At 70.8% G+C, this 114,594-nt stretch carries 102 protein-coding genes and 1 tRNA gene (1 of these 103 only partly in view); 37 read left to right on the plus strand and 66 right to left on the minus strand.

Annotated elements, in window-relative coordinates:
• Positions 1–464: 464 nt before the first annotated feature.
• The gene (locus AB0J93_RS25755; protein ID WP_363924901.1) at positions 465–821 is read right to left on the minus strand and encodes a glyoxalase; all 357 of its coding nucleotides are present in this window, start codon (positions 819–821) and stop codon (positions 465–467) included.
• A gap of 158 nt (positions 822–979) precedes the next feature.
• Between AB0J93_RS25755 and AB0J93_RS25760 the strand changes: the two genes are divergently transcribed.
• Complete coding sequence (locus AB0J93_RS25760) at positions 980–3,835, plus strand: aconitate hydratase (protein WP_363924902.1); 2,856 nt, start codon at positions 980–982, stop codon at positions 3,833–3,835.
• Positions 3,836–3,898: 63 nt separating this feature from the next.
• On the opposite strand, the gene AB0J93_RS25765 is transcribed toward AB0J93_RS25760, so the two are convergent.
• The 4 genes from AB0J93_RS25765 to AB0J93_RS25780 form a co-directional block, all read right to left on the minus strand.
• Positions 3,899–4,498 (minus strand): ATP/GTP-binding protein, encoded by a 600-nt coding sequence (locus tag AB0J93_RS25765; protein WP_363924903.1) that lies wholly within the window; start codon positions 4,496–4,498, stop codon positions 3,899–3,901.
• On the minus strand, positions 4,479–4,865 hold the full coding sequence (locus tag AB0J93_RS25770) for a DUF742 domain-containing protein (protein ID WP_363924904.1): 387 nt from the start codon (positions 4,863–4,865) through the stop codon (positions 4,479–4,481). The genes AB0J93_RS25765 and AB0J93_RS25770 overlap by 20 nt, the downstream gene beginning before the upstream one ends.
• 5 nt (positions 4,866–4,870) lie before the next feature.
• Complete coding sequence (locus AB0J93_RS25775; RefSeq protein ID WP_363924905.1) at positions 4,871–5,293, minus strand: roadblock/LC7 domain-containing protein; 423 nt, start codon at positions 5,291–5,293, stop codon at positions 4,871–4,873.
• 85 nt (positions 5,294–5,378) lie between these two features.
• Positions 5,379–7,886: a nitrate- and nitrite sensing domain-containing protein gene (locus AB0J93_RS25780; RefSeq protein WP_363924906.1), complete on the minus strand. Its 2,508-nt coding sequence runs from the start codon at positions 7,884–7,886 to the stop codon at positions 5,379–5,381.
• Between the two features lie 307 nt (positions 7,887–8,193).
• On the opposite strand from AB0J93_RS25780, the gene AB0J93_RS25785 reads away from it, so the two are divergent.
• Entirely contained in the window at positions 8,194–8,442 is a 249-nt protein-coding gene (locus AB0J93_RS25785; RefSeq protein WP_363924907.1) for a DUF2630 family protein, read from the plus strand.
• 190 nt (positions 8,443–8,632) lie between these two features.
• Here the strand turns inward: AB0J93_RS25785 and AB0J93_RS25790 are convergent, their stop codons facing one another.
• Positions 8,633–9,565 carry an RIO1 family regulatory kinase/ATPase gene (locus AB0J93_RS25790; RefSeq protein ID WP_363924908.1) on the minus strand — a complete coding sequence of 311 codons (933 nt, stop codon included), beginning with the start codon at positions 9,563–9,565 and terminating at the stop codon, positions 8,633–8,635.
• Positions 9,566–9,726: 161 nt separating this feature from the next.
• The gene (locus tag AB0J93_RS25795) at positions 9,727–10,371 is read right to left on the minus strand and encodes an HAD family hydrolase (protein WP_363924909.1); all 645 of its coding nucleotides are present in this window, start codon (positions 10,369–10,371) and stop codon (positions 9,727–9,729) included.
• Positions 10,372–10,519: 148 nt separating this feature from the next.
• On the opposite strand from AB0J93_RS25795, the gene AB0J93_RS25800 reads away from it, so the two are divergent.
• From AB0J93_RS25800 to mug, 6 genes are all read left to right on the plus strand, one after another.
• The gene (locus tag AB0J93_RS25800) at positions 10,520–11,092 is read left to right on the plus strand and encodes a TetR/AcrR family transcriptional regulator (protein ID WP_281563778.1); all 573 of its coding nucleotides are present in this window, start codon (positions 10,520–10,522) and stop codon (positions 11,090–11,092) included.
• A 103-nt stretch (positions 11,093–11,195) separates the two neighbouring features.
• Complete coding sequence (locus AB0J93_RS25805) at positions 11,196–12,107, plus strand: TIGR04222 domain-containing membrane protein (RefSeq protein ID WP_363924910.1); 912 nt, start codon at positions 11,196–11,198, stop codon at positions 12,105–12,107.
• Positions 12,104–12,922: a DUF692 domain-containing protein gene (locus AB0J93_RS25810; protein ID WP_363924911.1), complete on the plus strand. Its 819-nt coding sequence runs from the start codon at positions 12,104–12,106 to the stop codon at positions 12,920–12,922. The genes AB0J93_RS25805 and AB0J93_RS25810 overlap by 4 nt, the downstream gene beginning before the upstream one ends.
• A 95-nt stretch (positions 12,923–13,017) precedes the next feature.
• Positions 13,018–13,431, plus strand: coding sequence for a hypothetical protein (locus tag AB0J93_RS25815; RefSeq protein WP_363924990.1), 414 nt, complete (start codon positions 13,018–13,020; stop codon positions 13,429–13,431).
• Between the two features lie 64 nt (positions 13,432–13,495).
• Entirely contained in the window at positions 13,496–14,257 is a 762-nt protein-coding gene (locus tag AB0J93_RS25820) for an SDR family oxidoreductase (protein WP_363924912.1), read from the plus strand.
• 119 nt (positions 14,258–14,376) lie between these two features.
• Complete coding sequence (mug, locus tag AB0J93_RS25825) at positions 14,377–14,898, plus strand: G/U mismatch-specific DNA glycosylase (protein WP_363924991.1); 522 nt, start codon at positions 14,377–14,379, stop codon at positions 14,896–14,898.
• Positions 14,899–14,935: 37 nt separating this feature from the next.
• Here mug and AB0J93_RS25830 read toward each other — a convergent pair whose 3' ends face one another.
• The 4 genes from AB0J93_RS25830 to AB0J93_RS25845 all read right to left on the minus strand — a co-directional run bounded on the left by AB0J93_RS25830 (position 14,936) and on the right by AB0J93_RS25845 (position 19,827).
• On the minus strand, positions 14,936–16,912 hold the full coding sequence (locus AB0J93_RS25830; RefSeq protein WP_363924992.1) for an ABC transporter ATP-binding protein: 1,977 nt from the start codon (positions 16,910–16,912) through the stop codon (positions 14,936–14,938).
• 110 nt (positions 16,913–17,022) lie between these two features.
• Positions 17,023–17,790: an enoyl-CoA hydratase/isomerase family protein gene (locus tag AB0J93_RS25835; protein ID WP_363924913.1), complete on the minus strand. Its 768-nt coding sequence runs from the start codon at positions 17,788–17,790 to the stop codon at positions 17,023–17,025.
• Positions 17,791–17,848: 58 nt separating this feature from the next.
• On the minus strand, positions 17,849–18,076 hold the full coding sequence (locus AB0J93_RS25840; protein WP_007072022.1) for a helix-turn-helix domain-containing protein: 228 nt from the start codon (positions 18,074–18,076) through the stop codon (positions 17,849–17,851).
• A gap of 146 nt (positions 18,077–18,222) precedes the next feature.
• Complete coding sequence (locus AB0J93_RS25845; RefSeq protein ID WP_363924914.1) at positions 18,223–19,827, minus strand: ABC-F family ATP-binding cassette domain-containing protein; 1,605 nt, start codon at positions 19,825–19,827, stop codon at positions 18,223–18,225.
• A gap of 231 nt (positions 19,828–20,058) precedes the next feature.
• Between AB0J93_RS25845 and AB0J93_RS25850 the strand changes: the two genes are divergently transcribed.
• Entirely contained in the window at positions 20,059–20,967 is a 909-nt protein-coding gene (locus AB0J93_RS25850; protein WP_363924915.1) for a neutral zinc metallopeptidase, read from the plus strand.
• 80 nt (positions 20,968–21,047) lie between these two features.
• Here the strand turns inward: AB0J93_RS25850 and AB0J93_RS25855 are convergent, their stop codons facing one another.
• The 11 genes from AB0J93_RS25855 to AB0J93_RS25905 all read right to left on the minus strand — a co-directional run bounded on the left by AB0J93_RS25855 (position 21,048) and on the right by AB0J93_RS25905 (position 31,089).
• Positions 21,048–21,710 (minus strand): acVLRF1 family peptidyl-tRNA hydrolase, encoded by a 663-nt coding sequence (locus AB0J93_RS25855; RefSeq protein WP_363924916.1) that lies wholly within the window; start codon positions 21,708–21,710, stop codon positions 21,048–21,050.
• Positions 21,711–21,740: 30 nt separating this feature from the next.
• On the minus strand, positions 21,741–22,457 hold the full coding sequence (locus tag AB0J93_RS25860; RefSeq protein ID WP_363924917.1) for a LysE family transporter: 717 nt from the start codon (positions 22,455–22,457) through the stop codon (positions 21,741–21,743).
• A gap of 660 nt (positions 22,458–23,117) precedes the next feature.
• The gene (locus AB0J93_RS25865) at positions 23,118–24,044 is read right to left on the minus strand and encodes a class I SAM-dependent methyltransferase (protein WP_363924918.1); all 927 of its coding nucleotides are present in this window, start codon (positions 24,042–24,044) and stop codon (positions 23,118–23,120) included.
• A 377-nt stretch (positions 24,045–24,421) separates the two neighbouring features.
• On the minus strand, positions 24,422–24,823 hold the full coding sequence (locus AB0J93_RS25870; protein WP_164448276.1) for a metal-sulfur cluster assembly factor: 402 nt from the start codon (positions 24,821–24,823) through the stop codon (positions 24,422–24,424).
• The gene (gene sufU / locus AB0J93_RS25875; protein WP_363924919.1) at positions 24,820–25,296 is read right to left on the minus strand and encodes a Fe-S cluster assembly sulfur transfer protein SufU; all 477 of its coding nucleotides are present in this window, start codon (positions 25,294–25,296) and stop codon (positions 24,820–24,822) included. Before sufU ends, AB0J93_RS25870 begins: the two co-directional genes overlap by 4 nt.
• Positions 25,296–26,600 (minus strand): cysteine desulfurase, encoded by a 1,305-nt coding sequence (locus AB0J93_RS25880; RefSeq protein ID WP_363924920.1) that lies wholly within the window; start codon positions 26,598–26,600, stop codon positions 25,296–25,298. The genes sufU and AB0J93_RS25880 overlap by 1 nt, the downstream gene beginning before the upstream one ends.
• A 27-nt stretch (positions 26,601–26,627) precedes the next feature.
• The gene (gene sufC / locus AB0J93_RS25885) at positions 26,628–27,401 is read right to left on the minus strand and encodes a Fe-S cluster assembly ATPase SufC (protein ID WP_093401436.1); all 774 of its coding nucleotides are present in this window, start codon (positions 27,399–27,401) and stop codon (positions 26,628–26,630) included.
• On the minus strand, positions 27,401–27,727 hold the full coding sequence (locus AB0J93_RS25890) for a non-heme iron oxygenase ferredoxin subunit (RefSeq protein ID WP_204023265.1): 327 nt from the start codon (positions 27,725–27,727) through the stop codon (positions 27,401–27,403). Before AB0J93_RS25890 ends, sufC begins: the two co-directional genes overlap by 1 nt.
• Positions 27,727–28,869, minus strand: a complete 1,143-nt coding sequence (sufD, locus tag AB0J93_RS25895) for a Fe-S cluster assembly protein SufD (RefSeq protein ID WP_363924921.1) — start codon at positions 28,867–28,869, stop codon at positions 27,727–27,729. Before sufD ends, AB0J93_RS25890 begins: the two co-directional genes overlap by 1 nt.
• Before the next feature lie 55 nt (positions 28,870–28,924).
• Positions 28,925–30,355 carry a Fe-S cluster assembly protein SufB gene (sufB, locus tag AB0J93_RS25900; protein WP_363924922.1) on the minus strand — a complete coding sequence of 477 codons (1,431 nt, stop codon included), beginning with the start codon at positions 30,353–30,355 and terminating at the stop codon, positions 28,925–28,927.
• Positions 30,352–31,089: an HTH domain-containing protein gene (locus tag AB0J93_RS25905; RefSeq protein ID WP_363924993.1), complete on the minus strand. Its 738-nt coding sequence runs from the start codon at positions 31,087–31,089 to the stop codon at positions 30,352–30,354. The genes sufB and AB0J93_RS25905 overlap by 4 nt, the downstream gene beginning before the upstream one ends.
• Positions 31,090–31,267: 178 nt before the next feature.
• Between AB0J93_RS25905 and AB0J93_RS25910 the strand changes: the two genes are divergently transcribed.
• Positions 31,268–32,257, plus strand: coding sequence for a COX15/CtaA family protein (locus AB0J93_RS25910; RefSeq protein ID WP_363924923.1), 990 nt, complete (start codon positions 31,268–31,270; stop codon positions 32,255–32,257).
• Positions 32,258–32,365: 108 nt separating this feature from the next.
• Here the strand turns inward: AB0J93_RS25910 and AB0J93_RS25915 are convergent, their stop codons facing one another.
• The 3 genes from AB0J93_RS25915 to AB0J93_RS25925 form a co-directional block, all read right to left on the minus strand.
• Positions 32,366–33,289, minus strand: a complete 924-nt coding sequence (locus tag AB0J93_RS25915) for a hypothetical protein (protein WP_363924924.1) — start codon at positions 33,287–33,289, stop codon at positions 32,366–32,368.
• Between the two features lie 5 nt (positions 33,290–33,294).
• A complete protein-coding gene (locus AB0J93_RS25920; RefSeq protein ID WP_363924925.1) occupies positions 33,295–33,630 on the minus strand; it encodes a hypothetical protein in 336 nt (111 codons plus the stop codon).
• 195 nt (positions 33,631–33,825) lie between these two features.
• Complete coding sequence (locus tag AB0J93_RS25925; protein ID WP_363924926.1) at positions 33,826–34,782, minus strand: heme o synthase; 957 nt, start codon at positions 34,780–34,782, stop codon at positions 33,826–33,828.
• Positions 34,783–35,083: 301 nt separating this feature from the next.
• Between AB0J93_RS25925 and tkt the strand changes: the two genes are divergently transcribed.
• From tkt to pgl, 5 genes are all read left to right on the plus strand, one after another.
• Positions 35,084–37,222: a transketolase gene (tkt, locus tag AB0J93_RS25930; protein ID WP_363924927.1), complete on the plus strand. Its 2,139-nt coding sequence runs from the start codon at positions 35,084–35,086 to the stop codon at positions 37,220–37,222.
• Positions 37,223–37,239: 17 nt separating this feature from the next.
• The gene (tal, locus tag AB0J93_RS25935) at positions 37,240–38,421 is read left to right on the plus strand and encodes a transaldolase (protein ID WP_363924928.1); all 1,182 of its coding nucleotides are present in this window, start codon (positions 37,240–37,242) and stop codon (positions 38,419–38,421) included.
• Positions 38,422–38,738: 317 nt separating this feature from the next.
• Entirely contained in the window at positions 38,739–40,253 is a 1,515-nt protein-coding gene (gene zwf, locus AB0J93_RS25940) for a glucose-6-phosphate dehydrogenase (protein ID WP_363924929.1), read from the plus strand.
• Between the two features lie 31 nt (positions 40,254–40,284).
• A complete protein-coding gene (locus AB0J93_RS25945) occupies positions 40,285–41,301 on the plus strand; it encodes a glucose-6-phosphate dehydrogenase assembly protein OpcA (protein WP_363924930.1) in 1,017 nt (338 codons plus the stop codon).
• 58 nt (positions 41,302–41,359) lie between these two features.
• Positions 41,360–42,124, plus strand: coding sequence for a 6-phosphogluconolactonase (pgl, locus tag AB0J93_RS25950; RefSeq protein ID WP_363924931.1), 765 nt, complete (start codon positions 41,360–41,362; stop codon positions 42,122–42,124).
• Positions 42,125–42,234: 110 nt separating this feature from the next.
• Here pgl and AB0J93_RS25955 read toward each other — a convergent pair whose 3' ends face one another.
• The 8 genes from AB0J93_RS25955 to rapZ all read right to left on the minus strand — a co-directional run bounded on the left by AB0J93_RS25955 (position 42,235) and on the right by rapZ (position 49,167).
• Positions 42,235–42,582, minus strand: a complete 348-nt coding sequence (locus tag AB0J93_RS25955; protein WP_363924932.1) for an RNA polymerase-binding protein RbpA — start codon at positions 42,580–42,582, stop codon at positions 42,235–42,237.
• Between the two features lie 136 nt (positions 42,583–42,718).
• Positions 42,719–42,979 carry a preprotein translocase subunit SecG gene (gene secG, locus AB0J93_RS25960; RefSeq protein ID WP_357584801.1) on the minus strand — a complete coding sequence of 87 codons (261 nt, stop codon included), beginning with the start codon at positions 42,977–42,979 and terminating at the stop codon, positions 42,719–42,721.
• Positions 42,980–43,074: 95 nt separating this feature from the next.
• Positions 43,075–43,866 carry a triose-phosphate isomerase gene (gene tpiA / locus AB0J93_RS25965; protein WP_363924933.1) on the minus strand — a complete coding sequence of 264 codons (792 nt, stop codon included), beginning with the start codon at positions 43,864–43,866 and terminating at the stop codon, positions 43,075–43,077.
• Positions 43,866–45,065, minus strand: a complete 1,200-nt coding sequence (locus tag AB0J93_RS25970) for a phosphoglycerate kinase (RefSeq protein WP_363924934.1) — start codon at positions 45,063–45,065, stop codon at positions 43,866–43,868. Before AB0J93_RS25970 ends, tpiA begins: the two co-directional genes overlap by 1 nt.
• Positions 45,062–46,066 carry a type I glyceraldehyde-3-phosphate dehydrogenase gene (gene gap, locus AB0J93_RS25975; RefSeq protein WP_281563824.1) on the minus strand — a complete coding sequence of 335 codons (1,005 nt, stop codon included), beginning with the start codon at positions 46,064–46,066 and terminating at the stop codon, positions 45,062–45,064. The genes AB0J93_RS25970 and gap overlap by 4 nt, the downstream gene beginning before the upstream one ends.
• A 249-nt stretch (positions 46,067–46,315) precedes the next feature.
• Positions 46,316–47,296: a DNA-binding protein WhiA gene (whiA, locus tag AB0J93_RS25980; protein ID WP_093401454.1), complete on the minus strand. Its 981-nt coding sequence runs from the start codon at positions 47,294–47,296 to the stop codon at positions 46,316–46,318.
• A gap of 54 nt (positions 47,297–47,350) precedes the next feature.
• Positions 47,351–48,322: a uridine diphosphate-N-acetylglucosamine-binding protein YvcK gene (gene yvcK / locus AB0J93_RS25985; RefSeq protein WP_363924935.1), complete on the minus strand. Its 972-nt coding sequence runs from the start codon at positions 48,320–48,322 to the stop codon at positions 47,351–47,353.
• The gene (gene rapZ, locus AB0J93_RS25990) at positions 48,319–49,167 is read right to left on the minus strand and encodes an RNase adapter RapZ (protein WP_099851059.1); all 849 of its coding nucleotides are present in this window, start codon (positions 49,165–49,167) and stop codon (positions 48,319–48,321) included. Before rapZ ends, yvcK begins: the two co-directional genes overlap by 4 nt.
• A gap of 267 nt (positions 49,168–49,434) precedes the next feature.
• Here rapZ and AB0J93_RS25995 point away from each other — a divergent pair, with 267 nt between their 5' ends.
• Together AB0J93_RS25995 and recQ are read left to right on the plus strand one after the other, a co-directional pair.
• Positions 49,435–50,088, plus strand: coding sequence for a hypothetical protein (locus tag AB0J93_RS25995; protein WP_363924936.1), 654 nt, complete (start codon positions 49,435–49,437; stop codon positions 50,086–50,088).
• A gap of 124 nt (positions 50,089–50,212) precedes the next feature.
• Positions 50,213–52,093, plus strand: coding sequence for a DNA helicase RecQ (recQ, locus tag AB0J93_RS26000; protein WP_363924937.1), 1,881 nt, complete (start codon positions 50,213–50,215; stop codon positions 52,091–52,093).
• Between the two features lie 87 nt (positions 52,094–52,180).
• Here recQ and uvrC read toward each other — a convergent pair whose 3' ends face one another.
• Entirely contained in the window at positions 52,181–54,292 is a 2,112-nt protein-coding gene (gene uvrC / locus AB0J93_RS26005; protein WP_363924938.1) for an excinuclease ABC subunit UvrC, read from the minus strand.
• A 191-nt stretch (positions 54,293–54,483) separates the two neighbouring features.
• Here uvrC and AB0J93_RS26010 point away from each other — a divergent pair, with 191 nt between their 5' ends.
• Positions 54,484–57,741: a penicillin acylase family protein gene (locus AB0J93_RS26010; RefSeq protein WP_363924939.1), complete on the plus strand. Its 3,258-nt coding sequence runs from the start codon at positions 54,484–54,486 to the stop codon at positions 57,739–57,741.
• Between the two features lie 104 nt (positions 57,742–57,845).
• Here the strand turns inward: AB0J93_RS26010 and AB0J93_RS26015 are convergent, their stop codons facing one another.
• The 3 genes from AB0J93_RS26015 to rsgA form a co-directional block, all read right to left on the minus strand.
• Complete coding sequence (locus tag AB0J93_RS26015) at positions 57,846–58,349, minus strand: Rieske (2Fe-2S) protein (RefSeq protein WP_363924940.1); 504 nt, start codon at positions 58,347–58,349, stop codon at positions 57,846–57,848.
• Positions 58,350–58,542: 193 nt separating this feature from the next.
• Positions 58,543–61,485: an excinuclease ABC subunit UvrA gene (uvrA, locus tag AB0J93_RS26020; protein ID WP_363924941.1), complete on the minus strand. Its 2,943-nt coding sequence runs from the start codon at positions 61,483–61,485 to the stop codon at positions 58,543–58,545.
• A gap of 303 nt (positions 61,486–61,788) precedes the next feature.
• Positions 61,789–62,832, minus strand: a complete 1,044-nt coding sequence (gene rsgA, locus AB0J93_RS26025) for a ribosome small subunit-dependent GTPase A (protein WP_363924942.1) — start codon at positions 62,830–62,832, stop codon at positions 61,789–61,791.
• A gap of 258 nt (positions 62,833–63,090) precedes the next feature.
• Between rsgA and AB0J93_RS26030 the strand changes: the two genes are divergently transcribed.
• Both AB0J93_RS26030 and AB0J93_RS26035 read left to right on the plus strand, forming a co-directional pair.
• Positions 63,091–63,807 (plus strand): maleylpyruvate isomerase family mycothiol-dependent enzyme, encoded by a 717-nt coding sequence (locus AB0J93_RS26030; RefSeq protein WP_363924943.1) that lies wholly within the window; start codon positions 63,091–63,093, stop codon positions 63,805–63,807.
• 6 nt (positions 63,808–63,813) lie between these two features.
• Positions 63,814–64,467: an MBL fold metallo-hydrolase gene (locus AB0J93_RS26035; protein WP_363924944.1), complete on the plus strand. Its 654-nt coding sequence runs from the start codon at positions 63,814–63,816 to the stop codon at positions 64,465–64,467.
• 12 nt (positions 64,468–64,479) lie between these two features.
• On the opposite strand, the gene AB0J93_RS26040 is transcribed toward AB0J93_RS26035, so the two are convergent.
• Both AB0J93_RS26040 and AB0J93_RS26045 read right to left on the minus strand, forming a co-directional pair.
• A complete protein-coding gene (locus AB0J93_RS26040; RefSeq protein ID WP_363924945.1) occupies positions 64,480–64,803 on the minus strand; it encodes a nuclear transport factor 2 family protein in 324 nt (107 codons plus the stop codon).
• A gap of 145 nt (positions 64,804–64,948) precedes the next feature.
• Complete coding sequence (locus tag AB0J93_RS26045) at positions 64,949–65,557, minus strand: VTT domain-containing protein (protein ID WP_363924946.1); 609 nt, start codon at positions 65,555–65,557, stop codon at positions 64,949–64,951.
• A 236-nt stretch (positions 65,558–65,793) separates the two neighbouring features.
• Between AB0J93_RS26045 and AB0J93_RS26050 the strand changes: the two genes are divergently transcribed.
• A complete protein-coding gene (locus AB0J93_RS26050) occupies positions 65,794–65,997 on the plus strand; it encodes a cold-shock protein (protein WP_093401468.1) in 204 nt (67 codons plus the stop codon).
• A gap of 78 nt (positions 65,998–66,075) precedes the next feature.
• Here AB0J93_RS26050 and AB0J93_RS26055 read toward each other — a convergent pair whose 3' ends face one another.
• The 3 genes from AB0J93_RS26055 to AB0J93_RS26065 form a co-directional block, all read right to left on the minus strand.
• Positions 66,076–66,972 (minus strand): hypothetical protein, encoded by an 897-nt coding sequence (locus tag AB0J93_RS26055; protein WP_363924947.1) that lies wholly within the window; start codon positions 66,970–66,972, stop codon positions 66,076–66,078.
• Between the two features lie 163 nt (positions 66,973–67,135).
• On the minus strand, positions 67,136–68,827 hold the full coding sequence (locus AB0J93_RS26060; RefSeq protein ID WP_363924948.1) for a CocE/NonD family hydrolase: 1,692 nt from the start codon (positions 68,825–68,827) through the stop codon (positions 67,136–67,138).
• A 3-nt stretch (positions 68,828–68,830) separates the two neighbouring features.
• Positions 68,831–69,346 carry a MarR family transcriptional regulator gene (locus AB0J93_RS26065; protein ID WP_363924994.1) on the minus strand — a complete coding sequence of 172 codons (516 nt, stop codon included), beginning with the start codon at positions 69,344–69,346 and terminating at the stop codon, positions 68,831–68,833.
• 169 nt (positions 69,347–69,515) lie between these two features.
• On the opposite strand from AB0J93_RS26065, the gene AB0J93_RS26070 reads away from it, so the two are divergent.
• On the plus strand, positions 69,516–71,645 hold the full coding sequence (locus AB0J93_RS26070; RefSeq protein WP_363924949.1) for an MMPL family transporter: 2,130 nt from the start codon (positions 69,516–69,518) through the stop codon (positions 71,643–71,645).
• Here AB0J93_RS26070 and AB0J93_RS26075 read toward each other — a convergent pair.
• Together AB0J93_RS26075 and AB0J93_RS26080 are read right to left on the minus strand one after the other, a co-directional pair.
• Positions 71,591–72,481: a transglycosylase SLT domain-containing protein gene (locus AB0J93_RS26075; RefSeq protein WP_363924950.1), complete on the minus strand. Its 891-nt coding sequence runs from the start codon at positions 72,479–72,481 to the stop codon at positions 71,591–71,593. The genes AB0J93_RS26070 and AB0J93_RS26075 overlap by 55 nt on opposite strands.
• A 98-nt stretch (positions 72,482–72,579) precedes the next feature.
• Positions 72,580–73,932, minus strand: coding sequence for a DedA family protein (locus tag AB0J93_RS26080; RefSeq protein WP_363924951.1), 1,353 nt, complete (start codon positions 73,930–73,932; stop codon positions 72,580–72,582).
• A gap of 126 nt (positions 73,933–74,058) precedes the next feature.
• On the opposite strand from AB0J93_RS26080, the gene typA reads away from it, so the two are divergent.
• Both typA and AB0J93_RS26090 read left to right on the plus strand, forming a co-directional pair.
• A complete protein-coding gene (gene typA / locus AB0J93_RS26085; RefSeq protein ID WP_363924952.1) occupies positions 74,059–75,927 on the plus strand; it encodes a translational GTPase TypA in 1,869 nt (622 codons plus the stop codon).
• An 8-nt stretch (positions 75,928–75,935) separates the two neighbouring features.
• Complete coding sequence (locus AB0J93_RS26090) at positions 75,936–76,838, plus strand: serine hydrolase (protein ID WP_363924953.1); 903 nt, start codon at positions 75,936–75,938, stop codon at positions 76,836–76,838.
• On the opposite strand, the gene AB0J93_RS26095 is transcribed toward AB0J93_RS26090, so the two are convergent.
• Positions 76,792–77,604, minus strand: a complete 813-nt coding sequence (locus AB0J93_RS26095; protein WP_363924954.1) for a tyrosine-protein phosphatase — start codon at positions 77,602–77,604, stop codon at positions 76,792–76,794. The genes AB0J93_RS26090 and AB0J93_RS26095 overlap by 47 nt on opposite strands.
• 205 nt (positions 77,605–77,809) lie before the next feature.
• On the opposite strand from AB0J93_RS26095, the gene AB0J93_RS26100 reads away from it, so the two are divergent.
• Positions 77,810–78,796: an NlpC/P60 family protein gene (locus tag AB0J93_RS26100; protein ID WP_363924955.1), complete on the plus strand. Its 987-nt coding sequence runs from the start codon at positions 77,810–77,812 to the stop codon at positions 78,794–78,796.
• Here the strand turns inward: AB0J93_RS26100 and AB0J93_RS26105 are convergent.
• Positions 78,747–79,745, minus strand: coding sequence for a TerC family protein (locus AB0J93_RS26105; protein WP_363924956.1), 999 nt, complete (start codon positions 79,743–79,745; stop codon positions 78,747–78,749). The two genes, AB0J93_RS26100 and AB0J93_RS26105, sit on opposite strands and share 50 nt — an antisense overlap.
• Before the next feature lie 193 nt (positions 79,746–79,938).
• Here AB0J93_RS26105 and AB0J93_RS26110 point away from each other — a divergent pair, with 193 nt between their 5' ends.
• Positions 79,939–80,232 (plus strand): antibiotic biosynthesis monooxygenase, encoded by a 294-nt coding sequence (locus tag AB0J93_RS26110; protein WP_363924957.1) that lies wholly within the window; start codon positions 79,939–79,941, stop codon positions 80,230–80,232.
• A gap of 167 nt (positions 80,233–80,399) precedes the next feature.
• Here AB0J93_RS26110 and AB0J93_RS26115 read toward each other — a convergent pair whose 3' ends face one another.
• Together AB0J93_RS26115 and uvrB are read right to left on the minus strand one after the other, a co-directional pair.
• Positions 80,400–81,254, minus strand: a complete 855-nt coding sequence (locus AB0J93_RS26115; RefSeq protein ID WP_363924958.1) for a helix-turn-helix transcriptional regulator — start codon at positions 81,252–81,254, stop codon at positions 80,400–80,402.
• 110 nt (positions 81,255–81,364) lie between these two features.
• A complete protein-coding gene (gene uvrB / locus AB0J93_RS26120; protein ID WP_363924959.1) occupies positions 81,365–83,473 on the minus strand; it encodes an excinuclease ABC subunit UvrB in 2,109 nt (702 codons plus the stop codon).
• Between the two features lie 407 nt (positions 83,474–83,880).
• On the opposite strand from uvrB, the gene AB0J93_RS26125 reads away from it, so the two are divergent.
• Positions 83,881–85,620, plus strand: a complete 1,740-nt coding sequence (locus AB0J93_RS26125; protein WP_363924960.1) for a hypothetical protein — start codon at positions 83,881–83,883, stop codon at positions 85,618–85,620.
• Positions 85,621–85,669: 49 nt separating this feature from the next.
• Here AB0J93_RS26125 and coaE read toward each other — a convergent pair whose 3' ends face one another.
• Both coaE and rpsA read right to left on the minus strand, forming a co-directional pair.
• Positions 85,670–86,851 carry a dephospho-CoA kinase gene (gene coaE / locus AB0J93_RS26130; protein WP_363924961.1) on the minus strand — a complete coding sequence of 394 codons (1,182 nt, stop codon included), beginning with the start codon at positions 86,849–86,851 and terminating at the stop codon, positions 85,670–85,672.
• Between the two features lie 256 nt (positions 86,852–87,107).
• The gene (gene rpsA, locus AB0J93_RS26135) at positions 87,108–88,601 is read right to left on the minus strand and encodes a 30S ribosomal protein S1 (RefSeq protein ID WP_363924962.1); all 1,494 of its coding nucleotides are present in this window, start codon (positions 88,599–88,601) and stop codon (positions 87,108–87,110) included.
• 327 nt (positions 88,602–88,928) lie between these two features.
• Between rpsA and AB0J93_RS26140 the strand changes: the two genes are divergently transcribed.
• From AB0J93_RS26140 to AB0J93_RS26155, 4 genes are all read left to right on the plus strand, one after another.
• Positions 88,929–89,735 (plus strand): class I SAM-dependent methyltransferase, encoded by an 807-nt coding sequence (locus AB0J93_RS26140; RefSeq protein ID WP_363924963.1) that lies wholly within the window; start codon positions 88,929–88,931, stop codon positions 89,733–89,735.
• A gap of 153 nt (positions 89,736–89,888) precedes the next feature.
• Positions 89,889–90,032: a hypothetical protein gene (locus AB0J93_RS26145; RefSeq protein WP_363924964.1), complete on the plus strand. Its 144-nt coding sequence runs from the start codon at positions 89,889–89,891 to the stop codon at positions 90,030–90,032.
• A 35-nt stretch (positions 90,033–90,067) separates the two neighbouring features.
• Complete coding sequence (locus AB0J93_RS26150) at positions 90,068–90,286, plus strand: DUF2945 domain-containing protein (protein ID WP_363924965.1); 219 nt, start codon at positions 90,068–90,070, stop codon at positions 90,284–90,286.
• Positions 90,273–90,704, plus strand: a complete 432-nt coding sequence (locus AB0J93_RS26155; RefSeq protein WP_363924966.1) for a DUF3140 domain-containing protein — start codon at positions 90,273–90,275, stop codon at positions 90,702–90,704. The genes AB0J93_RS26150 and AB0J93_RS26155 overlap by 14 nt, the downstream gene beginning before the upstream one ends.
• A gap of 223 nt (positions 90,705–90,927) precedes the next feature.
• Here AB0J93_RS26155 and polA read toward each other — a convergent pair whose 3' ends face one another.
• On the minus strand, positions 90,928–93,627 hold the full coding sequence (polA, locus tag AB0J93_RS26160; RefSeq protein WP_363924967.1) for a DNA polymerase I: 2,700 nt from the start codon (positions 93,625–93,627) through the stop codon (positions 90,928–90,930).
• Positions 93,628–94,086: 459 nt separating this feature from the next.
• On the opposite strand from polA, the gene AB0J93_RS26165 reads away from it, so the two are divergent.
• Entirely contained in the window at positions 94,087–94,470 is a 384-nt protein-coding gene (locus AB0J93_RS26165) for a peptidase inhibitor family I36 protein (protein WP_363924995.1), read from the plus strand.
• Positions 94,471–94,822: 352 nt separating this feature from the next.
• Here AB0J93_RS26165 and AB0J93_RS26170 read toward each other — a convergent pair whose 3' ends face one another.
• The 9 genes from AB0J93_RS26170 to AB0J93_RS26210 all read right to left on the minus strand — a co-directional run bounded on the left by AB0J93_RS26170 (position 94,823) and on the right by AB0J93_RS26210 (position 103,700).
• Positions 94,823–95,632 (minus strand): amino acid ABC transporter ATP-binding protein, encoded by an 810-nt coding sequence (locus AB0J93_RS26170; RefSeq protein ID WP_363924968.1) that lies wholly within the window; start codon positions 95,630–95,632, stop codon positions 94,823–94,825.
• The gene (locus AB0J93_RS26175) at positions 95,629–96,609 is read right to left on the minus strand and encodes an amino acid ABC transporter permease (protein ID WP_363924969.1); all 981 of its coding nucleotides are present in this window, start codon (positions 96,607–96,609) and stop codon (positions 95,629–95,631) included. The genes AB0J93_RS26170 and AB0J93_RS26175 overlap by 4 nt, the downstream gene beginning before the upstream one ends.
• A 1-nt stretch (position 96,610) precedes the next feature.
• Positions 96,611–97,525 (minus strand): ABC transporter substrate-binding protein, encoded by a 915-nt coding sequence (locus AB0J93_RS26180; protein ID WP_363924970.1) that lies wholly within the window; start codon positions 97,523–97,525, stop codon positions 96,611–96,613.
• Between the two features lie 34 nt (positions 97,526–97,559).
• Entirely contained in the window at positions 97,560–98,276 is a 717-nt protein-coding gene (locus AB0J93_RS26185; protein ID WP_363924971.1) for an ABC transporter ATP-binding protein, read from the minus strand.
• A complete protein-coding gene (locus AB0J93_RS26190; protein WP_363924996.1) occupies positions 98,260–99,057 on the minus strand; it encodes an ABC transporter ATP-binding protein in 798 nt (265 codons plus the stop codon). Before AB0J93_RS26190 ends, AB0J93_RS26185 begins: the two co-directional genes overlap by 17 nt.
• Before the next feature lie 46 nt (positions 99,058–99,103).
• The gene (locus tag AB0J93_RS26195) at positions 99,104–100,213 is read right to left on the minus strand and encodes a branched-chain amino acid ABC transporter permease (protein WP_363924972.1); all 1,110 of its coding nucleotides are present in this window, start codon (positions 100,211–100,213) and stop codon (positions 99,104–99,106) included.
• Entirely contained in the window at positions 100,210–101,163 is a 954-nt protein-coding gene (locus AB0J93_RS26200; protein WP_363924973.1) for a branched-chain amino acid ABC transporter permease, read from the minus strand. Before AB0J93_RS26200 ends, AB0J93_RS26195 begins: the two co-directional genes overlap by 4 nt.
• Before the next feature lie 101 nt (positions 101,164–101,264).
• On the minus strand, positions 101,265–102,428 hold the full coding sequence (locus tag AB0J93_RS26205) for a branched-chain amino acid ABC transporter substrate-binding protein (protein ID WP_363924974.1): 1,164 nt from the start codon (positions 102,426–102,428) through the stop codon (positions 101,265–101,267).
• 642 nt (positions 102,429–103,070) lie between these two features.
• Entirely contained in the window at positions 103,071–103,700 is a 630-nt protein-coding gene (locus tag AB0J93_RS26210) for a response regulator (RefSeq protein WP_363924975.1), read from the minus strand.
• A gap of 108 nt (positions 103,701–103,808) precedes the next feature.
• Between AB0J93_RS26210 and AB0J93_RS26215 the strand changes: the two genes are divergently transcribed.
• Positions 103,809–103,885: transfer RNA gene (locus tag AB0J93_RS26215), tRNA-Leu, on the plus strand.
• Between the two features lie 32 nt (positions 103,886–103,917).
• Complete coding sequence (locus tag AB0J93_RS26220) at positions 103,918–104,667, plus strand: transcriptional regulator (RefSeq protein WP_363924976.1); 750 nt, start codon at positions 103,918–103,920, stop codon at positions 104,665–104,667.
• A gap of 100 nt (positions 104,668–104,767) precedes the next feature.
• Here AB0J93_RS26220 and AB0J93_RS26225 read toward each other — a convergent pair whose 3' ends face one another.
• Positions 104,768–105,943 carry a PLP-dependent aspartate aminotransferase family protein gene (locus tag AB0J93_RS26225; RefSeq protein WP_363924997.1) on the minus strand — a complete coding sequence of 392 codons (1,176 nt, stop codon included), beginning with the start codon at positions 105,941–105,943 and terminating at the stop codon, positions 104,768–104,770.
• 83 nt (positions 105,944–106,026) lie between these two features.
• On the opposite strand from AB0J93_RS26225, the gene AB0J93_RS26230 reads away from it, so the two are divergent.
• Both AB0J93_RS26230 and AB0J93_RS26235 read left to right on the plus strand, forming a co-directional pair.
• Entirely contained in the window at positions 106,027–106,506 is a 480-nt protein-coding gene (locus AB0J93_RS26230; protein WP_363924977.1) for an Lrp/AsnC family transcriptional regulator, read from the plus strand.
• Between the two features lie 44 nt (positions 106,507–106,550).
• On the plus strand, positions 106,551–107,567 hold the full coding sequence (locus AB0J93_RS26235; protein ID WP_363924978.1) for an LLM class flavin-dependent oxidoreductase: 1,017 nt from the start codon (positions 106,551–106,553) through the stop codon (positions 107,565–107,567).
• Positions 107,568–107,826: 259 nt separating this feature from the next.
• On the opposite strand, the gene AB0J93_RS26240 is transcribed toward AB0J93_RS26235, so the two are convergent.
• Entirely contained in the window at positions 107,827–110,112 is a 2,286-nt protein-coding gene (locus AB0J93_RS26240; RefSeq protein WP_363924979.1) for a cellulose binding domain-containing protein, read from the minus strand.
• 247 nt (positions 110,113–110,359) lie between these two features.
• Between AB0J93_RS26240 and AB0J93_RS26245 the strand changes: the two genes are divergently transcribed.
• Positions 110,360–111,796 carry a pyridoxal-dependent decarboxylase gene (locus tag AB0J93_RS26245; RefSeq protein WP_363924980.1) on the plus strand — a complete coding sequence of 479 codons (1,437 nt, stop codon included), beginning with the start codon at positions 110,360–110,362 and terminating at the stop codon, positions 111,794–111,796.
• A 75-nt stretch (positions 111,797–111,871) separates the two neighbouring features.
• On the opposite strand, the gene AB0J93_RS26250 is transcribed toward AB0J93_RS26245, so the two are convergent.
• From AB0J93_RS26250 to pyk, 4 genes are all read right to left on the minus strand, one after another.
• Positions 111,872–112,837 (minus strand): sulfite exporter TauE/SafE family protein, encoded by a 966-nt coding sequence (locus tag AB0J93_RS26250; protein ID WP_363924981.1) that lies wholly within the window; start codon positions 112,835–112,837, stop codon positions 111,872–111,874.
• Positions 112,838–113,075: 238 nt separating this feature from the next.
• On the minus strand, positions 113,076–113,537 hold the full coding sequence (locus AB0J93_RS26255) for an Rrf2 family transcriptional regulator (protein WP_363924982.1): 462 nt from the start codon (positions 113,535–113,537) through the stop codon (positions 113,076–113,078).
• Between the two features lie 124 nt (positions 113,538–113,661).
• Positions 113,662–114,543: an acyl-CoA thioesterase II gene (locus AB0J93_RS26260; protein WP_363924983.1), complete on the minus strand. Its 882-nt coding sequence runs from the start codon at positions 114,541–114,543 to the stop codon at positions 113,662–113,664.
• On the minus strand, positions 114,540–114,594 hold the final stretch of the coding sequence (gene pyk, locus AB0J93_RS26265; protein WP_363924984.1) for a pyruvate kinase. It continues 1,394 nt past the right edge of the window; 55 of the gene's 1,449 nt are visible here — the last part of the coding sequence; the start codon falls outside the window, past its right edge; it ends in the stop codon at positions 114,540–114,542. The genes AB0J93_RS26260 and pyk overlap by 4 nt, the downstream gene beginning before the upstream one ends.

Below are 114,594 nucleotides of genomic sequence, written 5' to 3' on the forward strand. Positions count from 1 at the left end.
CGCCGACTGGATCGCCACCCGCGGCTACACCGCCACCGCCTGACCACACCCAACACCACGAAGGGCCGACCCCACCCAGGGGTCGGCCCTTCGTCATGCCCGACCCGAGCCAACCTCCGCCATCCCCACCCACACACCACCCCGCACCACCACCGACCGCCCGGACCGCCCGGACCGCCCGGACCGCCCGGACCGCCCAAAGGATGCGACAACATCGGGGATGTTGCTGTGTCACGCCACGTGCCACGGCGAGGCAGCAACATCCCCGATGTTGCAGGCGGCAACGCTGCCAGCAGGCGGCGAGGGCCACGGCGGCGCGGCAGCGCGGCGGACGGCACGACGGCACGACGGGCGACACGCCGGCACGGCGACGCCCATGGCGGCGGGCGGCGCGGCGAGGGCTACGGCGGCGGGCGGTGCGGACGGTTGGCCGGCCGGTGAGGGATTCGGGGACGGGGTGGCGTTCAGGCGGTGGGGGTCAGGAACTCCAGGCGGTTGCGGTGGGCGTCGTGGGTGTAGAAGCGGCGCAGCCCGGGCAGTTCGTCGTCGCCCCAGGTGACCGGGTACCCCGCGGCGCTCAGCCGGGCGGCGAGGGTGTCGAGGTCGGGCCGCAGCAACGCGGGGTGTGCCTTGCGCGCCGGGCGGAAGTCGTCCTCCACGCCCAGGTGCAGTTCGGCACCGTACCCCTGGAACCAGCAACCACCGCGGGCGGCGAGGGCGGCCGGCTTGGTCAGCTCGGTGAGGCCGAGGATGCCGACGTAGAAGGCCCGCGACGGCCCCTCCGAGCCCGGAGGGCAGGCGAGCTGTACGTGATGGATCATGTGTGCACCTCCCGTCCACACGGTGGCACCGGGTTGCACGAATAGCAAGACGGACGTACGGTTTTGTTGACGGCGAGAATCGGCGGTAAGTGTTGCCTAACCACGGCAGCACTCCGGCCGGTGCGAAAGACTGCTCAGGACTACTCACGGTCGCTGGTGTGAAGGAGTACGACGTGGCGAGCCTCGACACCTTCGGTGCGAAGACCCAGCTACGCGTCGGAGACGCGAGCTACGAGATTTTCAAGATCAGCAAGGTGGAGGGCCAGGAACGGCTCCCCTACAGCCTGAAGATCCTGCTGGAGAACCTGCTGCGGACCGAGGACGGCGCGAACATCACCGCCGAGCACATCCGCCAGCTCGGTGCGTGGGACCCGACCGCGGACCCGAACGTCGAGATCCAGTTCACCCCGGCCCGGGTGCTGATGCAGGACTTCACCGGCGTACCGTGCGTGGTCGACCTGGCCACCATGCGTGAGGCCGTCCGCGACCTCGGTGGCGACCCGACCAAGGTGAACCCGCTCGCCCCCGCCGAGCTGGTCATCGACCACTCGGTCATCGCCGACCTGTTCGGCCGCGAGGACGCCTTCGAGCGCAACGTCGAGCTGGAGTACACCCGCAACAAGGAGCGCTACCAGTTCCTGCGCTGGGGCCAGAGCGCGTTCAACGAGTTCAAGGTGGTGCCGCCCGGCACCGGCATCGTGCACCAGGTCAACATCGAGTACCTGGCCCGTACGGTGATGGAGCGCGGCGGCCAGGCGTACCCGGACACGGTCGTCGGCACCGACTCGCACACCACAATGGTGAACGGCCTGGGCGTGCTGGGCTGGGGCGTCGGCGGCATCGAGGCCGAGGCCGCCATGCTGGGCCAGCCGGTCAGCATGCTGATCCCGCGGGTCGTCGGCTTCAAGCTCTCCGGCGAGATGCCGGCCGGCACCACCGCCACCGACCTGGTGCTCACCATCACCGAGATGCTGCGCAAGCACGGCGTGGTCGGCAAGTTCGTCGAGTTCTACGGCCCCGGCGTGAGCGCGGTGCCGCTGGCCAACCGGGCCACCATCGGCAACATGTCCCCGGAGTACGGCTCCACCGTCGCGATCTTCCCGATCGACGCCGAGACCGTCCGCTACCTGGAGCTGACCGGCCGCGACCCGCAGCAGGTCGCCCTGGTCGAGGCGTACGCCAAGGAGCAGGGCCTCTGGCACGACCCGAACCACGAGCCGGCGTACTCCGAGCACCTGGAACTCGACCTCGGCACCATCGAGCCCTCACTCGCCGGACCGAAGCGCCCGCAGGACCGGGTGCCGCTCGGCAACGCCAAGACCCTGTTCCGCTCGGCCCTCACCGACTACGTGGCCGCCGACGAGACCGGCGGCGACCCGGGTCGCAAGTCGGGCGTCCCGCAGCAGGAGCAGCCGTACGGTGTCACCGGCCACGCCGACGAGGCCAGCGCCGAGTCGTTCCCGGCCAGCGACTCCCCGGCCAACGGGGTCGACGACCCGGCCGACGCGCCCCGGGATCTGGTCAACGCCGCCGTGGGCTCCGGCGGACGGGCCAGCAACCCGATCCGGGTCACCGGTGCCGACGGCACCGAGTTCGAGCTGGACCACGGTGCCGTGGTGATCGCCGCGATCACCTCCTGCACCAACACCTCCAACCCGCAGGTGATGATCGGTGCGGCGCTGCTCGCCCGCAACGCCGTGGACAAGGGCCTGAACCGCAAGCCGTGGGTGAAGACCACCCTCGCGCCCGGCTCCAAGGTCGTCATGGACTACTACGAGCGGGCCGGTCTCACGCCGTACCTGGAGAAGCTCGGGTTCCACCTGGTCGGCTACGGCTGCACCACCTGCATCGGCAACTCCGGCCCGCTGCCGGAGGAGATTTCCGCCGCGGTGAACGAGGCCGACCTCGCGGTCGTCTCGGTGCTCTCCGGTAACCGCAACTTCGAGGGCCGGATCAACCCGGACGTGAAGATGAACTACCTGGCGTCCCCGCCGCTGGTGGTGGCGTACGCCCTGGCCGGCACGATGGACATCGACCTGGCCAACGAGCCGCTCGGTGAGGACAGCGAGGGCAACCCGGTCTTCCTGCGCGACATCTGGCCGAACACCGCCGAGATCCAGGACGTCATCGCCTCCGCGATCGGCGCCACCGGCTTCAGCTCCGCGTACGCCGACGTGTTCGCCGGTGACGAGCGCTGGCAGTCCCTGCCGACCCCGACCGGGGACACCTTCGCCTGGGACGGCGACTCCACCTACGTCCGCAAGCCCCCGTACTTCGAGGGCATGCGGCAGCAGCCGGAGCCGGTGACCGACATCGCCGGTGCCCGGGTGCTGGCCAAGCTCGGCGACTCGGTGACCACCGACCACATCTCGCCGGCCGGTTCCATCAAGGCCGACTCCCCCGCCGGGCAGTACCTCGCCGAGCACGGCGTGCCGCGCCACGAGTTCAACTCCTACGGCTCCCGCCGGGGCAACCACGAGGTGATGATCCGGGGCACCTTCGCCAACATCCGGCTGCGTAACCAGCTCGTCCCGGGGGTGGAGGGCGGCTTCACGGTCAACCACCTGACCGGGGAACAGACCTCGATCTACGACGCCTCCATGGCGTACCAGGAGGCGGGCGTGCCGCTTGTCATCCTGGCCGGCAAGGAGTACGGTTCCGGCTCGTCGCGGGACTGGGCGGCCAAGGGCACCATGCTGCTCGGTGTGCAGGCGGTCATCGCCGAGTCGTACGAGCGGATCCACCGCTCCAACCTGATCGGGATGGGCGTGCTGCCGTTGCAGTTCCCCGCCGGAGAGACCGCCGAGTCGTTGGGGCTCACCGGCACCGAGACGTTCACCGTCACCGGGGTGACCGCGCTCAACGACGGCGACACTCCGCGCACGGTGAAGGTCACCACCGACGGCGGGGTGGAGTTCGACGCGGTGGTGCGGATCGACACCCCGGGCGAGGCGGACTACTACCGGCACGGCGGCATCCTGCAGTACGTGCTGCGACGCATGATCGCCAACTGACCGCGATGCCGTGAGGGCTCCCACCCGCCCGGGTGGGAGCCCTCACGTCGGGTGGCGTAACCGTCAGTCGGCGCGACGGGCATCCCGGATCTTCATGGCGTGCTCCACAAGCGTGATGAGCACCTCCTTGGTCGACTCCCGCTGCCGGGCGTCGCAGAGCAGCACCGGCACCTCGGGGTCGAGGTTCAGCGCCGCCTGCACCTCGTCGAGTCGGTACTGGCGGGCTCCGTCGAAGCAGTTGACCGCGACGAGGAACGGTGTCCCCCGACCCTCGAAGTAGTCGAGGGAGGGAAAGCAGTCGGCCAGCCGACGGGTGTCGGCCAGCACCACCGCGCCGATCGCGCCGAGTGCCAACTCGTCCCAGACGAACCAGAACCGGTCCTGACCCGGGGTGCCGAAGAGGTACAGCACCAGGTCGTCGCTGATGGTGATCCGACCGAAGTCCATCGCGACGGTGGTGGTCCGCTTCGTCTCGACGCCTTCCAGGTCGTCGATGCCCACTCCCGATTCGGTAAGCACCTCCTCGGTCCGCAGCGGGCGCGTCTCACTGACCGCACCGACCATCGTGGTCTTACCCACCCCGAAGGCGCCGGCGATCAGAATCTTGATCGCGGTGGGCAGCGGGGTCGCACCCGACGGCCGCTCAGAGTGCCCGTAGTCCATTGATAACCGCCTCGAAGATGCTGTGGTCGGGTAGTCCGAAGGTGGTGTGCGGCTCGCGGATCTGTACCAGGTTGCGCGCCACCAGATCACCCAGCAGGACCCGTACGGCGCCTACCGGCAGGTCCAGGTGTGCCGCGATCTCGGCGACGGACTGCATCCGCTGGCACCGGCCGACGATCGCCAGGTGCTCCGGGCCCAGGCCGACCTCCACGGAGACGTCCTTGCGGGTGGCCGTCACCAGGGAGATCAGATCGAACGTGCCGGTGACCGGGCGGGCCCGGCCGCCGGTCACCGCGTACGGACGAACCACCGGACCGGCGTGGTCGTCCACCCACTGGTGGTCGCCTGAATCGCCCTCCACCGTCATCCGGGTTACTTCTCCCCGTCAGCCTGCTCGGCTGACCGTGACGGCGACGCGACGTACCTGCCGACCCGGGTGACCAGCATGGCCATCTCGTACGCGATCAGGCCGACGTCGGCGTCCTCACTGGCCAGCACCGCCAGGCAGGCGTTGCGGCCAGCGGCTGTGACGAACAGGAACGACGACTGCATCTCGATGATCGTCTGCTGCACCTGCCCGCCACCGAACCGCTTGCCGGCGCCGCGGGCCAGGCTCTGGATGCCGGCCGCCATCGCCGCCAGGTGCTCACCGTCGTCGCGGCTGAGCCCCTGCGAGGAGGCCATCAGCAGACCGTCGGCGGACAGTGCGACCGCGTGCTCGGCCTGCTTGACCCGGCCGACCAGATCATCCAGCAACCACGTCAGGTCGGCACTCGAAGCCGTCTTCTGCGCCACTTCGTCGTCCTCTTCTCCCCCGGCTCATCGCCGTGCTTACGTGGACCTGACCGTTCTTCCCGGCTCGCCGGGCCGCGCACCCCGGTCAGGTCGCCTGTTGATCGGCGTCCTCGGGCTCATCGTCGGGCCCGAGCCGACCGCCAGCACCGAGCAGCCGTGCGGCGTCGGAGCGTCCCCGCCGGGTGCCGGTCTGGTACGAACTCATCATCCGCCGAACCTGTTCGGGCTCGCGGATCACGTCTCCACCCGCTTCCACCGCCTCGGGCTCGGCCCGCAACCCCGGGGCCAGGCTCGCCTGGCGTACCCGGACCGGCAGGCCCGACTCGGTGCGGGTCAGCTCGATCTCGGCCGGCGTGCGGCCGCCCGGCTCGGCCGGGGTCACCGGCTCGGCCGGCTGACCGGCGACGGGGCCCCCACCGGCTCCGGGGCCGGGATCGGCCGGCCGGTGCGGCGGCCACGGCGAGCCGTCGCCGGATCCGGACGCGACCGGCAGTCCGAACGGGACGGTCGGTCCGTCCAAGGCGGCGGAGTGCTCCGGCCGGCGTCGCGACCTGGTCGGCAGCCCGGATCCGTCGGCACCGGCAGCGGGCTGGATCTCCGCGGGGGTGTCCCGGCCACTCGTGCCGCCGTCGATGGTGGGCTGCGTCGCGGCGGCGGGATCGGCCGCCGGTCGCGCGGTGGGAGCCGTCGGGTTTCCCCCCGTCACGCTCGGCTCGGCCTCGTCCACGATCAGATCACCCGGGATCAACACCACGGCGGTCGTCCCGCCGTACGCCGACTCCTTGAGCCGGACCTGTACGCCGTGCCGGTCGGTCAACCGGCTAACCAGGTACAGGCCCAGCCGGGACGCGTCGGGGAGGTTCAGCTCGGAGCGGTCGACGATGCGGTGGTTGGCGGCGGCGCGATCCTGCTCGGTCATGCCCAGGCCGCGGTCCTCGATCTCGACGGCGAATCCGTTGGCGACGAGCTGTCCGCGTACCTCGACGCTGGTGTGTGACGGCGAGAACGCGAGTCCGTTCTCGATCAGTTCGGCGAGCAGGTGGATGACGTCACCGACGGCCCGCCCGGCCAGCGATACACCGCCGATCGAGAGCACCGTGACGCGGGCGTAGTCCTCGACCTCACCGACCGCGCCCCGGACCACGTCCACCATCGGGACGCTACGCCGCCAGGCCCGGCCGGGGGTGGAGCCGGAGAGCACGATCAGGTTCTCCGCGTTCCGTCGCATCCGGGTGGCCAGGTGGTCGACGCGGAACAGGTCCGCCAACTCCTCGGCGTCCTGCTCGCGCCGCTCCATCGAGTCCAGCAGGGCGAGCTGGCGGTGCACCAGGGCCTGGGTGCGCCGGGCCAGGCTCAGGAACACCTCGCGTACGACCCGACGCCGCTCGGCCTGCTCGACCGCGGTACGGACAGCGCCCTCCTGCACCACGTTGAAGGCCCGACCCACCTGGCCGATCTCGTCGTCACCGAAGCGCAGCGGCGGCACCTCCCTGGCGACGTCCACCTGCTCACCGCGCCCGAGCCGCTCCGCCACACTAGGCAACCGTTCGTTGGCGAGCTGGACCGCCGCGTCGCGCAGTCGTTGCAACTGCTGCCCCAGGGCCCGTGCCGTGGTGATCGAGGCGACCACCGAGGCGATGACCGCGAGCAGGCCGAGACCGGCGACGAGGACCAGCCGGACGATGACACCGATCGCGACCGGCGTGGCTCTCTTGACGATGTCGTCGCCGCCGGCCAGCACCACGTCACCGATCTCGATCAGCGCCGGCCCGGTGGCGTCGGACCAGTCCGAGGTCGAGAACGGCAGTCGGGAGGTGCCGTTGCCGTTCATGATCTGGGATTCCAGATCGGCCAGCCGCCGGAAGTTCGCCCCGGTGACCATCTGCTCGTAGCGACGCTGATCAGCATCGGGCAGCCGGGCGATCGCCTGCTCGGCGACGAACTGACGGGCACCGACGACCCGGGTGAACTCGGCCCGCTCGACCGAGGTGATCCGACCCGCGGCGAGCACACCGGCCAGCATGGCGTCCTCCTGGGACAACAGCTCCCGGGCCCGGTTGAGCCGGATCAGTTGTGCGGTGTCCTCGGTGACCTCGTCGTCGTCGAGATTGCCGAGTTCGTCGTACACCTCGTAGATCGACGCGATCAGCTCGGTGAACGCCGCACCGGCGTCGGTGCGGCCGATGTTGCGCCCGTCGACGGCGGTACGCGTGTCGGACAGCGCGGCCAGTTGCTGCTCCAGTTCCGCGATGCGGTCGTGCAGCGCGCCGCTGCCGAACAGTCCGACCTGCCAGTTGTCGGTCGACGCGGCGAACTCGGCGGCCAACTGGTCGGTGCGCTCACGCAGCCGCGTCAGCTCGTCGAGCTGCGCCTCCTGCGGGCGTCCGAGATAGACAAGCGAGGTGCGCCGTTCCAGCTGCAACTGCAACAGCAGCGGCTCGGTGGGATCGAACACCTGCGCGTCGAGCGCCTGCACACCGAGCAGGTTCGCTCCATCGCGGACGGTGACCCAGGCGGCGAAGCTGCCGAGCGCCACCAGCGTGGCCAGCACGGCCACCACCTTGGCACGCAGCTTCGTACTGCGGGAACCCATCACACCGTCCCTGGCCCTGAGCTAGTTGACCGGTCAGTCAGGAGCGAGCCACACAGCACACCGACCCCGGCGCAACCTAACAACGTCACCGCATCAACTCAAGCGCTCGTGATCATGTCCTGGTCGGCCGGGTCACCCCGCCGCCGGTGCACCGTTCAGAGGCGGTCCGGCGGCACCGAGCGCCGGCCGCACCCACCGCCCGTACGATGAGCGGCGGTGGGTGACCGCCGGGGCACGTGGCCCGTCCGTGCGATTCGCCGACGGGAATGCGAGCCGTGGTCGGTCCCGCTGTGCCAGGCTCAGGGACATGGACGACAAGACCATCCTGAACCGGATCTCGGATCTGGTTGACGAGGAGCACCGGCTGCGCGCAACGGCCCAGACCCACGAGACGGGCACCGACGACGAGGCCCGTACCCGCCTACGTGAGCTGGAGGAGTCCCTCGACCAGTGCTGGGATCTGCTGCGCCGCCGCCGCGCCGCTCGGCAGGCCCACGGCGATCCCGAGGCCCAGGGCGCCCGCCCGGTGTCGGAGGTCGAACGGTATCTGCAGTGAATCCCGCTCGTCCGCACCTCGCGGTCCGACCGAGGAAGGCCGACACCGCGTCGAGCACCACGAGCAGGCCGTCCACCAGCCCTGCGGTCGCCGGGTCGGCGGCGGTGTGCGCCAGGCGGTCCGGGATGTGCAGGATCCCGTAGCCGCAGAGGGCTCCGGGTGGCGCTCAGCACCACCCGGAGCCCGCCGGTCAGGCCAGACCGGCCTCGCGGCACAGCAGTTCGGTCAGCACCATCGGGTCCACCAGGTCCGCCGGCAGGCCCCGGGCGGCGAACCAGGTGGCGACGATCCGAACATCGCGGGCCAGGAACTCCCGCCCCTGCGGGTTCACCACCACGTCGACCACCTGTGGCAGGTCGATCAGCGCCAGTCGCCCCGCGTGCACCAGCAGGTTGTACGGCGACAGGTCGCCGTGCGCGTACCCGGCCCGGGCGAGGACGACAAGTGCGTCGACCAGTTGCCCCCACAGCCCCCGTAGCTCGGCCGGGGATGGGCGCAGCTCGGCCAGCCGGGGTGCGGCGCGTCCCTCGTCGGCGTCGCCGAGGAACTCCAGCATCAGCTCGGTGCCCCGCAACTGCACCGGGTACGGCACGGTGATGGTGCCGTAGCGCTGGCCGATCTCCCAGAGCCGGCTCAGGGCGGCGAACTCCGCCGCCGCCCACTGTCCGGCGATCATCTGCCGCCCGAACGCGGTCCGGCCGGTCATCGCCCGCATCTCACGTGAGCGGCGCACCCGCCGCCCTTCGAGATACCCCGCGTCCCGGTGGAACAGCCGGTGCCGGGGATCCCGGTAGCGTTTCGCCGCCAGCAGGCAGGAGCGGTCGGTGCCGGGAAGGCCCCGGCGCACCAGGTGCACGTCGGCCTCCTTGCCGGTCTTGAGCACACCGAGTTCGGTGTCCTTCGCGGCCAGCTCGGTGATCAGCCAGTCCGGGTGAGGCTGCGGACCGTGCAACGCGTCGTCCCAGGAGGAGCACGTTTCGTCGGTCTCCGGGTCGGGCCCGTCGGGATCGGTGGGAGCGGGGCCGGTCGGTCGGCCGCGCTTCAGAAACTGTGGTTCGTCGTCGTCGAAGCGGCGTCGGCCGCGGATACGGCGCTCGGGCGCCGGAAAGTCTTGGTCGCGCATGGCGCTGGTAATCCCTTGGTCGAGTTGTGGGGAGGCAGGAAGTGACCTGCGAAGACGGCCATGACCGACCCCCTCTCCTCGACCGGGCGCACGCCCGGAGTGCACGATGCGCGGACCATGCTCGTCGGCGGCACCGATCGGGTCAACCGAATTAGCGCGACTCAGGCACCCATGATCTCGGCGATGGCGGCGATCACGGTGTCCACCGTCGCCGTGGGTGCGAACCGGGCGTCGGTCCAGGGACGCCCCCGGTGCAGCCAGATGCTGGGCAGGCCGACGGCGGTGGCTCCGCCGATGTCCGCCTCCGGGCTGTCCCCGACCACCCAGGCGCCGCGCAGCGGCATTCTGGCCCGCTGCGCGGCGAGCGCGAAGATGCGGGGGTTGGGCTTGCTGACCCCGGCCTCCTCGGAGATCACCCAGTCGGCGATGTACCGGTCCAAGCCGGTACGTCGGATCTTGGCGTCCTGCTGCCGAACCGCGCCATTGCTCACCACGACGGGCATCCAGCCGGCGTCGTCGGCGATCCGCAGGGCGCACGCCACCAGCGGATCCAGCCGGGTGAACTCGACCACCCCGTCGTGCAGTTCCTCCACCAGGTCGATGGAGGGGATCCGCAACCGGTAACGATCCCGGATCGCGTCCGCCACGTCCCAGCGATCCGTCAATCCGTCTGCGTCGATGGACAACAGCCACTCGATGTCGTGCGGTGGCGCTCCGACGCCGTCGAGGAAGCGCTCTGCCCAGGTGCGGAACGGCCCGGCCCGGTCGAGCAGGGTGTTGTCCAGGTCCAGCAGGAGCAGCGGCACTCGGGCACCTTACGGGAATCGGGCACCTCGCCGACAGGGCGGAAGGTTACGCGGTGGTGTCGGTCCGGGACAGCCGTCGCACGCGGCCACCGGAACCAAGCCGTACGTACGGTTTGCGTCAGCCCGGGGTAGCTGACACGATCGACACGTGCCCAGAGTAAGCCAGGATCAGCTCGACGCCCGCCGACAGGAAATCCTCGCCGCCGCGCGAGCCTGCTTCGCCCGGCACGGCTACGAGGGCGCAACCGTGCGGCGCCTGGAGGAGGCCACCGGCCTCTCCCGTGGAGCCATCTTCCACCACTTCCGGGACAAGGACTCGCTCTTCCTCGCCGTCGCCGAGGACGACGCGGCCACGATGGTGGAGACGGTCGCCCGCAACGGACTGGTCCAGGTGATGCGTGACCTGCTCGCCCGGGCGGTCTCCCCGGACACCACCGGCTGGCTGGGCAGCCAACTGGAGGTGTCACGACGACTGCGTACCGACCCGGCCTTCGCCACCCGCTGGGCACAGCGGTCGGCCGCTATCGCCGAGGCGACCCGGGACCGGCTGGCCCGTCAACGGGAGGCCGGCGTACTCCGCGAGGACATCCCCATCGACGTGCTGGCCCGGTTCCTCGAACTCGCCTACGACGGACTGGTGCTGCACCTGGCCATGGGCCGACCGGCCGGTGACCTGGGCGCAGTGCTCGACCTGGTCGAGGAAGCGGTGCGCCGACGCTGACCTCGTCAGGTAACGAGAAGATAACTCGACGGTCCGGGCAGCCGGATGCTGGCATCGCCGCTCCACAATGAAGCCGCGTTCCCTCGCGTGACAGGAGCAGGCCATGACGGGTTTCGCGGTCGATTACGACACCTGGGGCGTTCCCGGTCCCACCTTCATCACGCTCTACCTGGTGGCTACGGTGATCGCCGTCGCCGTCGTGCTGATCCGCCGCCGGGCGCTGCTGGGCGGCCGGGTCGCTCCTCCCGCCGACCAACTGAACCCCCAACAGGTCGCCTACCTCAACGGCGGCGACGACTTCGCCGTCTGGACCTCGCTCGGCGCGCTGCGCAGCCAGGGCGCGATCGGCGTCGACCCGGACCGCCGGCTGACCGCCGACGGTCCGCTGCCGCCCGCCGCCACCCAACTCGACCGGGCCATCCACTACGCCGCGACGCAGCGCACCCTGGCCCGGGAGGTGCGGCGCACCGAGTGGGTCGAGCGCGCCGTCACCGAACTGCGCGACGGCCTCGACCAGCGCGGTCTCGCGATCGGTCCGGACCGGCGGGCCGCCCTACGGCACGGTCCGCTGCTGCTGGTCGCCCTACTGGTGCTCGGTGTCGCCCGGATCGTCGCCGGGCTCGCCAACGACCGCCCGGTCTGGTACCTGGTGCTCACCGTCCTCGCGCTCGCCGTACTGACCACCGTGCTGCTCGTCCGGGTGCCCCGCCGCACCAGGGCAGCCGAGGCCGCCCTGCGGACACTGCGCCAGCGCAACCGGCACCTCGCACCCACCGCGAACCCGGCGTACGCCACCTACGGGGCGACGGGAGCCGCCATGGCGGTGGCTCTCTACGGCACCGCGTCACTCTGGGCACTTGATCCGACCTTCGCCCAGCAGGCCGAGATTCAACGCCAAGCTGTGGCCGGCGGTGCGACGTCCACCGGCGGGTGTGGCGGCGGCGGCACCGCAGGCGCCAGTTGCAGCGGCGGCAGCTGCGGTGGTGGTGGCTGCGGCGGTGGGTGCGGCGGATGAACCCCCCGCACGGTGTGGGCATCGGCTGGCGCCCGGAGATCGCCGGATTCGTCGCTGAGCTGCCCGGCCTGCGCTTCGTCGAGGTGATCGCCGAGTCGGTACCGACCGCCGGACCACCACCGGACGACCTGGTCGAGCTGCGGGAACGCGGCGTCACCGTGGTACCGCACGGCGTGCGGCTCTCCCTCGGCGGCGCGGAACCGGTCGACCCGGCCCGGGTCGCTCACCTGGCAGCGGTCGCGCAGCTGTTGGCGGCTCCGCTGGTCAGTGAGCACATCGCCTTCGTCCGGGCCGGCGGCCTGGAGGCGGGCCACCTGCTGCCACTGCCCCGCAGCTACGAAGCGGTCGACGCGATCTGCGCCAACATCATCCGTGCCCAGGCGGACCTGCCGGTGCCGATCGCCCTGGAACCGATCGCCGCCCTGTTCGACTGGCCGGACGACGAACTCGACGAGGCAGCGTTCCTCAACGAGATCCTCGACCGCACCGGAGCACTGTTGCTGCTCGACGTCGCAAACGTGTACGCCAACGCCCGCAACCGCGGCACCGACCCACTCGCCCTGCTGGACCGGCTGCCGCTGGAACGGGTGGCGTACCTGCACGTCGCGGGCGGCGCCGAGGGTGGCGGCTTCTACCACGACACGCACACCGACCCGATCGGGCCGGACGTGTTGAGGCTGCTCGCCGAGCTGTGCGCCCGGCACCGCCCACCGGCGGCGCTGCTGGAACGCGACGGGCACTACCCGGCGGCGGCCGAGCTACGCACCGAGTTGGACGCCGTCGCCGCCGCCTGCGGCTTCCCGGTGGTGACGTGACACCGGCCGGGGCGGGACCGGACGGCCCGACCGGGACGCCAGCCGCGACGCCGGTCGAGAAGGCGACCGCGACGCTCGCCTCGCGACAGGCGGAACTGGTCGCGACCCTGGTGGCCGGCGGTCCGCCGCCGCCCGGCTTCGCACCCGGCCCGTTGGCCGCTGCCCGTGCCGCGTTGCTGCGCAAGCGGGCCGGCGAGGTCGCCCGGCACTGGCCGCTGCTCGCCGCCGGGCTCGGCCCCACCTGGTCGACGATGTTCATCGAATGGGCGGCCGACCGACCCACCGGCGGCGGGCTACGCGACGGCTGGGACCTGGCCCGTGCGCTGCACGCCCGCACCGCCCTGCCGGCACTGGGCGCCGAGGAGTTGGCCGTCCGGGAGGCGGAGTTCCGCTACGACGGGCATCAGGCACCGCGCCGCCGCCGGTCCCCCGCCCTCGGACGGGTCGGCGGCGCGATCGCCGTCCAGGTCGCCGGCCGGGTACGCCTGCTGCGTCCGGCCCGTCCCTGAAGCCGACTCCCGGCACGGGACCGGGGCTGTTTCCCGCCGGGCGGGCTGGGGCAGGATCATCGGCATGGATCTCGGACTGACCGATCGGGTGTACGTGCTCACCGGGGCCTCCCGTGGGCTTGGTTACGCCACCGCGCAGTGCCTGGTGGCCGACGGTGCCCGGGTGGTGCTCTCCGCCCGGCACGCCGACGCGGTGGAGGCCGCCGTGGCCGGCCTCGGCGGGCCCGACCGGGCCGTCGGCGTCACCGCCGACCTGGCGGACCCGGCGACACCCGAGCGGCTGCTGACCACCGCGCAGCGTCACTTCGGCCGCGTCGACGGTGCCCTGGTCTCCGTCGGCGGACCGCCCGCCGGCAGCGCCGCGTCGGTCGACGACGAGCAGTGGCGGCAGTCCTTCGAGACCGTCTTCCTCGGTAGCGTCCGCACGGTACGGACGGTCGCCGCCGCCCTGCCCGACGGCGGTGCCATCGCGTTGGTGCTCTCCACCTCGGCCCGCGGCCCGGTACCCGGGCTGGGCATCTCCAACGGCCTGCGGCCGGGTCTGGCCGGCGTTGCCAAGGACGTCGCCGACGAGTACGGCCCACGGGGCGTACGGGTGGTCGGGCTGCTGCCGGGGCGGATCCTGACCGACCGCAACCGGGAACTCTTCGCCGCCTCCGGCGACCCGGAACGGGCCCGGGCCGAGGCAGAGGCCGCCATCCCGCTGCGCCGCATCGGTGACCCCGCGGAATTCGGTCGGGTCGCCGCCTTCGTGCTCTCCCCCGCGGCCAGCTACCTCACCGGCGTCACCGTTCCGGTCGACGGCGGCGCGCTGCGCGGCCTGTGACCACCGGTCAGCCACCCCGCCGCGACCGGCGGGCCACCCAGGGCAGGTCGACCGACCCGTCCCGGCCGGGGCGCGAGCAGCCGCAGCCACGACCATACCCGCGCCCGAGCCGCGAGGAGCTGTCCGCCGCGGCCGATAAGACCATCCCGGACATCATCGCCGTCGGGCTGGACGTGCTCTTCGTCGGGATCAACCCGGGGCTCTGGTCCGCCGCGACCGGGTGGCACTTCGCCCGCCCCGGCAACCGGTTCTGGCCCGCGCTGCACCGGGGTGGGTTCACCCCCCGCCTGCTGCACCCCAGCGAGCAGGACGAACTGCCGGCCCTCGGGCTCGGGATCACAAACATGGTGGCCCGAGCCAGCGCCCGCGCCGACGAACTGACCGCCGCCGAACTGGTCGACGGCGCGCAGCAGCTCACCGACAAGGTGGCCCGGCACCGGCCGCGCTGGGTCGCGGTGGTCGGGGTGACCGCGTACCGGATCGGCTTCGCTCGACCGAAGGCGGTGTTCGGGCCGCAACCGGAACAACTGGCCGATGCCCGGCTGTGGGTGCTGCCCAACCCCAGCGGCCTGAACGCCCACTACACCCCGCAGACCCTCGGCGCCGCCTTCGCCGAACTCCACTCGGCGACCCTTGGGTGAACCGGGCGGCCCGGCTGTCGGTCTGGACCAGCAGCCCTCAGTTGGCGGCGGCGGGCGGCATGGCCTCGTCGGCGACGTACTCCCGGGTGGGGATGACCACCGGCTCCGGGCCGGTGGCGTCGGCGTACGGGGTGGGCGAGTCCGCCACCGCGAACTGGGTGCGGTACAGCTCGGCGTAGAGACCGCCGACCGCGACCAACTCGTCGTGGCGGCCCCGCTCCACGATGCGGCCGTCGTCGAGGACCAGGATCTGGTCGGCGTCCCGGACGGTGGAGAGCCGGTGGGCGATCACCAGGGCGGTACGCCCGGTCAACGCCACCGACAGCGCCCGTTGCACCGCCGCCTCGCTCTCCGAATCCAGGTGCGCGGTCGCCTCGTCGAGGATCACGATCGACGGTGCCTTGAGCAGCAGCCGGGCGATGGCGATGCGCTGCTTCTCGCCACCGGAGAAGCGGTATCCACGCTCACCGACGGTGGTTTCGAGCCCGTCCGGCAGCGACCTGACCAGGTCGGCGACCTGCGCCCCGGCGAGGGCCGCCCACAGCTCGTCGTCGGTGGCATCCGGCTTGGCGTAGCGCAGGTTCTCCGCGATGGTCTCGTGGAACAGGTGCGAATCCTGGGTCACCACGCCGATCTCGTCGCGCAGCGAGTCGAGCCGGGAGTCCCGGACGTCGACGCCGCCGACCAGCACCTGCCCGTCGGTCACGTCGTAGATGCGGGAAATCAGCATGGACAGCGTGGACTTGCCGGCGCCGGAGGGCCCGACCAGCGCCACCATCTGCCCCGGCTCGACGCTGAACGAGACGCCCTTGAGCACCGGTTCGTTTACCGTACGATCCAGCGCGGCGACCTCCTCCAGCGACGCGAGGGAGATCTCGGCAGCGCTCGGGTAGCGGAACCGCACGTCGCGGAACTCGACCGTCCCCGCGCCCTGGGGGATCCGCACCGCGTCGGGTCGTTCCTTGATGCCCGGTTGCAGGTCGAGCACCTCGAAGACCCGGTCGAACGAGACAAGCGCGCTCATCACGTCCACCCGGACGTTGCTCAGCGCGGTGAGCGGGCCGTAGAGGCGGGTGAGCAGCAGCGCGAGGGTCACCACGGTGCCGGCGCTGACCTGGCCGCTGACCGCGAGCCAGCCACCGAGGCCGTAGGTCAGGGCCTGGGCCAGCGAGGCCACCAGCAGCATGGCCACGAAGAAGGTCCGCGAATACATCGCGGAGGTGATGCCGATGTCACGGACCCGTTCGGCGCGGGCGGCGAACCGGGCCGCCTCGGCGTCGGGTCGGCCGAAGAGCTTCACCAGCAACGCTCCGGCGACCCCGAACCGCTCGGTCATCGTCGCGTTCATCTTGGCGTCGAGGTCGTACGACTCGCGGGTGATCTCGGCCAGCCGCCGGCCCACCCGACGCGCCGGGATGATGAACACCGGCAGCAGCACCAGTGACAGCGCCGTGATCTGCCAGGAGAGGGTGAGCATCACGGCGGCGGTGAGGACCAGCTGGATCACGTTGCTGACCACGCCCGACAGCGTCGAGGTGAAGGCCCGCTGGGCGCCCATCACGTCGTTGTTGAGCCGGCTGACCAGGGCACCGGTCTGGGTCCGGGTGAAGAACTGCAACGGCATCCGCTGCACGTGGTCGTAGACGCGGGTACGCAGGTCGAGGATGATGCCTTCGCCGATGCGGGCCGAATACCACCGTTGGGCCAGCGACAGGAGAGCGTCGGCGACCGCGAGCGCGGCGATGAACATGGCCAGCCGGATCACCAGCGCCCCGGCCTCGGAACCACCCCGGGTGATCGCGTCGATCACGTCGCCGGCCAGCAGCGGGGTCGCCACCCCGATCACCGCGGCGACGATCACGGTCAGCAGGAAGACGACGATGTCGCGTCGGTAAGGCTGGGCGAAGGCCACGATCCGGCGGGCGACACCGCGCTTCAGCCGGTGCGCGGAGATGTCGTCCTGGCTACGCATCGAGCGGAGCATGCTCCAACCGCCCATGCCGCCAGCGGCCATGTGGTTGGACACGCTCACCTCCGGGTCAGGACGTCGTACACCGTCGGGTCAATTCTCCCGATGACTACGACAACCACGCGAGTAACCCGGATCTTCCCGAACGGTCCTTACTATTCGCCCCGTCCGGCGAGGTCCCGCAGCCGTCGCGTCTGCGCCTCCCGCTCGGCACGCTGCTGCTCGGCGTGGGTACGCCCAGCGGCTCCGGCGAGCAGCGCCTTGATCTCGACAACGGCGTCCCGGTTGTGGGCGAGCAGCCCAGCGGCCAGGTCACGTACCGCGTCGTCCAGCTCGGTGGTGGGAACCACCAGGGTGGCCAGCCCGATCCGGTCGGCCTCGACGGCGTCCATCCGCCGCCCGGTGGTGCAGATCTCCAGCGCGCGGGCGTAGCCGACCAGCTCGACCAGGCGCTTGGTGCCGGCCAGGTCGGGGACCAGGCCCAACGTCACCTCGGCCATGGAGAACGTCGCGTCCTCGGCCAGCACCCGCAGGTCGCAGGCGAGGGCAAGTTGAAAACCGGCGCCGATGGCATGCCCCCGGACGGCGGCGATCGAGATGACGTCCGGACGGTGCAGCCAGGTGAACCCGCCCTGGTACTCAGCGATCTTGTCGGCGCACTCCTGCTCCGGCAGGGTGGTCAGCTCGGCGAAGGAACCGGGGCCCGAGGCACCGGCCACCGCCAGGTCGAGACCGGCGGAGAAGGCCCGCCCCTCGCCGCGTACCACGACCACCCGCACGTCACCGGGAAGCTCCCGGGAGAAATCGCTCATCGCGCGCCACATCGCCGGGGTCTGGGCGTTGAGCACGTCGGGCCGGCACAGGGTGACCGTGGCGACCGGCCCGTCGCATTCCAGCCGGACCCCGGTCGCCTCGGCGGTCACCAGGCGGCCCGGGTCGCGGTGGTGGTGGCAGTGCTGCTGGACGACGCTGACGGGCGGGTCACGCCTTCTTGCGGCGCCGGGCGCCGCCGCGCTGCCGCAGCTGCACCCCGGACTCGGTGAGTACGCGGTGGATGAACCCGTACGATCGCCCGGTCGAGGCCGCGAGCGCCCGGATGCTCTCGCCCCCGGTGTACCGCTTGACGAGGTCCTTCGCGAGCGTCTGACGCTCGGCTCCGACGATCCGGCGACCCTTCTCAGTGCTGGTGGCTGTGCCAGTGGCTGCCATGCTGTGTCCTCACGTCCCAGACTGTGCGGTTCGGATACGGTCCCACCTATTAGACCGTCTCGAACGATCATGCGCCAGATATCAACTATTCGCCAACCGACACGCTATGCAATGTCAGCTTCCCGATAGGTGACGCCGCCGCCGGCTCAGGCCAGCTCGACCAGTTCCAGCAGGTCGTCGCTCCAGGCGTCCTCGTCGCCGTCGGGCAGCAGGATCGCCCGGTCCGGCTTGAGCGCGAGAACCGCGCCCGGGTCGTGCGTGACCAGGACGATCGCGCCCGAGTAGCGGGCGATGGCGTCGAGCACCTGCTCCCGGCTGACCGGGTCCAGGTTGTTTGTCGGCTCGTCGAGCAGCAGCACGTTGGCGCCCGAGCAGACCAGGGTGGACAGGGCCAGCCGGGTCTTCTCCCCGCCGGAGAGCACCCCGGCGGGCTTGTCGACGTCCTCGCCGGAGAAAAGGAAGGCCCCGAGGATCTTCCGCAGTTCGGTGTCGGTCTGCTCGACCGCCGCGGCCCGCATGTTCTCCAGCACGGTCCGCTCCACATCAAGCGTCTCGTGCTCCTGAGCGTAGTAGCCCAGTCGCAGGCCGTGACCGGGGCGCACCTCGCCGGTGTCCGGCTCCAGCAGGCCACCGAGCATCCGCAACAGGGTGGTCTTGCCGGCGCCGTTGAGCCCGAGGATGGCCACCCGGGAACCCCGGTCCACCGCCACGTTCACGTCAGTGAAGATCTCCAACGAGCCGTACGACTTGGACAGGCCGGTCGCGGTCAGCGGCGTCTTGCCGCACGGCGCGGGCGCGGGGAAACGCACCTTGGCCACCTTGTCGGCGACGCGTACCTCCTCCAGACCGGACATCAGCCGTTCGGCGCGGCGGGCCATGTTCTGCGCGGCGACCGTCTTGGTGGCCTTGGCCCGCATCTTGTCGGCCTGGGCCATCAGCGCGCCGGCCTTCTTCTCGGCGTTTGCCCGCTCCCGGCGGCGGCGACGCTCGTCGGTCTCCCGCGCCTCCAGGTACGCCTTCCAACCCAGGTTGTAGACGTCGACCACGCTGCGGGTGGCGTCCAGGAACCACACCTTGTTGACCACCGACTCCAGCAGATCCCCATCGTGGGAGATCACGATCAACCCGCCCTTGTGGTTGGCGAGGAAACCCCGCAACCAGGTGATCGAGTCGGCGTCCAGGTGGTTTGTGGGCTCGTCCAGCAGCAGGATCCCGCCGCCGTTCTCGCCCGCGTCCCGGAACAGGATCCGGGCCAGCTCGATGCGGCGACGTTGACCGCCGGAGAGGGTGCCGATGGTCTGTGCCAGGGCCCGGTCGGGCAACCCCAGGTTGGCGCAGATGCGGGCCGCCTCGGCCTCCGCCGCGTACCCGCCGAGCGCGGCGAACTGGTCCTCCAGCGCGCCGTAGCGGCGCACCAGGCGTTCGTCGCCATCCTCGGCGAGCCGCGCCTCCAGGTCCTTCATCCCGGCCATCAGCGCGTCCAGGCCCCGGGCGGAGAGCACCCGGTCGCGGCCGGTGACGTCCAGGTCACCGGTACGCGGGTCCTGCGGGAGGTAGCCGACGGCGCTGCGCCGGTCGACCTGCCCGGCGTACGGCTGGCCCTCCCCGGCGAGCACCTTCAGGGTGGTGGTCTTGCCCGCACCGTTGCGCCCGACCAGGCCGATCCGGTCACCGGGCTGCACCCGCAGCGTGGTGTCGGACAGCAGAATCCGGGCTCCGGCGCGCAGTTCCAGGCCGGTAGCAGAGATCATTTTCAGGTACTCGCTTTCGGGATCCGAAGGGCTGACTCAGGGCACACGAAAGCGCCGGCGGATCGTGGTGACCCGTCGGCGCGGGGCGTTCAGCCTTCGCAGCGCAGCACGGCACCAAGTGTACTCGGCGTCGGCCGGCACCCCACGCGGATTACCGACCAAGATCGTCGGGTACCGGATCGCCGACCGGACCGGTTCCGGCCCACGAGCCACTGACTGATCGGGGTCACCATGGAGCTGAACGAGAACGCACGGATCGACACCAGCCAGGTGGAGGACCGGCGAGGCAGCGGCGGAGGCGGCGGGATGGGCATCCCCATCCCGATCGGCGGCGGGCGCGGCGGCATCGTCGGCATCGTCATCGCCGTGCTGGTGGCCCTCGTCGGTGGCGGCTTCGGCCTGAACGCCATGACCGGCGGTGAGGAGCAGGGCGACAACGCCGCGCTGGAGCAGCGCTGCGCCGCCGAGAACGCCCTTGAGCAACTCGACTGCCGCAACACCCTCTACGTCAACTCGATCCAGGCGTACTGGCGCACCGCCCTGCCGCAGGCACTCGGCGAGCAGTACCGCCCGACCCGCACCGTCTTCTTCAGCCAGGCCGTCAACACCGCCTGCGGCCAGGCCGACTCCGGCGTCGGCCCGTTCTACTGCCCGGCCGACTCGCTTGTCTACATCGACCTCTCCTTCTACGAGGTGCTCGCCACGCAGCTCGGCGCCGAGGGCGAGTTCGCCCAGCCGTACGTGCTGGCCCACGAGTACGGCCACCACGTGCAGAACCTGCTCGGCACCAACGAACAGGTGCGCCGCCAGCAGCAACGCGACCCGGGAAACGCCAACGACCTGTCGGTACGCCTGGAGTTGCAGGCCGACTGTTACGCGGGAGCCTGGGCGAAGAACGCCACCGGCACGGCCGACGACAGCGGCCAGAAGATCTTCACAAGCATCACCGAGCGGGACATCGCCGAGGCGATCGACACCGCGGAGGCGATCGGTGACGACGCCATCTCCAAGCGCGCCGACCGGCCGGTGAACCCGGAGGAGTTCACGCACGGCTCGTCGGACCAGCGTAAGCAGTGGTTCAACCGGGGCTACGAGAGCGGCGATCCGGCCTCCTGCGACACGTTCAGCGGCGCGGTCTGACGAACCGACGCCCAGCGGGCCCGGTCACTCGTGACCGGGCCCGTGTCCGCGCGACGAACCAGCCATCACCGTGCGGTGTCCTAGCGGCCGGCCTCCGTCTGCGGTTCGCGGACCAGAATGCGAACCGACCGGGCGGCGGCGACAGCGGCGACAAGTACCGCGTACCGGGGTTCCGGGACATCGAGCAGGCGATCGGCGCGCAGCGCGGACAGCGGGGCGAGCCGACGGTCGGCCAGCACGGTGTCCACGGCCCGCCGGTCGCCACCGGCGACCAGCGCGTCGAGCCGGTCGGCCGCCGGCAGCAGCAGGCGTACGGCAAGATCCGCCGCCTCGGCCAGCGCCGCCTTCGTCTGGTTGTCCCGGCGGCGGGCGAAACGCTGCTGCGACCAACCACCGGCGGCGGTACGTCCCTGCACGTAGCGGGTGTCCACCTTGTGCACGCTCAGCCGGGTCCCCTCGGCGACCCCCATCGCCACCGCACCTTTGCGGGCCAGCAACAGTCCGATCCGGCGCGGCGCGACGACCTCCCGCACGAAGGCGTCCAAATCCGGAACGACCGGCGCACCCGGAGGGGTGTGCAGTTCGGCGGTGGCACCGTCCGGAGCGGACAGCAGCAGGCCGTACGCCTGCGCGCTGGCGGTGGGCGGGCCGTGCCGGTCGGCGAAGCCGGTGACCCAGCGGGCGGCACGGTCCGGATCGACCTCCACCCACCGGCCGCCCCCGGCGGCGGGTCGGCTGCTCATCACCCGACCGTACGGCACGGCCGGCTCGGGTCAGCCACCGAGGAGCATGCCGACGGCGAGCACGGTGATGATCGCGCTGGACAGTAGGGCGGTGACCAGCCGGCCACGGTCGCTGGTGAGCACCCGCCCGATCAGCGAGCCGCCGCCGGCGATGAGCAGCTGCCAACTGGCCGAGGCGAGGAACACTCCGAGAGTGAAGACCGCCGCGACGGCGGTTCCGGAGCCACCCAGTTCCGCCCGGCCGAGCACCAGGGCCGTGAAGTAGACGATGGTGGCCGGATTGAGCAGGGTCAGCGCGAGGATTCCGACGAACGCCCGCGCCGGTGTGTCCAGTCCACGCCGCGCCAATTGTGGCCCGGACCCCGTGGTGGCCTCGGCCGCCCCTGACCGGCCCGGGCCGCCCGCCGACGAATGCGCCACAGGGGTCGGTACGTGGTCCGGGGAACGGCGTGGGCCGCGCACCCGCAGGGCGCGCCACGCGCCGTGGGCGGCGAGAGCGAGCAGCACCGTCGCGCCGACCAGTCGCAGCGGCCCGGCGACCGGCGCGAGCCAGCCCGCGACCACCGCGCCACCGAGCGCCGCGACACCGGCGTACAGCCCGTCGGCGGTGGCCACCCCGAGCGCGGCGGCCGAACCGACCCGGAACGAGGTCCGCGCGGTGAGCCCGAGGATGAGCACGGCGATCGCGCCGACCGGGACGGCCACGCCGTAACCGGCGACCAGACCGGCGAGGAACGCGCCGGTCACGACAGAAGCCGTGCCGAGACGCGGCCCGGTGCCAGCCGCTGTCGGCGCGCGGTGGTGGCCACGGCGACAGGACTCAGCTTCATCGGGTACGCCTCACTCACCGCGCCATCCTGCGGCGACCGGCCGCTGCGACGCCACGGATTTTCGACAGGTCGGCACGCGGTCTCTCGTCAGACCGTGGCCGAACGGGAACGCCGGCGTCGGGTCGACCGACGACACCTTCCGGCGGTCGCTCAGGGCTCGCCACCGCGGCCCGGGGTGGACCGCCGCTCGCCCGGCACCCCTACCCCTGTCGAGGCTGTCGAGCTGAACCGTCGACGCCCTCAGACGTCCCCCGTCCGAGCCGAACGGTCACGTGGGTGAGGCTTTATCTCGACAACCTGGTCGCAGAATCCGACTGGTGATCACGTAGGGATCGGTCTGGGCGTGAGTTGAGTTGAGCGTAGTCGGGACCGTCTCGACGTCAGCGTCGACACGCTGCTGACCTGTTGGTCGACGCCTTGGGGACTTCGTCAGCCCTTGTGCCAGCCCGGAGTCCACACGCTGTCCTCGACGGTGTAGTCGCCGAATGGGCCAGCGCGTACTCCGCCTAGGCATCGCGGAGCTGTCGCCGTGATTCTGCTTGGGAGCAAGTGACGAGAAACCCCAAGTTAGGGCCAGTTAATTGGCAGCGGAAGAAGTGGCTGCCGCCGTGTTTGGGCTCGGCGCCAGCTGGAAGTGCCAGATGATTTGGCTTGGTGTTCCGTCCCAGGCGGCCCCGGCTGCCGCCGGGACGATCCCCAGCAGCGACCAAGGCCAGACGTCCCATGGCCCTGTCGCGATGTCCCCGGGCATGTCCTCGCTGGTGTCGCCGGACATCCGAGGCTCCTCGCAACGCTGTAGCTGCAGGCCCAACGGCAGGGCGACGTGGAGGTAGTCACTGGCCCGATGGCGGAACGCAGGTAGCAGCCCCGGATCACCTTCGGCAGAACGAATTCGTGGTACGGATCCTAATGCCACGAGCTCGTGATGCACGTCCGTGATCACCAGATGGCCGCCAGGACGCAGTACGCGGGCGAACTCGGTGATCGCCGGTCCGACGTCGGGAAGGTGGGTCAGCGCCAACGCACACACGATGACGTCGACGTGGTCGTCGGGTAGGGGAATCTGGTGCAGGTTGCCCTGCCGCAGTTCGGCGTTGGGAACACGAGTACGAGCGTAAGCCAGCATTTCCGGGGAGCTGTCGACGCCGATGACCCGGTGCCCTTGTTTGGCGAGGTACTCGGTGTATCTGCCGGTGCCGCAAGCTGCGTCCAAGGCGACGCCAGGTGGCAGGGAGCCGAGGATGTCCTGCACGATGGGTTCTTCAATGTCGAACAGCCCGTTACCTGGTTGATCGTAGGTCGCGGACCACACCTTGTAGCCGTTCACGGTGTTGACGTGCGCTGCGGTGACCCCGTCACCGTTCAGCGATGGGCTGTCCAGAAGGCGCCGGACCTCGCTGATGCGCGCTTCGATGAACTCCCGGTCGTAGTCGCCGGCGAAGGCACGCAGCAACGCCACGCCCTCCAGCCCCAGTACGTAGGCGAGCGGGTGCTGGTATGCCATCGCGCGACCCTAGCGACGACATGCGGGCCGGGAACACCAATTTCTCGGCTCAGCGCTGCGACTGGCCCCGGTGTCAACGGTGGCGTTGTGCCGTTCGACCTCACGGGGGTGTGTATCCGTCCGGAGGTGTGGATCTGGTTTGCGGGAGCGCGTTGACCGTCGGGTCAAGCGGGGCCTGGGGTGATGCGTCTGCGCTCTCAGCTCGACAGCGCCGGCACCATCACCATCAACCGGGGTCGACCCACTGGCCGGGTCGCCGCGCGGCAACGACCACTCCGGGCGGTCCGACCGTGGTGGCACGGCGGCGAGCGGGTGAGTCACGTCGGGCGCGGCACCCGGTGGGTGCCGCGCCCGAGGCAGACTGCCCGGAGGAGCTGTCAGACGTTGAAGCCGAGGGAGCGGAGCTGGTCGCGGCCCTCGTCGGTGATCTTGTCCGGTCCCCACGGGGGCAGCCAGACCCAGTTGATCCGGATGTCGTCGACCAGGCCACCGCCGGGGCCGGTGGTCAACGCCTGCCGGGCCTGGTCCTCGATGACGTCGGTGAGCGGACAGGCCGCCGAGGTCAACGTCATGTCCAGGGTGGCGACGTTCTGGTCGTCGACGTGTACGCCGTACACCAGGCCGAGGTCGACCACGTTGATGCCCAGCTCCGGGTCGACGACGTCCTTCATCGCCTCCTCGATGTCGGCGACGGCGGCCTTGCCGCCGACCGCCGGGGTCACCGCGCCGTCGGTCGCCACGGCGCCCGACTCCGGCGTGCTGTTGGTCTGCTCGGTCATGCCTTCACCTCCGTCGGGCTCGCGCCCACACCGGCGCGTGCCGCGGCGTCCTTGAACGCCATCCACGGCAACAGCGCGCACTTGACCCGGGCGGGATAGCGGGCCACGCCCTCGAACGCCACCCCGTCACCGAGCACATTCTCGTCCGGCGTGACCTGACCACGGCCGGACATCAACGCCAGGAACGCCTCGTGCACCTCGAACGCCTCCATCGCACCCCGGCCGGTCAGCAGCTCGTGCAGCACGCTCGCGGACGCCTGGCTGATCGAACAGCCCATCCCGTCGTACGACACGTCGTGCAGCGTCGCACCGTCGGTGGCCACCCGGACGGTGATCTCGTCGCCGCAGGTCGGGTTGACGTGGTGCGCCTCGCCAACCCGGTCGGCCGGGTCCGCGGCGTCGCGCAGCCCCCGACCGTGCGGGTGCTTGTAGTGGTCCAGGATGATCTCCTGGTAGAGCGACTCAAGCTGCATCAGGCGAACACCTTCCGCACCTGTTCCAGCCCCGCCACCAGCGCGTCGATCTCCTCGGTCGTGGTGTAGAGGTAGAACGAGGCCCGCGTGGTGGCCGGCACCCCGAACCGGGTGCAGACCGGGCGGGCGCAGTGATGGCCGACCCGCACCTGCACACCGAGGGAGTCGAGCACCTGACCCACGTCGTGCGGGTGCACGTCGCCGAGCGCGAACGAGATGGTGCCGCCCCGACCCACCGGCACCTCCGGGCCGAAGATCCGCAGGCCGGGCACGGTGCCCAGAGCGTCCAACGCGTACGCGGTCAGCTGCTTCTCGTGCCACTGGATCGCCCGCATGCCGATGCCGGTGAGGTAGTCCACGGCCGCACCGAGCGCGACCGCCTCGGCGATCGGCGGGGTGCCGGCCTCGAAACGGGCCGGCGGCGCGGCGTACGTGGAGCCGCCCATCGTCACCGTCTCGATCATCGAACCGCCGCCGAACACCGGCGGCATCGCCGCCAGCAGCTCCGTACGGCCCCAGAGCACCCCGATGCCGGTCGGGCCGCACATCTTGTGCCCGGTGAAGACGATGAAGTCCGCGTCCAGGTCGACCACGTCGATCGGCATGTGCGGCACCGACTGCGAGCAGTCCCACAGCAGCAGCGCCCCCACCTCGCGGACCCGGTCGGTGATCCGTGAGGTGGCGTTGACGGTGCCGAGGATGTTTGACATGTGCACCAGCGAGACGATCTTCGTCCGCTCGTTGACCAGGTCCGTCAGGCCCGACTCGTCCAGCCGGCCGTTGTCGGTGACCGGGAACCAGCGCAACGTCGCACCGGTGCGCTCGGCCAGCAACTGCCACGGGACGATGTTCGAGTGGTGCTCCATCTCGGAGATGACGATCTCGTCACCCGGCCCCAGCCGGAGCCGGGGGTCGGCGTCGGCCCGCAGCGAGGCGTTGGAGAACGCGTACGCCACGATGTTGATCGCCTCGGTGGAGTTCTTGGTGAAGACCACCTCGTCGACGCTCGGCGCGTTGACGAACGCGGCGACCTTCGCCCGGGCCCCCTCGTACGCCTCGGTCGCCTCGGTGCCCAGCGTGTGCACCGAGCGGGACACGTTGGCGTTGTGCCGGGCGTAGTGCTCGGCCAGCACGTCGAGCACCTGACGCGGCTTGTGCGAGGTGTTGGCGCTGTCCAGGTAGACAAGCGGATGCCCGTTGACCTCCCGATCGAGGATCGGGAAGTCGGCGCGTACCGCCGCCACGTCGAAGCGGGGCACGTCGTCGTACTGCGGCATCCCCGGCGGGATCGCGATGGTGGTCATCGTCGTGTCCGGCCCTTCCTTCGCAGATCAGACCCGCGCCGGACCGGCCCCGGCCGCGTACCGCTCGTAGCCGGACTCCTCGAGCTTGTCGGCCAGCTCCGGGCCACCCTGCTCGACGATCCGACCGGCGACGAAGACGTGCACGAAGTCGGGCTTGATGTAGCGCAGGATCCGGGTGTAGTGGGTGATCAGCAGCAGGCCGGTGTCGCCGGTGTCGCGCACCCGGTTCACGCCCTCGCTCACCACGCGCAGCGCGTCCACGTCGAGGCCCGAGTCGGTCTCGTCGAGGATGGCCATCTTCGGCTTGAGCAGCTCCAACTGCACGATCTCGTGGCGCTTCTTCTCACCGCCGGAGAAGCCCTCGTTGACGTTGCGCTGGGCGAAGGCCGGGTCCATGTGCAGCCGCTCCATGGCACCGCGCAGCTCGCCGCCCCAGGTGCGCAGCTTCGGCGCCTCGCCGTCGATGGCGGTCTTGGCGGTACGCAGGAAGTTCGCCACCGACACGCCGGGCACCTCGACCGGGTACTGCATGGCCAGGAAGAGGCCGGCGCGGGCCCGCTCGTCGACGGACATCTCCAGGACGTCCTCGCCGTCCAGGGTCACCGAGCCGCCGGTGATCTCGTACTTCGGGTGGCCGGCGACCGAGTACGCCAGGGTCGACTTGCCGGAGCCGTTCGGGCCCATGATCGCGTGGGTCTCCCCCGACTTCACGGTCAGGTCGACACCGTGCAGGATCGGCTTGAGCTCACCCTCGGGCAGCTTCACCGACACCTGTAGGTCGCGGATCTCCAGGGTGCTCATTATCGGGTCACTCCATTGCTCGGCGTCAGACTGACGTAGATGTCACCGTCGCGGACTTCGACGGGGTAGACGGGTACGGGTTCGGTGGCGGGCAGCCCGGTGGGCTCGCCGGTACGCAGGTCGAAACGGGAGCCGTGCAGCCAGCACTCCAGCGTGCAGCCTTCGACCTCGCCCTCGGAGAGCGCCACGGCCGCGTGCGAACACTCGTCGAACACGGCGTAGAACTGGTCATCCTCGCCGTGCACGAGGGCGATCTGGGTGCCGTCGACGTCCGCGCTGATCACGGTGCCCTTCGGCACGTCCTCGACGGCGCAGATGCGGATCATCAAGCCCCCGCCTTCGTCAGCCGCGCCTCGATAGCGTCCCCCAGCCGCTCGCGCAGGGACTCCACCGGGATCTTGTTCAGCAGTTCGGCGAAGAAGCCGCGCACCACCAGCCGGCGCGCCTCGGCCTCCGGGATGCCCCGGGCCATCAGGTAGAACAACTGCTCGTCGTCGAAGCGGCCGGTGGCGCTGGCGTGGCCGGCACCGGCGATCTCGCCGGTCTCGATCTCCAGGTTCGGCACGGAGTCGGCCCGGGCTCCGTCGCTGAGCAGCAGGTTCCGGTTGATCTCGTACGTGTCGGTGCCGGTCGCCTCGGCCCGGATCAGCACGTCGCCGACCCAGACGGTGCGGGCGCTCTCGCCCTGCAACGCGCCCCGGTAGCCCACGTAGCTGCGGCAGTCCGGCACGGTGTGATCGACCAGTTGACGGTGCTCCTGGTGCTGGCCGGAGTCGGCGAAGTAGACGCCGTACAGCTCGGCCTCGCCGCCGCGGTCGGTGTACTCGACGGTGGTGTACTGACGGACCAGGTCGCCACCGAGGGTGACCTGGACGTGCAGCACCCGCGCGTCGCGCCCCAACCGCACCTTCAGGTGCTGCGCCTGCACCGCGTCGTCGGCCCAGTCGGCCACGGTGACCAGGGTGAGCTTCGCCCCGTCGCCCACCGTCACCTCGACGTTGTCCGCGAGGGTGGCCGAGCCGACGTGCTCCAGCACCAGGATCGCCTCGGCGAACCGGCCCACCTCGACGACCGTGTGCCCGAAGGCCAGGCCCTCGACGCCCGCACCGACCGCCCGGAGGATGGTCGGGCCACTGATCACGGCGTCCTGCGCCACCCGCACCAGCAGCGCCTGCCCGGCCCCGCTGTACGCCAGCGCGCTGACCCGGTCGAACGGGGTGAGCACGCTGCCGACCCGTGGGTCGTCGCGACCGACCTGCTCCACGGACACGCCCTCGGGCAGGTCGGCGTACTCGTGCCGCACCGCGCCGGTGGCGGTCGGAACGTCACCGACCAGCCCACGCAGCCGCTTGAGCGGGGTGAAACGCCACTCCTCCTCCAGGCCGGTCAGGGCCGGGAAGTCGGCGACATCGTACGAACGCAGCGCCTGCGACTTGGTGCTGGGTGGCGCGGAAGCCTGGGTAGTCATCTCGTCCTTGCTTGTGTCTACGACGACGGTGTCCGGTGCTCTGGTGCGGCCAGGGTCAGCCGACCGCGCCCTCCATCTGCAGCTCGATCAGGCGGTTGAGCTCCAGCGCATACTCCATGGGCAGTTCCTTGGCGATCGGCTCGATGAAGCCGCGCACGATCATCGCCATCGCCTCGTCCTCGCTCAGGCCCCGGCTCATCAGGTAGAAGAGCTGGTCCTCGCTGACCTTGGAGACGGTCGCCTCGTGCCCCATCGACACGTCGTCCTCACGGATGTCGACGTAGGGGTAGGTGTCGGAGCGGGAGATGGTGTCGACCAGCAGGGCGTCGCACTTGACCGTGCTGGCGCTGCTGTGCGAACCCTCCAGCACCTGCACCAGGCCCCGGTACGAGGTCCTGCCGCCGCCCCGGGCGATCGACTTCGACACGATGGTGCTGCTGGTGTGCGGTGCCGCGTGCACCATCTTGGCGCCGGCGTCCTGGTGCTGCCCCTCGCCGGCCATCGCCACCGAGAGCACCTCGCCCTTGGCGTGCTCGCCGGTCATGTAGACCGCCGGGTACTTCATGGTGACCTTGGAGCCGATGTTGCCGTCGATCCACTCCATGGTCGCGCCCTCGTGGCACACGGCGCGCTTGGTGACCAGGTTGTAGACGTTGTTCGACCAGTTCTGGATGGTCGTGTAACGGCACCGGGCGTTCTTCTTGACGACGATCTCCACCACGGCGCTGTGCAGCGAGTCCGAGGAGTAGATGGGCGCGGTGCAGCCCTCGACGTAGTGCACGTACGCACCCTCGTCGACGATGATCAGCGTCCGCTCGAACTGGCCCATGTTCTCGGTGTTGATCCGGAAGTACGCCTGCAACGGGATCTCCACGTGCACACCCTTCGGCACGTAGATGAACGAGCCGCCGGACCACACGGAGGTGTTCAGCGCGGCGAACTTGTTGTCGCCGACCGGGATCACCGTGCCGAAGTACTCCTTGAAGACGTCCTCGTGCTCCTTGAGGGCGGTGTCGGTGTCGAGGAAGAGGACACCCTGCTCCTCCAGGTCCTCACGGATCTTGTGGTAGACCACCTCGGACTCGTACTGGGCGGCGACACCGGCGACGAGGCGCTGCTTCTCCGCCTCCGGGATGCCCAGCTTGTCGTAGGTGTTCTTGATGTCCTCGGGCAGGTCCTCCCAGCTGGCGGCCTGCTTCTCGGTGGAGCGCACGAAGTACTTGATGTTGTTGAAGTCGATCCCGGTGAGGTCGGCGCCCCAGGCCGGCATCGGCTTGCGCTCGAACAGCCGCAGGCCCTTCAGGCGCAGGTCGAGCATCCAGGCCGGCTCGTTCTTCTTGGCCGAGATGTCCCGCACCACCGCCTCGTTGAGGCCGCGCTGAGCCGAAGCTCCGGCGACGTCCGGGTCGGCCCAGCCGTACTCGTAGTTGCCCAGGGCGGCGAGCTGCTCATCCTGGGTCAGGGGCTGGACGATCTGCTCGGTCATCTATCTGTCCTCACAGTGGTGACGGTCTTACCGGACTGGGCGTGCGGCGAACCCGGGATGTGCGTGGTGCACACCCCGTCGCCGTGCGCGATGGTGGCCAGGCGCTGTACGTGGGTGCCGACCAGGCGGGAGATCACCGTGGTCTCGGCCTCGCACAGTTGGGGAAACTCGGCGGCCACGTGCGCCACCGGGCAGTGGTGCTGGCAGAGCTGGCCGCCGGAGGCGATCGTGGAGGCACTGGCAGCGTATCCCTCCGCGGTCAACGCCGCGGCGAGTGCCTCGGCACGGGCCATCGGATCGTCGCTGGCGTCGGCGAGGGCGGCCTGACAGCGCGTCTCCAGCGCGGCCACCTGCTCGGCGGCGAATCGCTCCACCGCCTGCGAACCACCGGTGCGGGCGATCCAACGCAGCGCCGCGGTGGCCATGTTGTCGTAGTGGTGTGTGCCACACCGACTGCGGGCGGCGTCCGTGAGCAGGAACACCTTGGCCGGCCGGCCCCGCCCGCGGTGACCGCGTACGGTCTGCTCACGGGCCACGACGTCACCGTCGGCGAGCATCGCGTCCAGGTGCCGGCGGATCGCCGCCGGGCTGAGCCCGAGTGCGTCGCCCAACTGGGCGGCGGTGGCGGCGCGCCGCTCCAGGAGCAGCAGGGTGACCCGGTCCCGGGTCGACGGCTCACCGGTCGGCGCGGCCTGGGTGCTGGTCGTGGCAGGCGCGACGTGGGTGTCCGGCAGCGACCGGCCGACGACCGTACCGGCCGTCGGCTGGTGCCCGGTGAGCCCCGCCGCCTTTTTCACAACGCCCACGTTACGTAATTCAATCAGGGCCCGCAAACGTGACCCCGGTGATCCGAACCACCGCACGGGCGGAGTCACCCGATCGGCGACAACTACGTTGCGTAGGATTCGCCTCGTGAAGCGACCCGACCGCTCCCTGGTCTCCAGCACCCTGCTGCGTCGGCTGGCGTTCGCCAACATCGTCGCGAACGCCGCGATCGTCGTCACCGGCGGGGCGGTGCGGTTGACCGCCTCCGGCCTGGGCTGCCCCACCTGGCCCCGGTGCACCGACGAGTCGTACACCGCCACCGCCGAGATGGGCATGCACGGGGCGATCGAGTTCGGCAACCGCCTGCTCACCTTCGTGCTGGTGCTGATCGCGGGCGCCACCCTGCTGGCCGTGCTCGCGTACCGGCCCCGGCGGCGCGGTGTGGTGCCGCTGGCGCTGGCCGTCGTGCTCGGCATCGTGGCGCAGGCGGTGATCGGCGGGATCACCGTCCGCACCCAGTTGCATCCCTCGATCGTGGGCATTCACTTCGTGGTGTCGATGCTGCTGCTGCTCGTCGCGTACGCCCTGTGGCGCCGGGTGAGCGAGCCGGACGGCCGCAAGGTTCCCGTGGTGCCGCCGGCACTGCGGTCGCTGACCTGGATCACCGTGGCGGCCAGCGCGGCGGTCATCGTCGTCGGGGTGGCGGTGACCGGCAGCGGCCCGCACGCCGGCGACGCCGACGCCGTCCGCAACGGCCTGGACCCACAGACGGTCTCCCAGATTCATGCCGACCTGGTGTTCCTGCTCGTCGGCCTGACCGTGGGCCTGTGGCTGGCGTTGCGCGCGGTCGGCGCACCGGCGCGCGCCGCGCGGGCCGCGCTGACCCTGCTCCTGGTCGAGCTGGGTCAGGGGCTGATCGGCTTCGTGCAGTACTTCACCAACCTGCCGGCGCTGCTGGTCGGCCTGCACATGCTCGGCTCCTGCCTGGTCTGGCTCGCCACCCTCGCCGTGCTCTGGTCAACCCACGAACGCCGCCCCGCCAACGATCCAACCTCGGACACAGCGCCAACCCCACCAACCCCACCGGCCGCACCCGCCCCGACCGAGCCCTCCCACCCGGCCCCCACTCCCGCCTAAACCTCGCGTTGATCATGAAGTTGTTGTCGCCCTCTCCGGCGTGGCACGACAACAACTTCATGATCAACCGGTCGAGGCGACGGCCGGGACGGGACGGTCCTGGCGGGGTCAGCGGGTGGGCTGGGTGAGGCGGAGGGCGATGGCGGCGGCGAGGCGGTTGGGGGCGCCTTCGGCGTGGGCGAGGAAGAGTGAGGGTTCGGTCAGTTCGAGCTCCACAAGGACCGGGTTGCCGTCGGGGCCGGGGATCAGGTCGACCCGGGCGTAGAGCAGGCGCTCGGGCCCGCCGGGCACCGCCGCGAGGGCCTGCGCGGCGACGGCGAGCTGCGCCGGCTGGGCGGTGCGGGCGGTGGTCTCCTCGGCCCCGTTCAGCACGTCGTCACCCTGCTCCGGCCCGGTCAGCATCGGTCCCTTGCGAATGGCGTGACTGAAGGTCAGCCCGGCCGGGCCGGCGAGGAAGAGCAGCGCGGTCTCACCGACGGTGTCGACCGCGGTCAGGTACGGCTGGACCATGGTCACCCGACCGGCCAGGCCGAGCCGACGTACGTGGGCCACCGCGAGGTCCCGGTGCGCCGGGTCGGCCAGGTCGTAGCGGCCGGTACCCCGGCTGCCGGCGCTCACGGCCGGTTTGATGACGTACTCACCACGATCGGCGGGCGGCTGCCACGGCTCGCCGGGCAGCACCCAGCTGGTGGGGACGGTGGGCACGCCGGCCGCGGACAGCTCGTCGAGGTAGCGCTTGTCGGTGTTCCAGCGCACCACGTCAGCCGGATTCAGCAGCCGCGGTACGCGAGCGGCCCAGGCGACGAACTCGTCCCGGCGGAACATGTAGTCCCAGGGCGAGCGGAGTACGGCCAGGTCGTAGCGGGCCCAGTCGATCGCCGGGTCGTCCCAGACGACGGATTCGGCGACGATCCCCCGCGCGGCCAACGGGGCCACCACGAGACGATCGTCTTCGTGCAGGTCAGCCAGTTCGGCGCAGGTAATGAGAGCGACCCGGGGTTTCCCCCGGGTCGACTGGTGGTGATCGGTCAATTATCTCAACGGGCCATCGTGCGCCGGGCCATCGAGCGCCACAGGTCGTTGCTCGGGCGCATCTGGTCCATCAGTTCCCGTTCCCAGGCGTTCTCCACGGCGACCCCGGCCTGCGCACAGGCCTCACGAGCGGTCACCGTGTCCTCGGCGAACTGGTCGCCCCACGCGCCGTCGGAGCCCACCAGGACGATGCGGGCACCGCGCTTGCCGACGTACTCGATGACCGCCTTCGCCCCGCCATGCTCGGCGGCAAACGACCTGATGCCCGCGACCAGCCCGTTGGAGGCCTGCCCGGAGGCGGTCTGATCAGCCGTCAGCGTCGTATCGGAACCATCTGCCATAACGTGAAGACTAAGCAGAGATGCACTCGGACGGGCGAGAACCATCAACCTTTTGTGATGCCCATTACCCACAGGTTTAAGGAAGAGCAAAGACGTTTCGCCCGTATTTATCAGCACTAAACCGGGTCAATCAAAGCGCAAAACGCCACCAAGCGGGCGGGTCCGAGAGATGGGAGATCCCGGCGCGGTCAGCCGTCAGAGCAGGGCGTCGAGAGCCGCGGCGGCGAAGACGATGGTCAGGTACGACGTCGACCAGTGGAACAGCCGCATCGGCTTGACCGGCTCCCCCCGACGGGCCCGCCCGGCGAGCCGGTGCGCCTCAGCCAGGAAGATCACGCCGACCACAAGCGTCGGTACGCCGTAGACCGCGCTCAGCCCCAACGCCCACACGGCCAGCGAGGTCAACACGGTCAGCCAGGCGAACAGCACGATCTCGGCGTTGACCCGCCGGACCGAGGCGACCACCGGGAGCATCGGGATGCCGGCCCGCGCGTAGTCGTCCTTGTACTTCATGGCCAGCGGATAGAAGTGCGGCATCTGCCAGAAGAAGACCACCCCGAACAGCGCCCACGCCACCGGCGACAGCGAGCCGGTCACCGCCGCCCAGCCGATCAACACCGGCGCGGCACCGCAGGCGCCGCCCCAGAAGGTGTTCGCCGTCGTCGTGCGCTTGAGCCACAGGGTGTAGACGACGTCGTAGTAGACGATCGCGGCCAGCGTGAGCCCGGCGGCGAGCAGATTGGTGAAGACCGCCATCAAGGCGACCGAGACCACCGCCAACACCAGGCCGAAGATCAGCGCGTTCCGGGGCGTCACGGTGTGCGCCGGCAGCGGCCGTCGCTTCGTCCGCCGCATCAACTGGTCGATGTCCCGGTCGATGTAGCAGTTGAGCACGCTGGCCGCGCCCGCCGCGAGCGAGCCGCCGACCAGCACCACCGCGACCAGCCACAGCGACGGCAACCCGCCGTGCGCGAGCATCATCGCCGGCACCGTGGTGACCAGCAGCAACTCCACGATCCGCGGCTTGGTCAGCGTCACGTACGCCGCCACCACCGCCCGCAGGTCGCGGGGGCGGGCTGGGGTCTCCCCGGCCGTACGCACCGGCGTCTGCCCGGCAGGGTTACTGACGGGGCGCTCGGTGATCATGCTCACGGATTGCCACCTTCCGGCGTCGGGAGGGGAGGTCACGGCGGCCGGACCGACTCGGGTCCACACACCGACCCACACACTACGCGTCGTCGTTTTGGCTGCCCGGGCGACCCGGTAACGGTGCCAGTCGTCACACCGGAGGCCGGCACGGAGGCTGGCGGACGGGCCGGCGGCGAGGCTGAACCGCGAAGCGCACCCGAAACGTACAGACCAGCATGCTGAGATCCTCGGGCGGACGTTTAGCCGCGCTCGATAGGGTCACCAGTGAGGGTTCCGCCCATCTCGCCGAGGAGCACAAACCACCGTGGCTGCCAACCGACCCGCGCACCCCGCACTTGACTGGTCCGATCTCGACCGCCGTGCCGTGGACACCGTCCGCGTACTGGCCATGGACGCCGTGGAGAAATCCGGCAACGGCCACCCGGGCACCGCGATGAGTCTCGCCCCCGCGGCGTACCTGCTGTTCAACCGGGTGATGCGGCACAACCCCGCCGATCCGAACTGGCCCGGCCGGGACCGCTTCGTGCTCTCCGCCGGGCACTCCAGCCTGACGCTGTACATCCAGCTCTTCCTCGCCGGCTACCCGCTCAGCCTGGACGACCTCAGGTCGCTGCGGCAGTGGGGTTCGCTGACCCCGGGGCACCCCGAGCACGGGCACACCCCCGGTGTGGAGACCACCACCGGCCCGCTCGGGCAGGGCCTGGGCAACGCCGTCGGCATGGCGATGGCGGCGCGGCGCGAACGCGGCCTGTTCGACCCGGAGGCCGAGGCCGGCGAGTCCGCCTTCGACCACCACATCTGGTGCATCGCCTCCGACGGCGACATCGAGGAGGGCATCAGCCACGAGGCCAGTGCCCTCGCGGGGCACCAGCAACTGGGCAACCTCTGCGTGATCTACGACGACAACGAGATCTCGATCGAGGACGACACCCGCATCGCATTGAGCGAGGACGTCGCGGCCCGCTACGCGGCGTACGGCTGGCACGTACAGACGGTCGACTGGCGGCGCGGCGACGCCGAAAAGGGTGACTACCACGAGAACGTCGAGGAGCTGTACCAGGCGCTGCTGGCCGCCAAGGCCGAGACCGCCCGCCCGTCGTTCATCGCGCTGCGCACCATCATCGGCTGGCCGGCACCGAACAAGCAGAACACCGGCAAGATCCACGGCTCGGCGCTGGGCGCCGACGAGGTGGCCGCCACCAAGGAGGTCCTCGGCTTCGACCCGGCCGGCACGTTCGAGGTCACCGAGGAGGTGCTCGGCCACACGCGGTCGGCGCTGCGGCGTGGCGAGGCCGCGCAGCAGGAGTGGACGACCAGCTTCGACTCGTGGTCGAAGGCCAACCCGGAACGCCGCGCCCTCTACGACCGGCTGGCCGGCCGGACGCTGCCCGAGGGCTGGGCCGACGCCCTGCCGGAGTTCCCCGCCGACGCCAAGGGTGTCGCCACCCGGGCCGCCTCCGGCAAGGTGCTGGCCGCGCTCGCGCCGGTGCTGCCCGAGCTGTGGGGCGGCTCCGCCGACCTGGCCGAGAGCAACAACACCACGATGAAGGGCGAGCCCTCCTTCGTCCCCAGCCAGTACGCCACCAAGGAGTTCCCCGGCCACGAGTACGGTCGGACGCTGCACTTCGGCATCCGCGAGCACGCCATGGGCGCGATCCTCAACGGCATCGCCCTGCACGGCGGCACCCGCCCGTACGGCGGCACCTTCCTGGTGTTCAGCGACTACATGCGGCCCTCCGTCCGGTTGGCCGCGTTGATGAAGCTGCCGGTGGTCTACGTCTGGACGCACGACTCCATCGGTCTCGGTGAGGACGGCCCGACCCACCAGCCGGTGGAACACCTGACCGCGCTGCGGGCCATTCCCGGCCTGGACGTGGTCCGCCCGGCCGACGCCAACGAGACCGCCTGGGCCTGGCGGCAGGCCCTGGAGCACACCGACCGGCCGACCGCGTTGGCGTTGAGCCGACAGGCGCTGCCGACGCTGGACCGCACGCAGCTGGCCGGCGCGGAGGGAGTTGCCAAGGGCGGCTACGTGCTGGCCGAGGCGTCCAACGGCAAGCCCGAGGTGATCATCATCGGGACCGGCTCCGAGGTGCAGCTCTGCCTCACCGCCCGGGAGCGGCTGGAGGCCGACGGCACCCCCACCCGGGTCGTGTCCATGCCCTGCCAGGAGTGGTTCTTCGAGCAGGACGAGGCGTACCGGGAGTCGGTGCTGCCGCGCGGGGTAAAGGCCCGGGTGAGCGTGGAGGCGGGCATCGCGATGTCCTGGCGCGGCATCGTCGGCGACTGCGGCGAGACCGTCAGCCTGGAGCACTACGGCGCGAGTGCCCCGCACTCGGTGCTCTTCGAGCAGTTCGGCTTCACCCCGGACCGGATCGTCGCCGCCGCGCACGCGGCGCAGACCCGGGTCGGCGACATCACCGGTTTCACGACCGGCAACTGAGGGAGGCGTTGGCGCACATGACGACCGACAGGCTGGGCGAGCTGACCGCCGCGGGAGTGGCGGTCTGGCTCGACGATCTATCCCGGGTACGTCTGAACTCCGGCGGGCTGGACCAGCTGCGCCGGGACAAGCACGTGGTCGGGGTCACCACCAACCCGACCATCTTCGCCAAGGCGTTGAGCGACGCCGACGAGTACGACTGGCAGCTACGGGATCTGGCCTCCCGGGGCGTCGACGTGGAAGAGGCCGTCCGCATGCTCACCACGTACGACGTGCGGTGGGCCTGCGACGTGATGCGCCCGTCGTACGACGCCAGCGCGGGTGTCGACGGCCGGGTCTCCATCGAGGTGGATCCGCGACTGGCCCACGACTCGAAGCGCACCGTGGCCGAGGCCCGGGCGTTGTGGTGGCTGGTCGACCGGCCGAACCTGTTCATCAAGATCCCGGCGACCGAGGCCGGCCTGCCGGCGATCACCGCGGCGCTGGCCGAGGGGATCAGCGTCAACGTCACGCTCATCTTCGGGCTGGACCGCTACTCCGAGGTGATGGAGGCGTTCGTGGCCGGGCTGGAGCAGGCGAAGGCGAACGGTCACGACCTGAGCACGATCGGCTCGGTGGCCTCGTTCTTCGTCTCCCGGGTCGACAGCGAGGTCGACGCCCGGCTGGAAAAGATCGGCTCCACCGAGGCCAAGGCGCTGCGCGGCAAGGCGGCGGTGGCCAACGCCCGGTTGGCGTTCGAGCGCTACAGCCAGGTCTTCGCCACCGACCGGTGGCGGGCGCTGGCTGACGCCGGTGCCCACCCGCAGCGTCCGCTGTGGGCCTCCACCTCGACCAAGAACCCCGACTACCGGGACGTCATCTACGTCGAGGAGCTGATCGCCCCCGGCACGGTCAACACCATGCCGGAGCCGGTCATCCACGCCTACGCCGAGCACGGCGAGACGCACCCGGACACCGTCACCGGCGCGTACGACGACGCCCGGAAGGTCTTCGCCGCCCTGGAGGCGGTGGGCGTGGACCTGGCCGACGTGATCGCCACCCTGGAGCGGGAGGGCGTCGAGAAGTTCGAGGCGAGCTGGCAGGAACTGCTCGACGGCGTCCGCAAGTCGCTGGCCGCCGCCGGTCAGGGCAGCAGCAGTCCCGGCGACGCCGCCCGTGGCAACGCCGACGCCGCCGCGCGCGCCGGAGGAAATGCGTGACGGTGCCGTCCGGCAGCACCCACGCCGCCACCTGCACCGGGTGGCGGCGTGGGTCGGTGGTGCTACGCGAACGGTTCGCAGGTGGGTAGCTTTCTTCAGACAACCGGTACGGTCGACGTTGATCTACCGGTGCCCGGAAACCCGTACTCCTGTGGGGAGTCGCCGGCGGTGGCCGGCACCCCTGGCCGGTCGGCGACGTCCGCTGCCGCACCGGCATCCGGCCGGACGGTCGGCGGACCCGACCCGACCCGCTCGGCGCGGTGGGTCGCTACGGGTATGACGATGGACGACGTGGACGAGCGGAGCGAGGAGGCAGCGTGAACCCGCTGCGCGACCCGCAGGATCGGCGTTTACCCCGAATTCCGGAGCCGTGCGCTCTGGTGATCTTCGGGGTGACCGGTGACCTGGCCCAGAAGAAACTGCTACCTGCGGTCTACGACCTGGCCAACCGGGGGCTGCTGCCGCCCGGTTTCGTGGTTGTCGGGTTCGCCCGGCGGGACTGGGGCGACGGCGATTTCGCTTCGCTGGCCCGCGAGGCGGCCAGGGCCCACTCCCGGACACCGTGGCGGGAGGAGGTGTGGTCGCGGCTCGAACACAACATCAAGTTCGTCGGTGGGTCGTTCGACGACGACACCGCCTTCGACAATCTGGCGCGCTGCCTGGACGGTCTGCGCGACAGCCACGGCATCCACGGCAACGCGGCCTTCTACTTCTCCATCCCACCGACGGCGTTTCCGGTGGTGCTCAAGCAGTTGGCCCGCACCGGCATGGCCGACAACGAGAAGTGCGGCGGCTGGCGCCGAGTGGTGGTGGAGAAGCCGTTCGGCAACGACCTGCCCTCGGCCAAGGCGCTCAACGACCTGGTCGACGACGTCTTCACCCGGCAGGACGTCTTCCGCATCGATCACTACCTGGGCAAGGAGACGGTCCAGAACATCCTCGCCCTGCGCTTCGCCAACAGCCTCTTCGAACCGCTGTGGAACTCGCAGTACGTCGACTCGGTGCAGATCACCATGGCCGAGGACGTCGGCATCGGCAGCCGGGCGGGTTTCTACGACTCGGTCGGCACCGCCCGCGACGTGTTGCAGAACCACCTGCTGCAACTGCTCGCCCTGGTGGCGATGGAGGAGCCGACCAGCTTCGACGCCGACGAGATCCGGGCCGAGAAGCTCAAGGTACTCAAGGCCATCACGCTGCCGAAGGACGTCACCCAGGGCACGGTACGCGGTCAGTACCTGCCCGGCTGGGTCGGCGGACAGCGGGCCCGAGGTTACCTGGAGGAGGACGGCGTCCCGTCGACGTCGACCACCGAGACGTACGTGGCGGTGCGGCTGGGCATCCAGAACCGCCGGTGGGCGGAGGTGCCGTTCTACATCCGGGCCGGCAAGCGGCTGCCACGGCGGGTCACCGAGGTCGCGGTGATGTTCAAGCAGGCGCCGCACCTGCCGTTCACGCCGGCCGACATGGAGATGCTCGGCAACAACCAACTGGTGATCCGGGTCCAGCCGGACGAGGGCGTGGTGCTCAAGTTTGGTTCGAAGGTGCCCGGCACCACGATGGAGGTCCGCGACATCGCGATGGACTTCCAGTACGGCGAGGCGTTCACCGAGTCCAGCCCGGAGGCGTACGAACGGCTGGTGCTGGACGTGCTGATCGGCGACCGGACGCTGTTCCCGGACGCCGCCGAGGTCGAGCAGAGCTGGGCCGTGGTGGACCCGCTGGAGCATGCCTGGGAGGGCACCAAGCCCGAGCCCTACCGGTCCGGCGAGTGGGGCCCCCGGGCCGCCGACGAGATGCTGGCCCGCGAGGGCCGGGCCTGGCGGCGGGCGTGAGCGAGCGGAGCGAGCGAAGCAGGAGGCTGCGGTGATCGGACTGTGGGACACCACCGGCAACGAGGTGGTCAAGGCGCTCGCCGCGGAACGACGCAGCGCGGGCGGGGTGGCCAGCGGCATGGCGCTGACCCTGATCGTGGTGGTCGACGAGAAGCGGGTCCGCGAGGCGGAGGCGGCGGCCACCATCGCCGCCGCCGCGCACCCGTGCCGGCTGCTGGTGGTCGTCCGCTCCGACGTGGACCGGGACCGCAACCGGCTCGACGCCGAGATCGTCGTCGGCGGACGGCTGGGCCCCTGCGAGGCCGTGGTGATGCGGATGTACGGGAGACTGGCGCTGCACGCCGAGTCCGTGGTCATGCCGCTGCTGGTGCCGGACGTGCCGGTGGTCACCTGGTGGCACGGTGAACCGCCCGAGGAGATCGCCACCGACTTCCTCGGTGTGGTGGCCGACCGGCGCATCACCGACTCCGCGCAGGCCGCCGACCCGATCGCGGCGCTGCGGCAGCGGGCTCGCGACTACGTCTCCGGCGACACCGACCTCGCCTGGACCAGGATCACGCCGTGGCGCACCCTGGTGGCCGGTGCGTTCGATACGACGGACGCACAGTTGACCGAGGCGGCGGTGGTCGCACCGCCGACCGACCCGACCGCCGCGCTGATGCGGGGCTGGCTGCGCAGCCGGCTCGGCATCAAGCCGCGCTGGGACCGGACCCGGGAGTTTCCCCGGATGCGGGAGGTCCAGTTGCGCTGTGCCAACGGCGACGAGTTGACGCTGACCCGCGAGGACAGCGTGGCCACTTTCCGGCGTACCGGCCAGGAGGATCGGATCCTGCCGCTGGTGCGCCGGCCGCTCGGCGACGAGCTGGCCGAGGAGCTGCGCAGGCTCGGCTCCGACCAGGTGTACGCGGAGGCGTTGGGCGCTTTCGCCGGGCTGACCAACCTGGACCGGCGGCCCAGCCAGCGGGTGCACGTCTGGAAGGACCCGGCCACCGCCCAGCGGGCCGAGGCCGGCGTCACCGCGCACGCCACGACGAACAGCGGTTCCTGATCCTCCCACCCCTCCGGTACGCACGACATCGACCGCCCGGCGGTCGCGGAAGGACACCATGAGTGAGGCGAGTGTCGCCGTCCACGCCGACGCCGACCTGCTGGCGCAGGCGGTCGCGGCCCGACTGGTGGTGCGGCTGCTCGACGCCCAGGCCGAACGTGGCCAGGCGTCGGTGGTGCTCACCGGCGGTCGGATCGCTGCGGCGGTCTACCGGGCGGTGGGCGCACTGCCGGCCCGGGACGCGGTCGACTGGTCCCGGGTCGACTTCTGGTGGGGCGACGAACGGTTCCTGCCCTCCGGCGACCCGGAGCGCAACGAGACCCAGGCCCGCGCGGCGCTGCTCGACGCGTTGCCGGTGGACCCGGCCCGGATCCACGCCATGCCGGCCTCGGACGGCGGTGCCGACCCGGAGGAGGCCGCCGCCCGGTACGCGGCCGAACTCGCCCGGGCGGCCCGGCCCGGCACGGCCGTGCTGCCCCACTTCGACGTGCTGATGCTCGGTGTCGGCGAGGACGGGCACGTGGCCTCGGTCTTCCCGGAACACCCGGTCCACTACGAGAGCCGACCGGTAAGCGCGGTGCGGGGCAGCCCGAAGCCGCCACCGGTACGCATCACCCTCACCCTCCCGGCGATCAACACCGCCGAGGAGGTCTGGCTGGTGGCCGGTGGCGGCGACAAGGCCCACGCGGTCGGCATGGCGCTGGCCGGTGCCGGCCCGGTGCAGGTGCCGGCGGCCGGCGTGCAGGGCACCGGGCGTACCCTCTGGCTGCTGGACCGGGCCGCGGCGGCCGATCTGCCGGCCCGCTTCCGCAGCCTGCGCTGACCGAGACGTCGACGCGGTCCAGGGGGCGGTGGCCGCCGGAGACGAGCCGCGAGCCACGGCGCGGTCGCCGCTCGCCTGCCCCGCCGGCCTCACCCGGGCACGTCGAGGGCCTAGCCTCGGCTGCCGCGACGCTGGCGTAGCGCGGCGAGAGCCTCGGCGAGGATCGCCTCCCCCTCGGCGTCGGTACGACGTTCCTTCACGTACGCCAGGTGGGTCTTGTAGGGCTCGGCCCGGGCCCGGCCCGGCGGATCCTGGGCGTCCTGACCGGCGGGCAGCCCGCAGCGGGGGCAGTCCCAGACGGTCGGGGCCACCACGTCGGCGACGATCCGGATGTCGGTGCGGTGCCCGTTGCGGCACCAGTAGCTGACCGACCGGCACGGGACCGGCTGGTGGCGTTCGGGGGGACGTGGGGGCGCGGACCCGACGCGGGCGCCCCGGATGACGTGGCCGTTCGGCACGGCGCTGACTCCTGTCGTCGGAGGGGACCGCCGTCGGGGGGTGGACGGCGGGCGACGCGGTGCAGCGAGTGAAACGGACTGCGCGCGGCCCGTCGGGTGACGGACCGCGCGCAGATTGTACGCCTCGGGGGCCGGCTCAGACTCCCGTACCCACCTCAAGCCGGAGCCAGAGACCGAGCCCGATGATGCAGGCGAACCAGACGATGGCCACCAGAACGGTGTAGCGGTCCAGGTTCTTCTCGGCCACCGACGAGCCGGCCAGGCTGGAGCTGACGCCACCGCCGAACATGCTGGACATTCCACCGCCCTTGCCGCGGTGCAGCAGGATGAGCAGAACGAGCAGGAAGCTCGTGATGACCAGCAACACGATCAACGTGTAGGCGAACCAGAGCGGCATGGCGGGGGTCAGTCCTCTCGTTACGATCCTCGCCCGGGCAGATCGGGCACGGCGGCACCGACCGGCGGACGGGCGGAGTCAAGGATAGCGAGCGATCAGCCGGAGATGTGCTCCGGGAACCGGCAGATCTTCGCGAACTCCTCAGCGTCCAGGCTGGCGCCGCCCACCAGGGCGCCGTCCACGTCCGGCTGCGCCATGATCGAGGCGACGTTCGACGACTTGACCGAGCCGCCGTAGAGGATGCGTACGCCGTCGGCGGTGGCCTGGTCCACGGTCTCGGCCAGCCGGGCCCGCAGTGCGCCACACACCTCCTGGGCGTCCTCCGGGGTGGCCGTCTTGCCGGTGCCGATCGCCCAGACCGGCTCGTACGCGACCACCACCCGGAGCACCTGCTCCGCACTGAGCCCCTTGAGGGCGGCGTCGAGCTGGTCGGTGCAGTGCGCCACGTGGCTGCCCTGCTCCCGGACGTCCAGCCCCTCCCCCACGCAGAGGATCGGGGTGAGCCCGTGGGTCAGCGCGGCCTGCACCTTGGCACCCACCAGCGTGTCGTCCTCGCGGTGGTACTGCCGGCGCTCCGAGTGCCCGACCGCCACGTACGTGCAGCCGAGCTTGGCCAGCATCGCGCCGGAGATCTCCCCGGTGTACGCGCCGGAGGCGTGCGGCGACAGGTCCTGTGCGCCGTAGCCGATCAGCAGCTTGTCGCCCTCCACCACGGTCTGCACCGTGCGCAGGTCGGTGAACGGCGGCAGCACCACCGTCTCCACCTCGGTCAGCTGCTTCTCGGTGAGGCTGGCGGCCAGCTTCTGCACCAGCAGGTTCGCCTCGAGGTGGTTGAGGTTCATCTTCCAGTTGCCGGCCATCAGCGGCCGGCGGGGGGCGCTCGCCATCAGTTCTCCAGAGCCGCGATGCCGGGGAGGGTCTTGCCCTCCAGGTACTCCAGGGACGCGCCACCGCCGGTGGAGATGTGCCCGAAGGACTTCTCGTCCAGCCCCAGGGCCCGCACCGCGGCGGCGGAATCACCGCCACCGACCACGCTGAACGCGTCCGCACCGGCGATCGCCTCGGCCACCCCACGGGTGCCGTGCGCGAAGGCGGGCATCTCGAACACGCCCATCGGGCCGTTCCAGAAGATCGTCCGGGCGCCCTTGAGCGCGGCGGCGAAGCCCGCCACCGTCTTCGGGCCGACGTCCAGCCCCACCCGCTTGCTGGGGATGCCCTCCGCCGGCACGGTGTCGTGCGCGGCGTCCGGGGCGAACGCGTCGGCGGCCACCACGTCGACCGGGAGCATGATCTTGCCCTCGGAGCGCTCCAGCAGGTTGCGGCAGGTCTCCACCATCTCCGCCTCCAGCAGGGAGGACCCGACCTCGTGGCCCTGGGCCTTGAGGAAGGTGAAGCACATGCCGCCACCGATGAGCAGCCGGTCGACCTTCGGCAGCAGCGCCTCGATCACCGCGAGCTTGTCGGAGACCTTCGACCCACCGAGGACCACCACGTATGGCCGCTCGGGGTCGCCGGTGAGCTGCGACAGCACCTCCACCTCGCGCAGCACCAGCCGGCCGGCGAAGTGCGGCAGCCGGGCGGGCACGTCGTGGACGCTTGCGTGCTTGCGGTGCACCGCGCCGAACGCGTCGTCGACGTACACGTCACCGAGGGCGGCGAGCTGGTCGGCGAACGCACCCCGCTCGGCGTCGTCCTTGCTGGTCTCCCCCTTGTTGAAGCGGAGATTCTCCAGCAGCGCCACCTCACCGTCGGCGAGCGCCGCCACCGTCGCCTGGGCGGACTCGCCAACCGTGTCGGTAGCGGTGTGCACCGCCGTGCCGAGCAGCTCACCGAGCCGCCCGGCGACCGGGGCGAGGCTGAACTGCGGGTCCGGCGCACCCTTCGGCCGGCCCAGGTGGGAACAGACGACCACCTTGGCACCGGCCTCGGTCAACGCGCCGAGGGTCGGCAGCACCGCCCGGATCCGGCCGTCGTCACTGATGTCGCCGGTCTGCTTGTCGAGCGGGACGTTCAGGTCGGCGCGCACCAGCACGCGCCGACCCGAGACCCCCTCGGCGAGCAGGTCGTCGAGGTTACGGATGCTCACAGCGAGCTACCCACCAGCTTCACCAGGTCGACGAGGCGGTTGGAGTAGCCCCACTCGTTGTCGTACCAGCCGACGACCTTGACCTGGTTGCCGATGACCTTGGTCAGCGGCGCGTCGAAGATGCACGACGCCGGGTCGGTCACGATGTCGGCGGAGACGATCGGGTCCTCGTTGTAGGTCAGGATGCCCCGCAGCGGGCCCTCGGCAGCGGCCTTCAGCGCGGCGTTGACCTCGTCCACCGAGGTCTCGCGACCGACGGTGACGGTGAGGTCGGTGGCGGAGCCGGTCGGGATCGGCACCCGCAGCGCGTACCCGTCGAGCTTGCCCTTGAGGTCCGGCAGCACCAGGCCGATGGCCTTCGCCGCGCCGGTCGAGGTCGGCACGATGTTCAGCGCGGCGGCCCGGGCCCGGCGCAGGTCCTTGTGCGGCGCGTCCTGGAGGTTCTGGTCCTGGGTGTACGCGTGGATGGTGGTCATCAGACCCTGCTGGATGCCGAACGTGTCGTGCAGGACCTTCGCCATCGGCGCCAGGCAGTTGGTGGTGCAGGAGGCGTTCGAGATGATGTTGTGGCTGGCCGGGTCGTACTGGCCGTCGTTGACGCCCATCACGACCGTGACGTCCTCGTTCTTCGCCGGAGCGGAGATGATGACCTTCTTGGCCCCGCCGTCGATGTGCGCCTTGGCCTTGGTGGCGTCGGTGAAGAAGCCGGTCGACTCGATGACCACGTCCGCGCCGACGTCGCCCCACGGCAGCGCCGCCGGGTCCTTCTCGGCGTACGCCTTGATGGACTTGCCGCCGACGGTGATCTCGTCGGCGGTGGCCTTGACCTCCTGCGGGAGGCGGCCCAGGATGCTGTCGTACTTGAGCAGGTGGGCGAGCGTCGCGTTGTCGGTCAGGTCGTTGACGGCCACGACCTCGACGTCAGCGCCGGACGCCAGCACTGCCCGGAAGAAGTTACGGCCGATCCGGCCGAAGCCGTTGATGCCAACCCGGATGGTCACAGGTCCCATCTCCTCGCGTTCTGGTCCGCCGGCGTGGAGACCCTCGGCCGGCGAAGTGGTTGTGCGCCGACCGTTGGAGCCGGCCGTTGACGGTTCATCCCGGCCACCCCGCCGCGGTCCGAGGGACCTGACCGCCGTCGAGGCGGTGGATACGGCGGGGAGCACCGGTGCCGGCCCCCTTGCCGTACGCAGCGACCATATCCGAGCGCGCCGAGCCACGCTGCGCCGGGTGGTCGCCCCACCGTCCTATCAGACCACGAGCATGTCGGGCGTGACGGCCGCTTCGGTATCCGGGATGCCGAGGTCGCGGGCCCGTTTGTCGGCCAGCGCCAGCAACCGGCGGATCCGCCCGGCGATGGCGTCCTTGGTCAGCGGCGGGTCGGCCAGCGCACCCAACTCCTCCAGGGACGCCTGCCGGTGCTCCAGGCGCAGCCGACCGGCCGAGGTCAGGTGTTCCGGCGCGTCGTCGGCGAGGATCTCCAACGCCCGGGTCACCCGGGCCGCGGCAGCGACCGCCGCCCGGGCCGAACGCCGCAGGTTGGCGTCGTCGAAGTTCGCCAGCCGGTTGGCCGTCGCCCGCACCTCGCGCCGGACCCGGCGCTCCTCCCAGGCCAGCACACTGGAGTGGGCACCGATGCGGGTGAGCAGCGCGGCGATCGCGTCGCCGTCCTTGACCACCACCCGGTCGACGCCGCGTACCTCACGGTTCTTGGCGGTGATGCCCAGCCGCCGGGCCGCACCGACAAGCGCCAACGCCGACTCCGGCCCGGGGCAGGTGATCTCCAGGGCGCTGGACCGACCCGGCTCGGTCAACGAACCGTGCGCCATGAACGCACCCCGCCAGGCGGACACCGCGCAGCAGACGCTGGCGGCGACGACGTGCGGCGGCAGCCCGCGTACCGGCCGGCCGCGCACGTCGAGCAGCCCGGTCTGCCGGGCCAGGGCCTCGCCGTCCTTGACGACCCGGACGATGAAGTGGCTGCCCTTGCGGAGCCCACCGGAGGCGAGCACGTGGATCTCGCTCGGATAACCGTAGACCTCGGCGATCTCGCGCCGCAGCCGCCGGGCCACCGCGCCGGTGTCGAGTTCGGCCTCCACCACCACCCGCCCGGAGACGATGTGCAGCCCACCGGCGAACCGCAGCAGCGCCGCCATCTCCGCCCGCCGGCAGCAGGGCTTGGGCACGTCGACCCGACTCAGCTCGTCCTTGACCGCAGCCGTCATCGCCATTGTGCGTCCCCTCACGGACCGGTTCCGGCGTGTCGCCGGAGATTACGTACGTGTCTAACGATCGGCGCCCAGTACAGGCACCAGGGCGGCGCCCAGAGCAGCCGGATCATGACGGGGAGTGCCGTCGTCGACCGCGACGGGAGCGAGGACCAGCCGGGCTCCCAGGGATTCTGCCGCACCGTGGACCGGTTCGGGGTCACCGACCGCCTTGGCGTCGGCGAGCACGAAGTCGACAGTCAGCTCCGGCAGGTACCAGCGCAGCGCCGCCAGGTGGTCGGCGACGGAGAGCCCGAGGGTTTCCTTCTCGGCGGCGAGGTTGAGAGTGACCAGCCGCCGAGCCGGGCTGGCCAGGATCGCCGCGGCCAGCTGCGGCACCAGCAGGTGCGGCAGCACGCTGGTGTACCAGCTGCCCGGCCCGAAGATCAGCCAGTCGGCGTCGCCGATCGCGGCGACCGCCTCGACACACGCCGCCGGTGCCTGCGGGGTGAGCCGCAGGGACTCGACCCGGCCCGTGGTGACCGCGACCTGATGCTGTCCGCGTACGGTGCACACCTCGTCGGGGCGTCCCGGGTCGACCCCGCGGACCCGGGCCTCGATGTCGACCGGCTGGCGGGACATCGGCAGCACCCGGCCGACCGAGCCGAGCATCGCCCCCGCGTGCTCCAAGGCGGCCACCGGGTCGCCCAGCAGCTCCATCAGCCCGCAGAGCACCAGGTTGCCCACCGCGTGCCCGGCCAGCCCGTCGGCCCGGCCACCCGCCGCCATCTCCGCGAAGCGGTGCTGGAACAGCCCCGCACTGCGTCGGGTGGCGGGGTGGTCGCCGGCCAGCGCCACAAGTGCCTGCCGCAGGTCACCGGGGGGCAGCCCACCCCGCTCGGCCCGCAGCCGGCCGCTGGAGCCGCCGTCGTCGCCGACGGTCACCACCGCCGTGATGTCCAGATCCAGCTCCGGTGCGCAGCGGCGCAACGCCCGCAGCGAGGCGGACAGGCCGTGCCCGCCGCCGAACGCCACCACCCGGATCGTCATTCCCGCCCCAGGTCGCGGTGCTGGGCGTTGGCGGCCAGCCCGGAACGGCGCAGCCGGGCCGCCAACTCCTCGGCGATCGCCACGCTACGGTGCTTGCCGCCGGTGCACCCGACCGCCACGGTCAGGTACCGCTTGCCCTCCCGCTCGAAGCCGGCCGTGGTGGCGTTGACCAGGTCCGCGTACGCGTCGACGAAGGCGTCCGCGCCCTCCTGCCCCAGCACGTACGCGCTGACCGCCTCCTCGCGCCCGGTGTGCTCCCGCAGTTCGGGCACCCAGTACGGGTTGGGCAGGAACCGGGCGTCCATCACGAAGTCGGCGTCCGGCGGCAGGCCGTACTTGAAGCCGAAGGAGATCACCGTCAGCCGCAACCGGCGGGCGTCCTCCCCGCCGAACAGTTCCTCGACCCGGCGGCGCAACTGGTTCACGTTGAGGTGGCTGGTGTCGATGATCACGTCGGCCTGGTCGCGGGCCTCCTCAAGCAGCCCCCGCTCGACGGCGATGCCGTCGGCGAGCCGGCCGTCGCCCTGCAACGGATGCGAGCGCCGGACGCTCTCGAACCGGCGGATCAGCACCTCGTCGTCGGCGTCGACGAAGACCACCCGGGGGGCGTAGCCACGCTCCTTCAGCTCCCGGATCGCCTCGGCCAGATCCGTGGAGAAGGCCCGGGAGCGTACGTCCAGCACCATCGCGGTACGCCGGGCCGCCCCACCCGCCTTCACGGCCAGCTCGGCCATGTCCAGCAGCAGCGCCTGCGGCAGGTTGTCGACGACGTAGAAGCCCACGTTCTCCAGCGCCCGGGCCACGGTGCTGCGGCCACCACCGGACAGCCCGGTGACCACGACCAGTGTGGTGTCCGTTTCGGCGGTCTTCCCGGTCTGCTCACCGGGTACGCCCGCACGGTGACCGGTCGTGTGCGCCTCGCCCACCCGTCTGCCCCTCCAGCCCTGCCGCCCCGGCCGATCCGGCCGGGCTTGGTCAAGCAGCGACTCTAGCTCGCCGGTGTCGGGCTCCGGGGGACGCACCGCCGCCGCGCCGCAGGGCCACCGGAAGCGCGCACCGGACGTGTCGGCTGACTGACGGCGCGCGACGCGCGACGCGGATATCCTCCGGCCATGGGCAGGCACGGGGCGCGGCTGCGCTGGGTGGTTGCCCTGGTGTCGGTCATGGTCGCCGTGCTGGCCACGGTGGACCGCTACGTCGACCGCGAACGCGAGTGGACACACGGCGGTGACCAGGTGGCGGTGACCGTCGAGGCCGTGCTGCCGGAGCCGGACCAGGTGGCGGACGCGGTCGTCGCGGTCGGCTGGCCCGAGCCGGCGGACAACGTCATCGGTGACCCCGACAGGCAGTCGGTGGTGTTGCGGTTGAGCTGGTCCGGGCCGTCCCGGCAGGGCCACTACCAGGTCATCCTGCTCGACGGCCGGGTGGAACCCGCCCGGGTGGTGCGGCCCTACACCGGCTGGGACGCCGAGGGTGGCACCGGTTCCAACTGGGCCGGAGCGTACGACGTGCTGGCCGAGCGGTACCCCTGGCTCGCCGACACCGCCACCCGCGAGGAGCCCGAGGGCACGTTCACCACCCCGGACAACGTCGGCGCGGTGGGCACCCGCGCGATCGCCGACGGCAGCCTGATCGCCGTCTTCCGACTGGCACCCGGTGCCCTGCCGCTGACCGACCCCGCACGCCTGGTCGTCGCGTTCTGCTACGTCGGCCCCGACGGCGACGTCCGCTGGGCCAAGCAGGTCCCCGTCCCACCCACCCCATGACCGCCCCAGCGCCAACCCCGCCCTGCTTCGATCTGTGGCAGCGTAGGTCGTCGACACGCCGAGCCGACAGCACCGGCACTGCCACAGATCGAACGCGCAAATCAGCCGCTCGTAGAATCCTCGGATGGTCTCTCCCGCCGATGTGAGCGTCACCGACCTGGCCGCCTCCGACGCACCCACCGCCGAGAAGGTGACAGCGACGCTTGAGGTGCTGCGGCGGGTCTTCGGGTACGACTCGTTCCGGGGCTTCCAGCGGGAGGTCATCGACCACGTGGTGGCCGGCGGCGACGCGCTGGTGCTGATGCCCACCGGCGGCGGCAAGTCGTTGTGCTACCAGATTCCCGCCCTGGTCCGCGACGGCGTCGCCGTGGTGATCTCGCCTTTGATCGCGCTGATGCAGGACCAGGTGGACGCGCTCACCGCGGTCGGGGTGCGGGCCGGCTTCCTCAACTCGACACTGGATCTGGACACCCGCCGGCTGGTCGAGGCGGAGTTCGTGGCCGGGGAGATCGATCTGCTCTACCTGGCGCCGGAGGCGCTGGCCAGTCGGGCCACGCTGAACCTGCTGGACCGGGGGCGGATCGGCCTGTTCGCCATCGACGAGGCGCACTGCGTGTCGCAGTGGGGCCACGACTTCCGGCCGGACTACCTGAACCTGTCGATGCTGCACGAACGCTGGCCGGGCGTACCCCGCATCACGTTGACCGCCACCGCGACAAGCGCCACCCGGTCCGAGATCGCCACCCGCCTCAGCCTCACCGAGGCGCGGCACTTCGTGGCCAGCTTCGACCGGCCCAACATCCAGTACCGGATCGTGCCGAAGCGGGAGCCGCGCAAGCAACTGCTCGCCCTGCTGCGCGACGAACATCCCGGCGAGGCGGGCATCATCTACTGCCTGTCCCGCGCCTCGGTGGAGAAGACCGCCGAGTTCCTGGTCGCCAACGGCATCGACGCCCTGCCGTACCACGCCGGCCTGGATGCGGGCACTCGCGCCGCCAATCAGCAGCGCTTCCTGCGCGCCGACGCAGTGGTGATGGTGGCGACGATCGCCTTCGGAATGGGCATCGACAAGCCCGACGTGCGGTTCGTCGCCCATCTCGACCTGCCCAAGTCGGTCGAGGGCTACTACCAGGAGACCGGCCGCGCCGGCCGCGACGGGTTGCCGTCGACCGCCTGGCTGGCGTACGGGCTGCAGGACGTGGTCCAGCAGCGGAAGATGATCGACACCTCCGAGGGTGACCTGGCGCACCGGCGCAACCTCGCCGCCCACCTCGACGCGATGCTGGCGCTCTGCGAGACGGTCCGCTGCCGCCGGGCGCAGTTGCTGGAGTACTTCGGCGAGCCGGCCACCGGCGGCTGCGGCAACTGCGACACCTGTCTGGAGCCGCCCGAATCCTGGGACGGCACGGTGGCCGCGCAGAAGCTGCTCTCCACCGTCTTCCGGCTGGACCGGGAGCGCAACCAACGGTTCGGCGCCGGGCACTGCATCGACATCCTGCTGGGTCGTACCACCGACAAGATCAGCCAGCATCGGCACGACTCGCTTACCGTGTTCGGCATCGGCGGCGAACTGAGCGAGGCGGAGTGGCGCGGCGTGGTCCGGCAACTGCTCGCCGAGGGACTGCTCGCCGTCGAGGGCGACTACGGCACCCTGGCGCTCACCGACGCCAGCGCCGAGGTGCTCAGCCGGCGGCGCACCGTGATGCTGCGCCGCGAGGCGGCCCGCCCGGCGAAGGCAGCCAAGCCGCGGGGCGCGGCCACCGTGGTCGCCGAGCTGCCGGCGGAGGCAGCCGGCACGTTCGAGCGCCTGCGGGCCTGGCGGGCGGCCACCGCGAAGGAGCAGGGCGTACCCGCGTACGTCATCTTCCACGACGCGACGCTGCGGCAGATCGCGGCCGATGCGCCGTCGTCGCTGGCCGAGCTGTCCCGGATCAGCGGCGTCGGCGAGAACAAGCTGGCCAAGTACGGCGAGCAGCTCCTCGGGGTGCTCACCGACGCCGCCTGAGCTCCGCCCTCCCCTCATCAGGATCCGCGCAACTTCAGGGTTGCTGCCGTCTCAGGCGCCGTGGAGACCGCAACATCCCCGAAGGTGTCAACTTGCGGGAGGTTCGGTGGTGGGGGTAGGTGCGCCGAGGGCGGTGAGGATGGCCTCGGCGGTGCGCCGGCCGACGCCGGGGACCTCGGCGATCTCCTCCACGGTGGCGGCCGAGAGGCGTTTCAGCGAGCCGAAGTGACGTAGCAGCGCCTTGCGGCGTACCTCGCCCAGGCCGGGGACGTTGTCCAACGCCGAGGTGGTCATCCGCTTGGAGCGGCGCTGCCGGTGGAAGGTGATGGCGAAGCGGTGGGCCTCGTCGCGTACCCGCTGCAGCAGGTAGAGCCCCTCGGAGGCGCGCGGCAGGATGACCGGGAAGTCGTCGTCGGGCAGCCAGACCTCCTCCAGCCGCTTGGCCAACCCGCACAGCGCCACGTCGTCGATGCCCAGCTCGGCGAGGGCCTGTGCGGCAGCGGCGACCTGCGGCGCTCCACCGTCGACCACGACCAACTGCGGCGGGTACGCGAACCTGCGCGGCCGGCCGGTGGTCGGGTCGACAAGCGCCCCGATCCGCGGCTCGTCGCTGCCGTCGACGACGCCTGCATCACCGTCGTCTGCGTCGACGACGGCCGGCGTGGTGCCGAGAACATCGGTGCCGGCGACGGCCGGCTCGCGGGCGGTGGCACGGTCAACGGCGGCGGCCGGGGCGGCGAGGTCGGCGACAGCCGGGGCGGCGAGGTCAGCGGCGGATTCGACACCTGCCTCACCGGTCTCGGCGCGCGCGTCGAGGTAGCGGGCGAAGCGGCGGCGCAGCACCTCGGACATCGCCGAGAGGTCGTCGGTGGCACCCCGGATGATGAATCGCCGGTACTCGCTCTTGCGGGGCAGCCCGTCCTCGAAGACGACCATGCTCGCCACCACGTCGGTGCCCTGGATCTGCGAGATGTCGAAACACTCGATGCGCAGCGGCGCCGTCCGCAGCCCGAGCGCCTCGGTGATCTCGTCGAGGGCCTTGCTGCGGGTGGTGAGGTCACCGGCCCGCTTGAGCTTGTGCCGGGCCAGGGCGTCCTTCGCGTTGCGTTCCACCGTCTCCATCAGGGCCCGCTTGTCGCCGCGCTGCGGCACCCGCAGCGTCACCCGGCCGCCCCGGTGGGTGGAGAGCCAGTCGGCAAGCGCCTCGGCGTCGGCGGGCAGCTCGGGCACCAGCAGCTCGCGCGGCACATCGGCCTCGCCGTGCTCGCCGCCGTAGACCTGGGTGCAGAAGTGGTGCACCAGATCGCCGGTGGTCAGCTCCTCGGTCTTCTCCACCACCCAGCCGCGCTGGCCGCGTACCCGCCCGCCCCGGACGTGGAAGACCTGGACCGCGGCTTCGAGCGGGTCGTCGGCGAAGGCCACCACGTCGGCGTCGGTGCCGTCGCCGAGCACCACCGTCTGCTTCTCCATCGCCCGGCGCAGCGCGGCGACGTCGTCGCGCAGCCGGGCCGCCCGCTCGAACTCCAGCTGCTCGCTGGCCTCGGCCATCTCGCGTTCCAGTTTGCGGACCATGGTGTCGGTGCGCCCGGCCATGAAGTCGCAGAAATCGTCGACGATCTCGCGATGCCGCTCGGCGGAGACGCTGCCGACGCAGGGGGCCGAGCACTTGCCGATGTATCCCAGCAGGCAGGGCCGGCCGACCTGGCCGGCCCGCTTGAACACCCCGGCGGAGCAGGTGCGGGCCGGGAAGACCCGCAGCAGCAGATCGAGCGTCTCGCGGATCGCCCAGGCGTGCGAGTACGGCCCGAAGTAGCGCACCCCCTTGCGCTTGGCCCCGCGCATCACCTGGAGCCGGGGATATTCCTCGTCGAGGGTCACCGCCAGGTAGGGGTAGGACTTGTCGTCGCGGTACCGGACGTTGAATCTCGGGTCGTACTGCTTGATCCAGAGGTATTCGAGCTGGAGCGCCTCGACCTCGGTGCCCACGGTGACCCAGTCGACCGCCTCGGCGGTGGTGACCATCTGCTGGGTGCGCTGGTGCAGCCCCCACAGGTCGGCGAAGTAGGAATTCAGTCGACTGCGCAGGTTCTTCGCCTTGCCTACGTAAATCACCCGGCCGGTGCCGTCGTAGAAGCGGTACACCCCTGGCGCCTCGGGAATCGTGCCCGGCGCGGGACGGTAGGTCGACGGATCAGCCACACTCCGAGACTAGTCGCCGCCTCCGACAGCCCGGATCATCCCCTGATGCCCGTTCCCGCCTCGCCGGGGCGACCGCGCTCGACGCCCTGATCGACGCCTTCCAATATCGAGCACGGCGGCCTACCATCCAGTAACCGAATGTTCTTCATGTAATGATCCCGTCCGATGGCCCCCGTCCACAGAGGATCGCCATGACCGGTCACACCACCCCCCGCCGGCTGCTCGCCGGCACCACGGCCGCCGCCGTCGCCGCCCTTCTCGTCGCCGCCCCGACCACCGCCACCGCAGCCAGCAGCCCGACCGAGACCACGACGAGCACCCTCGCGACAAACGTCGCCAACGCCTTCGCCGCCAACGACTACTGCCTCGGAGAATGCTCGGAGATCCTGCCGCCCGGCCAGAACGGCAACGCCACCCTGGTCGAGATCCTGGGCAACCAGGCATTCGGCACCCTGCCCCGGCACTCCGCCGACCAGCTCGACAGGTACGCCGACCTCGTCTACGGCTACGCCGGGCTGCGCGAGGACCAGATCGACACCTTCTTCAACGACGCCTCCTTCGGCGTCGCGCCCAACCAGGTGGAACGCGACTACTCACCCCGCTCGGACGTCCGCATCCTGCGGGACCGGGCCACCGGCGTCCCGCACATCACCGGCAGCACCCGCGCCGGCACCATGTTCGGCGCCGGCTACGCCGGGGCCGAGGACCGGCTGTTCACAATCGACCTGCTGCGGCACGTCGGCCGAGGCACCCTGACCCCGTTCGCGGGTGGCGCCCCGGGCAACCGGGCGCTGGAGCAGAGCGTCTGGCGCACCTCCCCGTACACCGAGGCCGACCTGGCGGCGCAGGTCGCCGCGCTGCGGCAGAAGGGTGACCGCGGTGAGCAGCTCTACACGGACGTGCAGGAGTACATCGCCGGGATCAACGCCTACATCCGTACCTGCATGGCCAACCGCAACTGCCCCGGGGAGTACGTGCTCACCGGGCATCTCGACGCGATCACAAACGCCGGCGGGCCCGAGCCGTTCGTGATGACCGACCTGGTCGCCATCGCCGGCGTGGTCGGCGGCCTGTTCGGCGGCGGAGGCGGCACCGAGATGCAGTCCGCGCTGGTCCGCATCGCCGCCCGGGCCAAGTTCGGCCCGGTGGAGGGCGACCGGGTGTGGAACGGCTTCCGGGGGCAGAACGACCCGGAGACCGTGCTGACGCTGCACGACGGCCAGAGCTTCCCGTACGGCGATGCCTCCCCCGACGCGCCAAGCGTGGTGCTGCCCGACGCCGGCTCGTCCCGGGTCGAGCCGGTCTTCACCGACCCGACCGGCTCCGCGACCGCCGCCGCGACCTCGAAGAGCGGCTCCGAGCTGGCCGCCGCACTGTCCGGGCTGACCATCGACCCGGCACACCGGGGCATGTCCAACGCGGCGGTGATCTCCGCCGAGCACTCCACCAGCGGGCACCCGGTGGCGGTCTTCGGGCCGCAGACCGGCTACTTCTCTCCCCAACTGCTGATGGTCCAGGAGTTGCAGGGGCCGGGCATCAGCGCCCGAGGTGCCGCCTTCGCCGGGCTCAACCTGTACGTCCTGCTCGGCCGGGGCCAGGACTACGCCTGGAGCGCCACCTCCTCCGTGCACGACATCACCGACACGTACGCGGTGCCGCTCTGCGTACCCGGCGGTGGCACGCCGACGCTGGGCAGCAACCACTACCTGTTCCGCGGCCAGTGCCTGGCGATGGAGGAGTTGTCCCACGTCAACAGGTGGAGCCCGACCGTCGCCGACGGCACCGCCGCCGGGTCGTACAAGCTGGTCGCCTGGCGTACGAAGCTCGGCCTGGTGGCGTGGCGGGGCACCGTCGGCGGGGTGCCGCACGCCTTCACCCACCTGCGGTCCACCTACGGCCGGGAGGCCGACTCCGCGATCGGTTTCCAGATGTACAACGACCCGACCCAGATGGGCTCCGCGGCGGCGTTCCGCACCTCGGCGAACAACGTCGAGTACGCGTTCAACTGGTTCTACGTCAACTCCACCGAGTCGGCGTACTTCAACTCCGGGCTCAACCCGCTGCGGGCCTCCGGCACCAATCCGAGCCTGCCGATGAAGGCCGATCGGGCGTACGAGTGGCAGGGTTTCGACCCGGACACCGGCACCGCCCGGTACGCGCCGGCGTCGGCCCACCCGCAGTCGGTGAACCAGGACTACTACGTCAGCTGGAACAACAAGCAGGCCAAGGACTTCGGTGCCGCCGACGGCAACTTCAGCTTCGGCGCCGTGCACCGCGGTGACCTGCTGGACAAGCCGGTGAAGGCGGCGCTCGCGGCGGGCCGCACCTTCGACCGGGCCTCGCTCACCGAGCTGGTGCAGCGGGCCGGCCTGACCGATCTGCGCGGCGCCGAGGTGCTCGGCGAGCTGATCCGGGTACTGGAGAGCCAACCGGTCACCGACACCGCGATGGCCACCGAGATCGCCCGGTTGAAGGCGTGGCGGCAGGCCGGCGCGCTGCGCGTGGAGACAACAAAGGGCAGCAAGGTCTACCAGCACGCCGAGGCGATCCGTACCCTCGACGCCTGGTGGCCGCTGCTGGTGCGGGGCATGTTCCGGGAGCCGCTCGGCGTGGAGTTGTACCAGTCCCTGGTCAACACCCTCCAGGTCAACGAGTCACCCTCCGGCCACCAACAGGGCGACGTGTCGAACCTGCCGTCGTCAGCCAACAGCGCCCAGACGCACAAGGGCTCGGCGTTCCAGTACGGGTGGTGGGGTTGGGTCGACAAGGACCTGCGGGCCGTCCTGGGTGACCCGGTGGCCGGCGGGCCGGGGCGTACCTTCTGCGGCGACGGCGACCTGGCCGCCTGCCGCCAGATCCTGCTGGACACGCTGCGGACGGCGGCGACGACGCCGGCCACGCAGACCTATCCGGGTGACTCGACGTGCGCCGCCGGTGACCAGTGGTGCGCCGACGCCATCGTCCAGTCACCGCTGGGCGGCATCAAGCACGCCACCATCGCCTGGCAGAACCGCCCCACCTACCAGCAGGTGGTCTCGTTCCCCGCCCGACGTGGCGACGACCTGACCAACCTGGCCGCCGGCCGCCCGGTCACCGCCTCCAGCAACCAACTGTTCAACGGCGCCAGCCGCGCCGTCGACGGCGACCTGGGCACCCGGTGGGCCAGTTCCTGGTCCGACAACCAATGGCTGCGGGTGGACCTCGGTTCCGTACGGCAGGTGGGTCGGGTGGTCCTGGCCTGGGAGGCGGCCCACGCCCGGTCGTACCGGGTGGAGGTCTCCGCCGACGGTGCCACCTGGCGACCGGTCTGGTCGACCACCGCCGGGGACGGCGGGACCGACGTGGTCACCTTCGCCCTTCAGCAGGCCCGGTACGTGCGGATGTACGGGCTGACCCGAGGCACCTCCTACGGCTTCTCGCTGTGGGAGATGTCGGTCCACGCCCAGTGAGGCCGACGGTCGCGGCCGGGACGACACCGTCCCGGCCGCGACCGCCAGGGAACGACCGGCAGGAGGCCGCAGCCTGGCCAGTCCTCCGGGCGCGCCAGATCGACTCAGGCCAACGCGATCTGGTCGCCGTCGACCTTGATGTTCTTGGCCGGCAGCGGCGTGGTGGCCGGGCCGGCCTTGACGGAGCCGTCCTCGATGGAGAACTTGCTGCCGTGGCAGGTGCAGTTGATGGTGCCGCCGTCGACGTTCGACACCGGGCAGCCCTGATGGGTGCAGACCGGGTCGAAACCCTTGAAGTCGCCGGCGGTGGGTTGGGTGATCACCACGCCCTGGGCGGCGAAGACCGCGCCGCCCCCGACCGGGATGTCGGTCGTCCGGGCCAGTGACTGGGCGCCCTCACGGTCCCCGCCACCGGCGTCACCGGTGTTGGTGACCTGCGGTCCCGGGCTCGGTGCCGCGCCGTCGTCGTCCGCACCGCCGCAAGCGGTCAGGACGACCGCCGCGCCGACCGCCCCCGCACCCGTGAGCACGGCCCGGCGGGTACGCATTCCCGGTCCGGTCGGCACCTGGTCGTCGCTGATGCCTGCCCCCTGCTGCGGCTCGCTCATGCCTCGCCCCTCCGTCGGTGACCCCGGTGCATGATCTGTGGCTACTCTTCCCTACACGCACCACTTTGCCGGCCGGTTCACCCGATCGGCCACCCGGGCCCGCCGTCCCCGCCGCTCGGGGCCGGAAACCCTCGGTGAGCTGCGCGGTGCCGGCCGGCACCGCACCGGCCACCGGCGCCTGGCATCCGGTCGGTCAGCGCGCGGCGGTGGTGGTCTTGCGGCCGCTCCGGGCCCGGGCGCCGTTGGCCTTCGCCGCCCGGGCGGTGGCCGCCACGGCACCCTTCGCCGCGCCGTCGAGCTTGAGGACGGTACGCAGGAACTGTCCGGTGTGACTCTCGGCTACCTCGGCGACCTCCTCCGGGCTGCCGGTGGCGAGCACCGTGCCGCCCCGGTGACCGCCCTCGGGGCCCATGTCGATCAACCAGTCCGCGCTCTTGATCACGTCCAGGTTGTGCTCGATCGTGATCACCGTGTTGCCCTTGTCGACCAGGCCCTCCAGCACCAGCAGCAGCTTGCGGATGTCCTCGAAGTGCAGGCCGGTGGTCGGCTCGTCGAGCACGTAGACCGTCCGCCCGGTCGAGCGCTTCTGCAACTCCGAGGCGAGCTTGACCCGCTGCGCCTCGCCGCCGGAGAGGGTCGGGGCGGGTTGCCCCAGCCGTACGTAGCCCAGACCCACGTCGACAAGCGTCTTGAGGTGCCGGTGGATGGCCGGGATGGCGGAGAAGAACTCGGCCGCCTCCTCGATCGGCATCTCCAGCACGTCGGAGACGGTCTTGCCCTTGTAGTGCACCTCCAGGGTCTCCCGGTTGTACCGGGCGCCCTTGCAGACCTCACACGGGACGTACACGTCGGGCAGGAAGTTCATCTCGATCTTGATGGTGCCGTCGCCGGAGCACGCCTCGCAGCGACCGCCCTTGACGTTGAAGGAGAACCGTCCCGGGCCGTACCCGCGCACCTTGGCCTCGGTGGTCTCGGCGAACAGCTTGCGCACGTGGTCCCAGACGCCGGTGTAGGTGGCCGGGTTGGATCGCGGGGTGCGGCCGATCGGCGACTGGTCGACGCCGACGACCTTGTCGACGTGCTCCAGCCCGGAGACCCGGGTGTGCCGGCCCGGCACCAGCCGGGCACCGTTGATCTGGTTGGCCAGCACGGCGTAGAGAATGTCGTTGACCAGGGTCGACTTGCCCGAGCCACTGACGCCGGTGACGGCGATCAACTGGCCGAGCGGGAAGCTCACGGTCAGGTTGCGCAGGTTGTGCTCGCGGGCCCCGTGCACCACCAGATCCCGCCCCGGAGTCTGCGGTCGACGTCCCTCGGGTGTCGGGATCTTCCGCCGGCCGGACAGGTACGCCCCGGTCAGTGACTCCGCGTTCTCCAGCAGCGCCGGCACCGAGCCGCTGTGCACGATCCGACCGCCGTGTTCCCCGGCGCCGGGACCGATGTCGACGATCCAGTCGGCGGTACGGATGGTGTCCTCGTCGTGCTCGACCACGATCAGCGTGTTACCCAGGCCACGTAGTCGCACCAGCGTCTCGATCAGCCGGTGGTTGTCCCGCTGGTGCAGCCCGATCGACGGCTCGTCCAGCACGTAGAGCACCCCGACCAGGCCGGAGCCGATCTGGGTGGCCAGCCGGATCCGCTGCGCCTCGCCACCGGAGAGGGTGCCGGCCGGGCGGTCCAGGGAGAGGTAGTCCAGCCCGACGTCGAGCAGGAAGCGCAACCGGGCGTTGATCTCCTTGAGCACCCGCTCGGCGATCAGCTTCTGCCGGTCGGTCAGTTCGATGCCGGCCAGCAGGTCGGCGCACTCGCCGACCGACAGGTTGCAGACCTCGGCGATGCTGCGCCCGGCCAGGGTGACCGCGAGTACCTCGGGCTTGAGCCGGGCACCGCCGCAGGCCGCACAGGGCACGTCGCGCATGTAGCCCTCGTACTTCTCCCGCGACCACTCACTCTCCGTGTCCGAGTGCCGGCGCTCGATCCACTGCATCACGCCCTCGAAGCCGGTGTAGTACGAGCGCTCCCGGCCGTACTTGTTGCGGTAGCGCACGTGCACCTGGTCGCCGGAGCCGTGCAGGATCGTCTTCTGCGCCCGCGACGGCAGCGCCCGCCAGGGCGTGTCCACGTCGAAGTGCTCCGCCTCACCGAGCGCCTCCAGCAGGCGCAGGAAGTATTCCAGGTTGTGCCCGGTCGCCCAGGGTTGGATCGCGCCCTCGCGCAGGCTGCGCTCCGGGTCGGGGACGACCAGTTCCGGGTCGACCTCCTTCTTGGTGCCCAGGCCGGTGCACTCCGGGCAGGCGCCGTAGGGCGCGTTGAAGGAGAAGACCCGGGGCTCCAGGTCCTCGATCGCGAGGGGGTGGTCGTTGGGGCAGGCCAGGTGCTCGGAGTAGCGCCGCTCCCGGTCGGGGTCGTCCTCGGCCAGGTCGACGAAGTCGAGCAGGACCAGACCACTGGAGAGGCCCAACGCCGCCTCGACCGAGTCGGTCAGCCGCTGCTTGGCGCTGGGCTTGACGCTGAGCCGGTCGATCACCACCTCGATGGTGTGCTTCTCCTGCTTCTTCAGCTTCGGCGGGTCGGTGAGCTGGTGCACCACGCCGTCGACCCGGGCCCGGGCGTACCCCTTGGCCTGGAGTTCGCCGAAGAGGTCGACGTACTCGCCCTTGCGGCCGCGCACCACCGGGGCGAGCACCATGAAGCGGGTGCCCTCGGCCATGGCGAGAACCCGGTCGACGATCTGCTGCGGGCTCTGCCGGGAGATCCGCTCGCCGCAGACCGGGCAGTGCGGTTCGCCGACGCGGGCGAAGAGCAGCCGCAGGTAGTCGTAGACCTCGGTGATCGTGCCGACGGTGGAGCGGGGGTTGCGCGAGGTGGACTTCTGGTCGATGGACACGGCCGGGCTCAGGCCCTCGATGAAGTCGACGTCCGGCTTGTCCATCTGGCCGAGGAACTGCCGGGCGTACGACGACAGCGACTCGACGTAGCGCCGCTGCCCCTCGGCGAAGATCGTGTCGAAGGCCAGGCTCGACTTGCCCGACCCGGACAGCCCGGTGAACACGATCAGGGCGTCCCGGGGCAGGTCGAGGCTGACGTCACGCAGGTTGTGCTCGCGCGCGCCACGAATGATCAAACGGTCGGCCACGGTCCGTGTACTCCCGGGTGAGAATGGAGAGGAGGATCTGTCCGCTTTTGGGGTGGCCCCAGCGGTTGTGTCAGCGCGGAGAGTGCGCCCCGGCAACTGTAGACCCGACCTCCGACAAGTTCTCCCACCCACATATCCCGCCCCTCCGTACCACCCCCGCCCCCTCCCCCGCCCAGTTGCGCCGATCAGGCAGTGACCGAACGAACAGAAGTGGTCGAACACTCTCATACCGACCATCACAGCTGCGTGATCACGGACCGGAGTGGGCGGCGAGGGCGGAGGCGGGGCTGAGGGGTGGGGCGGTCAGTGGGGACGGGGGGTGCGGCGGGTGGCGCGGGACACACGCGTGGAGCGGGTGGAGCGGCGACGGGTCTCGTGGATGATCTCCCGTTGCAGCCGGCGCCAGCTCTCATAGCGGCGGGCGGTCAGCGCACCGGCGTCCAGCGCCGCCCGCACCGCGCAGCCAGGTTCGGCCTCGTGCCCGCAGTCGCCGTACCGGCAGCCGTCGGCCAGGTCGGCGATGTCGGCGAAGGCGCGGTCGAGCCCGGTCGCGCCGTCGAGCAGGCCGACAGCCCGGACCCCGGGCGTGTCCACCACGGCACCCCCGCCCGGCAGCGGCACCAGCGCCCGCCAGGTGGTGGTGTGCCGACCCTTGCCGTCGACCCGACGGATCGCCTGGGTGGGCATCACCACCGCCGAGGCGAGCGCGTTGACCAGGCTCGACTTGCCCGCGCCGGAGAGTCCGAGCAGCCCGAGGGTGCCGCCGGGGCCGACCTCGGCGCGCAGCGGTGCCAGCCCGATGCCGCGCTCGGCGCTTACCGGCAGCACCGGCACACCGGGCGCCAGGGCCGCCAGGTGGCGCGCCACCGCCGCCGGATCGGCCGCCAGGTCGGTCTTGGTCAGCACCACCAGCGGCCGGGCACCCGACTCGTGGACCAGGGAGAGCAGTCGCTCGATACGGGCGGCGTCCGGTGCCGGGTGCACCGGTTCCACCACGGCGGCCACGTCCAGGTTGGCGGCCAGCAGCTGGCCGCTGGCGTCCTTGCCGGCGGTACGCCGGATCAACGCGGTACGCCGGGGCAGCACCACCTCCACCGTCACCCGCCCATCGGGCCAGGCGCACAGCAGCACCCAGTCGCCGACGCCGGGCAGCCGGGTCGCGTCGCCGACGGCGGCGGCCAGCACGGCCCCGCCGGTCGAGGCGCGCACCGGCCCGTCCTCGGTGAGCACGGTGCAGACGCCGCGGTCGACGCGGGCCACCCGGCCGGGGCGCTTGTCGGTACGGATACGTCGCAGATGGGCCGCCCGGTCGGTGTCCCAGCCCAGGGCGGTCAGCGAGATGGTCATGGCTCCTCGTTCAGTGTCGGTGCGGGTGATACACGGGTGCGGTGACCGGCATGACCACCACCTCCTCCGCTCCGGCGCCGCGCACGAACCTGGTCGACCTCCCCCGGTGGTGACCGGGCCGCGAGGCAGCGGGCGAGGCGTCCGCGTCGCGTGACCCGGGTCGAGGGGGTCGCTGGCACAGACGGTAGGTCGGGCCACGCCACGCCGGAAGTGAATTCCCCGGCGACGCGGTGGGCACGGGCCGCTAGGGTCAGCACCGTGACGATGGATCCGCTTCTGCTGACCGGCGACGTGGACGACGCCACGGCTCGCCTGCTGCGGACGGCGGCCACCTTCGACGCCGCCGACCTCGCGGCGCCCTCCCTGCTGCCGGGGTGGAGCCGAGGGCATGTGCTGGCCCACCTCTGCCGCAATGCCGACGGCTTCGTCAACCTGCTCACCTCGGCCCGCACCGGCGAGTCGATCCCGATGTACGCCAGCGCCGCGGCCCGGACCGCCGACATCGAGGCGGGGGCCACGCGTACCCCGGAGGAACAGCTGGACGACCTGCGGCGCAGCGCGGACCGGTTCGCCGAGGCCGTCGCCGCGATGCCGGTGCCGGCGTGGGGTGCCGCCGTCGAGACCCGACACGGCTCGCGGCCGGCGGCCCTGCTCGTCTGGGGTCGGCTGCGGGAGCTGGAGATCCACCACGTCGACCTGGCGGCCGGCTACCGGCTCACGGACTGGTCACCGGACTTCGGTCACCGGCTGTTGCACGAGGTGACCAGCGGCTTCGCCGACCGAAGCGACGTACCGGCGATGGTGCTGCGCTTCGACGGCAGCAGCCACGAACTGGTGCTCGGCGACCGGGCACAGGCACCGGTCGTCGCGGGTTCGGCGGCCGAACTCGCCGCGTGGCTGACCGGCCGCGACCCCGGCACCACCCTGACCGTCACCCCCGACGGACACCTCCCCCGCCCGCCCGAATGGATCTAGGAAGTCATGACCTACAGCGGAGAAGTCACCCCCGGCGGCCCGCCGGCGGTACGCGAACTCGACCACCTGACCATCACCAAGGTGTCGGTCGGTCCGATGGACAACAACGCGTACCTGCTGCGCTGCGGCAGCACCGGCGAGCAGGTGCTGATCGACGCGGCGAACGAGGCGCCCAGACTGCTGGAGCTGATCGGCGACGCGGGGCTGGCCGCCGTGGTGACCACCCATCAGCACATGGACCACTGGGTGGGCCTGGAGGAGGTGGTGGCCAAGACCGGTGCCCGGGCACTGGTGCACGCCGACGACGCGGACGGGCTGCCGATCGAGGCGCAGACCCTCACCGAGGGCGATGTCGTGCCGGTCGGTGACTGCGCCCTGGAGGTCATCCACCTGCGGGGCCACACGCCGGGTTCGGTGGCGCTGCTCTACCGCGACCCCGGTGGCGTGCCGCACCTCTTCACCGGCGACAGTCTTTTTCCGGGTGGTGTAGGAAATACCGACCGGGATCCGCAGCGGTTCGCCGCGCTCATCGACGATGTCGAGCACAAGCTGTTCGACCGGCTGCCCGACGACACCTGGTTCTACCCCGGGCACGGCCGGGACTCGACGCTCGGCGCGGAGCGCCCCCACCTGGCCGAGTGGCGCGCCCGCGGTTGGTGACAGCCGCGCCGGTCAGGGAGCGATGCGCAGCCGTCGGATCTGGTTGTCGTCGTAGTCCTCGAAGCGGTACCGCAGGCCGGCGAAAGGGCTGCCGGGAAAGTCACCGGCGATGGTGGCGGTGACCACCGTCCCTTCCGGCGTCTGCGTCACGTCGGTGATCTCGTACGACACCAGCGGCACCTCCTGCCGCCAGGCCCGGATCGCGGCGATGCCCTCGTAGGTCCTGTTCTCGTCCTCGACCACGGCGTCGGGGGCGAAGAGCGCGAAGTAGGCGTCGCTGTCGGCTTCGCCGGCGAGCGCGAAGTAACGACGGATGAGTGGCGGTGCGGCGCTCATGGCAGGGCTCCTTCAGGGCAGCGCGGACGAACGTCCTGATCCTGCACGACGCGTCCGACAGCCACCCCCGATTCGAGGTTCCGAGAGCAGCGACGGCGTGGGCGAGCATCCCGGTGGGGAGGCGACGGGCGAGGCGGTGACCGGGTCAGCGGGTGACCGCGCGCAGCCGCCGGCGGGTGCCGAGCAGCACCAGGGCCGCCAGCAGCAGTCCGCCGAGCATGGTCACCAGCAACGGGCTCGCTCCGGCGGGAAGGAGCCTGGCCAGCGTCCGCGACGCGGTACCCACCACCAGGTAGAGGCCGGCCCATCCGGCCGCGCCGAGCGCCGCGAACCCGAGGAACCGTCGGTACGACATGTGCAGCCCGCCCGCGGCCAGCGGCAGCAACGCGTTGAACACCGGCAGGAAGGGCGCGATCAGCACCAGCCGACCGCCGTCGCGGCGCAGGATGGCCTCCGCTGCCACCCACCGCGCCTCGCCGATCCAACCGCCGAAGCGGCTGCGCCGCAGCCGGTCGCCCCACCGTCGGCCGACGAGGAAGCTCAGCGACCAACCGGTCAGGCATCCGGTGACCACGGCGACGAAGGTCGCCAACCCGGTGGTGGGGCTGCCGACCGCCACTGCGGCGAGCACCGCCACGTCACCGGGCACGAGGACCCCGAACAGCGGCACCGCGTCGAAGAGCATGACCACCCCGAGCACCGCCATCAGCACCACCACGGGAAGCTCTCCGACCTGGGCCAACTGGTCCGCCATACCCCGTACGCTAGGACCTGCCCGCCACGGTGGACATCGGGTTTCCTCCCCATCCTCCGCACGACGCCCCTGAGGGTGATCCCTGATCCGCCCGTCGCGTCGGAAACCATCCGTCCCACAACCTGAGGCGCTTCGCCCCGCAAATCCGCTATTCACCGGTTACTGTCGGGAAGGTATTGGGCGATCACCGGCGCGGAAGCCAGCGATCGCCCGCATGGAACAGGGAGAGAGTACGCATGGCAACCGGCACCGTGAAGTGGTTCAACTCCGAAAAGGGCTTCGGCTTCATCGAGCAGGACGGCGGAGGACCCGACGTCTTCGTCCACTACTCGGCCATTCAGTCCGGCGGTTACCGTGAGCTGACCGAGGGCCAGAAGGTCGAGTTCGACGTGACCCAGGGGCAGAAGGGTCCGCAGGCGGACAACGTCCGTCCGCTCTGACTCGTACCGGTCCCGCGGGGCTGATCGCACGGCGGCGGGTGGCGGCCGGTACTGGCCGCCACCCGTCGGAGCGTCGCCTCAGGCCGCCAGTCGGCGGCTCAACTCACTCACGACCTGCTGCGCCACGGTGGGCGGGATCGCCGCGGCTATCTCCTGCGGGGTGAGACCGGCCAGCACCCCGGTGACGATCGCCTGCTCGTCGGTGAAGTCCCGGTTCATCAGCGACTCCACCGTGCTCTGCAGCGCGGTGAGTTGGGCGCCGATGCTCCGCAGTGTCGGATGGGAGACCCGGAAGTCGGGGTCCTTGTGGTCCTCGCCCATGGCCATCCGGGTGTACGTCTGCCCGACCGGGTTGCGTCCGTCCAGGACGGTGAGGTTGCGGTGGACGGTCCTGAGCCAGTTGTGTTCCTCGGGTGTCATGTCGTTCTCTCCCTCCTCGGAGTTCAGCAGTCCGATGGTGGTCAGGTAGCGGCGGAACAGGGGCCGCTGGTCGCGGTTCGCCTTGATCGAGTCCCGGAAGAAACTGAAGTGGGTGTGCCACAGGTGGGACCGGTCGCCGGTGCTGCGACGGCCGAGCCGGTCCCAGCGTCGGACCACGTTGCCGTCCGGCGAATAGATGATCTCCCGGATGTCGCGGGTATCCGGCGCGTTGGCGACACACTGCGCCACGCACCAGGTCGAGAACGTGAACAGGTTGTGGGTACGGCCGCCGGAGTTGAGTCGGAACGTTCCCACGTCCAGGGCCGCCGCGTCGAGGGTGAGGCCGTTGCGGTCGCGGGGCGACTCGACCACCGAGTAGTCGTTGGTGACGACCCGGTCCGACCCGCAGTGGTAGCCCCCTCGGTGGTTGGCGTCGCCGACGATGCCGACTTCGTTGGGTTCGAGATCCTCGTCGCGACTGCGGTTGGGATCACGGTTGAGATGCTCGAGCAGCAGACTACGAACGGCGAGAAGATTTGCCGGGGCCCGCGTCATGGGTCCCCCTTCGCTTTCTCGTTGGGGACCAGGCGCGACAGTGACACCGCGTACGCGGTGGAGAGGCTCACCGGCGGGCCCGGCCGATCGGGTGCACGGCGCCGGGCGTATCACCACGATAGCTCGGGTTGTTGGAGAATGCCCAGCTCAGAGGCGCTTTGATTCAGCTTGGAGAAGGCTGAGAGGCAGAGTGGACGACCGGTAGCACCACTGCGGACGGATGATCCGGGTCGTGCATGATCTCCCGGAATCCACCACGGAGTGTGACAGCCGCGCCGAGGGGTTCGCCAGTGCCGGGGTTACGCGCGTAGCGGGGATGGGCCCCGCCGGAAACCTGTAGCCGCAGTCGGTGCCCGGGGGCGAACCGGTGGGCGGTGGGCCACATCTCCACCGGCACCGCGACGCTGCCGGCGTGGTCGGCGGGAAACCGCTGCGGGTCGAGCCGGACCAGCCCGTCGCAGATGTTCCACGAGCGACCCCGACGGTCCACGTCGCACAGTCGCACGAACACGTCCAGGTGCGTCAGCTCGCTGCGCAGGTGGATCTCGGCGCGTACCGGCCCGATCACCTCGATCCCGGCGGTCAACGGTTCGCTGGTCCAGGTCAACACGTCGGGCCGGGCCTCGACCGGGCGGTTGTCGAACGGCCCGGCCCGCTGGGCCACCAGCAGTGGACCGCCGAGCGACGGTGTCGGGTCGGCCGGGTCGTACCAGAATCCGTCCGGCGGCGACGGCACCGGGTCCGCGGGGCTCAGGGCCGCCCCCGGGTGCAGGTGCCACCGTACGGTGTCGGCGGGTGGCGGCCAGTCGGGCAGGTCACGCCAGCCTCCGCCGGCACCACCGACGTGCACCCGCACCGGGGCGGCGGGCGGGTGGGCGGCACCTACGGCCCGCCGCTCACCGGCCTGATCGTCGGACAGGTGGGTGTCGAGCCAGCTCAGTCCCTCGCGCAGGGCGGCGACGAACAACCCGGGGCTGCCGTGTGTCCACGGCCCGACCACCAGGCGCGGACGGGCACCGGTGGCCCGCAGCGCCGTGTAGTCGCGCAGTTGAGCCGGCAGGAAGATGTCGTGCCAGCCGCTGACCATCGCCACCGGCGAGCTGACCCGGTGCAGTCGGTCGTCGAAGACCCGGCTGCGCCAGTAGTCGGCCTGCGGGGTGTGGTGCCGCAGCCACTCCTGAAAGAACGGCACGGTCACCCCGGTGGCGACCCGGTCGGCCTCGATCAACGGAAGGTGGGACAGGGCGGCGGTCAGCCTCGGCTGGCCGCGCTTGAGTTCCCACTGCCGGGCCAGCCACGGCACGGTCTGCGCCTGCAGCAGCTCGGCCCAGGTCAGCACCGTGTCCAGGGCGAACGACTCCCCCGCGTAGGTGGAGTCGCGGGTGGTCGAGGCGGTGGCGACCGCGACCATCGCCCGCAGCTGCGGGCCCGCGTCCGCCGCGAGCGCCCACTGCACGAATCCCTGGTAGCTGGCGCCGAACATGCCGAACGCACCGGTCCACCACGGCTGCCGGTGCAGCCAGTCGAGCGTGTCCAGGCCGTCGTCGCGTTCGTGCACGAACGGCTCGAACTCGCCGCCGGAGCCGCCGGTGCCCCGGCAGGACTGGATGACCACGTGGAACCCCTGCTCGGCGGCGAGTCGGCAGAGCAGCCGCATCGGCCCGGCCCGGCCGTACGGGGTGCGGATCAGCACGGTGGGCGCGGCGGGCAGGTCGGGCGCGTAGTGGTCGGTGCGCAGAATCACCCCGTCGCGTACCCGCAGCGCGATGTCCCGGGTGACGGTGACCCGTCGGGTCCGCGCCGGGGGAAGTCGCAGGACGGTGGCGGCGAGTCCGGCCGCCAGACGATCGAGCACGACTCACTCCGCCCGACGCCGGTGCGGCTCGGTCCGGGCGGCACGGACCTCGTCCCGGTGCTCCCTCAGCGAGGCTCCCATCGCCGTCATGAACCGGTACACCACCTCCAGCTCATCGTCACGGAAGCCGGCCATCACCCGGTCGGTGCGTTCGCCCAGCGGCCGGAAGAAGCCCATCGCCAGCTCGGCGCCGCGTTGGGCGTAGCGCAGCAGCACCTTGCGTCGGTCCGTGGTGTCCCGGTCCCGGCGCAGATGCCCGGCGCGTTCGAGCCGGTCGATGAGGGCGGTGACCGAGCCGGAGGAGAGCCCGAGGTGTTCGCCGAGCCGGCCCGGCGTGATCGGGTCGCCGAGCAGCTCGGCGTCCATCACGGCGATCAGTGCCTGCAGGTCGGTGGCGTTGAGCCCGTGCTGGTTGGCGAAGGCGTGCCCCACGTGCTGCGCGTCCACGCCGTAGCGCCGCAGCTCAGCCGTGATCTCGGCGATCAACACGTCCCGGCGCGTGTCGCGCCGGCGGTACATACCGTGAGCTGCCACGTCCCGCCGCTTCCTCCCGACGTCCCGGGTTCGCAGCATAACCGAGAGAGACCCTCGTCTCGGTCGCCGAGATTCTCTGCCGCCGAGCAGTTGCAGCATCTTTCTTGATAGGCGAAAATCTCGACTGTCTAGATACTTTCGGCTGGGGGTCCTGATGTCCGTGTTCAACCGCGTGGCGGGCGGTCGCCTCAACGCCTGGTTCACCATCCTCGCGGCGCTGGCCGTGGGCGCGGCCGTCTTCTGGTTGCCCATCCCCGACAACCCGGCACCCGTCTCCGCCACCGGCCTGTCCGACCGCTGGCAGTCCACCCAGGTCGAGCGGTTGCAGGACGACCTGCCCGCCAGCGACGTCCAGCCGGCCATCGTGGTGGTCACCCGTGACGATCGCGCCCCGCTGACCGACGGCGACCGCGCCGCCGTCACCGGTGGCACCGGCGCCCTCGGCGGGTTCGCCGCCGGCGGTCAGGTCGCCCCGCCGCAACTGTCCCCCGACGGCACCGTGGCCCTGGTCGCCGTGCCCCTGAGCACCGAGGGCGGTCAGGAAGCGGTGGCCGCCACCGTCGCCGAGATCCGCGAGGCGCTGACGGCACTACCGGCCGAGCTGACCGTCGAGGTGACCGGCGCACCGGCCTTCACCGCCGACCTCACCAAGGTCTTCGAGGGCGCCGACACCACCCTGCTCGCCGTCACCGCCGCGGTGGTCGCGCTGCTGCTGCTCGTCACCTACCGCAGCCCGCTGCTGTGGATGGTGCCCCTGGCCGTCGTGGCCGCCACCGAACAGGTCGCCCTGCGCGCCCTCGACACGGTCATCCCCGCCGTCGGCATCAACTTCGCCGGTGGCGCCGTGAGCGGTATCGCCAGCGTCCTCGTCTTCGGCGCCGCCACCAATTACGCCCTGCTGCTGATCGCCCGCTACCGGGAGGAACTGCGCCGCGAGGCGGACCGCTTCGCCGCCATGCGTGCCGCGCTGCGCCGCACCGCCGAACCGATCCTCGCCAGCGGCGGCACCGTCATGCTCGGGGTGCTCACCCTGCTGCTCAGCGAGCGGGAACTCAACCGGGCCCTCGCGGTCGCCTGCGCCACCGGCATCCTCCTGGCCATGGCATCGGCCCTGCTCGTGCTGCCGGCCGCGCTGGTGCTGCTCGGGCGGCGCCTGTTCTGGCCGTTCGTACCGCACGTCGGCAGCGAAGGTCGGGAGGGCCGGATCTGGGGCCGGCTCGGCGCCGCCGTGATCCGTCGCCCGGTGCCCGTCGCGGCCCTGGCCACGCTGCTGTTGGCCGCGCTCGCCCTGGGCGGCCTCGGCCTGCGGACCGGGCTGTCGGAGACCGAGCAGTTCCGGGTACAGCCCGAAGCGGTCGCCGGGGCGGAGACCCTTGCCGGCGCCTTCCCCGCCGGCACCACCCAGCCGGTCGCGGTGATGACCCGACCCGACACCGTACCGGCGGTCACCGCGGCCGCCGCCGAGGTGCCCGGGGTCGCCTCCGCCCGTCCCGGCACCGCCGGCCCCACCGTCGCCCAGGTCGACGTGGTGCTCGACGCCGAGCCGGGCACCACCGACTCCGACCGGACGTTGGAGGCCCTGCGGGACGCGGTCGCCGCCGTACCCGACTCCGCACCACCCGCCCCCGCGGGCGGCGACACCCCGACCGGCGCCATCGTCGGCGGCACGGTGGCCGGCACGTACGACGCGGCGGCGGCCGACGCCGAGGACCTACGCGTCATCCTGCCGCTGATCCTGCTGCTGGTCGGCGCGGTGCTGGTCCTGCTGCTGCGCGGCCTGCTAGCCCCGGTGCTGCTCGTGGTCACCGTCGTCGCGTCGTACTTCGCCAGCCTCGGCGGCGCCTGGCTGCTCTTCGACCACGTGCTCGGCTTCCCCTCGCTGGACACCACCGTGCCGCTGCTCGCCTTCGTCTTCCTGGTGGCGCTCGGTGTGGACTACAACATCTTCCTGGTCACCCGCGCCCGCGAGGACGCCCGCACCGTCGGCACCCGCGAGGGCATGCTCTCCGCGCTGCGGGTCACCGGCGGCGTCATCACCAGCGCCGGCATCCTGCTCGCCGCCGTCTTCGCCGTCCTCGGCGTGCTACCGCTGATCACCCTGACCCAGATCGGGATCATCGTCTGCCTCGGTGTGCTGCTGGACACCCTGCTGGTCCGCACCGTCGTCGTCCCGGCCCTGGCGTTCCTGCTCGGGGAGCGCTTCTGGTGGCCCGGCCGGGTCGGCGACGGTCAGAAATCCAGGCAGACGCACTCCGTCATCAACGCCCGGACGTTGCGCACATAGCTCGGGTTGGGGATGTTCAGCGGCTTACCCTCCGGGGCCACCGCCCCATGCCCGTAGTTGTACGCGGCGATGACCGCGTTCAACAGGCACGAGTCAAGCTCGGCGGTGCACAGGTCGGCGTCGAGCTGGTAGTCGGCATCGAAGTACATGTCGCCGATGTACTTGGTCAGCCAGGCCAGGTAGGTGCCGCCGAGGTAGGCGTTGTCCTGGTAGTCCCACACGTCGTAGCTCTGCCCGAAGCGCTGGTTCATCCAGGACGCGGTCTCCGGCATCACCTGCATCAGGCCGATGCCCTCGTCGCAGGCCACGATGTTGGACTGCCAGCCGCTCTCCTGCCACGCCGTCGCCTTGATCAGGCTCAACGGGACGCGGATCTTCGGGGCCGACGTCGGCCAGTACGTCCGCCCGGCCGCCTCGGTCAACGCCGACTTGACCTGCGCACGGCTGGCTTGATCACCCTTGTAGCTGGGCTTGCAGTCGCTTGAGGGCGGCTTCGGCGGATCCGGCGGCACCTCCGTCTCCGTCGGCGGCTTCGGCACCGTCCGGGGGGCGGTGGCCGTGGCTCGCTTCGGCTTCGGGCTCCGCTTCGTCGCCGACGGTGACGCGCTGGCGCTGGGAGTGGCCTTCGGCGCGGCCCCCATCGACTCCACCGCCGACGGTGTCGCCGACGCGTCCTCCCCGCGGGGCTCCCCCGAGGCGTCCGGCAACTCCTCCGGCAGAGCGACCGGAGCCGGCACCTCCGCCGCGGGAGTGTCCACCTTGGCACATCCACCGCCGGTAAGCAGCAGCGTCGCGGCGACCACCGCGACACCCCACCGTGCGACGCTGCGTCCCATGTCGACCTCCTCCGGCCGTGACGAACCCGCCGCACACTAACAGCTACCGCCCGTCGCGCGTGGCCCCGCGATCCCCGCCCGGATCACGGCGCCGGCCCTCACCCGGCGGCGGCACCACCGCCGGCCACCGCCCGGTCCCGCGTGGCCCAGGCGACCATGAACACCGCCGTCCAGGCGGCGCCGAGCAGCACCGCGCCGACCGTGCCGCTTGCCGTGCTCAGCCCCAGGTACAGCCGGGCACCACCGATGGTGACCACACCGGCCGCCGCCACGGTCCACGCGGCCACCGCCACCGGCCACCGGGCACCCCGCGACAACAGCCACGCCAGCGTGCACAGGCTCGCCGTCACCACCACGCTCTGGGTGGAGAACAGCACCACCCGCCCACCGGCGGCCAGATCCGCCACGGCCGCCAGCACCACCAGCGGCACGAACGCACCGACCGTGCCGACCACACTCAGCAGATCCGCCCGCCACGGTCGCTGCCGCCAGGCCTGCACCAGAGCAACCACCGCCACCATCACGATCAGCGACGAGCCACGCAGCAGCGACACCGCCGCCTCGGTCGCCTCTACCGCGTCGGGCGTACGCCGCGCCGCGAACCAGCTCGCGATCACCCCGTCGACCAGGGCCAACCCGCTGTGCCGGACCACCACCCGCAGGATCCACGCGATCACCAGCGCCACCACGAACAGCAGCACCACCCCGGCCGCCAGGTTCGCCAGCAACGCCCACGCCGGCCCGAGACGCAGGCTCAGCAGGAAGAACAGCAGCCCGTAGCGGGCCGACAGCCACCGCAGCGGCGGCAGCCGGGCCGCCCGGGTCAGCAACGCCCGCGCCGGATCGGGGTTCCGGCCCAGCCACCGACCGGCCAGCACCACCGCGACCAACGCGGCCACCAGCACCAGCACCGCTCCGGTGGCCCGGCCCAGCAACCGGGAGACCGTCTCGTACGACTCTCCGGCCAGATGCCCGACCAGCACCGAGGCACCCACCCAGGTGATCACCCCGGCCAGGTTCCACGGCGCGAACCGGCGGTACGGCATCCCGGCCGCACTGGCCAGCCGGGGCACCAGCGTGCGGGCGAACGCCACCCAGCGGGCGGTCAGCACACCTCGCCCACCCATCCGGTCGAGCATCGAGTCGGCACGGGCCCACCGCTGCGGCCCCACCCGGGCGCCCCACCTGCTGGCCCGCAGCCGGGGCCCGTAGCGCCGGCCGGAGCGGAACGCCAACGCGTCCCCCGACGCGGCGGCGGCGATCATCACCAGCAGCGCCGGACCGAGCCGCAACGTGCCGGTGTACGTGAGGAAGCCCACCAGCAGCAGGGTCGCCTCACCGGGCGCGACCAGCCCGATGATCAGTGCCGTCTCGGCGGCCACGACCAGCGCCGCCACCACGTAGATCAGCCCTGGTGGCAGGCTCTGCACCGAACTGAGCAGATCGTGCACGGCGCCCCCGGATCACCTCGGCAGAACTGCCCTGCAAGTGTGACAGTGCTCTCCGTCACCGCGCGGCCCCGCGCTCCGGTGACCCCGACGCCACGCGGCTACCGCGCAGGCGGGAGGATGGAGCTCATGCAGCTTCGCACGGACCTCCGCAACGTCGCCATCATCGCTCACGTCGACCACGGCAAGACCACCCTGGTCGACGCCATGCTGCGGCAGTCCGGCGCCTACGGCGCCCGGGGCGAGGTGACCGAGCGGGTGATGGACTCGATGGACCTGGAACGGGAGAAGGGCATCACCATCCTGGCCAAGAACACCGGCGTGCGCTACCTGCCCGCCGACGGTTCGGACCCGGTCACCATCAACATCATCGACACCCCCGGTCACGCCGACTTCGGCGGCGAGGTGGAGCGCGGCCTGACCATGGTCGACGGGGTGGTGCTGCTGGTGGACGCCAGCGAAGGGCCGCTGCCGCAGACCCGGTTCGTGCTCCGCAAGGCACTCAAGGCCCGCATGCCGATCATCCTGGTGATCAACAAGGTGGACCGCCCGGACGCCCGGATCAAGGAGGTCGTCGACGACACCTACGAGCTCTTCCTCGACCTCGACGCCGACGAGGAGCAGATCGACTTCCCGATCGTCTACGCCTGCGCCCGCGACGGCATCGCCTCACTGACCCAACCCGCCGACGGTTCGGTGCCGGACGACAGCCACAGCCTGGAGCCGCTGTTCCGCACCCTGCTGGACACCATCCCGCCGCCCGCGTACGACGAGGAGGCCCCGCTCCAGGCGCACGTCACCAACCTCGACGCCTCCCCGTTCCTCGGCCGCCTCGCGCTGTGCCGGGTACGCCAGGGCAGAATCGCCAAGGGCCAGAGCGTGGCCTGGTGCCGCACCGACGGCAGCACCCAGCGGGTCCGCATCTCCGAGCTGCTGATGACCGAAGGCCTGGAGCGCAAGCCCGCCGACAGCGCCGGCCCGGGCGACATCATCGCGGTCGCCGGCATCCCCGAGATCATGATCGGCGAAACTCTCGCCGACGCGGAGAACCCGATCCCGCTGCCGCTGATCACCGTCGACGAGCCGGCGATCTCCATGACCATCGGCACCAACAACTCGCCCCTGGTCGGCCGGGTCAAGGGCGCCAAGGTCACCGCCCGGATGGTCAAGGACCGCCTCGACAAGGAACTCGTCGGCAACGTGTCCCTGCGGGTACTGCCCACCGAGCGTCCCGACGCCTGGGAGGTGCAGGGCCGTGGTGAGCTGGCCCTGGCGATCCTGGTCGAGCAGATGCGCCGCGAGTCGTTCGAACTGACCGTCGGCAAGCCGCAGGTCGTCACCCGGGAGATCGACGGACGGACCTGCGAGCCGGTGGAACGACTCACCATCGACGCGCCGGACGAGTACCTCGGCGCGATCACCCAGCTGCTGGCCACCCGCAAGGGCCGGATGGAGCAACTGGTCAACCACGGCACCGGCTGGATCCGGATGGAGTGGCTGGTCCCCGCCCGCGGTCTGATCGGCTTCCGCACCGAGTTCCTCACCGAGACCCGGGGCACCGGCATCCTGCACCACGTCTTCGAGTCGTACGAGCCGTGGTTCGGCGAGCTGCGCACCCGCAACAACGGCTCCCTGGTCGCCGACCGCTCCGGCAGCGTCACCGCGTTCGCGATGACCAACCTCCAGGAGCGCGGCCAGCTCTTCGTCGAGCCCGGCACCGAGGTGTACGAGGGCATGATCGTCGGTGAGAACTCCCGCTCCGACGACATGGACGTCAACATCACCAAGGAGAAGAAGCTCACAAACATGCGCTCGTCGACCGCCGACGAGACCGAGAAGCTGATCCCGCCGCGCAAGCTGTCGCTGGAGCAGGCACTGGAGTTCTGCCGCGAGGACGAATGCGTCGAGGTCACCCCGGCCGCCGTCCGCATCCGCAAGGTCGTGCTCGACCAGACCCAGCGGGCCCGCACCGCCGCCCGCCGCAAGCACGCCGGCTGAGCCGATCGATGGCCGCAGCCGACCTCCACGCGCGGCTGGACCGGGAGCCCGGCACGATCTCGGTGTACGCGGGGCCCCTCGGTGCCCCGCCCACCTGGACCCGGCACGCCGAGGCCACCCACTACGCGGCGAGCACGATGAAACTGGCCGTGCTCGCCGCGCTGCACCGCGCCGCCGAGGCCGGCCGCCTCGACCCGGACGCCCCGATCGAGGTCGTCAACCGGTTCACCTCCGCCCGGCCGGACGCCCCGCCGTACTCCTGCCGCCGCGCGTACGACAACGACGAGGCCGTGTGGGACCGCCTGGACGGGCGGGCGTCGCTGCGCTGGCTCGCCGAACGGATGATCGTCCGCTCCAGCAACCTCGCCACCAACCTGGTCATCGAACACGTCGGACTACCCGCGGTGGCCGAGGTCTGGCGGCTGGCCGGCGCCCGGCACAGCGTCACCGGGCGCGGCATCGAGGACTTCGCCGCCCGTACGGCCCAGATCACCAATGTGGTCACCGCCGCCGACCTGGCCGCGCTGCTCGGCGCCGTCGCCACCGGCGCCACCCGCCCCGGCCCGATCGCCTCACCGGCCGGCTGCGCCGCCATGCTGGACGTGCTCTGCGCCCAGCAGATCCGCCAGGACATCGCCGAAGGGCTGCCCGCCGGCATCCGACTCGCCCACAAGAACGGCTGGGTACGCGGCGTACGACACGGCGCGGCGGTGGTCTATCCCGCCGACGCCGCGCCCTACCTGCTCGTCGTCTGCACCACCGTCGGCGACGACCAGACCGACGCCCGGGCCGACGTCGACGCCAACCAGTTGGTGGCCGACATCTCCCGCGCCGTGTGGCAGGCCCGCCACGACCTCAGCACGCTCAGTCCAACAGGTTCGCCCGCAGCGCCGCCACCGTCTCCTCGGTGATCCCCAGGCCGTCGCGCAGGTACGTCCCGAACGACCCGTGCACCTGCCGCACCTGGGCGTACGCGGCGTCGAGGTACTCCGGGCGGACCTCCAGCACCGGCCGGACCGCCGTCTCGTCGAGCCCCGGGTGGCGCTGCCGCATCGCCTCGACGAGCACCTCGCGCAGGCTCTCCGTAAGCGGGTTGTGGGCCAGGTAGTCGGCTCGGATCGCGGCCTCGTCCACTCCGAGGGCGTGCAGCAGCACCACGGTCAGCCAACCGGTGCGGTCCTTGCCCGCCGAGCAGTGGTAGACCAACGGGAGATTACGTTCCTCGGCCGCCAACCGGACCGCCGCGCTGAACCCCTCCCGAGCCGAGGCTCCGGTGACGAACCAGCGGTAGATCGCCGCCATCGCCGCCGGTGTCCCCTGCCGCGCCAGCTCCGCGTACTCGCTCAGGTCGTGGCCGAGCAGCACCGCCGAGACGTACGTGAAGACCGGATGCGCCGGGTCGTGCACCGGCAGGTGCACCACGGTCGGCTCGCCGGTCAGCCGGTCCGGCGGCGCCACCGACACCTCGGACTGGGCTCGAAGATCCACCACACAGGCCGGTTCGAGCTTCGCCAACACCGGCAGGTCCTCGTCGGTCAACCGACCCAACGCCGGCGTACGGATCAGTCGTCCGGGTCGTACCCGCCGGCCGCCGACGCCGATCAGGCCACCGAGGTCCCGCGCGTTGGGTGCGCCGACGAGTGTCCAGCCCGATCCGCTCGCTCGCTCACTGATCATGTCGCCCCCTCGCATACAGGGTGCCGTACCCGATGATCGTCGCGACAGGCACCCACCGCGCGATCGCGGCGGCGGGTGCAACCCGCCGCGCCCCGCCCCGGTCTCGGCGCCACCGGAACGGTCGCCGTAAAAATCCAGACTGACGAATTGATGGGCAGGGCGGTTCGCCCTATGGTCCGAGCAACGGGGGTGCGACCGACCGGGGGTGATCGTGCAGCAGGGCACCGAGGCGGTGGTCCGAGTCGCCGTCGCCGCCCTGTGGAGTTCCCCCGACGCGGTCCGGCCGGTGGACGCCCCGGCGCTCGGCTCACCCGCCGACGTCGGGGCGTGGGTCGCCGGTCTGGCCGCCGCTCGGCAGGTCGGTGACGCGGTCCTCAGTCAACTGCTGCTCGGCGAGCGGGTGCTGGTGACCGAGGTCCGGCCGGACGGCTGGGCGCACGTGGTTGCGGTCGACCAGCCCTCGGCCCGACTCGACGCGCGTGGCTACCCGGGCTGGCTGCCGGTCGCGCAGCTGACCTCGGCCGCCACGGATGCCGACGCCATGGCGCGGGTGGTCGTCGACGTCGCCGTCACCGCCCTGCACACCACTGCCGGTGGCCCGGTCGCCGTACCGGGAGTCGTCCTCGGCACCCGGCTCGCCGGAGCCGGTGACCCGGTCGACGGGTGGCAGCCGGTCCATGCCCCCGGGCAACCCGGGCCGCTGTGGTTGCCGGCGGCTCACGTGGTCGCTACCCCGACCGCACCTCCCACGGCCGAACAGGTGCTGGCCGTGGCGACCCGGCTGCTCGATGTCGACTACCTCTGGGGCGGCCTGTCCGCGTACGGCATCGACTGTTCCGGGCTGGTGCACCTGGTCTGGCGCCGGCTCGGTGTGCTGGTCCCCCGCGACGCCAGCGACCAGGCCACCGCGGCCCGGCGGCTGGAGTTGGGGGCCGAGCGGGTCGGCGACCTGTACAGCTTCGCCCGGCCTGGTCAGCGGATCCACCACATCGGCATCGTCACCGCCGCTCGACCCCGGCGCGAGGAGCGGCGCATGCTGCACGCCTGCTACCGGCACCGGCGGGTGCTGGAAGAGCGGCTCTCCGTCGAGCGCAACGCCACCCTGCTCGGTGCCCACCGACTCGAAGCCGACCCGGTGCGGCTCAACGACGGGACGCGGTCAGCTCGCGTCGCCGGTCCCGCGAGGACCTGACCAGGCTCGCCGCCGTGGCCACCGCCAGGGTGCCCAGGATGATCAGCAGCGACAGCCAGATCGGAATGTGCGGCGCCCAGCCGACGTGTTCGCCGCCGTTGATGAATGACAGATTGTTCTCCGCCAGTGCCTCCAGGATCAGCTTGACCCCGATGAAGCCGAGCACCACCGCGAGCCCGTGGCTCAGGTAGATCAACCGGTCGAGCAGCCCACCGAGCAGGAAGTAGAGCTGCCGCAGCCCCATCAGCGCGAACACGTTGGCGGTGAAGACGAGGTACGGCTCCTGGGTGATCCCGAAGATCGCCGGAATCGAGTCGAGAGCGAAGATCAGATCGGTGGTACCGATAGCGATCATAACGATCAGCATCGGCGTGAACATCTGTCGGCCGTTCTCCCGCACGGTCAGCCGGGCACCGTCGTAGCCCCGCGAGATGGGCAGCGCCCGTCGGCTCCAGCGGATGAGGACGTTCTCGGTGAACTCCTCCTCGCTCGACTCACCCTGCCGGGCCAGGTTGATCGCGGTGTAGATCAGGAACGCCCCGAAGATGTAGAAGACCCAGGTGAACTGCGAGATCAGGGCCGCGCCCGCGGCGATGAAACCACCCCGCATGACGAGCGCGAGAACGATGCCGACGAGCAGCACCTTCTGCTGGTACTGCCGGGGCACCGCGAAGCGGGCCATGATGATCACGAAGACGAAGAGGTTGTCCACCGAGAGGCTGTACTCGGTCAGCCAGCCGGTGTAGAACTGCCCCGCCACGCTCGCTCCGGCGGCGAGCCAGAGCCCGCCGCCGAACAGCAGGGCCAACCCGACGTAGAAGGCGACCCAGAGGCTCGACTCCCGCACGCTCGGCTCGTGCGGGCGGCGCCCGATGATGAGCAGGTCCACCACGAGGACCGTGGTCAGGGCCGCGAGTGTCGCCGCCCACACCAGTCCGGACACGTTCACAGTCTCATTCCTCCGGCCGCCACTCAGCAACCGGCACACGGTACGCCTTCCGGGGCGTGACGGCCGCCCCACCCTCTCTGGGCATCCTAGGAGGATGGGTTACCGGGATGAGCGATGGGCCGGTGCGGGCGGCAGCGGACGGAAGAACCAACCGGCCGGCACGGGTCCGGCAGCGATGTGGCAGGCTGCCGGCATGGTCCTTGAGGTTGCGCTCATCGATGTCATCCCCGGCCACGAGGAGGCGTTCGCCGCCGCGTACGCCCAGGGGCACCCGTTGCTCGCCGGCACGCCCGGCTGCCGCTCGGTCCGCATGACCCGGGGCCTGGAGTCGCCCTCCCGCTTCGTGCTGCTGGTCGAGTGGGACACGGTCGAGGCGCACGAGCAGAACTTCCGGGCCACGGAGCGTTTCGTCGGGTGGCGGGAGTTGATCGGCCCGCACTTCGCCACGCCGCCGCGGGTCGAGCATTTCGTCGACGTACCCGCCTGACCGACACCGGATCACCACGCACCGAACCGAGAAAGTGTCAGACCGTCCACCTATCGTGCGTCTCGCGTCGGTGCCGGCCCCGACGGCTTCGGGGGCGCCGGGTCCGGTGCCGACGCGACAACCGTGGGCGAGCCTGCCGGCCCCTGACGGACGGCAGGTTCAGTCCGTCACCCGTCGAGCCGGCGGGCCAGCAGCCGCACCGTCTCATCCTCCGGCAACGCCGTCTCCAGCAGGCAGTCGGTCATCCGTTCGTACCGGTCGACGTCGGTCGCGGTGGTCAGCCGCACATCCGTGGTCAGCGCCTCAAGCATCACCGTGCGCGGGTCCGCCGGGTCCGGGAAGGAGTAACAGGAGAACGGGGTCAGCGGCAGCGGGCGCCGGCCCGCACCCACCTGCAGCAGCCGGATCGTCACATGCGGCAGGGCGGCCAGTTCGAGCAGGTGCCCCACCTGCGCGCGCCACACCTCCACCGGGTCGTCCCCCGGTTCGCAGGCCAACTCGGTGACCAACGCCGTGTAGCGGGGCGGTTCGACCCGGCGCAGCACCGCCTGCCGGGCGGCCCGGGCCCGCAGGTCGGCCTCCACGTCCACCGTCGGGTCGAGGAGCTGACCGGCGACGATGCGCAGCCGGGCGTACGCCGGGGTCTGTAGCAGACCGGGCACGATCGCCGGCTGGTACTCCACGATGCCCGCCGCCCCGGCTTCGAGTTCGGCGTACGTACGCTGCCGCTCACCCATCTCACCCAGCGACTTCCACCAGCCCCGGCTGGTCGCCGCGTCCCGGGCGATGACGATCAGGGCGTCGCGCTGCAGCGACGGCACCTCGTAGACGTCGAGCAGATCGAGCACGTCGGCCAGGTCGGGACGGCTCTGCCCCAGCTCGATGCGGGACAGCTTGGAGGTGGACGCCCAACCGAGTCGCTCACACACCTGTTCCAGCGTCAGCGCCTCCCGTCGGCGTAGCTGACGCAACTCGGCGCCCAGTCGCGCACGTCGAATGACCGGACTCGTTGGCAACGGCATCCCTGCCTCCCCACCGAGGGAGAGTACGCACGGCGATCACTTAGCGCAATAGGACGCTCGCATTCCGCTATTCTCCCACCGTAGGAAGTGGATGGTCCGTCCGGCGGCACCTACCGCACGCCGGCGGCGTCCATCCCCCGCAACTCCTTCTTCAGGTCGGCGACCTCGTCGCGGATCCGGGCGGCCAACTCGAACTGCAACTCGCGTGCGGCCGCCAGCATCTGGTCGTTCAGCTCCTGGATGAGCTGCGCCAACTCGGCCCGCGCCATGCCCTCGCGGGCCGGGGTGGCCGCGCCGCCCCGAGCCCGGCTGCGGGTCTCCTTGACCGGCGCCTTGCCGCGCGACAGCTGCCGCACCGCACCGCCGACCCGCGTCGCCTCGGTGTCCTCCGCCTCACGGTAGATGTCGTCGAGAATGTCGTGGATCTTCTTGCGCAGCGGCTCCGGGCTGATGCCGTGCGCCTCGTTGTGGGCGATCTGCTTGGCCCGCCGCCGGTTCGTCTCCTCGATCGCGTCCGCCATCGACGGGGTGACCTTGTCGGCGTACATGTGCACCTGGCCGGAGACGTTACGGGCCGCCCGACCGATGGTCTGGATCAACGACCGGCCGCTGCGCAGGAAACCTTCCTTGTCCGCGTCCAGGATCGCCACCAGCGACACCTCGGGCAGGTCGAGGCCCTCGCGCAGCAGGTTGATGCCGACCAGCACGTCGTAGTCACCACGACGCAACTCGCGCAGCAGCTCCACCCGGCGCAGCGTGTCGACCTCGGAGTGCAGGTAACGCACCCGGATGCCGTTCTCCAGGAGATAGTCGGACAGATCCTCGGCCATCTTCTTGGTCAGCGTGGTGACCAGCACCCGCTCGTCGCGCTCGGTACGCAGCTTGATCTCGTGCATCAGGTCGTCGATCTGGCCCTTCGTGGGCTTGACGACCACCTCCGGGTCGACCAGGCCCGTCGGGCGGATCACCTGCTCCACGAACTCGCCCTGCGCGTGCTCCAACTCCCACGGGCCGGGGGTCGCCGACAGGAAGACCATCTGGCCGACCCGCTCCAGGAACTCGTCGAACCGCAGCGGCCGGTTGTCGGCGGCGCTGGGCAACCGGAACCCGTGGTCGATGAGCATCCGCTTGCGCGACGCGTCCCCCTCGTACATGCCGCCGATCTGGGGAATCGTCACGTGCGACTCGTCGACGACGGTGAGGAAGTCGTCGGGGAAATAGTCCAGCAGGCAGTGCGGCGGGCTGCCGGGCAGCCGGCCGTCGATGTGCATCGAGTAGTTCTCGATGCCCGAGCAGAAGCCCACCTGCCGCATCATCTCGATGTCGTACGTGGTGCGCATCCGCAGCCGCTGCGCCTCCAGCAGCTTGCCCTGCCCTTCCAACTCGGCCAGCCGCTCGCCCAACTCCGTCTCGATGTCCCGGACCGCCCGTTCCATCCGCTCCGGGCCGGCCGCGTAGTGCGTCGCCGGAAAGATCAGCAGATGGTCCACCTCACGCACCACGTCACCGGTCAACGGGTTGAGGTAGTAGAGCTTCTCCACCTCGTCACCGAAGAGCTCGATGCGCACGGCGAGTTCCTCGTACGCCGGAATGATCTCCAGCGTGTCGCCGCGGACCCGGAAGGTGCCGCGCTGGAAGGCCATGTCGTTGCGGGTGTACTGGATGTCGACCAGGCGGCGCAGCAGTTGGTCCCGGTCCAGTTCCTGGCCGACGGCCACCCGCACCGCGCGGTCGAGGTATTCCTCGGGAGTGCCCAGCCCGTAGATCGCCGAGACGGTCGCGACCACCACCACGTCGCGCCGGGTGAGCAGCGACATCGTCGCCGAGTGCCGCAGCCGCTCGACCTCCTCGTTGATCGAGGAGTCCTTCTCGATGTACGTGTCGGTCTGCGGGATGTACGCCTCGGGCTGGTAGTAGTCGTAGTACGAGACGAAGTACTCCACCGCGTTGTCCGGCAGCAGCTCGCTGAACTCCTTCGCCAGCTGGGCGCAGAGCGTCTTGTTGGGCGCCAGCACCAGCGTGGGACGTTGCAGCCGCTCGACCAGCCAGGCGGTCGTGGCGCTCTTGCCGGTGCCGGTCGCGCCGAGCAGCACCGTGTGCCGGTCGCCGCGACGGACCCGCCGCTCCAGATCGTCGATCGCCGCCGGCTGGTCACCGGCCGGCTGAAAATCACTGATGACCTGGAAACGGCCGTCGAGCCGGGGTATGTCGAGCGCCATGACGTCAACGGTACGCCGGGGCACCGACAGCAAACCCCCTTCCAGCCCTGGCCGCCCGACGGATCGCCAGGTCGGTGCCGGTGGGCGCGCTGTTCGGACTCGGTGCGGCAGGCGGGACGCGTAGGCGGACCCCGCCCGGTACCGGGCGACTACGTGCGGCACCTGATCGGCTTCGATATTCGCATTGTGTGGTTCTTCTCACCCGGCTACGCTTTTCCTGTAGGCCGCTCGCGGCGGCCGACCGGGCCGGTGGCGGGCCGCACAGGCCACGCCGCCCCCGGCACCGAGGGTCGCAGCACCCGGCATGCCTGGCGTGCGCACCGGACGTGGTCGCGCGGATCGCGCTGACCGGCCGCCGCGAGCGCCCCTGCTCGTCACCCCGGCGTCTCCGAGCCGTTCATCCTCCTGTGGAGAACAGCTCACAACCGCCGTCCGACAACCGCCGCCGCGCACGCGACGACCTGCGCACCGATCCGAGCCGCCCCGACGGCCCGGCGAGCGGCGACAGCCCGGCCGGCGCCACCCGCACCGGCTCGGCACAGTCACCGACGGGCCGGAACGACCCGGCCGCCACCAGCCACGCCGGGCCGACGGGTCACGCCCGTACGCACAGCCGCCGGCACCGCGCGGTCAACCGCCGCCACCGCGCCGGCATCGCGCCACCCGCGGTCCTCGACCTGGGGGGCACCGAGACGGCCGGCCGGCCACCGCAGTCACGGCCGGGCATCCGCCGGGCCGTGGTCCCCGGCGGGCTGCTCGACCTGGCCGCCGGGAACCGCGCCGAGGAGGAGGATCTGGCCGGGGCCGGCACCGGGGCCGGCGACACGCGGCGCGCGGCCAACCGCCGGCGCCGTCTCACCCTCGCCGGGCTGGGCCTCACCGCGGCGCTGTCCGCCGTGACGCTGGTGGCCACGCTGGTCAACTGGGCGCCGGACGGGCCGCCGCCACGGGACCTGACGACGGCTGAACGGGAACGTCTGGCCGTCATGCGGGTGACCAACTATCGCGAGCTGCGCGCCGGGTTGCATGTCACCGCCGGCGACGGTGCCGCCCGCACCGACCTGCTCGGCTGGGTCGACTGGGCCCGGGGGCTGACCTATCTCGACGTCGGTGGCCCGGGCGCGGGCGCGTCGCGCGGTCTGGCCCAGGCCACTCCCACCGTGTTGGTGATCAGACCCGACCCGACGGCGGTACCGACGCCGGCCATGCCGCCGCTGGTGCCCCCGGCCGACGGATGGCGGCTGCCCGCCGACCGGGGGCTCGATCCGCTGCTCGGCCTGATCTTCGCGCTCGCCGCCGACCGACCCGAACCCGTGGACCGCTGGGTCGGCCGCTGGGTGGGCCGGGAACATCTCAACGGTGAGCCGGTCGACGTGCTGGAGGCGTCGACGTCGGCGAGCCACGTACCCGCCGGCGCCCCGGTCCGCTACTGGCTGGACCCGGCCGGCCGGCTGCACCGGGTCCAGGCCGACCTCGCCGGAATCGGACCGGTCACGGTGGCCGTGAACCGGGCCGACCGACCGACGTTACGACCGGTCGAGGCGCTCGGCGGTCGACCCGGCCTGCCCCGCGCCCTGACCGCCGCCGAGCGGGACCGCTGGCGTCGGCTGCCGGCCCGCCTGCGCACCGCCGGCGGAGCGACGGCCACCCTGACCATGCCCGTCTCCGCCGCCACCAACCTGCGCGGCAGCGGCTGGCTGAGCTGGGCGTCGGGCAGCGCGTACCTCGGCGTCACCGACCTCGACGCGGACGGTCGACGCACCCTGGTCCGCCACCACGGTCGCAAGGTCACCCGGATCGACGGTGCCAGCGAGTCGGCGGGTCCGCCGCTGCCGCCACCGGCCGCCGGTTGGCGGGCGGGACCGCATCGCGCACAAGCTCTCGACCCGCTGGTGGCCGCCGCGCTACGGGCCGCACAGCGCAGCGGCGTCCAGGGCAACGCGCAACGGGTACGCGGCGACAGCCTCGCCGGCGCCACGGTCGACGTGGTGCAGGTCGACACCGCCCGAGGGCCGCTGCGCTACTGGGTAGATCGGTCCGGGCTGCTGCGCCGGCTGGAACTGCCGACGCGGGCAGGTGCCTGGGCGCAGCTCGACCTGGTTCCAGGCCGGGTGCCACGGCTGACGCCGCCGCCGCAGAAGCGCTGACCAAGCTGCCTGGTGTCCACCCCACGCCGCACCGACGGACCATGCCGCCTCAGGGACGCCATCCGGTGCGCACGGCCCACTCCTCCGCCCGGAGGTGTTCCTCGTCGAACCACGGGTCCTTCGCCGTGGCGTACGCGCCGCTGTCCGGCGCGGACGCGGCCAGTTCCCGCTTGAGCAGCAGGTACGCGGACCGCTGGTCGGGATCGGCCCGCAGGTGATCGCGCATCAGCAGGGCGTACCGCCAGCCCGGCGAACCGGTCACCCGCACGTGCAGGTGGACCGGGCGCGCCGGGTCCGCGCTGCCGTGCAGCCGCTTCGCCCACCGACCGCCGCCGGCCGGTCGGGGACTGTCCCACCACTCGCCCGGCAACCGCGGGAAACCGGCGTCGGCCAGCCGCTCGGCCAACACACCGTCGGCATCGGCGAGGGAGGGCACGCTGAGCTGGATGTCGATGACGTCCTTGGCGGCCAGGCCGGCGACGGCGGTCGAACCGATGTGGTCGATCCGCAGGTCGGCCGGGGCGATGGCGTGCCGGATCCGGTCCGCCAGCCGGGCGTACTGTCTCGGCCAGGTCGGGTCGGGATCGGCCAGCCTGACCTGGTGCAGTCGCACCGCCCGCCGATGTCGCACGTTGGTCTCGAAGGGCACCAGCCGGTCGCCCCAGAGCGCGTCGACCGTCGCGTGCAGTTCGTCGAGGGTGCCCTCGTTTGTCAGCAGCACGTCGGCCACCGCCGCGCGGCGGGCGTCGTCGGCCTGGGCGGCGATCCGGCGCTGCGCCTCCGCCCGGCTCATCCCCCGGTCGCGGGCCAGCCGCGCCAACCGGATGTGCACCGCCGTCTGCACCACGACCACCAGGTGGTACGTCGGCGCCAGCCCCACCTCGGCCAGCAATGGGACATCGTTGACCACCACGGCGTCCGGCGCGGCGGCGGCGGTCAGTTCGACGGTACGGGCCCGGACCCGGCCGTGGATGATCGCCTCCAGTCGGCGTCGAGCCGGCTCGTCGGCGAAGACCAGATCAGCCAGGGCGGCCCGGTCCAGCGCCCCGTCGGCGTCCAGCACCCGGTCGGAGAAGGCGCCGACGACCTCGGCGAGACCCTCGGTGCCGGGTGCCACAACCTCCCGGGCGAGCTGATCGGCGTCGATGACCACCGCGCCCCGCTCGACCAGCCGTCCTGCCACCGCGCTCTTGCCCGAACCGATCCCGCCGGTCAACCCCACCCTCAGCACGGCACCCAGTCAACCCGATCTTCGCCGGCGTGCCAACCGGCCGGTGCGGTGTCCGGGACCGTCGACGGTGCGCGGCAGGGTGCGGACGGCGACCCGGCGGGGCGGAGTCGGATCTGGTGACCGGCGCCGGCCCGGCTACGGCGCGGGCCCCGCCGCGACCCGGTGGTCCGGGTCGGGACGGGGCCCGTCGTCGTCAACCGACAGATCCAGGTCGCGGCGCGGCGTCAGACGCGCCGCGACTGGACGTGCCGCAGATTCACTTGCCGCCGGCGAGCTTCTCCCGCAGTGCGGCGAGCGCCTCGTCGGTGGCCAGCGTGCCCGCCGGCTCCTCGGCCTGCCGGCTCGGGGCCGCGCTGGTCGAGGTGGTGGTGCCACCGGCCGTGGGGGCCGGCTGCGGGTTGGCAGCGGCCTCGGCCTCGGCGGCCCGGGAGGTCTGCACCTGCTTCTGGTGCGCCTCCCAGCGCTGCCGCGCCTCGGCGTACTGGTTCTCCCAGGTCTCGCGCTGCTTGTCGTACCCCTCGAGCCACTCGCCCGTCTCCGGGTCGAAGCCCTCCGGGTAGATGTAGTTGCCCTCGGTGTCGTAGGTCGCGGCCATGCCGTAGAGGGTCGGGTCGAAGTGCTCCTCGCCCTCGACGAAGCCCTCGTTGGCCTGCTTGAGCGACAGCGAGATCCGGCGACGCTCCAGGTCGATGTCGATGACCTTGACCATGACCTCGGAGCCGACCTGGACGACCTGCTCGGGGATCTCCACGTGACGCTCGGCCAGCTCGGAGATGTGGACCAGGCCCTCGATGCCGTCGTCCACCCGGACGAAGGCACCGAACGGCACCAGCTTGGTGACCTTGCCCGGCACGATCTGCTGGATGGCGTGGGTGCGGGCGAACTGACGCCACGGGTCTTCCTGGGTCGCCTTCAGCGACAGCGAGACCCGCTCGCGGTCCAGGTCGACGTCCAGAACCTCGACCTCGACCTCCTGGCCCACCTCGACGACCTCGGACGGGTGGTCGATGTGCTTCCAGGACAGCTCGGAGACGTGCACCAGGCCGTCCACGCCGCCCAGGTCGACGAAGGCGCCGAAGTTGACGATCGAGGAGACGACGCCCTTGCGGACCTGCCCCTTCTGGAGCTTGTTGAGGAACTCGGTGCGCACCTCGGACTGCGTCTGCTCCAGCCAGGCACGGCGGGACAGCACCACGTTGTTGCGGTTCTTGTCCAGCTCGATGATCTTGGCTTCGAGCTCGCGGCCGACGTACGGCTGCAGGTCGCGCACGCGGCGCATCTCGACCAAAGAGGCCGGCAGGAAGCCGCGCAGCCCGATGTCGAGGATGAGGCCACCCTTGACCACCTCGATGACGGAACCGCGGACGACGCCGTCCTCGTCCTTGATCTTCTCGATCGTGCCCCAGGCCCGCTCGTACTGCGCCCGCTTCTTGGAGAGGATCAGCCGGCCCTCCTTGTCCTCCTTCTGGAGGACAAGGGCCTCGATGTGGTCGCCCACCGAGACGACCTCAGCCGGGTCCACGTCGTGCTTGATCGACAACTCCCGAGAGGGGATGACACCCTCGGTCTTGTAGCCGATGTCGAGCAGGACCTCGTCCCGATCGACCTTGACGACGGTGCCTTCGACAATGTCGCCGTCGTTGAAGTACTTGATGGTCTCGTCGATCGCGGCGAGGAAAGCCTCCTCTGAGCCGAGATCGTCGACGGTGACCTTGGTGGCGCTCGAGGGGGCCTCGATGCTGCTCGTCATGTGGGCGGTTGCTCCGGTCGGATGGTGTGTCACAGCAGGCTGGTGTCGCGGTGACCTGTGCGCGCCAACGGATCCGTCGGCGGGCCCACCTGGATATCGCTGAACGAGATCTTGATGTGACTCCGTCGACCGCGCACCTGCTCCCTGCCGAGGCACACGATCCGCGAGCGCATCGTCTACCCTACCTGCTGCATTACCACAGCGTGCAAGCCCTCCCGTCTACTCATCGGCTCACCAGCCGCGAAAGCGGAGATTTCGGCCAGACACGCCGCGGCGTGCGCCAGGGCCGCCGCCGGCCACCGCATGGTGAGGGCCTAGCGTGGCCTGGTGGGTGACGACAACCGGGTGACCCGGCGCCGGGTCGGTGACGCCGAGGCGCGCACCGCCAACCGGCGCTGGTGGGACGCCGACGCCGACGCGTACCAGGCCGAACACGGCAGCTTTCTGGGTGACGTGGACTTCGTCTGGTGCCCGGAGGGACTGCGCGAGGCGGACGCCCGGCTGCTCGGCGACGTGACCGGACGGCAGGTGCTGGAGGTCGGCTGCGGTGCCGCGTCCTGCGCCCGCTGGCTGGCCACCCAGGGGGCCCGGCCGGTCGCGGTGGACCTGTCCGCCGGCATGTTGCGGCACGCGGCGCAGGCCAGCGCCCGCAGCGGGGTACGCGTGCCGCTGGCGCAGGCCGACGCGCTCGCGTTGCCCTTCGCCGACGAGACGTTCGACATCGCCTGCACGGCGTTCGGCGCGGTCCCGTTCGTCGAGGACTCCGCGGCGCTGATGCGCCAGGTGCACCGGGTGCTGCGTCCCGGCGGCCGGTGGGTCTTCTCGGTCACCCACCCGATGCGCTGGATCTTCCTGGACGATCCCGGTGAGGGCGGGTTGACCGCCGTGCACTCGTACTTCGACACCCGGCCGTACGTGGAGCTCGACGAACACGGCCGGGCCAGCTACGTCGAGCAGCACCGCACCCTCGGCGACCGGGTACGCGAACTGGTCGACGCCGGATTCCGGCTGCTGGACCTGGTGGAACCGGAGTGGCCGGAGGGGCACGAGGGGATCTGGGGGCAGTGGAGCCCGTTGCGCGGCCGACTCTTCCCCGGCACCGCCATCTTCGTCACCGAGAAACCGACCGGCTGAGCCGGCCGACTTGTCCGTCCGGGCTGAGCCGACCGGCTGTGCGGTCCGGGCTGAGCCGACCGGCTGTGCGGTCCGGCGGCGGACCGGACGGCGAGTGCGACGCCGTACGCCGCCGCCGGCATCCCCTTCTACTGGCGCATCGAGCAGGACCCGGTGCACGTGTACGCGTACCGCCTCGGCGACCGGATCGGGCCGGGCGGCGAGCGACAGTACGAACTCGTCGCCGACAGCGCGGAGCTGATCGAGCTGACCGAACCTTTCGAGGTCAAACTCCCGATCGCCGAGGTCACCCCCTAGTCGTTTCCCGCGGGCGACCCCGGGTAACCCGCGGCATGGCCGACGAGGAGTTCCGCAAGGGCGACCACGTCTCCTGGGCCAGCCACAGCGGCCGGGCCCACGGTGTGGTCAAGGAGAAGCTGACCGAACGGACCCACGTACGCGGGCACGCCGTCAACGCCTCACCGGAGCAGCCGCAGTACCGCATCCGCAACGACGACTCGGGTCGGGATGTGGCCCACCGCCCGGAGGTGCTGCGCCGTGAGCAATCGTGACGACCCGGACCAGACTTACCGGGAGTTCACCGAGGCGGTGAACATGAAGCCCGGCGAGTTGTCCAAGTGGCTGGACACCGACGAGTCCAAGCACGTCGGCTGGCGGAGGAAGGGCAGCGGCGGTGGTGAGACGGTCGGCCACGAGTCCGGACGTAAGATCATCGACTTGCTGCGCCGCAAGCGCGGCCAGCTCACCGAGGCCGACTACAAGCACATGCGCAAGGTCGTCGGTTACGTCCGACGGCACATGGCGCAGCGTCCCAGCGGCGACGTGCGCGACACCCGGTGGCGGTACTCGCTGATGAACTGGGGTCACGACCCGGTCAAGGCCCCGTTGCCACCGCCCGGCGGCCCCTCCCGCAAGGCCCTCGACCGGCACGGCACCCCGCCCAAGTCCCGCCGAGGCCCCGGCCGCTGAGATCCGCCTTCACCGCCGCACCAGCAGACCAGCAGGCGACAACTTCGGCGAAGTTGCTGTGTCAGCCGGCCCGCGAGGCAGCAACTTCCCCGAAACTGCGTGGCATCAGCGCACGGTTCGTCCGTGACCACGTCAGGGTTTCGGGGCAGCCCGACCCGCGCAGGGATCAAGCCTGACCGCCCGGAGCGGGTCGGGCTGCCCCGAAACCCCCCAAGGAAACGGGTCAGTGGTCGGCGCTGTTCCAGTCGCGGCCGTCGCCCACCGACACCTCCAGCGGCACCGACAGCGGGTACGCCCCACCCATCTCGCGTCGAACCAACTCCTCCAGCACCGTCCGTTCTCCTGGTGCCACCTCGAAGACCAGCTCGTCGTGCACCTGCAACAGCATCCGGGAGCGCAGGCCGGCGTCGCGCAACGCGGTGTCGACGTGCAGCATGGCGACCTTGATGATGTCCGCCGCGGAGCCCTGGATCGGGGCGTTGAGCGCCATCCGCTCGGCCATCTCCCGCCGCTGCCGGTTGTCACTGACCAGGTCGGGCAGATAACGCCGGCGGCCGAGGATGGTAGAGGTGTAGCCGTCCTGGCGGGCCCGGGCAACCACCTCCTGCAGGTAGTCCCGTACCCCGCCGAATCCGGCGAAGTAGTTCTCCATCAACCCGCGCGCCTCCTCGGCGCTGATGCCGAGCTGCTGGGACAGGCCGAATGCGCTGAGCCCGTACGCCAGGCCGTAGTTCATCGCCTTGATCTTGCGCCGCTGGTCCGGGGTGACCTCGGCCAGCGGCACGGTGAAGACCGACGAGGCCGTCGCGGCGTGGAAGTCGGCGCCGGAGTTGAACGCCTGGATCAGCGCGTCGTCGGCCGACAGGTGTGCCATGATCCGCATCTCGATCTGGCTGTAGTCGGCGGTGAGCAGGCACTCGAAGCCCTCTCCCACCACGAAGGCACGGCGGATCCGTCGCCCCTCCTCGGTGCGGATGGGGATGTTCTGCAGGTTGGGCTCGGTGGAGGAGAGCCGACCGGTGGCGGCCACCGTCTGGTTGAACGTGGTGTGGATGCGCCCGTCGTCGGAGACCGACTTGAGCAGACCGTCCACCGTCGACTTGAGCTTGGCCACGTCGCGGTGTCGCAGCAGGTGGGCCAGCACCGGGTGCGGGTTCTGCGCGTAGAGCCACTGCAAGGCGTCCGCGTCGGTGGTGTAACCCGTCTTGATCCGCTTGGTCTTGGGCAGGTTCAGCTCGCCGAAGAGGATCTCCTGCAGCTGCTTGGGTGAGCCGAGGTTGAACTCCCGCCCCACCGCCTCGTACGCGCCCTGCGCGGCGGCCTTCACCTCGGCGGCGAAGTGCGCCTCCAGCTCCGTCAGGTAGTCGGTGTCGGCGGCGATGCCGGTGCGCTCCAACTGCGCCAGCACCCGCATCAGTGGCAGCTCCACCCCGGCCATCAGCCGGGCCGACTGCTCCCCGTCGCGGGACAGCTCCGCGTCGATCGCGTCGGCCAGATCGAGGGTGGCCCGGGCGTGCAGCATGAGGTTCTGCTCGGCCTCACTGTCGCCACCGAGCCCGTCGAGGGTCAGCTGGCCGGTTTCCGGGGCGTCGACCCGCAGCTCCCGGTGCAGGTAGCGCAGCGCCAGGTCGGTCAGGTCGTAGGAGCGCTGATCGGGGCGGGCCAGGTACGCGGCGATCTGGGTGTCACGTGCGATGCCGGCCAGCGCCCAGCCGTGCGCGGCGAAGGCGAGCACGGCCGGCTTGCTGTCGTGCAGCACCTTCGGCCGGGTCTCGTCGGCCAGCCACGTCGCCAGCGCCGCCTCGTCGCCGGCCTCCAGCTGGCCCGGGTCGAACCAGGCCGCCGCGCCGTCGGCGGTGGCCAGCGCCATGCCGGTGACGGAGGCGGTGTGCCGGCGGTTCGGGCCGGTGTCGAGCTTGACCGCGACGCCGACGCCGGTGCCGGCCGGCGCGTGCGTCTCCAACCAGCCCACCAGCGCCCCGGGCGCGGTCAGCACCTCACCGACCAGGTCGAAGCCCGACTCCGCCTCCGGCTCGACCGCCTCCAGGTACTGGTAGAGGCGGTCGCGCAGGATGCGGAACTGAAGGGTGTCGAAGACCTGGTGCACCGCCTCGCGGTCCCACCCCTGCCAGCGGGTGTCCTCGGGACGCAGCGGCAACTCCAGGTCGGCGACCAGACAGTTGATCTCGTAGTTGCGGATCACGTCGGCGAGTCGTTCCCGGAGACTGTCGCCCGCCTTGCCCTTGATCTCGTCGGCGCGGGCGATGACGCCCTCCACCCCGCCGTACGTGTTGATCCACTTCGCGGCGGTCTTCGGACCGACGCCGGGAATGCCGGGCAGGTTGTCGCTGGTCTCACCGACCAGGGCGGCCAGGTCGCGGTAGCGGCCGGGGGGCACGCCGTACTTCGCCTCGATCGCCGCCGGATCCATCCGCGCCAGGTCGGAGACGCCCTTACGCGGGTAGAGCACGGTGATCTGCTCGTCGACCAGCTGGAAGGCGTCCCGGTCGCCGGTGCAGATCAGCACCGGCATGCCCTGGTCGCGGGCCTGGCAAGCCAGGGTGGCGATGACGTCGTCAGCCTCGTAGCCCTCCTTCTCCACCACCGGGACGCGCAGCGCCGCCAGGACCTCCTTCACCAGGCTGACCTGGCCCTTGAAGTCGGTCGGGGTCTCGCTGCGGCCCGCCTTGTACTCCGCGTACTTCTCGGTGCGGAAGGACCGGCGGGACACGTCGAAGGTGACGATGATGTGGGTCGGCTGCTCGTCACGCAACACGTTGATCAACATCGAGGTGAAGCCGTAGACCGCGTTTGTCGGCTGCCCGGTCGTGGTGGAGAAGTTTTCCACCGGCAGGGCGAAGAACGCCCGGTAGGCCAGGGAGTGTCCGTCGACAAGGAGCAGGCGCGGGGTCGTAGCTGTCACGGCTGCGACTCTAGTCCGTACCGCCGACAAGGACCCGGCACGTTCCTGCGCCAGTCAACAGCATTGTTCCCTTGACGCACTCAACATCCAGCCGCTCGCAACGCTGCCATCGACATCCTCCGCACCGTTCGGCATCAGTAACGGCGATGCCACCTGGCACCGAGCCCGCGACGGCGCCCGCCCGCTCGCGCTACTCAGCATCGCCTGTCGACCTTGCCGTCCATCCACACGACCTCACCCTCACCGCGACCAGCAACTACCCACCCACACAGTTAATCTGCGCCGCTCTACGGAGGCCACGCGAACTGCGTCGATCACCTGAAATGCATGATCAAGCAACCCGTCCCGGCAGCTTGTTTCTTGACTCATAATGATTGATCTGGAAGTATCAGTGCATCGATACACTTCCACCAGGGCCACAGTTCGTACGCCTGACCCATGCAGCAGACGGGGGTTTCCATGGGTAGACTCAAAAAGTCCCTCAGCATTCTCAGTCTTGCGGTTGTCCTTGTTGTCGGTGCGCCACCTGCCGCCGCCCAAGCAGCCGCCTGGGATTGCCCGAGCGGTTATCTGTGCGTTTGGGATGGCCTGAGTGGAACCGGAGGGCGATGCTCATGGCTAAACGCCGACAACGATTGGTACAGCTCCCCTAACGTCTGCTCCTGGGCGAGGAACTACCCCGTTCGCTCAGTCTACAACCGGGGAACCAGCACTGCTTATGACGCTGTCATCTTGTACGGCGACGCCAATTACCAAACCGGCGAGTTCGTAATTGCACAGGGCGAAAAAAGAAGCGGCCTGATAAACGGCTATCTACGGTCGCACAAATGGCGACTGAAGTAGCATGAGCAGAACCAGTTGATCTTCTTCACCGTGCCGCCACGCTATCTGTGGCGGCACGGTGGCGCTTCCGTGCAGGTACCGCACGAATCAGAGGCGGAAACACCCGTGGCGCTCCGCTGGTCCGGCACACCTTGCCTGGCCTTTCCGGCATAAGTGTCCGGGACACGCACACTGCTGGGATCTCAACAAGAGTCCGGTGCTGGCCGAGCAGCGCCTGAGGTCCCACCTCAGGCGCTGCCGGAATTCGACTCGCCCAGGCGAGTCAGGAACTGATTCACACCTAATAAACCACGCCGGGCCATTCCACCACCGGCGACAACTGAAGTGTGGGGCGTCCAGCTACGACCGGGCGTCAGAGAACCTTCGTGAGGAAGGCCCTCGTCCGCTCGTGCTTCGGGTCGGCGATCACCTCACGCGGGTTGCCCTGCTCGACCACCACGCCGTCGTCCATGAAGACCAAGGTGTCACCGACCTCCCGGGCAAAGCCGATCTCGTGAGTGACCACGATCATCGTCATACCGTCGCGGGCCAGATCCTTCATCACGTCCAGCACTTCGCCGACCAGTTCCGGGTCGAGCGCGCTGGTCGGCTCGTCGAAGAGCATCAGCTTCGGCCGCATGGCCAGCGCCCGGGCGATCGCCACCCGCTGCTGCTGCCCGCCGGAGAGCTGGTTCGGGTAGTTACCCAGCTTGTCACCGAGCCCGACGCGCTCCAGCAGGGCCACCGCCCGATCCCGCGCCTCGCCCCGCTTCTCCCGACGAACCAGCAGCGGCGCCTCGGTGACGTTGTCCAGGGCGGTCTTGTGCGGAAAGAGGTTGAACCGCTGGAACACCATGCCGATGGCGCGGCGCTGGGCGGCGACCTCCTTCTCCCGCATCTCGTGTAACTTGCCGCCGCGCTCCCGGTAGCCGATCAGCTCGCCGTCCACCCAGATCCGACCGGCGTTGATCTTCTCCAGGTGGTTGATGCAGCGCAGGAACGTCGACTTGCCCGAGCCGGAGGGCCCCAGCAGACAGCACACCTCACCGGCACGCACCTGAAGATCGATGCCCTTGAGCACCTCGACCGGCCCGAACGACTTGTGCACCTGCTCGGCCCGGACCATCGGTCCCGACTCCGCGGCCGGCAGGCCGTGTTGGGCGGACCCACTCATCTGCGTCATACGCCCCCGCCCCCTCCGGTGACGCCACCGCCGCCGGTCGTCATGCCCCGCAGCCGGGCCTTCGCCTGGCCGGCCCGACCGGTGCCCTTGGCGAAGTGCCGTTCCAGGTAGTGCTGCCCGACCAGCAGCACGCTTGTCAACAGCAGATACCAGATGGTCGCCGCGACCAACATCGGGAAGACCTGGAAGGTGCGGCTACCGACCGCCCTGATCTGGAAGAACAGCTCGGCGGAGACCGGCACGAAGGCCACCAGCGAGGTGTCCTTGAGCATGGCGATCGTCTCGTTGCCGGTCGGCGGGACGATCACCCGCATGGCCTGCGGCAACACGATGCGGCGCAGGATCTGGGTGCGGGTCATGCCCAGTGCCTGGGCGGCCTCCGTCTGCCCTTCGTCCACCGACTGGATGCCGGCTCGGATGATCTCCGCCATGTACGCGGCCTCGGAGAGCCCCAGCGCCAGCATGCCGGCGACGAAGCCGGTGAGGATGTCCGTCGCCGAGAAGCCGAACAGCCGTGCCTCGAAGTCCTGCACCCCGAACAACGCGCCGATCTGCCGGTCGAAGGGCAGCCCGAACTCGACCCGGGCCCACAGGATGCCCAGGTTGCCGAAGAGGATCGCCAGCACCAACCGCGGCACCGCGCGGAAGAACCAGGTGTACGCCCAGGCGACGCCACGCAGGATCGGGTTCTCCGACAGCCGCATGATCGCGATGACGACGCCCAGCACGACACCGATCAGCATGGCGGTCACGAGCAGCGCGATGCTTCCCCGCACTCCGGCCATGATCGGCGGCCGGAACATCTCGTTCACCATGAACGACCAGTTGAACGCCTGGTTCGTCACCAACAGGTGCACGAACATGGCGACCAGCACCCCGATCACGGCGACGGCGACCCACCGCCCGGGATGCCGCACGGGCACGGCCTGGATGGGATCCGGCCGTGCCCGCTCGGGTGTGTCGGTGTCGACAGACATGTCAGCCGACGCGGTTCAGTTCCGAGGTGGTGATCGATCCGCCCTCGACACCCCACTTCTTCAGCGCCGACTCGTAACTGCCGTCAGCGATGACCGCCTGCACCGCCTCCTGCAGCACCTCAGCGAACGCGGTCTGGTCCTTCTTCACCGCGTACCCGTAGGGTGCCGACTCGTAGATGTCGCCGAGCACCTCCAGTTGGCCGTTGCTCTGCTGCACCGCGTAGGCGCCGACCGGCGAGTCGGCCAGCATGGCGTCGTTCTTGCCGCTGACCACGGCGGCCGTCGCGTCGCTCTGCGCCTGGTACTGGTCGATGGTGATCTCCGGCTGACCGGCATCGGTGCACTTCTTCGACCGGGCCTCGATGTCGTCGAGCTGCACGGTGCCGACCTGCACGGCGATCTTCTTGCCGCAGGCGTTGTCCGGGTCCACCTGAGCCGGGTTGCCGGCCTTGGTGGCCCACTGGGTGCCGGCCGAGAAATAGCTCACCATGTTGACGCTCTTCAACCGCTCCGGGTTGATGGTGAACGACGAGACGCCAACCTCGTACTTGCCGGAGGCCACGCCTGGCAGGATCGCGTCGAACGGCGCCGACTCGTACTCCGCCTTCAGGCCGAGCTTCTGCGCAACGGCGTTGAACAGCTCGACGTCGAAGCCGATCACGGTCGAACCATCGGTGTCGAGGAACTCCGCCGGGGCGTAGGTCGCATCGGTACCCACCTTGATCACGCCGTCGGCCTTGATCGTGTCAGGCACCTTGCCAGCGAGATCCGCGTCCGGCGCGGCGGTCACCGTCGGACCCGCGCCCGGCTGATCGGCACTGTCCTGCTCGCCGCAGGCGGCCATCGAGACGGTGAGCAGTGCGGCGCCAGCCACACCGAGCAGAGCTCGGTGTGGGACGTTCAATTTGAACAACATGTCGAACTCCTTGCAAGAGAGGGGTAGCGGACGGTCAGGCCACGCCGAGGTAGGCCTCCTTGACCGCCGGGTCGTGCAGCAGCTCCGTGCCGGTGCCCTCCTTGACGATCCGGCCGGTCTCCAGCACGTACGCCCGATGCGCCCGCGCCAACGCCTGCTGGGCGTTCTGCTCCACGAGCAGGACCGTGGTGCCCTGCTCGTTGATCTCGGTGATGATGCTGAAGATCTGCTGAATCAGCATCGGTGCCAGCCCCATCGACGGCTCGTCGAGCAGCAGCAGCTTGGGTCGGCTCATCATCGCCCGGCCGACGGCCAGCATCTGCTGCTCACCGCCGGAGAGCGTCCCACCGATCTGCTTGCGTCGCTCCGCCAGCCGGGGGAACAGCTCCAGCACCCGGGTGAGGTCCTTGGCCACCTCACCCCGATCCCGCCGGGTGTACGCGCCCATGTCCAGGTTCTCCAGCACCGTCATGCCGGGGAAGATCCCCCGACCCTCAGGTGCCTGGCAGAGTCCACGGCGCACCCGCAGGTCGGCCCGGAGCTTGGTGATGTCCTCACCGGCGAACCGGATGCTGCCCGAGGCCACTGGACGGATGCCGGAGATGGCCCGCATGGTGGTCGACTTGCCGGCACCATTGGCCCCGATCAGGGCCACGATCTCGCCCTCGTTGACGGTCAGGCTGATGCCGTGTAGCGCCTTGATCCGCCCGTAGAGCAGACTGACGTCATCGATCTCAAGCAACGTCGTCATCCGGCACCCCCAGGTAGGCCGCGATCACCCGGTGGTCCTCCCGCACCTCGGCGGGGAGCCCTTCAGCGATCTTCTTCCCGAACTCCAGCACCACGATCCGGTCGGTGACCCCCATCACCAGACGCATGTCGTGCTCGATGAGCAGCACGGTCACGCCCTGGTCTCGGATCTTGCGGATGAGCTGGAGCAGCTCTTCCTTCTCGGCCGGGTTGAAGCCGGCAGCCGGCTCGTCCAGGCAGAGCAGCACCGGATCGGTGGCCAACGCCCGGGCGATCTCCAGCCGGCGCTGTTCGCCATAGGAGAGGTTGCGGGCGGCATCGTGCATCCGGTGTGGGATACCGACGAAATCCAGCAGCCGCTGTGCCTTCTCCAGCCCGTCGCGCTCCTCACGTTGATGCCGGGGCAGGCGGAACAGCGCGGAGAGGACGCTGGTCTTGTGATGAGCGTCCGCGCCCACCTGGATGTTCTCCAGCGCGGTCATCTCCGGGAACAGGCGGATGTTCTGGAACGTCCGCGCCATGCCCATCTTGGTGATGTGGTGCTTCTTCTTGCCGGTGATCCGCTCGCCGCGGAACCGGATCTCCCCCTCGGACGGCTGGTAGATGCCGGTCATCGCGTTGAAGCAGGTGGTCTTACCGGCACCGTTGGGGCCGATCAGCCCGAGGATCTCACCCTTGTAGAGGGTGAAGTCCACGTCGTTGAGGGCCACCACGCCGCCGAAGCGCAGCGTCACGTGATCGACCTCCAGCAGCGGCTCCCGGCCAGCGGAGGTGGATTCCACCGCCGGTGCGCCGGCCTGCTCCGGAACGGTCGGCTTCTGCGCGGTCTCACCCACCGACGGTCACCTCCTTGCGACGATCCTTGAACTCCGCCGCTCGTCGTCGGTTCGGTATCAAGCCCTGCGGCCGGAAGATCATCATGATCACCAGCACCAGGCCGAAGAACATGAATCGGTACTCATACAGCTCGATGCCGAAGAATTCGATGCCGCGGAACCGCTCGATCATGTATGCAACCAGGCCGCCGCCGACGATCGCGCCGACGATGTTGCCCGAGCCGCCGAGGATGACCGCGGCCAGAATGATGATCGAGTTGAGCAGTTCCAGGTTCTGCGAGCTGACGAAGTTCTGCTTGCCCGCGAAGAGCGCCCCGGCCAATCCGCCGATGAACGCGCCCGAGGCGAACGCCCAGAGCTTGAACTTGAACGTCGGCACGCCCATCAGCTGCGCCGCGTCCTCGTCCTCCCGGATCGAGATCCAGGCCCGGCCCACCCGGCTGCGGTTGAGGTTCCGCACGCCGAGGACCACCAGGATGATCAGCGTGAGGACCAGCCAGTAGTACGGCCGTGGGTCCAACACACCGAAGATCGGCTTGCCGTCGGAGTAGCTGCCCGGAGGGTGCGGGATCTGGTTGAAGCCCCGCTGCCCCTTGAGGAACTCGGAGCTGGTCGCCGCGACCCGGATCATCTCGGCGAAGCCGAGCGTCACGATAGCCAGGTAGTCACCGCGCAACCGCAGCGTCGGCGTACCCAGCATCACGCCGGAGACCATGGTGAGCACGAGCGCCAACGGCAGGGCCAGCAGCCACGGCCACAGCGTCTTGAGGTCGCTGCTCGGCGACGTCAGAACCGCCACGGTGTACGCACCCACCGCGAAGAAGCCGAAGTAGCCCAGGTCGAGCAGGCCGGCGAAGCCGACCACAATGTTCAACCCGACCGCCAGCAACACGTAGATCGAGATGGTGAATAGCACCTGCCCGAAGTTCGACCCGGTGGTCGGAATCGGCCCGAGCCACTGGTAGAACTCCCGGTTCGGCAGGGCGTAGAAGAAGACGATCACCGCCGCGATGACGGCCCACCGCATCCAACGCGGCGCGTCGTGCCACCGCTCGGATACCGCATGGCGGCCCGAATCGATCCATTCCCTCACGCTTGTCATGCGCGGGCCCTCCCCAACGATTCGCCGAGCAGACCGGTCGGCCGGAACATCAGCAGCACGACCAGGACCACGAAGGCGACCAGGTCCTTCCAGTTCGCGCCGAACAGAGCCGAGGCGTAGTTCTCGACCAGGCCGAGCAGCAGCCCGCCGATCAGCGCACCGCGCAGGTTGCCGATGCCGCCGAGGACCGCTGCGGTGAACGCCTTCAACCCGAGCAGGAACCCGACGCTGTAGGTCAGCGTGCCGATCCGGACGTCGTAGAGCATCCCGGCGACGCCGGCCATCACACCACCGATGATGAAGACCACCAGGATGATCCGGTCCTTGTTGATGCCCATCAACGCGGCCGTGTTCTGGTCCTGAGCAACCGCGCGGATGCCCCGGCCTACTCGGCTGCGGTTGATGAACAGGTCCAGCGCGACCATCATCGCCAGCGCCGAGGCGATGACCAGCACCTGCACCACGGTCACTTCCGTACCGAACACCTCGAACAGCACGATGTCGGACCGGACAACGGTGGGCGCACCGACCGGGAGCCGACGGGTGTAGATACCGAACGCCTCGGCGATCGCGATCGAAGCGCCGATCGCGGTGATCAGAAAGGCCAGCGGCGGGGCGTTGCGCTTACGCAACGGCCGGTACGCCACGCGTTCGATCACCGTCGCGGTACCGGCCGAGGCGACCGCCGCGATCAGGGCACCGACCAGCAGGTACAGCATGATCGATCCGAAGCCGCTGACGACCGTGTCCCGATCCAGACCGAGTGCGGCCCAGCCCCAGATGGCGGCGAAGGCACCGGCGATGAAAACCTCGGAGTGGGCGAAGTTGATGAGTCTCAGCACGCCGTAGACCAGCGTGTAACCCAGCGCGACAAGGGCATAGATGGCGCCCACTGTCAGCCCGGTTATCGTATATCCCCCGAAATCGGAGAACAGGGTGTTGAAGTCCAAGGAAGGGCACTCCGTACAGGAAGAGGAGACAGTGAGGGTGCGGCCGGAAGGGCTCCAGACCGCACCCCGCAATCACCGCGGAACCGTTTACCGGACCCGGGTCAGGAGAGCTTGATCTCCTGGTCCGGCACGACCTTGCCGCCCTCGACCTTGTACGCCCAGACCTTCACCTGGGCGGGGTCGAGCTCGCCGGTCTCGGTGAACTTGTAGCTCGCCGCCACGCCGTCGCCGGTGTAGCCCTTCACGAACTCCAGCAGGGACTCCCGGCTGGTCTTACCGTCCTTGATGCCCGCCAGCAGGATGTTCGCCGCGTCGTAGGCGGTGTCGCTGTAGGTACCGGGCTCCGAGCCGTTGAGGGCCTTGTAGTCCTCGACGAAGCTACCCCGAGCCTCGGTGGCCGGCTGGCACGGGCAGGTGAGGATGGTGCCCTCGGCCGCCGCCGCACCGGCACCCTCGATGTAGGCGTTGTCGTTCACACCGTCGCCAGCGACCAGGGTGGCGCTGACGCCGGCAGAGGTCAGCTGCTTACGGATCAGTCCGGCTTCCTGGTAGTAGCCGCCGTAGAAGACCGCCGTCGCACCGGTGGACTTCACCTTGGTGACGGTCGCCGAGAAGTCGTTCTGCTTGCCCTCGCCCTGGACCTTGTCGCTGCCCACGACCGCCGCGCCGAGCACCTTCTTGACCTCGTCGGCCAGGCCGGCACCGTAGGCGGACTGGTCGTCGATCACGTAGACCTTGTCGGACTTGAGCACGTCCTTGATGTACGCGCCCGCCGCCGGGCCCTGGCTCAGGTCGTTTCCGACGGTCCGGAAGAAGGTCTTCCAGCCCTGCTCAGCCAGGCTCGGCCGAGTCGCGGACGGGGTGATGTGCACCAGACCGGCCTCGGAGAACAGTGGGTTGGCGGCCTCGGACTCACCGGAGTAGGCCGGCCCGACGATGCCCAGCAGCTGCGCGTCGTCGATCGCCTGCTGAGCCAGCGCCGGCGCCTGCTCCGGGTTGCCCTGCGAGTCCAGCGGCACGAGGCTCACCTGGCAGTCCGGGTTGGCCTTGTTGTACTGGTCGACGGCGAGCTTGACGCCGTTGTTCTCGTTGATACCCAGCGCCGCGGAGGGGCCGGTCAGCGCGCCGAAGAAGGCAATCTTGCTGCCGCAGCCGTCGCCACTGGCCTCGTTGCTTGCGCTGTCAGACTTGCAGGCGGCCGTGCCGCCGAGGGCGAGCGCGGCGATTGCCACGCCACCGACCAAACGTACGAGCTTCTGCCTCACGGCCCGAACCCTCCTCCATCCCATGGCTCAAACCACCCGCTGCCTATTGGCCCTTGCAGGGGAGGCCGAACCAGACCGTCGTCGCCGGTCTGGGGCCGGACGTTATCCCACCGTGCACGGGTGGCGTAAGCCCCGGAGGGGGCCGTTGACCGAACCGTTACACACCGTGGCGAATTGGGGGTGGTCGCTGTAAGAAACATCCGGCGGACAGACCGCCGGTCGGAGCTAGTTCACCTCTGCTCCGTCGACGTCTATCGGCCGGCAGACACACCCGACCAGGCAGCACGGTCCCCACTCCTCCGGCCGACGATCTTCAGCCTGGTCTGGTCGCAGCCCGTGGACTCGACCCAGCCTCGACTCCACCGCCCCCGCAAGAGGAACCTGGTCGCCAGCCTTCGCCGCGCCTCGCCGGATCAGCCGCATGCCGCCAGCTAAGCGCTCGGACTGACGTATGCCTCGGCAGTTACCACCAGTACGCCCTGTCACAGCGCCGCTGGATTCGACCGTTCGACTCCGACGGAGCCTTGAAATGTTCAGGCGGCATCGTCGCCTCACCCGCGCTGGGGTACATCGACGATCAGCCCGCCCGCTACAGGGGTTGTCCCGCTGCGGGCGGCACCAACGCCCACCGGACGGGATCGGTTATGAGGTCGGCTCGACCGGCTCGGCCACCTCGCCGCCAGCGGTCTCGGCGAGGATCCGCTCGGAGACCTCCTTCATGGTCATCCGATGGTCCATCGCGGTGCGCTGGATCCACTTGAACGCCTGCGGCTCGCTCATGTTGTACGTGGTCATCAGCGCGCCCTTGGCCCGCTCGACGGTCTTGCGGACCTCCAGCCGGTCGGTCAGCCCGGCCACCTCGGCCTCGAGTGCGGCGATCTCCGAGTAGCGGGACAGGGCGATCTCCACCGCCGGCACCAGGTCGCTCTTCTGGAAGGGTTTGACCAGGTACGCCATCGCGCCGGCCGCGCGAGCCCGCTCCACCAGGTCACGCTGGCTGAACGCGGTCAGAATGATCACCGGGGCGATCCGGGCCCCGGCGATCCGCTCGGCGGCCGCCAGCCCATCCATGATCGGCATCTTGATGTCGAGGATCACCAGGTCGGGCTTGAGCTCCTCGGCCAGCCGGATGGCGGCCTCGCCGTCACCGGCCTCGCCGACCACCTCGTAGCCCTCCTCGGCCAACATCTCGGCCAGGTCCAGCCGGATCAGCGCCTCGTCCTCGGCGATCAGTACCCGCCTGCGCGCGGCATCCGTCTGCGTCTCGGCCACGAGCCACTCCCACCCAGTCTGCGCTCTGACACCCGCGGTACCGGGTGTCGCCGCTCCTAGCGTAGTGGGTAACCTATGGGGGCGACGCGACAGGCGTTGAGCGAGAAAGTCCCCGTATTCCAACCGGTAGAGAAACGGAGCTCAAACCTCCGACAGTGTGGGTTCGAATCCCACCGGGGACACCACAAGTGTCGTACGGACGTTCGACAATGGCGCCATGCATCCACCCGAGGTGCGTGCACGCGCACAAAGCTTGTACCTGACTGGTGCGACCGTCGCAGAGGTTGCCAGGAGCGTCGGCCTGCCCTATGCCACCGTGCGCCACTGGTGCAGGGATCGGCCAACGTCAAGGATGCGGACCACCGCCCTTCGCTGCTTCCGATGTCGCGCCGACGTCGGCAACCCGACAATCGGTGCCGCCTATGCCTATCTACTCGGTCTCTACCTCGGCGACGGGCACCTGGTGACCTCTGCGCGGGTGCCGGTCCTCCGGATCTCATGCAGCAACGCCTGGCCGGCCCTGATCGACGCATGCGAGGCGGCCATGCGAGCGGTGCTCGCGAGCAAGGTCCAACGGGTCCAGCAGCAAGGTTGCGTCAGCGTGCAGAGCTACGGCACGCACTGGCCCTGCCTGCTGCCACAACACGGGCCCGGCAAGAAGCACGAGCGGCGGATAGTTCTTGCCGACTGGCAGGAGCGCGTCGTCCGGGCGGTCCCCGGTGACTTTCTGCGCGGCCTGTTCCACTCCGACGGTTGCCGGATCGCGAACCGGGTCACCGTTCGGGGAAAGACGTACGTCTACCCGCGTTACATGTTCGTCAACGAGTCCACCGACATCATGGGGCTCTGCCAGTGGGGGCTGGACCTGCTCGGCATCGCCTGGCGGATGAACCGCCCCAACAGTCTTTCGGTCGCCCGCCGGGAGGCGGTCGCCGCGCTCGACCGCCGCGTCGGCCCGAAGTCGTGACCCACCCGGACGGCGCCGACCGGCGAGACGCTGGGCTGACAGCGGGGACGGCGCCGACCGACGACGGCCCGTACGCCGAAGGTCAACTCATCGTGCCCGGTCAGATCGTGGCGAGCGCGTTCTCCAGGTCGGCGCGCAGGTCCTCCGGGTCCTCCAGGCCGACCGAGAGCCGCAGCAGCGCGCCGTCGGGCTTGGCCTCTCCCTCGACCGGACGGTGGGTGAGTGACGCCGGGTGCTGGATGAGCGTGTCGACGCCGCCGAGGGAGACGGCGTGGGTGATGAGCCGGCAGCCGCCGGCGACCGCTGCGGCGGCGGGTGCGCCGCCGCGTACCTCGAAGGCGAGGAGGCTGCCCGGGCCGGACATCTGCCGACCGACGAGCCCGGCCGGGTCGTTGGTACCGGGGTGATGGACCCGCGCGACCGCCGGATGTGCGGCGAGCCAGAGGGCGAGTTTCTCCGCACCGGCCTGCTGGGCGCGGACCCGTAGCGGCAGTGTCTGGAGGCCGCGGTGCAGCAGGTACGCCCCGAGGGGGTGCAGGATCGCGCCGGTGAGGGCGCGGATCTGGCGCAGCCGGGTGGCCCACTCGGCGTCGCAGGCGATCACTCCGGCGAGGACGTCGCCGTGACCGCCGATGCTCTTGGTGGCGCTGTGCAGCACCAGCCTGGCGCCGTGACGGGTGGGCTGCTGGAGGACCGGGGTGGCGACAGTGTTGTCGATCAGGAGGGGCACCGGGCCGGCGGCGTCGGCGAGGGCGGCGATGTCGAGCAGGTCGAGGGTGGGGTTGGCGGGGGTTTCGGCGATCACCAGGGCGGTGTCGGGGCGGATGGCGGCGGCGACGGTGTCGGGGCGGGCCCAGGTGACGTCGGTGCCGAGCAGGCCGGTGGCGAGGACGTGGTCGGTGCCGCCGTAGAGGGGGCGGACGGCGACCAGGTGCCGTCGGCCGTCGCGGGTGGCGGCGAGCAGGGCGGCGGTGAGTGCGGCCATGCCGCTGGCGTAGGCGACGGCTTCGGTGGTGCCTTCCAGTTCGGCGAGGGCGGTTTCGAAGCGGGCCACGGTCGGGTTCCACAGCCGCTGGTAGACGGCGCTGGCGTCGGCGGGGAGGGTGCCGCCGGTGGCGAGGGTTTCGTAGGCGTCGCCGCCGGCCTCGACCGAGGGCAGCGGGTTGGTGGTCGACAGGTCGATCGGCGGTACGTGGACGCCGAGGGCGGCGAGGTCGTCGCGGCCGGCGTGCACGGCTCGGGTGTCCACGGTCGTCATGTCGAGAGGATTGAACATCCCGCCCATCACGGGCAATAGTTCCGAATATTATTCGCCATATTCACTTTCGGAGCCGGTAGGGTTCGATGGAGGATGGCGGCATGCCCCCCGTACCGCACGATGTTCGGCCGTTCGCGGCCCTCGACGACACCGACCGCGCCATCCTGACCGAGCTGGCCGGCGACGGCCGGTTGCCGAACAATGCCCTGGCCGAACGGGTGGGGGTGGCGCCGTCGACCTGCCTGGCGCGTACCCGGGCGTTGCGGGAGTGCGGGGCGATCCGGGGTTTCCACGCCGAGGTGCATCCGGCGGCGTTGGGGTTGCCGTTGCAGGCGTTGGTGTCGGTGCGGCTGACCGAGCACGCGCGGGCGGCGGTCGACGCGTTCCGGGCGCGTTCGGTGCGGTTGCCCGGGGTGGTGTCGGTTTTCCATGTGGCCGGGGCGGAGGATTACGTGCTGCATGTGCGGGCGGCCTCGGCGGAGGCGCTGCGCGACTTCGTGCTGGACCATCTGGCGGTGGATCCGGCGGTGCAGCACACGCAGACCAGCCTGATCTTCGAGCAGGCCCGTGGGTCGGGTTGATCACGTCCTCGTCCGGTTCGGGAACAGAACCGGCGTGCGCCGGGTTGGCCAGCCGTGTGATCGACGTTCCGTTGTCTGTCCTCGACCTCGCCCCCGTCGCCGCCGGTGCCTCCGCCGGTGAGGCGTTGCGGCACACCACCGAGTTGGCGCGACGCACTGACGAGCTGGGCTACCACCGGTTCTGGGTGGCTGAGCACCACAACATGCCGGCCATTGCCTCCTCGGCGCCGGCGGTGCTGATCGCGCATCTGGCCGCGCACACCACCGACATCCGGCTCGGCTCGGGTGGGGTGATGCTGCCCAATCACGCGCCGCTGGTGGTCGCCGAGCAGTTCGGCACCCTGGAGGCGCTGCATCCGGGGCGCATCGACCTGGGTATCGGCCGTGCGCCGGGCACCGATCAGGTGACCGCGTTGGCGCTGCGCCGGACCATGGAGGGCCTGTCGGCCGAGGGTTTTCCCCGCGAGCTGAACGATCTGATGGGCTACTTCGACGAGGCGGCGTCGGGGCGGATCACCGCGACTCCGGGGCGTGGGCAGCGGCCGGCGGTGTGGTTGTTGGGTTCCAGTGGGTTCAGCGCCCAGTTGGCCGGTGCGCTGGGCCTGCCGTTCTCTTTCGCGCATCACTTCAGCGCGCAGAACACGTTGCCCGCGTTGGCGCTGTACCGGCAGAGTTTCCGTCCGTCGCGGTGGCTGGAGCGGCCGTACGCGATGGTGGCGGTGAACGCGGTGTGTGCCGAGTCCGACGAGCGCGCCGAGTGGTTGGCCGGGCCGGCCGGGTTGTCGTTCCTGCGGTTGCGGTCGGGGCGGCCGGAGCCTCTGGCGAGCCCGGACGAGGCGGCGGCGTACCCGTACACCGAGTTCGAGCGGGAGTTCCTGGCGCAGCGCCGGCAGGGTCAGGCGAGCGGTTCCCCGGAGACGGTCCGCCGGCAGTTGGGTGAGCTGCTGGCCAGCACCGGCGCGGACGAGCTGATGTTGACCACGATGGTGTACGACGTCGCCGACCGGGTGCGTTCGTTCGAGTTGATCGCGACCGAGGTGGCCGGCGGCCTGCGGCGCTGACGGGGTGGCCGCGGCCCGACCGGGATGGCATGGTGTCCCAGGTCACAGCGTTTCCCGGGCCGCGAAACACGATCTTCACGACAGCGTCACCCTCGCGACGCGGAGCCCGCCTAACGTTGTATCCGGTGGTGGTACGGCACTCCCCGGTCGGGACGGGTCGGGGGTGCCGCGGTGTGGGGCACCGGGCCGCAGTTGTGCGGATTCCGCGATTGCGGCCCGGTGCCTTTTCCTTTCTTCTACCGCTTGCTCACCCCGACGGTCAACGCAGGTAGATGTTGGGCGCGGGTGGCGTGCTCATGCCGTCGCCGAGGAAGAAGCTCGGGTGCGGGGGCTGGTTGTAGGCGGTGTTCTGCCAGGCGATGGCGACCCGGTACTGCAGGTCGTGCATCAGGGTGTGGATCCGGATGCTGGTCGGCGTCGGGGTGCTGTAGATGCGCAGGGCCCGGCTGTCGGTGGTGCGCCACACCACCTCCTCCCGCCAGTCACCGAACAGGTCGGCCGAGAGGCTCGGGGTCGACTTGGTGCCGTTGTTGGACGCGACGCCACTGCCGGTGAGCAGACGGGTGTCGCCGCCGGTGCCGTACTTGTCGATCCGGGTGGCGTCGAGCAGTTCGCGGACCGGGTCGCCGTCCCACCAGATGAGGAAGTTCGTCGAGGACGGCTTGCGGCCGATGTTCTGGCCGCGGGTGTTTGCCAGCCCACTCACCGCGGACGACCAGGATTCGGCGCCGGGGCTGCCGGCCCAGATGTCGGCGGAGACGCCTCGGCCGTTGTCGCCTCCGGTCGGGGTGGACCAGAGAATCTGACCGGTGCGGGCGTCGGCGAACCAGGAGCTGGGCTTGCTGCCGTCCTCGCTCACCTTGAAGTACTCCAGTCCGGGGCGGGACGGGTCGAGGTCGCCGACGTGGCCGGCGTCGCCGTGGCCGTGGCCTGTCGACCAGAGCAGGCGGCCGTTGTCGTCGATGGTGGCCGCGCCGTAGACGATCTCCTGCCGGCCGTCGCCGTCGACGTCGGCGATGGAGAGGCTGTGGTTGCCCTGTCCGGCGGCGGAACCGTTGCCGGAGGCGTTGGAGTCGAAGGTCCACCGCTTGGTGAGGGTGCCGTTGCGGAAGTCCCAGGCGGCGATGACCGCGCGGGTGTAGTAGCCACGGGCCATGATCAGCGACGGGCGTTGTCCGTCCAGGTAGGCGGTGCCGGCGAGGAACCGGTCGACCCGGTTGCCGTAGTTGTCGCCCCAGGACGAGACGGTGCCGCGCGGTGGGTCGTAGTTGACGGTGGAGAGGGCGGCGCCGGTGCTGCCGTCGAACATGGTCAGGTACTCGGGGCCGGCGAGGACGTAGCCGGCGGAGTTGCGGTGGTCGGCGCTGGCGTTACCGATCACCTGGCCGGTGCCGGAGCGGGTGCCGTCGGCGGTCTTCATGGCCACCTCGGCGCGGCCGTCACCGTCGTAGTCGTACACCTGGAACTGGGTGTAGTGGGCGCCGGCGCGGATGTTGCGGCCGAGGTCGATGCGCCACAGCCGGGTGCCGGTGAGTGTGTACGCGTCGACGTAGACGTTGCCGGTGTAGCCGGACTGCGAGTTGTCCTTGGCGTTGGACGGGTCCCACTTGAGCACGAACTCGTACCGGCCGTCGCCGTCGAGGTCACCGACGCTGGCGTCGTTGGCGGAGTAGGTGTACGCCTCGCCGCTGGGGGTGGTGCCGCTCGGCGGGACCTGCAACGGGACGTCCAGGTAGCCGGAGGGGAACTGCAACGCGGGTGCGGAGGCGGCCTGCTCGGTGCCGCCCACCACGGCCCGCACGGTGTACGCCGCGCCGGCCGGCGCGCCGCTGTCCAGGTAGTTGGTCGCGCCGGTGATCGGGCTGGAGTTCACCCTGGTCGTACCTCGGTAGAGGTTGAAGGCGACGCCGGTGGTCTCGGTGCCCAGCAGCCGCCAGGAGACCAGGTTTGCCGATCCGGAGCGGACGCTGACCAGGCCCCGGTCCAGGTTCTCCGCCTGCATCACCCCGGGCGGTGGGGTCGTCGGCGGCGGCGTGGTCGGTGCAGGTGTGGTGGGTGCAGGTGTGGTGGGTGCAGGTGTGGTGGGTGCAGGTGTGGTGGGTGACGGCGGCGGGGTGGTCGGTGCGGTGGCGCCGGTGCAGGTGGTGCCGTTCAGCGCGAAGCTGGTCGGTGCCGGGTTGCTGCCGTTCCACGAGCCGTTGAAGCCGAAGTTGACGCTGCCGTTGGTGCCGATGGTGGCGTTGTAGTCGACGTTGCGGGCGCTCACCTGGGCACCGGACTGGGTGACGGTGGTGTTCCAGGCCTGGGTGACCTGTTGCCCGGCGGCGTAGGACCAGGTCAGCGTCCAGCCGTTGACCGGGTCGCCGAGGTTGGTGACGGTGACGTCGGCGCCGAAGCCGCCGGTCCACTGGTTGGTGACGCGGTAATCGACGCGGCATCCCGCGGCGGCGGCCGAGACGGTCAGGGTGGTCAGCACGCCGGCGGCAGCGACGGCCGTGGCGGTGGCCGCGGCGAGCAGGGCCGCCCGGGGGGCGGTGCGAAGCATGGTTCCTCCGGTGGAGGTCGGACGCGCGGCGTCCGGTGGTACGCCGGCCGTGCCCGGAGCCGACGAGCCGTTGGTCGTCCACCGGCCGTGCCCGGGCCGGCGGCCGTGCCGCGCTAGCGGAAGGAATCCATCGAATCGATGGTAGTGATTGCGTTCCCGCGCGTCTGTGATGCTAGGGCAAGCGCTTTCTGCTCACAATCGATCCGCTGACTTGCTCTGACGCCGGTCCTTTTGATCCACTCGCCGGGTGGCTGCACACATGACGCCTGAGGAGTTCCGCCGGGCCGGGCACGCGGTGGTCGACTGGATCGCCGACTACTGGGCGACGCTGCCGCAGCGCCCGGTGACCTCCCAGGATCCGCCCGGCACGGTGGCCGCCGGGCTGCCGGCCGGGCCACCGGCCCGGGGCGAGCCGGTCGAGGCGGTCCTCGCCGACCTGGACAAGCTGGTCGCACCCGGGCTCACCCACTGGCAGCATCCGGGTTTCTTCGGGTTCTTCCCGGCCAACACCTCGGGTCCCAGTGTGCTCGGTGACCTGGTCAGTGCCGGGCTGGGCGTGCAGGGCATGCTCTGGGCCACCGGTCCGGCCTGCACCGAGCTGGAGACGGTGCTGCTCGACTGGCTGGCCGACCTGCTGGATCTGCCGGCCCGGTTCCGCTCCGGCGGCAGCGGCGGCGGGGTCATCCAGGACTCGGCCTCCTCGGCCACCCTGGTGGCCACCCTGGTCGCGCTGCACCGGGCCGCCGGCGGTCGGTGGCGTCAGGCCGGCGTCGACCGCCGCTACCGGGTGTACGCCTCGACGGAGGCGCACTCGTCGGTCGAGAAGGCCGCCCGGATCGCGGGTCTGGGCGCCGACGGCGTACGCCTGATCGAGGTGGATCCGGCGACCCGGGCGATGTCGCCGGTGGCGCTGCGCGCCGCGCTCGAGGCGGACCGGGCCGCCGGGGTGGTGCCCGCCCTGGTGGTGGCGACCGTCGGCACCACCTCCACCACGGCGGTGGACCCGCTGCCGGACATCGGCCCGATCTGCGCCGAGCACGGTGTCTTCCTGCACGTCGACGCCGCGTACGCGGGCGCGGCGGCGGTCTGCCCGGAGTTGCGGTTCGGCCACGCGGGCCTGGAGTACGCCGACTCGTACTGCTTCGACCCGCACAAGTGGCTGCTCACCGGCTTCGACTGCGACGCGTTCTGGGTGGCCGACGCCGGTGAGCTGGTCGAGGCGTTGACCGTGCTGCCGGAGTACCTGCGCAACGCGGCCAGCGAGTCCGGCGCGGTGATCGACTATCGGGACTGGCAGGTGCCGCTGGGGCGGCGGTTCCGGGCCTTGAAGCTGTGGTTCGTGCTGCGCTGGTACGGCGTCGAGGGCCTGCGCGAGCACATCCGTCGAGGGGTGGCGCTGGCTGCCGGGTTCGCCGACCGGGTCCGCGCCGACGAGCGGTTCGAACTGGTCGCCGACCATCCGTACGCGCTTGTCTGTTTCCGGCTGCGCGGCCCGGACGGGCCGAACGAGCGGCTGCTGGCGGCGGTGAACGCCACCGGCCGGATCTACCTGACCCACACCCGGGTCGCCGGCCGACACACGCTACGCCTGGCCGTCGGCGCCCCACAGACCACGCAGACCCACGTCGACGAGGCCTGGCAGCTCATCTCGGCTACCGCGCCACCCCTGCCCCCGGCGACCTGATCCTCCCCGCAACTTTTTCGTCGATCATGAGGTTGTTGGCCCTCCGCCTGGCGTGTCGGGACAACAACCTCATGGTCAACGGGGGTCAGGGCGGGTGGTCACGCCCGCGCCGACCGGCTCGGGGGTGGGGGTGGGGGTGGGGGGCTGCGGGTCGGTGGAGAAGGTTGCGGCGAGGGCACGTTCGCGGCGGGTGCGCAGCAGCACCCGGACCGCCAGCGTCAGGGCCGTGATCCATCCTGCGGCCAACAGCAGGTAGACGACCACCGGCAGGGATCCACCCAGGTCGCCGGCGCGCATCAGGACGCGGGCGTTGGTCAGCACGATCACGCCACCGACGGCCGCGCCGAGCAGTTGGGCCGGCACGATGCGCACCAGCCAGGCCGCGATCGGTGCGGCGATCAGGCCACCGGCGAGCAGCGCGAGCACGATCGGCAGCAGGAAACCCTCGGTGCCCAGACCGATCAGGAAGCCGAGGCTGGCGGCGGAGGCCACGACGAACTCGGAGGTGTCCACCGAGCCGATCACCTTGCGGGGCTCCATCCGGCCGCTGACCAGCAGGGCCGGGGTGGCCACCGGGCCCCATCCGCCGCCGCCGGTGGCGTCGACGAAGCCGGCGACGAGGCCGAGCGGGCCGAGGAAACGCCCGCGTAGCCGGCCGGCGGCCGGGTTTCGGCGCAGCGGTCGGGAGAACCGGATGAGCAGGTACGCGCCGAGCGTGAACAGGATCGCGGCCATCCAGGGTGCGGCCGACTCGGTGGAGAGCGCGCTGAGGAAGGTGGCACCGGCGAAGGCACCGAGCGCGCCGGGCACCGCGATGCGGCGCACCACCCGCCAGTCGACGTTGCCGAACCGCCAGTGCGCCGTGCCTGCGGCGAGCGTGGTGCCGATCTCGGCCAGGTGCACCGAGGCGGACGCGGCTGCCGGTGCGACGCCGGCCAGCAGCAGCAGCGTCGAGGAGGTCAGCCCGTACGCCATGCCGAGCGAACCATCGACGAGTTGCGCGGCGAGCCCCACCAACGCGATGACGAGCAGCTTGCGCACGACGCCTCCCGGCTAATCGACATCTCCTATCGGCTTGGTCGACAATGCGGCATGGCTGGCCTCCGGTCAACCCTGCGATCAGTCAGTGAGACGACACGTCGCGACGCCGACGCGCGGCGGCCGTGGGGCGTGGCGCGTCGCCGCCGTGGGGCGGTGACGCGTGGCAGCCGTGGGGCGGTGACGCGTGGCGGCCGTGGGGCGGTGACGCGTGGCGGCCGTGGGGCGGTGACGCGTCCGGTCAGGTCCAGGCGCCGGGGTCGGCGACCAGCTTGGTGACCGGCTCGGGCAGGGTGCCCCGCGCCACGTCGGCGACGGTGACCAGTTCGAGGATCTGCCGTTCGCTGGCCCGCAACGCGATCCAGACCTCCTGCAACGCCCGCGCCGCACCCTGGTATCCGAGGTGTTCGGGGCGTTGGCCCCGGATGTGGGCCAGCGGCCCGTCGATCACCCGGATCACGTCGGCGAGGCAGATCTCCTCAGCCGGCCGGGCCAGCCAGTAGCCACCCTCGGGCCCGCGCTGGGCCTGCACCACGCCCGCACGGCGCAGTTGCAGCAGGATGCTCTCCAGGAACTTCGGTGGGATCTGCTGGGCCCGCGCGATCTGATCGGCGGTGACCGGGCGACCACGTCCAGCCCCGGCCACCGAGGCCAGTTCGGCGACCGCTCGAAGGGCGTAGTCCACCCGGGCTGAGAGACGCATGTCGGACAGGTTAACCGTCGGGTATCCGGGTATCGCCCGGCGGCCCGCCACCGGCCGACCGAGTCCGGCGCCGTCGTACCGTGGTCGCCGACAGTAGCTGGCCGAGAACACCGGGAACGGTGCCTCAGCCGCCGACGCGGCGCAGCAGGCCCTCCTGCACGGCGCTGGCGATCTGGCTGCCGGCCACCGTGAACATGCGGCCGGTGGCCAGCCCGCGCGCCCCGGAGGCCGACGGGCTCCAGCAGTCGTAGAGAAACCATTCGTCGGCCCGGAACGGCCGGTGGAACCACAGGGCGTGATCCAGGCTCGCCCCCACCACGCCACCCGGCCCCCACACCTCGCCGTGCACCGAGAGCACCGAGTCGAGCAGGGTCAGGTCGGAGGCGTACGTCAGGGCGCAGGCGTGCAGCAGCGGATCGTCGGGCAGCTTGCCGTCGATTCGCATCCACACCCGCTGGTGCGGGTCGGCCGGCCGATCGCCCGGACGAACCCAACCGGGTTCACCGACGTAGCGCACGTCGATCGGGCGGGGAATCTGCCCCCAGATGCCCAGCCGCTCCGGGTAGCGGGAGAGCCGGTCGGTCATGGTCGGGACCGACTCCGGCCCGGGCACGTCCGGCGGCAACGGGGCGTGGTGGTCCAGCCCCTCCTCCGGCCGCTGGAACGAGGCGGACATGAAGAAGATGGGCTTGCCGTGCTGGAGCGCGACCGAGCGGCGCACCGAGAACGAGCGGCCGTCGCGGATGTTCTCCACCTCGTACTCGATCGGCTCGACCGGGTCACCGGGGCGCACGAAGTAGCCGTGCAGGGAGTGGACCACCCGCTCCGCGTCGACGGTGCGGCCGGCGGCGACCAGGGCTTGGCCGGCGACCTGGCCGCCGTACACCCGTTGCGGACCGACGGGCGGGCTCATCCCCCGGAACGACATCGCGCCGGTCGGCGCGAGGTCCAGGACCTCCAGCAGTTGGTCGACGGCGGCCTGGCCGACGAGGGAGCCGTCGGTCACTGCAACGCCCGTGCCGTGGCGGCGTCGACGAGCGAGCCGAGCTGGTGCACC

The organism is Micromonospora sp. NPDC049374, from assembly GCF_040677165.1.
In the GTDB taxonomy this organism is placed as follows: Bacteria; Actinomycetota; Actinomycetes; order Mycobacteriales; family Micromonosporaceae; genus Micromonospora.

Excerpts from the sequence above, each read along its gene's own strand:
- AB0J93_RS25755 (WP_363924901.1), bottom strand. The coding sequence starts at position 821 with ATGATCCATCACGTACAGCTCGCCTGCCCTCCGGGCTCGGAGGGGCCG.
- AB0J93_RS25765 (WP_363924903.1), bottom strand. The coding sequence starts at position 4,498 with ATGGACTACGGGCACTCTGAGCGGCCGTCGGGTGCGACCCCGCTGCCC.
- AB0J93_RS25770 (WP_363924904.1), bottom strand. The coding sequence starts at position 4,865 with ATGACGGTGGAGGGCGATTCAGGCGACCACCAGTGGGTGGACGACCAC.
- AB0J93_RS25780 (WP_363924906.1), bottom strand. The coding sequence starts at position 7,886 with ATGGGTTCCCGCAGTACGAAGCTGCGTGCCAAGGTGGTGGCCGTGCTG.
- AB0J93_RS25785 (WP_363924907.1), top strand. The coding sequence starts at position 8,194 with ATGGACGACAAGACCATCCTGAACCGGATCTCGGATCTGGTTGACGAG.
- AB0J93_RS25790 (WP_363924908.1), bottom strand. The coding sequence starts at position 9,565 with ATGCGCGACCAAGACTTTCCGGCGCCCGAGCGCCGTATCCGCGGCCGA.
- AB0J93_RS25805 (WP_363924910.1), top strand. The coding sequence starts at position 11,196 with ATGACGGGTTTCGCGGTCGATTACGACACCTGGGGCGTTCCCGGTCCC.
- AB0J93_RS25810 (WP_363924911.1), top strand. The coding sequence starts at position 12,104 with ATGAACCCCCCGCACGGTGTGGGCATCGGCTGGCGCCCGGAGATCGCC.
- AB0J93_RS25820 (WP_363924912.1), top strand. The coding sequence starts at position 13,496 with ATGGATCTCGGACTGACCGATCGGGTGTACGTGCTCACCGGGGCCTCC.
- AB0J93_RS25830 (WP_363924992.1), bottom strand. The coding sequence starts at position 16,912 with ATGGCCGCTGGCGGCATGGGCGGTTGGAGCATGCTCCGCTCGATGCGT.
- AB0J93_RS25840 (WP_007072022.1), bottom strand. The coding sequence starts at position 18,076 with ATGGCAGCCACTGGCACAGCCACCAGCACTGAGAAGGGTCGCCGGATC.
- AB0J93_RS25845 (WP_363924914.1), bottom strand. The coding sequence starts at position 19,827 with ATGATCTCTGCTACCGGCCTGGAACTGCGCGCCGGAGCCCGGATTCTG.
- AB0J93_RS25850 (WP_363924915.1), top strand. The coding sequence starts at position 20,059 with ATGGAGCTGAACGAGAACGCACGGATCGACACCAGCCAGGTGGAGGAC.
- AB0J93_RS25855 (WP_363924916.1), bottom strand. The coding sequence starts at position 21,710 with ATGAGCAGCCGACCCGCCGCCGGGGGCGGCCGGTGGGTGGAGGTCGAT.
- AB0J93_RS25865 (WP_363924918.1), bottom strand. The coding sequence starts at position 24,044 with ATGGCATACCAGCACCCGCTCGCCTACGTACTGGGGCTGGAGGGCGTG.
- AB0J93_RS25870 (WP_164448276.1), bottom strand. The coding sequence starts at position 24,823 with ATGACCGAGCAGACCAACAGCACGCCGGAGTCGGGCGCCGTGGCGACC.
- sufU (WP_363924919.1), bottom strand. The coding sequence starts at position 25,296 with ATGCAGCTTGAGTCGCTCTACCAGGAGATCATCCTGGACCACTACAAG.
- AB0J93_RS25880 (WP_363924920.1), bottom strand. The coding sequence starts at position 26,600 with ATGACCACCATCGCGATCCCGCCGGGGATGCCGCAGTACGACGACGTG.
- sufC (WP_093401436.1), bottom strand. The coding sequence starts at position 27,401 with ATGAGCACCCTGGAGATCCGCGACCTACAGGTGTCGGTGAAGCTGCCC.
- AB0J93_RS25890 (WP_204023265.1), bottom strand. The coding sequence starts at position 27,727 with ATGATCCGCATCTGCGCCGTCGAGGACGTGCCGAAGGGCACCGTGATC.
- sufD (WP_363924921.1), bottom strand. The coding sequence starts at position 28,869 with ATGACTACCCAGGCTTCCGCGCCACCCAGCACCAAGTCGCAGGCGCTG.
- sufB (WP_363924922.1), bottom strand. The coding sequence starts at position 30,355 with ATGACCGAGCAGATCGTCCAGCCCCTGACCCAGGATGAGCAGCTCGCC.
- AB0J93_RS25920 (WP_363924925.1), bottom strand. The coding sequence starts at position 33,630 with ATGGCAGATGGTTCCGATACGACGCTGACGGCTGATCAGACCGCCTCC.
- tal (WP_363924928.1), top strand. The coding sequence starts at position 37,240 with ATGACGACCGACAGGCTGGGCGAGCTGACCGCCGCGGGAGTGGCGGTC.
- pgl (WP_363924931.1), top strand. The coding sequence starts at position 41,360 with ATGAGTGAGGCGAGTGTCGCCGTCCACGCCGACGCCGACCTGCTGGCG.
- secG (WP_357584801.1), bottom strand. The coding sequence starts at position 42,979 with ATGCCGCTCTGGTTCGCCTACACGTTGATCGTGTTGCTGGTCATCACG.
- tpiA (WP_363924933.1), bottom strand. The coding sequence starts at position 43,866 with ATGGCGAGCGCCCCCCGCCGGCCGCTGATGGCCGGCAACTGGAAGATG.
- whiA (WP_093401454.1), bottom strand. The coding sequence starts at position 47,296 with ATGGCGATGACGGCTGCGGTCAAGGACGAGCTGAGTCGGGTCGACGTG.
- yvcK (WP_363924935.1), bottom strand. The coding sequence starts at position 48,322 with ATGACGATCCGGGTGGTGGCGTTCGGCGGCGGGCACGGCCTGTCCGCC.
- AB0J93_RS25995 (WP_363924936.1), top strand. The coding sequence starts at position 49,435 with ATGGGCAGGCACGGGGCGCGGCTGCGCTGGGTGGTTGCCCTGGTGTCG.
- recQ (WP_363924937.1), top strand. The coding sequence starts at position 50,213 with ATGGTCTCTCCCGCCGATGTGAGCGTCACCGACCTGGCCGCCTCCGAC.
- AB0J93_RS26010 (WP_363924939.1), top strand. The coding sequence starts at position 54,484 with ATGACCGGTCACACCACCCCCCGCCGGCTGCTCGCCGGCACCACGGCC.
- AB0J93_RS26015 (WP_363924940.1), bottom strand. The coding sequence starts at position 58,349 with ATGAGCGAGCCGCAGCAGGGGGCAGGCATCAGCGACGACCAGGTGCCG.
- rsgA (WP_363924942.1), bottom strand. The coding sequence starts at position 62,832 with ATGACCATCTCGCTGACCGCCCTGGGCTGGGACACCGACCGGGCGGCC.
- AB0J93_RS26035 (WP_363924944.1), top strand. The coding sequence starts at position 63,814 with ATGACCTACAGCGGAGAAGTCACCCCCGGCGGCCCGCCGGCGGTACGC.
- AB0J93_RS26040 (WP_363924945.1), bottom strand. The coding sequence starts at position 64,803 with ATGAGCGCCGCACCGCCACTCATCCGTCGTTACTTCGCGCTCGCCGGC.
- AB0J93_RS26045 (WP_363924946.1), bottom strand. The coding sequence starts at position 65,557 with ATGGCGGACCAGTTGGCCCAGGTCGGAGAGCTTCCCGTGGTGGTGCTG.
- AB0J93_RS26050 (WP_093401468.1), top strand. The coding sequence starts at position 65,794 with ATGGCAACCGGCACCGTGAAGTGGTTCAACTCCGAAAAGGGCTTCGGC.
- AB0J93_RS26055 (WP_363924947.1), bottom strand. The coding sequence starts at position 66,972 with ATGACGCGGGCCCCGGCAAATCTTCTCGCCGTTCGTAGTCTGCTGCTC.
- AB0J93_RS26065 (WP_363924994.1), bottom strand. The coding sequence starts at position 69,346 with ATGTACCGCCGGCGCGACACGCGCCGGGACGTGTTGATCGCCGAGATC.
- AB0J93_RS26070 (WP_363924949.1), top strand. The coding sequence starts at position 69,516 with ATGTCCGTGTTCAACCGCGTGGCGGGCGGTCGCCTCAACGCCTGGTTC.
- AB0J93_RS26075 (WP_363924950.1), bottom strand. The coding sequence starts at position 72,481 with ATGGGACGCAGCGTCGCACGGTGGGGTGTCGCGGTGGTCGCCGCGACG.
- typA (WP_363924952.1), top strand. The coding sequence starts at position 74,059 with ATGCAGCTTCGCACGGACCTCCGCAACGTCGCCATCATCGCTCACGTC.
- AB0J93_RS26090 (WP_363924953.1), top strand. The coding sequence starts at position 75,936 with ATGGCCGCAGCCGACCTCCACGCGCGGCTGGACCGGGAGCCCGGCACG.
- AB0J93_RS26095 (WP_363924954.1), bottom strand. The coding sequence starts at position 77,604 with ATGATCAGTGAGCGAGCGAGCGGATCGGGCTGGACACTCGTCGGCGCA.
- AB0J93_RS26110 (WP_363924957.1), top strand. The coding sequence starts at position 79,939 with ATGGTCCTTGAGGTTGCGCTCATCGATGTCATCCCCGGCCACGAGGAG.
- AB0J93_RS26115 (WP_363924958.1), bottom strand. The coding sequence starts at position 81,254 with ATGCCGTTGCCAACGAGTCCGGTCATTCGACGTGCGCGACTGGGCGCC.
- uvrB (WP_363924959.1), bottom strand. The coding sequence starts at position 83,473 with ATGGCGCTCGACATACCCCGGCTCGACGGCCGTTTCCAGGTCATCAGT.
- rpsA (WP_363924962.1), bottom strand. The coding sequence starts at position 88,601 with ATGACGAGCAGCATCGAGGCCCCCTCGAGCGCCACCAAGGTCACCGTC.
- AB0J93_RS26150 (WP_363924965.1), top strand. The coding sequence starts at position 90,068 with ATGGCCGACGAGGAGTTCCGCAAGGGCGACCACGTCTCCTGGGCCAGC.
- AB0J93_RS26165 (WP_363924995.1), top strand. The coding sequence starts at position 94,087 with ATGGGTAGACTCAAAAAGTCCCTCAGCATTCTCAGTCTTGCGGTTGTC.
- AB0J93_RS26170 (WP_363924968.1), bottom strand. The coding sequence starts at position 95,632 with ATGACGCAGATGAGTGGGTCCGCCCAACACGGCCTGCCGGCCGCGGAG.
- AB0J93_RS26175 (WP_363924969.1), bottom strand. The coding sequence starts at position 96,609 with ATGTCTGTCGACACCGACACACCCGAGCGGGCACGGCCGGATCCCATC.
- AB0J93_RS26180 (WP_363924970.1), bottom strand. The coding sequence starts at position 97,525 with ATGTTGTTCAAATTGAACGTCCCACACCGAGCTCTGCTCGGTGTGGCT.
- AB0J93_RS26185 (WP_363924971.1), bottom strand. The coding sequence starts at position 98,276 with ATGACGACGTTGCTTGAGATCGATGACGTCAGTCTGCTCTACGGGCGG.
- AB0J93_RS26195 (WP_363924972.1), bottom strand. The coding sequence starts at position 100,213 with ATGACAAGCGTGAGGGAATGGATCGATTCGGGCCGCCATGCGGTATCC.
- AB0J93_RS26220 (WP_363924976.1), top strand. The coding sequence starts at position 103,918 with ATGCATCCACCCGAGGTGCGTGCACGCGCACAAAGCTTGTACCTGACT.
- AB0J93_RS26225 (WP_363924997.1), bottom strand. The coding sequence starts at position 105,943 with ATGTTCAATCCTCTCGACATGACGACCGTGGACACCCGAGCCGTGCAC.
- AB0J93_RS26230 (WP_363924977.1), top strand. The coding sequence starts at position 106,027 with ATGCCCCCCGTACCGCACGATGTTCGGCCGTTCGCGGCCCTCGACGAC.
- AB0J93_RS26240 (WP_363924979.1), bottom strand. The coding sequence starts at position 110,112 with ATGCTTCGCACCGCCCCCCGGGCGGCCCTGCTCGCCGCGGCCACCGCC.
- AB0J93_RS26255 (WP_363924982.1), bottom strand. The coding sequence starts at position 113,537 with ATGCGTCTCTCAGCCCGGGTGGACTACGCCCTTCGAGCGGTCGCCGAA.